105 protein-coding genes and 1 other RNA gene (1 of these 106 running past the window's edge) are annotated in these 112,584 nt (G+C 63.5%); 28 read left to right on the top strand and 78 right to left on the bottom strand.

What is annotated here, in order from left to right; all coding sequences use genetic code 11:
* The first annotated feature begins 84 nt into the window (after window positions 1–84).
* A complete protein-coding gene (locus LDZ21_RS06470) occupies window positions 85–336 on the top strand; it encodes a DUF1272 domain-containing protein (protein ID WP_075583154.1) in 252 nt (83 codons plus the stop codon).
* Between the two features lie 2 nt (window positions 337–338).
* Here the strand turns inward: LDZ21_RS06470 and LDZ21_RS06465 are convergent, their stop codons facing one another.
* The gene (locus tag LDZ21_RS06465) at window positions 339–548 is read right to left on the bottom strand and encodes a hypothetical protein (RefSeq protein WP_244794681.1); all 210 of its coding nucleotides are present in this window, start codon (window positions 546–548) and stop codon (window positions 339–341) included.
* A 186-nt stretch (window positions 549–734) separates the two neighbouring features.
* Here LDZ21_RS06465 and LDZ21_RS06460 point away from each other — a divergent pair, with 186 nt between their 5' ends.
* Window positions 735–1,781 (top strand): T6SS phospholipase effector Tle1-like catalytic domain-containing protein, encoded by a 1,047-nt coding sequence (locus LDZ21_RS06460; RefSeq protein WP_244794680.1) that lies wholly within the window; start codon window positions 735–737, stop codon window positions 1,779–1,781.
* A gap of 16 nt (window positions 1,782–1,797) precedes the next feature.
* Here LDZ21_RS06460 and LDZ21_RS06455 read toward each other — a convergent pair whose 3' ends face one another.
* Window positions 1,798–2,196: a hypothetical protein gene (locus LDZ21_RS06455; protein WP_244794679.1), complete on the bottom strand. Its 399-nt coding sequence runs from the start codon at window positions 2,194–2,196 to the stop codon at window positions 1,798–1,800.
* Window positions 2,197–2,362: 166 nt separating this feature from the next.
* Here LDZ21_RS06455 and LDZ21_RS06450 point away from each other — a divergent pair, with 166 nt between their 5' ends.
* Complete coding sequence (locus LDZ21_RS06450; RefSeq protein WP_244794678.1) at window positions 2,363–3,121, top strand: SDR family NAD(P)-dependent oxidoreductase; 759 nt, start codon at window positions 2,363–2,365, stop codon at window positions 3,119–3,121.
* Between the two features lie 70 nt (window positions 3,122–3,191).
* Here the strand turns inward: LDZ21_RS06450 and LDZ21_RS06445 are convergent, their stop codons facing one another.
* Window positions 3,192–4,427: a porin gene (locus tag LDZ21_RS06445; RefSeq protein ID WP_035966190.1), complete on the bottom strand. Its 1,236-nt coding sequence runs from the start codon at window positions 4,425–4,427 to the stop codon at window positions 3,192–3,194.
* A gap of 40 nt (window positions 4,428–4,467) precedes the next feature.
* Here LDZ21_RS06445 and LDZ21_RS06440 point away from each other — a divergent pair, with 40 nt between their 5' ends.
* Window positions 4,468–4,668: a hypothetical protein gene (locus LDZ21_RS06440; protein WP_244794677.1), complete on the top strand. Its 201-nt coding sequence runs from the start codon at window positions 4,468–4,470 to the stop codon at window positions 4,666–4,668.
* 260 nt (window positions 4,669–4,928) lie between these two features.
* Here the strand turns inward: LDZ21_RS06440 and LDZ21_RS06435 are convergent, their stop codons facing one another.
* The 3 genes from LDZ21_RS06435 to LDZ21_RS06425 form a co-directional block, all read right to left on the bottom strand.
* Window positions 4,929–5,207 (bottom strand): hypothetical protein, encoded by a 279-nt coding sequence (locus LDZ21_RS06435; protein WP_244794676.1) that lies wholly within the window; start codon window positions 5,205–5,207, stop codon window positions 4,929–4,931.
* Window positions 5,208–5,312: 105 nt separating this feature from the next.
* Entirely contained in the window at window positions 5,313–6,473 is a 1,161-nt protein-coding gene (locus LDZ21_RS06430; RefSeq protein WP_244794675.1) for a Rieske 2Fe-2S domain-containing protein, read from the bottom strand.
* 111 nt (window positions 6,474–6,584) lie between these two features.
* A complete protein-coding gene (locus LDZ21_RS06425; RefSeq protein WP_244794674.1) occupies window positions 6,585–7,226 on the bottom strand; it encodes a DUF938 domain-containing protein in 642 nt (213 codons plus the stop codon).
* A 245-nt stretch (window positions 7,227–7,471) separates the two neighbouring features.
* On the opposite strand from LDZ21_RS06425, the gene LDZ21_RS06420 reads away from it, so the two are divergent.
* From LDZ21_RS06420 to LDZ21_RS06410, 3 genes are all read left to right on the top strand, one after another.
* Entirely contained in the window at window positions 7,472–8,026 is a 555-nt protein-coding gene (locus LDZ21_RS06420; protein WP_244794673.1) for an ankyrin repeat domain-containing protein, read from the top strand.
* An 86-nt stretch (window positions 8,027–8,112) separates the two neighbouring features.
* Complete coding sequence (locus tag LDZ21_RS06415; RefSeq protein WP_244794672.1) at window positions 8,113–9,237, top strand: PRC-barrel domain-containing protein; 1,125 nt, start codon at window positions 8,113–8,115, stop codon at window positions 9,235–9,237.
* 32 nt (window positions 9,238–9,269) lie between these two features.
* On the top strand, window positions 9,270–10,508 hold the full coding sequence (locus LDZ21_RS06410) for an MFS transporter (protein WP_244794671.1): 1,239 nt from the start codon (window positions 9,270–9,272) through the stop codon (window positions 10,506–10,508).
* A gap of 16 nt (window positions 10,509–10,524) precedes the next feature.
* Here LDZ21_RS06410 and LDZ21_RS06405 read toward each other — a convergent pair whose 3' ends face one another.
* Entirely contained in the window at window positions 10,525–11,907 is a 1,383-nt protein-coding gene (locus LDZ21_RS06405; protein ID WP_244794670.1) for an FAD-containing oxidoreductase, read from the bottom strand.
* Between the two features lie 164 nt (window positions 11,908–12,071).
* Here LDZ21_RS06405 and LDZ21_RS06400 point away from each other — a divergent pair, with 164 nt between their 5' ends.
* Both LDZ21_RS06400 and LDZ21_RS06395 read left to right on the top strand, forming a co-directional pair.
* Window positions 12,072–13,385 carry a cation:proton antiporter gene (locus tag LDZ21_RS06400; protein ID WP_244794669.1) on the top strand — a complete coding sequence of 438 codons (1,314 nt, stop codon included), beginning with the start codon at window positions 12,072–12,074 and terminating at the stop codon, window positions 13,383–13,385.
* A 10-nt stretch (window positions 13,386–13,395) separates the two neighbouring features.
* Entirely contained in the window at window positions 13,396–13,974 is a 579-nt protein-coding gene (locus tag LDZ21_RS06395) for a P-loop nucleotide/nucleoside kinase family protein (protein WP_244794668.1), read from the top strand.
* Here the strand turns inward: LDZ21_RS06395 and LDZ21_RS06390 are convergent, their stop codons facing one another.
* Window positions 13,975–15,093, bottom strand: coding sequence for a saccharopine dehydrogenase family protein (locus LDZ21_RS06390; RefSeq protein WP_244794667.1), 1,119 nt, complete (start codon window positions 15,091–15,093; stop codon window positions 13,975–13,977). It abuts the gene before it with no gap.
* Between the two features lie 134 nt (window positions 15,094–15,227).
* Complete coding sequence (locus LDZ21_RS06385; protein ID WP_244794666.1) at window positions 15,228–15,683, bottom strand: Lrp/AsnC family transcriptional regulator; 456 nt, start codon at window positions 15,681–15,683, stop codon at window positions 15,228–15,230.
* Window positions 15,684–15,953: 270 nt separating this feature from the next.
* Here LDZ21_RS06385 and LDZ21_RS06380 point away from each other — a divergent pair, with 270 nt between their 5' ends.
* Window positions 15,954–16,484, top strand: a complete 531-nt coding sequence (locus LDZ21_RS06380; RefSeq protein WP_244794665.1) for a Spy/CpxP family protein refolding chaperone — start codon at window positions 15,954–15,956, stop codon at window positions 16,482–16,484.
* Window positions 16,485–16,609: 125 nt separating this feature from the next.
* Complete coding sequence (locus tag LDZ21_RS06375) at window positions 16,610–17,038, top strand: PGDYG domain-containing protein (RefSeq protein ID WP_244794664.1); 429 nt, start codon at window positions 16,610–16,612, stop codon at window positions 17,036–17,038.
* Between the two features lie 34 nt (window positions 17,039–17,072).
* Here LDZ21_RS06375 and LDZ21_RS06370 read toward each other — a convergent pair whose 3' ends face one another.
* The 8 genes from LDZ21_RS06370 to LDZ21_RS06335 all read right to left on the bottom strand — a co-directional run bounded on the left by LDZ21_RS06370 (window position 17,073) and on the right by LDZ21_RS06335 (window position 25,411).
* Window positions 17,073–17,438 carry a DUF3022 domain-containing protein gene (locus LDZ21_RS06370; protein ID WP_244794663.1) on the bottom strand — a complete coding sequence of 122 codons (366 nt, stop codon included), beginning with the start codon at window positions 17,436–17,438 and terminating at the stop codon, window positions 17,073–17,075.
* A gap of 12 nt (window positions 17,439–17,450) precedes the next feature.
* A complete protein-coding gene (locus LDZ21_RS06365) occupies window positions 17,451–18,260 on the bottom strand; it encodes a YhfC family glutamic-type intramembrane protease (protein WP_244794662.1) in 810 nt (269 codons plus the stop codon).
* Between the two features lie 10 nt (window positions 18,261–18,270).
* Window positions 18,271–19,383, bottom strand: a complete 1,113-nt coding sequence (locus LDZ21_RS06360) for a LacI family DNA-binding transcriptional regulator (protein ID WP_244794661.1) — start codon at window positions 19,381–19,383, stop codon at window positions 18,271–18,273.
* A gap of 103 nt (window positions 19,384–19,486) precedes the next feature.
* Window positions 19,487–20,458 (bottom strand): 2-hydroxyacid dehydrogenase, encoded by a 972-nt coding sequence (locus LDZ21_RS06355; RefSeq protein ID WP_244794660.1) that lies wholly within the window; start codon window positions 20,456–20,458, stop codon window positions 19,487–19,489.
* 736 nt (window positions 20,459–21,194) lie between these two features.
* Window positions 21,195–22,478 carry an MFS transporter gene (locus LDZ21_RS06350; protein WP_244794659.1) on the bottom strand — a complete coding sequence of 428 codons (1,284 nt, stop codon included), beginning with the start codon at window positions 22,476–22,478 and terminating at the stop codon, window positions 21,195–21,197.
* A gap of 82 nt (window positions 22,479–22,560) precedes the next feature.
* Complete coding sequence (locus tag LDZ21_RS06345) at window positions 22,561–23,556, bottom strand: sugar kinase (protein WP_244794658.1); 996 nt, start codon at window positions 23,554–23,556, stop codon at window positions 22,561–22,563.
* Window positions 23,557–23,626: 70 nt separating this feature from the next.
* Complete coding sequence (locus LDZ21_RS06340) at window positions 23,627–24,403, bottom strand: sugar phosphate isomerase/epimerase family protein (RefSeq protein WP_244794657.1); 777 nt, start codon at window positions 24,401–24,403, stop codon at window positions 23,627–23,629.
* A 117-nt stretch (window positions 24,404–24,520) separates the two neighbouring features.
* Window positions 24,521–25,411, bottom strand: a complete 891-nt coding sequence (locus LDZ21_RS06335; RefSeq protein ID WP_244794656.1) for a LysR family transcriptional regulator — start codon at window positions 25,409–25,411, stop codon at window positions 24,521–24,523.
* 112 nt (window positions 25,412–25,523) lie between these two features.
* On the opposite strand from LDZ21_RS06335, the gene LDZ21_RS06330 reads away from it, so the two are divergent.
* Window positions 25,524–26,603: a YeiH family protein gene (locus LDZ21_RS06330; RefSeq protein WP_244794655.1), complete on the top strand. Its 1,080-nt coding sequence runs from the start codon at window positions 25,524–25,526 to the stop codon at window positions 26,601–26,603.
* A 74-nt stretch (window positions 26,604–26,677) separates the two neighbouring features.
* On the opposite strand, the gene LDZ21_RS06325 is transcribed toward LDZ21_RS06330, so the two are convergent.
* Window positions 26,678–27,916, bottom strand: coding sequence for a cystathionine gamma-synthase family protein (locus tag LDZ21_RS06325; RefSeq protein ID WP_244794654.1), 1,239 nt, complete (start codon window positions 27,914–27,916; stop codon window positions 26,678–26,680).
* Between the two features lie 208 nt (window positions 27,917–28,124).
* Between LDZ21_RS06325 and LDZ21_RS06320 the strand changes: the two genes are divergently transcribed.
* The 5 genes from LDZ21_RS06320 to LDZ21_RS06300 all read left to right on the top strand — a co-directional run bounded on the left by LDZ21_RS06320 (window position 28,125) and on the right by LDZ21_RS06300 (window position 32,409).
* Window positions 28,125–28,862 carry a glutathione S-transferase gene (locus LDZ21_RS06320; RefSeq protein ID WP_244794653.1) on the top strand — a complete coding sequence of 246 codons (738 nt, stop codon included), beginning with the start codon at window positions 28,125–28,127 and terminating at the stop codon, window positions 28,860–28,862.
* Window positions 28,863–28,908: 46 nt separating this feature from the next.
* Window positions 28,909–29,712, top strand: coding sequence for an aldo/keto reductase (locus LDZ21_RS06315; RefSeq protein ID WP_244794652.1), 804 nt, complete (start codon window positions 28,909–28,911; stop codon window positions 29,710–29,712).
* 162 nt (window positions 29,713–29,874) lie between these two features.
* Window positions 29,875–31,611: a ClcB-like voltage-gated chloride channel protein gene (locus LDZ21_RS06310; RefSeq protein WP_244794651.1), complete on the top strand. Its 1,737-nt coding sequence runs from the start codon at window positions 29,875–29,877 to the stop codon at window positions 31,609–31,611.
* 236 nt (window positions 31,612–31,847) lie between these two features.
* Window positions 31,848–32,114 (top strand): hypothetical protein, encoded by a 267-nt coding sequence (locus tag LDZ21_RS06305; RefSeq protein ID WP_035966149.1) that lies wholly within the window; start codon window positions 31,848–31,850, stop codon window positions 32,112–32,114.
* Window positions 32,115–32,163: 49 nt separating this feature from the next.
* On the top strand, window positions 32,164–32,409 hold the full coding sequence (locus LDZ21_RS06300) for a DUF2795 domain-containing protein (RefSeq protein WP_244794650.1): 246 nt from the start codon (window positions 32,164–32,166) through the stop codon (window positions 32,407–32,409).
* Between the two features lie 120 nt (window positions 32,410–32,529).
* On the opposite strand, the gene LDZ21_RS06295 is transcribed toward LDZ21_RS06300, so the two are convergent.
* Window positions 32,530–34,926 (bottom strand): AsmA family protein, encoded by a 2,397-nt coding sequence (locus LDZ21_RS06295; RefSeq protein WP_244794649.1) that lies wholly within the window; start codon window positions 34,924–34,926, stop codon window positions 32,530–32,532.
* Between the two features lie 114 nt (window positions 34,927–35,040).
* On the opposite strand from LDZ21_RS06295, the gene LDZ21_RS06290 reads away from it, so the two are divergent.
* Together LDZ21_RS06290 and LDZ21_RS06285 are read left to right on the top strand one after the other, a co-directional pair.
* Window positions 35,041–35,730, top strand: coding sequence for an ABC transporter ATP-binding protein (locus LDZ21_RS06290; RefSeq protein WP_244794648.1), 690 nt, complete (start codon window positions 35,041–35,043; stop codon window positions 35,728–35,730).
* Window positions 35,727–36,542: an ABC transporter permease gene (locus tag LDZ21_RS06285; protein ID WP_244794647.1), complete on the top strand. Its 816-nt coding sequence runs from the start codon at window positions 35,727–35,729 to the stop codon at window positions 36,540–36,542. Before LDZ21_RS06290 ends, LDZ21_RS06285 begins: the two co-directional genes overlap by 4 nt.
* On the opposite strand, the gene LDZ21_RS06280 is transcribed toward LDZ21_RS06285, so the two are convergent.
* The 11 genes from LDZ21_RS06280 to LDZ21_RS06230 all read right to left on the bottom strand — a co-directional run bounded on the left by LDZ21_RS06280 (window position 36,543) and on the right by LDZ21_RS06230 (window position 49,265).
* Window positions 36,543–37,016, bottom strand: a complete 474-nt coding sequence (locus LDZ21_RS06280; protein ID WP_244794646.1) for a VOC family protein — start codon at window positions 37,014–37,016, stop codon at window positions 36,543–36,545.
* 40 nt (window positions 37,017–37,056) lie between these two features.
* A complete protein-coding gene (locus tag LDZ21_RS06275) occupies window positions 37,057–37,524 on the bottom strand; it encodes a VOC family protein (protein ID WP_244794645.1) in 468 nt (155 codons plus the stop codon).
* A 101-nt stretch (window positions 37,525–37,625) separates the two neighbouring features.
* Window positions 37,626–39,563, bottom strand: coding sequence for a hybrid sensor histidine kinase/response regulator (locus tag LDZ21_RS06270; protein ID WP_244794644.1), 1,938 nt, complete (start codon window positions 39,561–39,563; stop codon window positions 37,626–37,628).
* Window positions 39,564–39,640: 77 nt separating this feature from the next.
* Window positions 39,641–40,105 (bottom strand): response regulator, encoded by a 465-nt coding sequence (locus LDZ21_RS06265; protein ID WP_035966139.1) that lies wholly within the window; start codon window positions 40,103–40,105, stop codon window positions 39,641–39,643.
* Between the two features lie 18 nt (window positions 40,106–40,123).
* Window positions 40,124–42,508 (bottom strand): ATP-binding protein, encoded by a 2,385-nt coding sequence (locus LDZ21_RS06260; RefSeq protein WP_244794643.1) that lies wholly within the window; start codon window positions 42,506–42,508, stop codon window positions 40,124–40,126.
* Window positions 42,505–43,125, bottom strand: coding sequence for a biliverdin-producing heme oxygenase (locus LDZ21_RS06255; RefSeq protein WP_244794642.1), 621 nt, complete (start codon window positions 43,123–43,125; stop codon window positions 42,505–42,507). Before LDZ21_RS06255 ends, LDZ21_RS06260 begins: the two co-directional genes overlap by 4 nt.
* 223 nt (window positions 43,126–43,348) lie before the next feature.
* Window positions 43,349–43,558, bottom strand: coding sequence for a hypothetical protein (locus tag LDZ21_RS06250; RefSeq protein ID WP_244794641.1), 210 nt, complete (start codon window positions 43,556–43,558; stop codon window positions 43,349–43,351).
* Window positions 43,559–43,605: 47 nt separating this feature from the next.
* On the bottom strand, window positions 43,606–46,386 hold the full coding sequence (gene ligD, locus LDZ21_RS06245; RefSeq protein ID WP_244794640.1) for a DNA ligase D: 2,781 nt from the start codon (window positions 46,384–46,386) through the stop codon (window positions 43,606–43,608).
* Between the two features lie 51 nt (window positions 46,387–46,437).
* Window positions 46,438–47,343: a non-homologous end joining protein Ku gene (gene ku / locus LDZ21_RS06240; protein WP_244794779.1), complete on the bottom strand. Its 906-nt coding sequence runs from the start codon at window positions 47,341–47,343 to the stop codon at window positions 46,438–46,440.
* A gap of 188 nt (window positions 47,344–47,531) precedes the next feature.
* On the bottom strand, window positions 47,532–48,086 hold the full coding sequence (locus LDZ21_RS06235) for a DUF6013 family protein (RefSeq protein WP_244794639.1): 555 nt from the start codon (window positions 48,084–48,086) through the stop codon (window positions 47,532–47,534).
* A gap of 162 nt (window positions 48,087–48,248) precedes the next feature.
* Complete coding sequence (locus tag LDZ21_RS06230) at window positions 48,249–49,265, bottom strand: zinc-binding alcohol dehydrogenase family protein (protein ID WP_244794638.1); 1,017 nt, start codon at window positions 49,263–49,265, stop codon at window positions 48,249–48,251.
* Between the two features lie 104 nt (window positions 49,266–49,369).
* On the opposite strand from LDZ21_RS06230, the gene LDZ21_RS06225 reads away from it, so the two are divergent.
* Window positions 49,370–50,320, top strand: a complete 951-nt coding sequence (locus LDZ21_RS06225) for a LysR family transcriptional regulator (protein WP_244794637.1) — start codon at window positions 49,370–49,372, stop codon at window positions 50,318–50,320.
* Window positions 50,321–50,707: 387 nt separating this feature from the next.
* Window positions 50,708–51,547, top strand: coding sequence for a phosphoserine phosphatase SerB (gene serB, locus LDZ21_RS06220; protein WP_244794636.1), 840 nt, complete (start codon window positions 50,708–50,710; stop codon window positions 51,545–51,547).
* 5 nt (window positions 51,548–51,552) lie between these two features.
* On the opposite strand, the gene LDZ21_RS06215 is transcribed toward serB, so the two are convergent.
* The 11 genes from LDZ21_RS06215 to LDZ21_RS06165 all read right to left on the bottom strand — a co-directional run bounded on the left by LDZ21_RS06215 (window position 51,553) and on the right by LDZ21_RS06165 (window position 64,980).
* Window positions 51,553–52,746: a cystathionine beta-lyase gene (locus LDZ21_RS06215; protein ID WP_244794635.1), complete on the bottom strand. Its 1,194-nt coding sequence runs from the start codon at window positions 52,744–52,746 to the stop codon at window positions 51,553–51,555.
* A gap of 56 nt (window positions 52,747–52,802) precedes the next feature.
* Window positions 52,803–53,462 carry a hypothetical protein gene (locus tag LDZ21_RS06210; protein WP_244794634.1) on the bottom strand — a complete coding sequence of 220 codons (660 nt, stop codon included), beginning with the start codon at window positions 53,460–53,462 and terminating at the stop codon, window positions 52,803–52,805.
* Between the two features lie 22 nt (window positions 53,463–53,484).
* The gene (gene bktB, locus LDZ21_RS06205; RefSeq protein ID WP_244794633.1) at window positions 53,485–54,669 is read right to left on the bottom strand and encodes a beta-ketothiolase BktB; all 1,185 of its coding nucleotides are present in this window, start codon (window positions 54,667–54,669) and stop codon (window positions 53,485–53,487) included.
* A gap of 29 nt (window positions 54,670–54,698) precedes the next feature.
* A complete protein-coding gene (locus LDZ21_RS06200) occupies window positions 54,699–55,634 on the bottom strand; it encodes a sugar kinase (protein ID WP_244794632.1) in 936 nt (311 codons plus the stop codon).
* A 3-nt stretch (window positions 55,635–55,637) separates the two neighbouring features.
* Window positions 55,638–56,975 (bottom strand): 30S ribosomal protein S12 methylthiotransferase RimO, encoded by a 1,338-nt coding sequence (rimO, locus tag LDZ21_RS06195; RefSeq protein ID WP_244794778.1) that lies wholly within the window; start codon window positions 56,973–56,975, stop codon window positions 55,638–55,640.
* 839 nt (window positions 56,976–57,814) lie between these two features.
* Complete coding sequence (gene phaR, locus LDZ21_RS06190; RefSeq protein WP_244794631.1) at window positions 57,815–58,387, bottom strand: polyhydroxyalkanoate synthesis repressor PhaR; 573 nt, start codon at window positions 58,385–58,387, stop codon at window positions 57,815–57,817.
* 159 nt (window positions 58,388–58,546) lie between these two features.
* Window positions 58,547–59,287: a 3-ketoacyl-ACP reductase gene (locus LDZ21_RS06185; RefSeq protein WP_244794630.1), complete on the bottom strand. Its 741-nt coding sequence runs from the start codon at window positions 59,285–59,287 to the stop codon at window positions 58,547–58,549.
* A 78-nt stretch (window positions 59,288–59,365) separates the two neighbouring features.
* Window positions 59,366–60,547, bottom strand: coding sequence for an acetyl-CoA C-acetyltransferase (locus LDZ21_RS06180; RefSeq protein ID WP_244794629.1), 1,182 nt, complete (start codon window positions 60,545–60,547; stop codon window positions 59,366–59,368).
* A gap of 102 nt (window positions 60,548–60,649) precedes the next feature.
* On the bottom strand, window positions 60,650–62,680 hold the full coding sequence (phaC, locus tag LDZ21_RS06175) for a class I poly(R)-hydroxyalkanoic acid synthase (protein WP_244794628.1): 2,031 nt from the start codon (window positions 62,678–62,680) through the stop codon (window positions 60,650–60,652).
* 291 nt (window positions 62,681–62,971) lie between these two features.
* Complete coding sequence (gene pgeF / locus LDZ21_RS06170; RefSeq protein ID WP_244794627.1) at window positions 62,972–63,808, bottom strand: peptidoglycan editing factor PgeF; 837 nt, start codon at window positions 63,806–63,808, stop codon at window positions 62,972–62,974.
* Window positions 63,805–64,980, bottom strand: a complete 1,176-nt coding sequence (locus LDZ21_RS06165; protein WP_244794626.1) for an RluA family pseudouridine synthase — start codon at window positions 64,978–64,980, stop codon at window positions 63,805–63,807. Before LDZ21_RS06165 ends, pgeF begins: the two co-directional genes overlap by 4 nt.
* A gap of 227 nt (window positions 64,981–65,207) precedes the next feature.
* Here LDZ21_RS06165 and LDZ21_RS06160 point away from each other — a divergent pair, with 227 nt between their 5' ends.
* Both LDZ21_RS06160 and LDZ21_RS06155 read left to right on the top strand, forming a co-directional pair.
* Window positions 65,208–66,041, top strand: coding sequence for an outer membrane protein assembly factor BamD (locus tag LDZ21_RS06160; protein ID WP_035968314.1), 834 nt, complete (start codon window positions 65,208–65,210; stop codon window positions 66,039–66,041).
* A gap of 180 nt (window positions 66,042–66,221) precedes the next feature.
* Window positions 66,222–66,950, top strand: a complete 729-nt coding sequence (locus LDZ21_RS06155) for a transposase (RefSeq protein ID WP_244794625.1) — start codon at window positions 66,222–66,224, stop codon at window positions 66,948–66,950.
* Here the strand turns inward: LDZ21_RS06155 and yoaA are convergent.
* The 3 genes from yoaA to LDZ21_RS06140 form a co-directional block, all read right to left on the bottom strand.
* Window positions 66,910–69,138, bottom strand: a complete 2,229-nt coding sequence (gene yoaA / locus LDZ21_RS06150; RefSeq protein ID WP_244794624.1) for a DNA repair helicase YoaA — start codon at window positions 69,136–69,138, stop codon at window positions 66,910–66,912. The genes LDZ21_RS06155 and yoaA overlap by 41 nt on opposite strands.
* Window positions 69,139–69,246: 108 nt before the next feature.
* Window positions 69,247–69,468, bottom strand: a complete 222-nt coding sequence (locus LDZ21_RS06145; RefSeq protein WP_035968308.1) for a DUF465 domain-containing protein — start codon at window positions 69,466–69,468, stop codon at window positions 69,247–69,249.
* Between the two features lie 139 nt (window positions 69,469–69,607).
* Window positions 69,608–70,399, bottom strand: coding sequence for a flotillin family protein (locus LDZ21_RS06140; protein ID WP_244794623.1), 792 nt, complete (start codon window positions 70,397–70,399; stop codon window positions 69,608–69,610).
* 289 nt (window positions 70,400–70,688) lie between these two features.
* Here LDZ21_RS06140 and LDZ21_RS06135 point away from each other — a divergent pair, with 289 nt between their 5' ends.
* A complete protein-coding gene (locus LDZ21_RS06135) occupies window positions 70,689–73,034 on the top strand; it encodes a Tex family protein (RefSeq protein WP_244794622.1) in 2,346 nt (781 codons plus the stop codon).
* 65 nt (window positions 73,035–73,099) lie between these two features.
* Here the strand turns inward: LDZ21_RS06135 and LDZ21_RS06130 are convergent, their stop codons facing one another.
* The 17 genes from LDZ21_RS06130 to ndk form a co-directional block, all read right to left on the bottom strand.
* Window positions 73,100–74,992, bottom strand: coding sequence for a potassium transporter Kup (locus LDZ21_RS06130; protein ID WP_035968302.1), 1,893 nt, complete (start codon window positions 74,990–74,992; stop codon window positions 73,100–73,102).
* Window positions 74,993–75,259: 267 nt separating this feature from the next.
* The gene (locus LDZ21_RS06125) at window positions 75,260–75,820 is read right to left on the bottom strand and encodes a phosphoribosyltransferase (RefSeq protein WP_035968301.1); all 561 of its coding nucleotides are present in this window, start codon (window positions 75,818–75,820) and stop codon (window positions 75,260–75,262) included.
* A gap of 103 nt (window positions 75,821–75,923) precedes the next feature.
* A complete protein-coding gene (locus LDZ21_RS06120; protein ID WP_244794621.1) occupies window positions 75,924–77,270 on the bottom strand; it encodes an adenylosuccinate synthase in 1,347 nt (448 codons plus the stop codon).
* 129 nt (window positions 77,271–77,399) lie between these two features.
* Window positions 77,400–78,572: an ATP phosphoribosyltransferase regulatory subunit gene (locus LDZ21_RS06115; RefSeq protein WP_244794620.1), complete on the bottom strand. Its 1,173-nt coding sequence runs from the start codon at window positions 78,570–78,572 to the stop codon at window positions 77,400–77,402.
* A 116-nt stretch (window positions 78,573–78,688) separates the two neighbouring features.
* Window positions 78,689–78,874 (bottom strand): DUF2065 domain-containing protein, encoded by a 186-nt coding sequence (locus tag LDZ21_RS06110; protein ID WP_244794619.1) that lies wholly within the window; start codon window positions 78,872–78,874, stop codon window positions 78,689–78,691.
* Between the two features lie 62 nt (window positions 78,875–78,936).
* Entirely contained in the window at window positions 78,937–79,833 is an 897-nt protein-coding gene (gene hflC / locus LDZ21_RS06105; protein WP_244794618.1) for a protease modulator HflC, read from the bottom strand.
* 11 nt (window positions 79,834–79,844) lie between these two features.
* Window positions 79,845–81,221: an FtsH protease activity modulator HflK gene (hflK, locus tag LDZ21_RS06100; RefSeq protein WP_244794617.1), complete on the bottom strand. Its 1,377-nt coding sequence runs from the start codon at window positions 81,219–81,221 to the stop codon at window positions 79,845–79,847.
* Window positions 81,222–81,276: 55 nt separating this feature from the next.
* The gene (gene hflX, locus LDZ21_RS06095) at window positions 81,277–82,554 is read right to left on the bottom strand and encodes a GTPase HflX (RefSeq protein ID WP_244794616.1); all 1,278 of its coding nucleotides are present in this window, start codon (window positions 82,552–82,554) and stop codon (window positions 81,277–81,279) included.
* Between the two features lie 86 nt (window positions 82,555–82,640).
* The gene (gene hfq / locus LDZ21_RS06090; protein WP_006999489.1) at window positions 82,641–82,877 is read right to left on the bottom strand and encodes an RNA chaperone Hfq; all 237 of its coding nucleotides are present in this window, start codon (window positions 82,875–82,877) and stop codon (window positions 82,641–82,643) included.
* 147 nt (window positions 82,878–83,024) lie between these two features.
* Window positions 83,025–84,365: a ribosome biogenesis GTPase Der gene (gene der / locus LDZ21_RS06085; RefSeq protein WP_244794615.1), complete on the bottom strand. Its 1,341-nt coding sequence runs from the start codon at window positions 84,363–84,365 to the stop codon at window positions 83,025–83,027.
* Window positions 84,366–84,728: 363 nt separating this feature from the next.
* The gene (gene bamB / locus LDZ21_RS06080; RefSeq protein ID WP_035968334.1) at window positions 84,729–85,871 is read right to left on the bottom strand and encodes an outer membrane protein assembly factor BamB; all 1,143 of its coding nucleotides are present in this window, start codon (window positions 85,869–85,871) and stop codon (window positions 84,729–84,731) included.
* 145 nt (window positions 85,872–86,016) lie between these two features.
* Complete coding sequence (locus LDZ21_RS06075) at window positions 86,017–86,646, bottom strand: tetratricopeptide repeat protein (protein WP_244794614.1); 630 nt, start codon at window positions 86,644–86,646, stop codon at window positions 86,017–86,019.
* Between the two features lie 111 nt (window positions 86,647–86,757).
* Window positions 86,758–88,104 (bottom strand): histidine--tRNA ligase, encoded by a 1,347-nt coding sequence (hisS, locus tag LDZ21_RS06070; RefSeq protein ID WP_244794613.1) that lies wholly within the window; start codon window positions 88,102–88,104, stop codon window positions 86,758–86,760.
* 6 nt (window positions 88,105–88,110) lie between these two features.
* Window positions 88,111–89,427 carry a flavodoxin-dependent (E)-4-hydroxy-3-methylbut-2-enyl-diphosphate synthase gene (gene ispG / locus LDZ21_RS06065; protein WP_035968286.1) on the bottom strand — a complete coding sequence of 439 codons (1,317 nt, stop codon included), beginning with the start codon at window positions 89,425–89,427 and terminating at the stop codon, window positions 88,111–88,113.
* Window positions 89,428–89,570: 143 nt separating this feature from the next.
* Window positions 89,571–90,677, bottom strand: coding sequence for a helix-turn-helix domain-containing protein (locus LDZ21_RS06060; protein ID WP_244794612.1), 1,107 nt, complete (start codon window positions 90,675–90,677; stop codon window positions 89,571–89,573).
* Between the two features lie 228 nt (window positions 90,678–90,905).
* Window positions 90,906–92,048 carry a dual-specificity RNA methyltransferase RlmN gene (gene rlmN / locus LDZ21_RS06055; protein ID WP_244794777.1) on the bottom strand — a complete coding sequence of 381 codons (1,143 nt, stop codon included), beginning with the start codon at window positions 92,046–92,048 and terminating at the stop codon, window positions 90,906–90,908.
* 178 nt (window positions 92,049–92,226) lie between these two features.
* The gene (ndk, locus tag LDZ21_RS06050; RefSeq protein ID WP_244794611.1) at window positions 92,227–92,652 is read right to left on the bottom strand and encodes a nucleoside-diphosphate kinase; all 426 of its coding nucleotides are present in this window, start codon (window positions 92,650–92,652) and stop codon (window positions 92,227–92,229) included.
* A 313-nt stretch (window positions 92,653–92,965) separates the two neighbouring features.
* On the opposite strand from ndk, the gene LDZ21_RS06045 reads away from it, so the two are divergent.
* Window positions 92,966–93,664, top strand: coding sequence for a Bax inhibitor-1/YccA family protein (locus LDZ21_RS06045; RefSeq protein WP_035968283.1), 699 nt, complete (start codon window positions 92,966–92,968; stop codon window positions 93,662–93,664).
* Window positions 93,665–93,714: 50 nt separating this feature from the next.
* Here the strand turns inward: LDZ21_RS06045 and LDZ21_RS06040 are convergent, their stop codons facing one another.
* From LDZ21_RS06040 to surE, 7 genes are all read right to left on the bottom strand, one after another.
* Window positions 93,715–95,043 (bottom strand): IS4 family transposase, encoded by a 1,329-nt coding sequence (locus LDZ21_RS06040; RefSeq protein WP_244794283.1) that lies wholly within the window; start codon window positions 95,041–95,043, stop codon window positions 93,715–93,717.
* Window positions 95,044–95,180: 137 nt separating this feature from the next.
* Window positions 95,181–96,596, bottom strand: coding sequence for a 23S rRNA (uracil(1939)-C(5))-methyltransferase RlmD (gene rlmD, locus LDZ21_RS06035; protein ID WP_244794610.1), 1,416 nt, complete (start codon window positions 96,594–96,596; stop codon window positions 95,181–95,183).
* 59 nt (window positions 96,597–96,655) lie between these two features.
* A complete protein-coding gene (locus tag LDZ21_RS06030; RefSeq protein WP_244794609.1) occupies window positions 96,656–97,432 on the bottom strand; it encodes a 3'-5' exonuclease in 777 nt (258 codons plus the stop codon).
* Window positions 97,433–97,484: 52 nt separating this feature from the next.
* The gene (gene rpoS / locus LDZ21_RS06025) at window positions 97,485–98,579 is read right to left on the bottom strand and encodes an RNA polymerase sigma factor RpoS (protein ID WP_035968277.1); all 1,095 of its coding nucleotides are present in this window, start codon (window positions 98,577–98,579) and stop codon (window positions 97,485–97,487) included.
* 12 nt (window positions 98,580–98,591) lie between these two features.
* Window positions 98,592–99,530, bottom strand: a complete 939-nt coding sequence (locus LDZ21_RS06020) for a peptidoglycan DD-metalloendopeptidase family protein (RefSeq protein WP_244794608.1) — start codon at window positions 99,528–99,530, stop codon at window positions 98,592–98,594.
* 5 nt (window positions 99,531–99,535) lie between these two features.
* A complete protein-coding gene (locus tag LDZ21_RS06015) occupies window positions 99,536–100,552 on the bottom strand; it encodes a protein-L-isoaspartate(D-aspartate) O-methyltransferase (protein ID WP_244794607.1) in 1,017 nt (338 codons plus the stop codon).
* On the bottom strand, window positions 100,549–101,307 hold the full coding sequence (gene surE / locus LDZ21_RS06010) for a 5'/3'-nucleotidase SurE (RefSeq protein ID WP_244794606.1): 759 nt from the start codon (window positions 101,305–101,307) through the stop codon (window positions 100,549–100,551). The genes LDZ21_RS06015 and surE overlap by 4 nt, the downstream gene beginning before the upstream one ends.
* A gap of 104 nt (window positions 101,308–101,411) precedes the next feature.
* Between surE and LDZ21_RS06005 the strand changes: the two genes are divergently transcribed.
* Window positions 101,412–102,386: an NADPH:quinone oxidoreductase family protein gene (locus LDZ21_RS06005; RefSeq protein WP_244794605.1), complete on the top strand. Its 975-nt coding sequence runs from the start codon at window positions 101,412–101,414 to the stop codon at window positions 102,384–102,386.
* A 49-nt stretch (window positions 102,387–102,435) separates the two neighbouring features.
* On the opposite strand, the gene LDZ21_RS06000 is transcribed toward LDZ21_RS06005, so the two are convergent.
* The 10 genes from LDZ21_RS06000 to ffs form a co-directional block, all read right to left on the bottom strand.
* Entirely contained in the window at window positions 102,436–103,386 is a 951-nt protein-coding gene (locus LDZ21_RS06000; RefSeq protein ID WP_244794604.1) for a glycosyltransferase family 9 protein, read from the bottom strand.
* A 251-nt stretch (window positions 103,387–103,637) separates the two neighbouring features.
* Window positions 103,638–104,462, bottom strand: coding sequence for an ABC transporter permease (locus LDZ21_RS05995; protein WP_244794603.1), 825 nt, complete (start codon window positions 104,460–104,462; stop codon window positions 103,638–103,640).
* Entirely contained in the window at window positions 104,452–105,285 is an 834-nt protein-coding gene (locus LDZ21_RS05990; RefSeq protein ID WP_244794602.1) for an ABC transporter ATP-binding protein, read from the bottom strand. Before LDZ21_RS05990 ends, LDZ21_RS05995 begins: the two co-directional genes overlap by 11 nt.
* 3 nt (window positions 105,286–105,288) lie before the next feature.
* Entirely contained in the window at window positions 105,289–106,326 is a 1,038-nt protein-coding gene (locus LDZ21_RS05985) for an ABC transporter substrate-binding protein (RefSeq protein ID WP_244794601.1), read from the bottom strand.
* Between the two features lie 71 nt (window positions 106,327–106,397).
* Window positions 106,398–107,603: a CaiB/BaiF CoA transferase family protein gene (locus tag LDZ21_RS05980; RefSeq protein ID WP_244794600.1), complete on the bottom strand. Its 1,206-nt coding sequence runs from the start codon at window positions 107,601–107,603 to the stop codon at window positions 106,398–106,400.
* 61 nt (window positions 107,604–107,664) lie between these two features.
* A complete protein-coding gene (locus LDZ21_RS05975) occupies window positions 107,665–107,877 on the bottom strand; it encodes a DUF1653 domain-containing protein (protein ID WP_244794599.1) in 213 nt (70 codons plus the stop codon).
* Between the two features lie 30 nt (window positions 107,878–107,907).
* The gene (gene recR / locus LDZ21_RS05970; protein ID WP_035968260.1) at window positions 107,908–108,504 is read right to left on the bottom strand and encodes a recombination mediator RecR; all 597 of its coding nucleotides are present in this window, start codon (window positions 108,502–108,504) and stop codon (window positions 107,908–107,910) included.
* 35 nt (window positions 108,505–108,539) lie between these two features.
* Window positions 108,540–108,866 carry a YbaB/EbfC family nucleoid-associated protein gene (locus tag LDZ21_RS05965; protein WP_014191628.1) on the bottom strand — a complete coding sequence of 109 codons (327 nt, stop codon included), beginning with the start codon at window positions 108,864–108,866 and terminating at the stop codon, window positions 108,540–108,542.
* A gap of 110 nt (window positions 108,867–108,976) precedes the next feature.
* Window positions 108,977–111,385: a DNA polymerase III subunit gamma/tau gene (locus LDZ21_RS05960; protein ID WP_244794598.1), complete on the bottom strand. Its 2,409-nt coding sequence runs from the start codon at window positions 111,383–111,385 to the stop codon at window positions 108,977–108,979.
* Between the two features lie 173 nt (window positions 111,386–111,558).
* Window positions 111,559–111,657, bottom strand: an RNA gene (ffs, locus tag LDZ21_RS05955) — signal recognition particle sRNA small type.
* A gap of 285 nt (window positions 111,658–111,942) precedes the next feature.
* On the opposite strand from ffs, the gene trxA reads away from it, so the two are divergent.
* Together trxA and rho are read left to right on the top strand one after the other, a co-directional pair.
* Window positions 111,943–112,269, top strand: a complete 327-nt coding sequence (gene trxA, locus LDZ21_RS05950; protein WP_008349330.1) for a thioredoxin TrxA — start codon at window positions 111,943–111,945, stop codon at window positions 112,267–112,269.
* Between the two features lie 241 nt (window positions 112,270–112,510).
* Window positions 112,511–112,584: the start of a transcription termination factor Rho gene (gene rho / locus LDZ21_RS05945; RefSeq protein WP_035968253.1), read on the top strand. It continues 1,192 nt past the right edge of the window; 74 of the gene's 1,266 nt are visible here — the first part of the coding sequence; its start codon is at window positions 112,511–112,513; its stop codon lies off the right edge, out of view.

Raw genomic sequence — 112,584 nt, 5'->3', positions numbered from 1 at the left:
AATGCAAAACAGTCGAACAGGAAACGCTCACCTTGTTATGCTGCATCGACCGTCTCGCGCTGAGACCATCAACAGGAAACCGTCATGCTGGAGTTGAGACCTGGTTGTGAGTGTTGCGACAAAGACCTGCCGCCAGATTCCGCCGAAGCTCGAATCTGCTCATTCGAATGCACTTTTTGCGTGGACTGTGCGACCCGCGTGCTGAATGGGAAATGCCCCAACTGCGGCGGCGAACTCGTGGCCCGGCCACGTCGGCCGGTCGGAAAGCTCGCGAACAACCCGGCATCGACGAAGCGGGTTTTCAATCCGGCTTGCGCGCAGCAGCACTCAAACTGATGTCACGAAGCGCCGTCCGTGCGCTCCGCCGCAGCACTGGCGGGCGGCGCGTCCTGCTTTACGGGCGCGATACGCCGCTTCGCTTCCGCATGCTGCGCAACGAGCGCGTCGAGCCGGTCCTGCGCGAACCGCGGTCCGTCGTCGCGTGCATAGGCAGCGGCTGCGGTCGATGCAGCAGCGACCAAAAGAATTCGGGCGAAGTGCTTTTGCATGATTCGCTCCACGAAAAAACTGCTCTGTAAATCTCAGCATCGCACTTCCACACGGCTCGCGCTCTGTCGTTTCCGACAAAATCCAGCGCGGTCACGCCGTTCGTGAACGGGCGCACATGAAGCGCTTGCATGCCGGGCGCCGATTTCCTATCTGTTAGGACACAAGGCCACGCCCCGGAGACCAACATGACGAAACTCGCCCTTTTCTTCGATGGCACCTGGAACGAGCCGAACGACCGCACCAACGCGTATCTCCTCTACAAGCTTGCGCCCGAGTCCGATGAACAGGAAACGCTCTATGTGCCCGGCGTCGGCACGCAGGGCAATGGACTCTTCTCTCTCGCGAACAAATTTCTCGGCGGCGCCTTCGGCGACGGCCTCTCCGACAACATCAAACACGGCTATGCATGGTTGTGCGAGCGGTACAGGCCGGGCGCATCGATTTATATCTTCGGGTTCTCGCGCGGCGCGTATTCGGCGCGCAGTCTCGCCGGCCTGATCCGCAAATGCGGACTGGCAAACGACTGGAGCAACGATTCGATTCGTCAGGCTTACGGCATCTATCGCGATCAGGGCGTCAGTCCGGACGACGCATCGGTACAGGCGTATCGGCAGCAATTCTCGCGTGAAGTCGATGTCGCGTTCATCGGCGTGTGGGATACCGTCGGCGAACTCGGCATTCCGATCGGCGGTCTCTCGGTACCCGGCTTTTCCAGCTACTACCGGTTTCACGACACCACGCTCTCGAACCGCACAAAAGCCGCGTATCACGCGGTCGCCGCCAACGAATACCGCTCTCTTTACAAGCCGACCTTGTGGACGCCGGGCGCGCAAGCTCGCGGCACACTGCCCCTCGAACAGCGCTGGTTTGCGGGCGCGCATGCAAATGTGGGCGGCGGCTACGTCAGCCCGCCCCGCGATCCGGCCGACCTGCTGCCGCTGATTCCCGCCGAATGGCTGCGGCAAAAAGCGGAATCGCACGGCCTTACGTTCGACAAACCGTTAACCATCCCCGATGCCGCGTATGCGTCGGAGCCGATCGATTCCTACACCGAGTTCACCAGCAAGAACCCGCTGCTTCGCGATGTCTGCCAGAAAGAGCCGCGCGCAGCCGGCGCGGCGCTGAACGAAACAATCGATCCGAGCCTGTTCGATCGGCTCGATGCGCCCGGCTTCCTCGATTCGTATCCCGCCTTGCGCGAGCAACTGCGCGGTTTGCCGCTCGGTCAGTAAGGCAGGTGTCCTCGCATCAGAAAATGTGAGGCGGCGTGCGATCGACCATATCGCGTGGCAGGGTTTCGTCGAGCTCGAATTCGACGTTCGGGAAGTCCTGAAGGCGCCCGCTCACTTCCGCTTCGCCCTCGCTCGTGAAAAGACCATCGAGGTAGTCGAACGTAAGCTTGTCGACCAGCGCCTTGAGCGCAAGCTCGGGGCTGCGCTTCGGCTCGACGGCGATTTCGTCGACATCGAGACGCGCGCAGAACTGGCCGTTACTCGAATCCATTGCGCCGATGTCGATCACCTTGCCGTCGACGTTCTGCGCGAGTACACGCTGCTCTACCGCGAAAAGCCGGAAAGGACGCGCGAAGCCGGGGGCGTCGCTGCCTTGCACTGAACTGCCCTGTTTCGAGTTGTCTTCTGAAGTCATCGCGAATTCTCCTTCGATGCGTTGATCGAAGCCAACCAGCAAGGCACGCGCCCGCGCACGATGCAGTGCAGCATCGCGCGGAGTTCCCTTGAGCGCCTGGCCGTTCTACAGTTCGTGCAGTGTTCAACGCAACGCAACGCAAAAGGAGCAGCCAGTGGACGGATACATGAGCTCAAAGGTCGCAGTCATCACAGGCGCCGGCCGCGGACTCGGACGCAGCACCGCGCTGAAGCTCGCGCAACAGGGTGTCGGCATCATCGGCACATGGAACAGCGACGCCGCGTCAGCCGAGGCAGTAGCCGGCGAGATCGAAGAACTGGGCTGCAAGTGCGCGATGCTGAAGCTCGACGTCAGCCGATCCGAAACCTTCAGCGATTTCGGCGATGAAGTGTGCAAGGCGCTGGACCAGACCTTCGAGCGCACCAACTTCGATTTTCTGGTGAACAACGCGGGAATTGGCGTCCATGCGTCCTTCGTCGATACGACGCCTGAGCAGTTCGACAGGCTCGTCGACATTCATCTCAAGGGACCGTTCTTCCTGACGCAGACGTTGCTGCCGTACCTGCACGAGGAAGGAAGCATCGTGAACGTGTCGAGCGGACTGACGCGTTTCGCGCTGCCGGGCTTCGCTGCGTACGCCGCGATGAAAGGCGGCATCGAAGTGCTCACCCGCTATCTCGCGAAGGAACTCGGTCCGCACGGCATTACGGTGAATACCATTGCGCCGGGGGCGATCGAAACGGATTTCGGCGGCGGAACCGTGCGCGACGATCAGGACGTAAACGAGTTCGTCGCGCAGAACACGGCGCTCGGGCGCGCGGGCGTGCCGGACGACATCGGCGGTGCGATTGCGGCGATGCTGTCCGAGGGCAATCGATGGATGACCGCGCAGCGCCTGGAGGTGTCGGGCGGCATGTTCATCTGACGCGCGAGGCGTCGGGGCAAAAAAAAACCGGACGCCGTGGCGTCCGGTTTTCTCGTGAAGCGAGTAAGGCTTAGAAGCGGTGGATGATGCCCACGCCTGCTGCGAACATGCTGCGCGATGCGGACGGCGTGCTGTTGAAGCCGTCGCCGATCGTCGCGTTTGCGTCGGTCTGGCGGTTGACCGCACCGGCAGGCGTGAACGTCGGCGTTGCAAGCGTGCGGCCGTTGGCGCGCTGGAACGCTTGCAGTGCATACAGACCAGTACGCTTCGACAGCGAGTAGTACTGGGACAGATTGAACTGGTGGTAAGACGCTGCATCCGAGATGCCGTTCGCCTTGCTTGCCCAGGTGTAGCTATAGCCGGCCGCGAAATCCCATGCCGACGATGCCTTCCAGTGCAGCACCGTGCCGGCCGTATTGAAGACGGCTTCATCGGTGAACTTCGAGTTGATGCCCGGAATGTACTGAACGTTCGTGTACGTCGCGGTAATGTCCCACGCGCTGTTGAACGTGTAGCCGAGGCCAACCGCGAAGCGGTTCTGCGCTTGCGCACCCTGGTAACCGTTGGTCACGGCCGACACGCCCGACTGACCTGCGGTGTTGGTCGTCGAAGCGTCGCCGTAGACGCCGCCGCCAACCGTCGAGTTGTTGATGCGCGTGAACGCGACCGTACCGCCGATCGGGCCTTGCTGATACTGGATCGCAGCCGACCACGTCGAGCCTTGATACACGCTGTCAGGCACGCCTGCGAGCGAGTACGAACCGCTGACAGTGAAACCGTACAACTTCGGCGACGTATAGACGATCGAGTTGTTCGCGCGGTAGATCGTGTCCAGTTCGTCCAGATCGCCCGGGTGCGCGCCGAAGTAACCCGTCAGCCAGTTGGTCGGGCTGTACGGCGCCATCAGCGTGTAGTACGAGGTGTACTGGCGACCGAGCGTCAGCGTACCGAATCCAGCGTTCGTCAAACCGACCCATGCCTGGCGGCCGAACATCGCGTTTGCGTACTGCTGCGCGCCGCTGTTGATGTTGAAGCCGGACTCCAACTGGAAGATTGCCTTGGTGCCGCCGCCGAGGTCTTCAGCGCCCTTCAGGCCGAAGCGGCTGCCCGCCCAGATGCCCGACGCGAGCTTGACGTTGGAACGGCCAGCCGCCGTCTTCGACAGATTCGTCTGGCTGCTCTGATAAACGATCGAGTCGTCGACGATACCGTACAACGTCACGCTGCTTTGCGCGAAAGCCGGTGCAGCGGCTGCGAATGCGGTCGCGGCGATGAGCGCGGCCTGGGTCTTTTTGAAGCCTTTCATTTCTTCTCCTCTTGCATCGTGCGGTATGGGCGAACTGTGCATGGCCGACATCGAAACCGGGACCGGGCAACGCTCTCCGGTTACATCGACCGTAACTTTTATCGCTGGCAAGTGTATGGCTTACCGATGGAATCCGAAAGAATCGCGCGCGGTGGTGTCGTTTTTTTTCACCGCATGGTTAACCAGTATTTGCGAGGAGGCAAATATTCGGCATTCGGTCACGAACATGACAAAAGCCTGACAGCAACGAGGCATCGGGAGAGTGTCGGCGCGTGCGGGAGCGCCGTCGCAGAAGGCTCTGCAGAGAGTCAGTCAGGCGTTCCGGAGGTGCATCTGGTGGAGGACACGGCATCCACGCAAGAACAAGCGAACGTGGAATTCAAAAGCCGTTAGCGTCGCTTGCGATAAGCGAAGCGGATTTTCTTCGTAAGCAGTCGGAAAGCAGCGGCGATACGACGCGAGCGACGCGTGATTAAACGCGCGTCGCCCGAAAGTGAATGACTACTCGATTCTGGCGCGTAGCTCGCGCGCGGTTTCCAGCAGTCCCTCATAGCCGGAACGCGCATGCGATGGCAGATCGGGATCGCCGACGAGCGTGCCGAGCGTCTCGATCAGGCTGTAGAGAATGCCCTTCGCCGCGCCGGCGGCCATCCTGCCGGCCGCGACGGATTCGTCGACGTGGGTGATCGCCGCATCGAAATGCTCGACGTCCGGATGCGGCTCCTGTAGATCGGGCTCGGTCGAGCGTGTGTCGCGCGGCTCGGTCGGGTCGCTGTTCATGATGGTCTGCCTCCGTGGCTAGTGCGAACTTCATGTATAGCGCCGCGGCGCAACCGCCGCAATCCGTGCATGCCGCGCCGCAGTGTCGCGCGGCATGACGGCCGGTCAGGATGCAGGCAACTCCTCCACCGGCACGATGCGATGCACGCGCCGGCCGTCGACCTCATGCACGCCTGCGGCACGATGCGGTACACCGTGGTCCATCAGCAAGGCGCGCAGCTCGTTGATGACCGGAAAGACCTCGTGATTGTGGTCCGCGCCCTGCCGATCATGCGCTTCCTGTTCACGTTCGACGATCCACCGATCCTCCTTGAAGATACGCTCGGTAAACCACACGAGCAGCGGCCACGCGGCATCGAGTAGAACGGGTATCTTCGGGCGGCGAATCGACAACAGACCGAAGGTACGATTGGTACGCTGTTTCGCATCGAGCGGGACGTAGGCGATCCACAGATCCATCACCATCGTCTCGTCCTTCGTGCGGATCTTGAGCGTCTGATACGGATACTCAGTGCGGATCGTCATCACGTCCTTGTGCGCCGGATCCGTTTTCTCGCCGCGCTTCTGGCCGAAGACGAGCGCCTCGCCGATCGGCTGCTTGCCCGCCTCGCGCGCGAAGGTGTAATCGACCTCGATCCAGTCCTCGCCCCGCCGGCGCCCGACCGACCGCGCCCGCATGCTGCCCATCTGCCGCCGGTGCAGGAACTGATGGTTCATGTCCATGAGGTTCTCGTGCATGAACGTGTAATGGCAGTTCACTTCCTGCCCGAAGCGCCGGGTCTTGTACGCTTTGTCGGCTGCGGATGAAAGGGACGGAAACCGGGCGGTATCGGCGAGTTGCGGATCGCCCGTGAAGACGAACACGAGGCCCGCCTCTTCTCGGCACGGATACGCGCGCACGCCATTGGGCAGGCGCTCGCGGCCGAGGTAGGGAATGTCGGTACAGCGGCCAGTGCAGTCGTATGTCCAGCCGTGATAACAGCAGCGGATCGATTCGCCATCGACGACGCCCGCCGACAGCGGCACCTGCCGATGCGCGCAACGGTCCTCGAGCGCGAACACCTTGCCCGACTCCGTGCGAACGAGCACGATGGGATCGCCCGCAAAGCGCACCGCGTGCGCGTGCCTGCGCTTGACTTCGCGCGACCACGCGAGCGGATACCAGTGATCGGGATGAATGTCGATGCGGCGCAGATCGCGCGGCGGGCTTGCGGATGTGTCGATGGAACCGGCTTCCTGCTCGCCTTGCGGCAACGCTGCGTGCATGTAGAACGCTCCGTTGAAAGGAGATCGGATTACGCGCCGGTTCACGTGCCGGCGCAATGGAACGATCCTTCGCAGTCTACACGGCGTCGCCCCTTTCGGTGCGACCGGCCGCTACGTTTGCGCTCGCGCCTGTTTGATGAAGACGAGACTGAAGTTGTTCGCCGGCATCGTCACTATTTCCCCGAGCGCGAAACCGGCCTGGCTTGCCAGCGACTCGACCGCTTCCATGTCGCGAACGCCCCAGTATGGATTGGTTGCGCGCAGTTGGGCGTCGAACGCTTCGTTGCTCGGCGCGGTATGCGCGCCGTTGCGTCGATACGGTCCGTACAGGTACAGTACGCCGCCCGCACTCAGCCGTTCGGACGCGCCGCGCACGAGCGCCTCGGCCGCTTCCCAAGGCGCGATGTGGACCATGTTGATGCATACGATCGCCGCGACCGCGCCGATGCCCCAGTCGGCGCTCGTCACGTCGATGGCAAGCGGCGCGTTCAGATTCGCGAGACCCGCATGCGCACGCCACGCTGCGATGGCGTCGCGGGCGGCGGCGTCGGGGTCGCTCGGCTGCCAGACGATGCCCGGCAACGCGGCAGCGCAGTGAACCGCATGTTGTCCTGTGCCGCTCGCGATCTCCAGCACGACGCCGCGCGCCGGCAGCACGCGTGCAAGGACGGCTAGAATCGCATCGCGATTGCGTTCGGCGGCGGGCGCGCGGCGGCGTACGCCGTCGCCGGGAGTCGTGGGGGGTTGCGTCATGGGAAGCGGTTTCGAAGGCGGAGAGTGTCACCGAGCCTAAGGGCGCGCATGCCGCGTCGTCAAGCGATGCAAAGCCGCGATGAACCGTGGCGCAGAACGTGCTGTCGCGCCGCAAGTGCGGCGCGCGTTCAAACCTGTGTATGCTGCCGATGATTCCGCGAGCGCTGATTGAACTGCGGCAGCATCGTCGAAGGCATGACGACTAACCGGCCGCGCACCGCCGCGTATCCAAATCGGAGCGAAACATGCAGCAAGATCCTAACGCCGATTCGCATCAAGCACCACGCGAAGGCCCCGACGAAGAGACCATCGCGTTCGCAGCCGAAGTCTTCAACGCTGCGCGCCGGGGCGACGCCCCGATGCTCGACGCCCTGCTTCACAAAGGATTGCCGCCCAACTTGCTCAACGACAAGGGCGATAGCCTCGTGATGCTCGCGAGCTACCACGGCCATGCCGACGCCGTGCGCGTGCTGCTGGAACACAAGGCCGATCCGAACCTGCGCAATGACAACGGCCAGACGCCGATCGCGGGGGCGGCGTTCAAGGGCTTCAAAGACGTGATCGAAACATTGCTCGCGCATGGCGCGGACGTAGAAGGCGCATCGCCCGACGGGCGCACCGCCTTGATGATCGCGGCAATGTTCAATCGCGTCGAGATCGTCGACCTGCTGATTGCGCGCGGTGCGAATCCTGATGCGCGCGATCAGGGCGGCCTGTCCGCCCGCGACTTCGCGCAGAAAATGGGCGCGGGCGATACGGCGGCGCAGCTCGCGAATCGTCCCGCATCACCCGGCGGCTGATCGGCGAAGGACACGGGGCCGCGCTCGCCGCGTTGGTCGACAAAATGCAAACCAGGAAGGCGGCACGGATAGATGGAGCTCTTGTGATGACAGGCGGTATCTCGACCGGCCATGCGGCGTTCGCTGCGCCCTTTTGGATACAGCGTGCATGGCGCGCCGCATCGCGCCTGATCGCCGGCTTGTCGCGGCTCTCGACCGGCTTCGTCGTGCTCGCCGCGTGCGCGCTGTCGGCGTGCGGCATCTTTCCGCAGCAGACGCCCGCGCCCATCGTCGAGCACTCGTACATCCCGGCTCCGAACGAAACCGAAATCGCCGATGTCGAGGAGCCCGCATCTGCTGTCGCCGTGCCGGAGCCCGCGTCGGCCGTGAAGCCTCCGCCTCCGCCGAAGCCCAAGCGCCGGGTCGTGAAGCCGAAGCCGCAGGAGCCGGTCATCGCGACGCCAACCGAGCCGCCGGAACCGCCACCGCCGCCGCCACAGATCATTTCGACGCGCATCATGCAGCACGACCAGTTGCACGGCCTTCTCGACGCCGAAGTGCAGCGCCCGGACGGCAAGGTCGTGGGCCGCGCGGTGGACTTGTACGTGGATACCTCGGCGAAGCCGAAGCTGCTGATGGTGAACCTGTCGGGTTTTCTGGGCGTCGGCGATCGCAAGGTGAACTTCCCATGGACCGCCTTCCGCTTTACGCCCAACGCGAAGACCGCGCCGATTACCTTTCTGCCTCCGCCGCCGCCCGCGAAGGGCAAGCCTGCGGACCCGGCGCCGAAGCCGCAGCCCGTCAGCGAGACGCCGCCGGGTTTCATGCAGCTCGTCGATTCGACGGTCACGCAAAAAAGCGGCGCGCGCATCGGACGCGTGGTCGACGTGCTGGTCGACTCGCAGGCTCAGCCTCAGGCGCTCGTCGTGGACCTGTCGAGTTCACTTGCAGCGGATAAACGTCACGTTGCGGTGAACTGGGGCGATCTGCACGTCGTCTCGCGCAACAAGCAGCTCGCGCTGCAAATGGATTTCAACGACGCACAGCTCAAGGCCTCGCCGACCTACGGGCCCGAGCAGCCCATCAAGATCGTGTCGCCGGTCGCACCGGTAGCGGCTTCATCGGCGACGGCCGCGGCTTCGGCCCCGGCGGGCTCGACGCCTTCCGGCACGACCGCCTCGGGCTCGGTGGCGGCGCAGGCTTCTTCGTCGGGCGCGCGGCCCGCCCGATAAACGGATCACGACATGGATAACAGAATCACGACATGGTAATTGCACGAAGTCTGCGTGCGCTCGACTGGCTGAACTTCTTCGTCGCCAACGTGCAGACTGGCTTCGGCCCTTTCATCGCGTCGTATCTCGCCGCCCACAAGTGGACGCAGGGCGAGATCGGCCTGATGCTGTCCGTCGGCACGATCACCGCGATGGCGAGCCAGCTTCCCGCGGGCGCGCTCGTCGATGCCATGCGCAACAAGAAGTTCGCGGCGCTTTCGGCAATCATCGCGATCATCCTGAGTGCGCTGCTGCTCGCCGCGAGCCCGACCTTCGTCCCGGTGTTCGCCGCCGAAGTGCTGCACGGCTTCGCGAGCTGCATGCTCGTCCCGGCGATGGCCGCCATCTCGCTCGCCCTCGTCTCGCGCGCCGATCTCGGCGACCGGCTCGGCCGCAATGCGCGCTGGGCATCGATCGGCAGTGCGCTGACCGCGGCGCTGATGGGCGCGTTCGGCGAATATCTGTCGCTGCGCTCGGTGTTCTTTCTGACGGCGGCGCTCGCGCTGCCGGCGATCGTCGCATTGCGCATGATTCACTACGAGCCGCCGCCCGTCGTGCCGCGCACGTCGCCCGGCAAGCCGAAGCTCACGCCCGAAGGCGAAGAGCGCGAATCGCTGCGCGAGTTGCTCAAGGACAGGCGTCTGCTGATTTTTGCGGCGTGCGTGGTGCTGTTCCATCTGTCGAACGCGGCGATGCTCAATCTCGCCGCCGGCGAGGTCACGGCGCACATGGGCGACAACGTTCAACTCGTGATCGCCGCGTGCATCATCGTGCCGCAGTTCATCGTCGCGGTATTGTCGCCGTGGGTCGGGCGGCAGGCGCAGAAATGGGGGCGTCGTCCGATCCTGATCCTCGGTTTCTGCGCGCTGCCGATACGCGCGCTATTGTTCGCGGGCGTGAGCAGCCCATACCTGCTGGTACCGGTGCAGATGCTCGACGGCATCAGCGCGGCCGTGTTCGGTGTGATGCTGCCGCTCATCGCTGCCGACGTCGCCGGCGGGCGCGGGCATTACAACCTCACGATCGGCTTTTTCGGCCTCGCGGCGGGCGTCGGGGCGACGCTGTCTACGGCGGCGGCGGGCTTTGCCGCCGATCGCTTCGGGACGGCAATGAGTTTCTTCGGTCTCGCGGGAGCGGGCGCGCTGGCGGTGGCGCTGGTCTGGCTGGCGATGCCCGAAACACGCACTGAGCATGCCGCGCCGGAAGTGGAAAAGCCGCCCGTGGAGGCCTGAACCGCGTTGATCCGGTTCAGCGCAGCGGCTTCAGATCGCCCAGCAAGGTCGGCACCAGTTCACTCACCGTCGGATGCACGTGCATCGCGCGTTGCAGCGTGGTGTACGGTGCATCGGCGTTCATGATGTCGACGAACGTGTGGATCACCTCGTCGCCTTCGATGCCGTAGATCGCGGCACCGAGAATGCGCTTCGTGTTCGCATCGACGAGCGCCTTCATGAAACCATCGGTTTCGCCGCGTTCGCGCGCACGGCCGACGCGCGTCATCGGCATCGTCGCGATCAGCGCGTCCCTGCCGTCCTGCCGCACCTCTTCTTCGCTCATGCCGACGCGGGCGAACGGTGGATCGACGAACACCGCGTAGGTCATGATGCGCGTATCGACGCTGCGCGACTCTCCGTCGATCACATTGGCCGCGACGATCTCGTAATCGTTCCACGATGTATGCGTGAACGCGCCGCGCCCGTTGACGTCGCCGATCGCCCAGACGCCTTCGACGTTCGTGCGCAACTGGCCGTCCACGTCGATCAGTCCGTGTCTGTTCACCGCGATGCCCGCTCTATCGAGACCGAGGTTATCGGTATTCGGCGTGCGTCCGGTGGCGAAAAGCAGATGCGACGCAACGATCGGTTCATCGCCAAGCGAAATGCGCAGCCCTTCGCCCGAACGCTCTACGCGCTCGGCTTGCGCGCCGAAGCGAAACTCGACGCCCTCGCGCACGAGCACGTCCTGCATCGCCCGGGCGATGTCGGCGTCCTCGCGCGTCAGGATGCGATCGCCGCGCACGAGCAGCGTGACGCGGCTGCCGAAGCGCCTGAACATCTGCCCGAATTCGAGCGCGATGTAACTCGCCCCGACGATCACGAGATGCTCGGGCACCTCCGTCAGTTCGAGAATCGTCGAGTTCGTGAGATACGGGACACTGTCCAGCCCGTCGATATGCGGAACGGTCGCACGCGTGCCCGTATTGATGAAGATCATGTCGGCGTCGATGTCCTGCGTCGCGCTGTCATCGCTTGTGATCTCGAGCGCGTGCGGCCCCGTAAGCCGGCCATGCCCCTTGAAGACGGTCATGTTCGGCGTGCCGCGCAGCCATTTCTCGATGCCATCGCGCGACGCACCGATGACCTCGTCCTTGCGCGCCTTGACGCGCGCCATGTCGATCGTGATCTCGCCGCCGATATCGACGCCATATCGGGACGCCGTGCGCGCGACATGCGCCGCCCGCGCGCTCGCCACATAGGTCTTGGTCGGCGTGCAACCGACGTTCACGCAGGTCCCGCCGAACAGGTGCCGCTCGATCACCGCCGTGCGTTTGCCGCTTTGCGCGAGCTGCACGGCAAGCGGTGAACCGCCCTGTCCCGTACCGATGACGACTGCATCGAAATGCTGTGACATGCGTGAGCCTCCGGTGGCGTGCATCGACGTGATTCGTCGGAACGATGCGTTCAAGATGGGGTGCGAAACGCCCGGCCATCTTACGCCGAACGCCGCCGACGGGCACGGTGCGTGCTGCCCGGTTCATTTAGCGTTCATTCACCCCGCTGCCTCCAAGGCGTTCAATGACAGAGACGATCTGGTTTCTCGTCGTCGGCGGCGTGCTCATCTTCATGGGGCTCGCCGGCTCGACATTCAAGCGCCTGCCGATCAGCACCGCCATGTGCTACCTCGCGATCGGCTTAGTGCTCGGCCCCGCTGGCTTCGATTTGCTGCATATCCAGCTCGACGGCGACGCGACCGTGTTGCGCCTCGTCACCGAAGTGGGGATGCTGGTATCGCTGTTCGCCGTCGGACTGCGGTTGCGCGTGCCGCCCACCGATCGCCGCTGGCTACTGCCTGTGCGGCTCGGCTTCGTCGCGATGGTACTGACCATCGTTCCACTGACGTTCCTGTGTGTGTACGCATTCGGCATGAGTTGGGGATCGTCGTTGCTGCTCGCGGCGATGCTCGCCCCTACCGATCCTGTACTCGCCCATGACGTGCAGATCGAAAAACCCGGCGACACCGATCTGCTGCGGTTCTCTCTAACGGCCGAAGGCGGCGTCAACGACGGCATCGCGATGCCCTTCGCGCTGCTCGGTATCGCCGTATGCCGCTACGAAGCCTCACCGGACGATGCGCTGCACTGGAACTTCGTACTCCAGGCTGCGTGGGGCACCTTCGCCGCGCTGGCGAGCGGCTGGCTGCTCGGCGGCCTGACCGTGCGACTCGTCGCTTATTTGCGCACGCAGCATGGCGAGGCGCTCGGCTCCGAAGGCTTCTACGCGCTGGGACTTATCGCGCTTTCGTATGGCGTGGCCGAGTTGCTACATGCGTATGCGTTTCTGGCGGTGTTCGCGGCGGGCCTCGCGATGCGTCGCGTCGAACAGAAGAAAAGCGGCGACAAGTCTGCCCGCGAGGCGGTCGGCACGATCGACGCCGACGATGTCAGCGCCACCGCCGCCGATCCCGAGCGCGCGCACGCATTCGTGGCCGAGCGCGTGCACGGCTTCACCATCGAACTGGAACGCATCGCGGAAGTGACGATCATGCTGATGGTCGGCTCCGTCCTCGGCGCGATGTGGCGCGAGCTATTCACCTGGCATGCGGCGATCCTCATTGCCGGGCTCTTTCTCGTGGTTCGGCCGCTTGCGGTGGAAGCGTCGCTCATCGGCGCGTGTGCATCACGTCCGCAGCGCCTGCTGATGGGGTGGTTCGGCATACGCGGTGTCGGCTCGTTCTACTATCTGCTTTACGCGATCGAGCAAGCGCCGAAAGCCGTGGCTGCGCCGCTCGTGCCGTTCATCATCGCGGCGATCACGGCGTCGGTCATCGTGCATGGCATGACGTCGACGCCGCTGATGAACCGTTATCAGCGCATACAGAATGAGGGCTGACTTCGAACCCATGAAACATCTGCTTTTCTTTTGCGGTCACGCGGGAACCGGCAAGACCACGCTCGCCAAGCGCCTGTTCGCCCCGCTGATGCATGCGACCGGCAAGCCCTTCTGCCTGCTCGACAAGGACACCCTGTACGGCGAGTACAGCGCCGCGGCGATCGGCGCGCTGACCGGCGATCCGCATGACCGCGACAGCCCGCTTTTCATCGAGCATTTGCGTGACCCGGAGTATCGCGGTCTCGTCGATACGGCCGCCGAAAACATCGCGCTCGGTGTCAGCGCGGTTGTGATCGCGCCGCTTTCCCGCGAGGTGCGCGAGCGGCGGCTGTTCGATCGCGCGTGGCTAGGGGTCGGTGACGATGTAACGATTCGCGTGGTCTGGGTTCACGTCAACGAAGACGTGGCGCACGAGCGCATCATGGCGCGCGGCGATCCGAACGATGCGTACAAGCTCGCAAACTGGCAGGCGTATCGCCAGCGTTTGTTCTTCCCCGACGACGCCCTCGCCGCCGATCTGCTGATGTTCGACAACACGTCGGCGTCGGCGGAAGACGAGGCGCGTTTGCTCGCGCGCCTCGTGGCTTGATCACGCGGCTGCGAGTTGCCGCGCGGTCGCGAGAGCGTTCGCGCCTTCATAGAGCTTGCCGAAGCGATTGTTCAGAAAGGCTTCGAGCGGCACCTGCTCCTGGCGCACGAAGCCGCTCTGCGGCAGCACGCCTTCCCGGAACAGATCGAGTTCGGCGCACACCGCGCCGGCCGTCGTGATCTGAATCGCACTCATCGGCGCGCCGCAAACTTCCTTCGCGAAAATTTTGCGCGTGAACACGTTCTGCACGAGTTGGCCGCCGGGACCGCCTCGCATGCCTGTCACCGTAACGAAGATCAGCACGACGTCCTGCGTGGTCGACGGCACCGCGCGTTTCAACATGGCCTTCAAACCGTCGCGGTCGGTGGACATGCGCAGATCATCGAGCAGGAATTTCATCAGGTCGCGGTGGCCCGGATAGCGCACCGATTTGTAATCGAGCGTCTCAACCTTGCCTGCGAGCGTTTCGCATAACGTGCCGAGCCCGCCCGATGTGTTGAACGCCTCGTACTCAATGCCATCGAGCGAGAAATGTTCGACGCCTTCGAGCGGTTGCACCCATTGCGTGCGGCCTTCGCGTACGGCTTCACAGGGCTGGCAATACTCGTTGATGAGACCGTCGATGCTCCACGTCAGGTTGTATTTCAGCGCGTTAGTTGGAAATTCGGGCAACGCGCCGACGCGCATCTTCACGTCACGCAGGTTGTCGAGCCGCTTGGCCAGATCGTGCGCGACGATGCCGATGAAACCCGGCGCGAGCCCGCATTGCGGCATGAATGCGGTATGCGCATCGTCGGCGATGGCGCGAATGGCATGCGTCGCGCGCACGTCTTCGGTGAGATCGAAGTAATGCACGCCCGCCGCTTTCGCCGCCGACGCGACGCTGATCGCAAGGTAATACGGCAGCGCATTGACGAGCGCATCGAAGCCGGTGAGCGCATGACGCAGCGCGGGCGTATCGGCGGAATCGACGCGCCGCGTCGCGACGCCGAGCGCGTCGAGTTGGGCGAGCGCGTGTTCATCGCGATCGAATGCAACGATGTCGAAATCGCCGGTTTCACGCAGCAAGCGGGCGATGCTCTGGCCAATCAGACCGGCGCCTATGAGAGCCACTTTCATTTTTTCGTCTCCTCTCGTGGATGCGGATGCCACCAGTCTAGGAGGACGCGAATATTGATCCTAGGCGCAAAACGATGCGGATCGACGACGTTTGTCGTCATTTTGACGAGTGCAACTTGCATTTTGTCGACCAACTACCCGGCGCGGTCGATTTTTCGCGCCAGGATGATCGAAGTCGTCGTCCGCTCGACGCCCTCCAGCGCGCCGATCTCATCGAGCAGATCGTTCAGGCGATCCGGCGAATCGGCGCGCAGCCATGCGACGTAATCGAACTCGCCGCTCACTGCGCACAGCAGTTGAATTTCAGGCATACGTGCGAAACGCTTCTGCACATCGCGGCCGTACTTAGGCGCGATCTTGATGCCCACATAAGCCTGGATGCTGGCATCGAGCACCTCCTGCCCGAGCCGCACGCCATAGCCCGCGATCACGTTGTTTTTCTCGAGACGTGCAATGCGTGCGATCACCGTGGTGCGCGCGATGCCGAGTTGCCGCGCGAGATTCGCGACGCTTTCACGCGCGTTCATCTGCAGCAGCGCAACGAGATTGCGGTCGATGTCGTCCAGTTGATCGAGGCGCGGCGGTCTCATTTCGTCCCTTTGTTTTGCGTTGTCGTTGTGCGTCGATTATCGCTTTTTGCATTTTGCGTGCGGCATGCAAAACGCCGCCGCAACGTTCGATTTTTCCAGAGACGTATCGAATGTAAGCAGTTGTGGCAATGCAGGCGCTTCGTTATCCAATCGTGATACTAATATCGGGCGACGGCGACACAGCCCGTCCGCGCTGTCGACAGCCTTTCAGCGCACTCATCAGCAGGACGTGGCTCGCCTCCCTTTTCCATCGATCGAAGGACTTCCCGAATGAAAAAAACACTCGTCGCCATCGTGACGTCATGCGTCGTTACCGCAGCGTTTGCTCAGGCGTCCGCTCCTTCCGCACCCGCGCCTGTGTCGGCACCCGCCGTGCAAAAGGCTGCATCCGCGCCGGCCGGATCCAAGCGAGAAGCGCGCGTCGAAGAGCGCATTGCGAAACTGCATGCGGAGCTCAAGATCACGTCGGCACAGGAAGCGCAATGGGCGCCCTTCGCGGACGCCATGCGCGACAACGCCCGCGCGATGTCCGATCTGTACCGTCAGCGCATCGCGCAGCGCGACAGCATGTCCGCGCTGGACGACATGAAGCAGTACCAGCAGATCACGCAAGCAAACGCGGACGGCACGAAGCGTCTGGTCGATGCGTTCGAGCCGCTGTACACGAGCCTCTCGCCCGAGCAGAAGAAGCTGGCCGACACGAGTTTCCGTCAGGAAGGTCGCGAACACGCACGACGCGAACACGCACACCGGACGCCTCATACATCGGGCGCAGATGCGGCATCGGCGACGAAGCCGTAAGCGCGTCCATCGACGTTAAGCGAAGTCAAGCGAAGTCAGGCCCGCATCGTCCGCGATGCGGGATTTTTGCAGTTTGCAGCGATTGCCGTTAGGATCGCGCTCCTTCAATCGCCTATCATCTTTTCATGCTCAAGCTCTCGCAACCCGACCTCGCATCCGATCCCGCAGCACGCCGTGTCGTCAAGGACGAAGCGGTGTCCGTCGAATTCGCTGCCGCCGCGGGCGAACTGATGAGTCTCGAAGGGCCGAACCGTTATGCGCCCGGCGATGCGATCGTGACCGGCGCATCGGGCGAACGCTGGGTCGTGTCGCGCGAGCGGTTCGACGCGAAGTATCTTCCCGAAGGCGGCATCGCGCATGGTGAGCCGGGCACGTACCGGAACCGGCCGAGCATCGTGCTCGCAAAACAGATGGACGCGCCCTTCACCATTGCGCGTTCAGCGCACGGCGATATGCTCACGGGCGATGCCGGCGACTGGGTCATGCAGTACGCGCCGGGCGACTATGGCGTCGTCAAGGCGGCGCGCTTCGCGAAGGTCTATCACGACGCGTGAGCGTTTCAGCGCCTCGACGTTTCAGTCTCTTCGATCAAGCGAAATCCTCGCCCATCTCGATCTCCACTTCGCGCGGCACCGTTTCGCCGTTCGCGTACGTCTCCTCCAAAGAGCCGAGCGTCGCTTCGACATAAGCGCGCAGCACCGCATAGCTGCGCGCGTGCATGCGTGGCGGCATCGCGCGATAACGGGCGAGCGCGGCGGGATCGAAGCGCACGTCGATGGTGATGCGGCGGGCCGTCGAGCCAAAGCGCATCGCCACATAATGAATCATCAGCGAAGTGCGGCCCGTATCGTCGATGCGCTCGGCAAACTGCGTCTGTTCGGGGAATAGATCACTGATGACGTGCGCGAGCATGTCGATGTCCGCGCTCGGACAGTCGTATTGATAGTCGTCCATGATGTCGGTCGTTCAGGGTTGGCGCGCGTCGATTCGAATGTCGTCGGCGGCGCGGCGATAGTACCGCACCAGAGCCGCTGCAACGATCGCGCCCAGCACGAGATAAACCGCATCGGCGGCGATCAGCGGAATCAGGCGCGCCTGAAACAGCGCAGCCGGCAAGCCGACGAGCGCATGCGCCGCGATCAGCACGGCAAGCGCATGACGTGATCGCTCGCGCAGCATTTGCCACATCAGCGCCGAAAAGCCGAGCTGAAAGACGAACGCGGTCACACGCTCGACCAGAAAGATCCCCGCCGATACGGGCGACAGGCTCATCAGGATCACATGAATGCGGGCGATGGCATCGAGCGGCGCGCTTTCGAAGTGCGAATCGAGCGTGCCGTTGTTCGCGAGCACCGCATAGACGATCCATTGCGCCTGCACGAGCACGCCGACAATCCACGCTTCCGCCCCGCCATGCCCGATGCCATAGCCGAGTCCCGGCCCGCGCCGCTGCAACGCCGCCGGCTCGCGTCGGATCAGCCATTTCATGCCGAGAAAGCGCCCCACTTCCTCGCAGACGCCGGCGGCCAGCGCGCCATACACGACGAAGGCGACGGGATTCGCGAGCCACTTCGACGTGACCGCGTTGCCGAGCATGAAGCCGTGGAGCGCGCGCTCGATGACCATCGCGAACAGCGCGAAGACGGCGATGCCGAGTATCGCCTCGCGCGGCACGAGGCCGAAACGCGGACGCATCCGCCGATACAACACGATCGGCATGGCGGCGACGGCGAGCGTCACGAGCACGAGACTCGCAAGCGTCGAAAGACTGATCATTCGCTGTCCTTCATAAACCTTGAGACGGGAGTTGCGCTTGTTCAGGCACCGCGCAGTGTGTCGATCCGCGCACGATGAGTTCGCCCGGTAATAGGCACTCGCGCGCCGGCATGGCCGCTCCGCCGAGCCGCTCGTGCAGGAATTCGACTGCACGCCGGCCGATTTCATAAGTAGGCTGCCGCACCGCCGTCATGCCGGCGAGTTGCGCCCATTCGGAATCGTCGATGGCAAGCAGCGCGACGCTCGCCTGCCAGTTTGTGCCGAACCGCTCCTTCAGATGCACGGCGACACGTAGCGCCACCGGTCCGTTCGCTGCAAAAAGCGCAACGCGTTTGCCGGCCGCACGCGCCGCACCGATACGCTCATCGAGCTCGGCGAGCGCAGACGCCGCGCTGGCGAGATCGATGACGAGCGTGGAGCCGCTTGCGCGAAGCGACGCGACGGTCTCACGAAACGCCGCTTCGCGCAAGCGCCGTGAACTGACGTGCGTCACCGGCTGCACGATGAAAAGCAGTTCGTCGAAGCCTTCGTCGACGAGATGACGCGTTGCGAGTGCGACGGCGGCGGGGTTGTCGAGGCCGACCATGTCGGTCACGATGCCTTCGACCGTGCGATCCACGAGCACGACGGGGATGCCGCCATGCGTGAAGCCTTGCAGCAGTTCTTCCTTCACGCCCAGCGCATTGACGATGACCCCTTCGACGCGATACGTCGTCAGCAATTGCAGATAGCGCCGCTCCATGTCGACTTCATTCGCGGCATGGCAAATGAGCGGCATGTAGCCGAGCGCATGGCATGCGGCCTCGACGCCTTGCAGCACTTCGACGGAGTAAGGATTGGTCAGGTCGGCGAGCAGCATGCCGATCAGGCGATTGCGGCCGCGTTTGAGGCCGCGCGCCATTTGATTGGGACGATAGTCGAGCTTCGCGATGGCTGCTTCGATTCGTCCAAGCAGATCGCGTGAGAGCACGCCGGTTTCGCCGTTGAGATAGCGCGAGATGCTTGTTTTGCCGGTGCCGGCTTCGCGAGCGACATCGGTGATCGTGGCGGGCCGGCCGGCGAAGGATCGCGGACGATGCGCCTCGGTGCCTGGGTGATCGGGGTCGTTGGACTTGTTCGTCATTGCGGCCTGTCTCCTGCTGTTGGGGCGGCGAAGCCATCCCCTGCGGATGGCGTGCGCACGCCCTAAGCATGTTAGCGCATGCACCATGGCCATCCCATCGCTGTCAGCGCATGCGGACTTCGCGGTTGACGATGTTTTGCGTGAGCGTCCCGTCGAGCGCGCCGAGCAGGTTTTCCGCAGCGTTGCGATTCATTGCGTGTCGAGTTTCGTAGGTGGCCGAACCAATATGCGGCAGCGCGACGACGTTCTTCATGGCGAGCAGCGGCGAATCCGCGGGCAGCGGTTCGTGCTCGAAGACATCCAGTCCCGCGGCGCGGATCACGCCATCCCTGAGCGCTTCAATGAGCGCGGCTTCATCGACGGTCGGCCCGCGCGATGCGTTGATGAGGATCGCGCTTGGCTTCATCTTCTTCAACTCGTCGGCGCCGATGAGACCGCGTGTTTCGGGCGTGAGCGGCACTTGCAGGCAGACGAAATCGGATTGCGCGAGCAGTTCGTCGAGCGTGACACGTTTCGCGCCGTACTGCTTCTCTGCTTTCTCATTAGCGTGGCGATTCGTGTAGAGCACGTTCATGCGAAAGCCTAGCGCAGCGCGTCTTGCCACTGCTCCGCCGATACGGCCGAGTCCGACGATGCCGAGCGTCTTTCCCTGCACGTCGACGCCGAAGCATGCTTCACCGATGCTTGCTTTCCAGTTGCCTTCCTTGACCCATTCGGCCAGTTCGACGACCCGTCTCGCGCTCGCGAGGATAAGGGCGAAGACGGTATCGGCGGTGGATTCAGTGAGCACATCGGGCGTGTGCGTGAGGATGATGCCGCGGCGCGTGAGGTCGTCGACATCGAATTGATCGTAGCCTACCGAGACGGTCGAGAACGCTTTCAGGCGCGTGGCGCCTTCGATCATGTCGGGCGATATCTTCACGCTTGCGCCGATGGCACCGTCGGCGTCGTTTAGCGCCGCTATGAACGCGGCTTTGTCCTTCGGGTCGACGTTGATTACGTCTGCGTGGTCTCGCAGGTAGGCTTCCACGTCGGACGGTAAGGGTTTGTAGGCTACGATTTTTTTGCGATTCATAGGGGTTGGGGTGCCCTTGACTCGGGCGAGGAGTTTTTGGTTGGTGGTTTGCTTCTGGCTTCTGGTTGCCTGTCGATGATATGCCTGTTTTCGAATTGCTTGCTCTTCATGTTTTTTGTTTCGCGTCGGTCTATTAGCTCGCCCCTCCCCGGGGCGGGGGAAAGCAGCTTTTTCGAACCGCCCGCAGCATGAACTCGTGTGCTCACTTCGTGGGACATCGGTGCACTCAAATTAATTAGCATCCTTGAACAACCTTCCACGCCCGCTGAGCGCCACGTCCTCTTGGCTCGTCAACACCGAACATACGCCAGTCATCACGCTTGCAACGCGGCACTCATCATTCAACGCAAACAGGCCTCGCTCTGTGGAGGAGCAATGCTTGAATTTTCAATCGCTTCGCGCTACTTCTCCGCTTGGCAATTGTTGTTGGATCGGATGCTCGCCGTTCAAGATGTGCGTTACGCATCGTGCTCCACTGGTGTTGCCGAGCCAAGGGGCTCGGAGGACGTTAGTTGTCAGCGGGCGTGGAAGGCGATTCAAGGCTCTTTCAAGCTGAGTGCCACCGCTGTTCTACGAAGTGGACAACAGGTCAGTGCTTCGGGCCAGAAAAGCCGCTTGCTTTGCTTACTTTCTTTGCAGCGGCAAAGAAAGTGACCCCCGCCCGGGAAGGGGCGAGCCAATAGACCGACACGAACACAAGTTCAACGCACGAAGAATGCCCTAGATGAAGCGCACATCAAGACCGAACCACCGCCGCCCCGCGAACACCGCCTTGAGGCTTAACAGCCAACGTAAGCCACACAGCCCCGAGCAGCGCAGCGCTCATGAAGACGTAGGAAGCGGCCGGCGACCCGGTCGCCCCATTGAGATAACCCACCACATAGGACCCAACGAACGACCCAAGCGCACCCATGCTATTGATAAGCGCCATCGCCCCACCCGCGACGTTCTTCGGCAGAAGCTCCGGCACGATCGCAAAGAACGGCCCATAAGGCGCATACATCGCCGCCCCAGCAATCACGAGCAACGCATACGAACCCCAAAAGTTAGTCGAACCGAGCAAATACGAACCCGCGAACGCGATAGCACCGACGAGCAAAAACGGCCATACGAAAGCCTTGCGCGCCTGCAACTTGTCGGAAGCCCACGAAGCGAGCAGCATCGCAATGGTCGCAGCGAGATACGGCACCGCAGACAGCCAGCCCGTCTCGACCATGCCAAGCGTCGAACCGTTCTTCAAAATCGACGGCAACCACAGCACAAAGCCATAAACACCGATGCTCCAGCAGAAATACTGCGCACACAGCTTGATGACCGCCGGCGACTTGAACGCCTCACCATAATTCTTTACCGGCTTGATAGCAGCCTGCTCGGCACGCAGCGTCGCATCGAGGTCACGCTTTTCCTGCTCTGACAGCCAGTTCACCTGCGCAGGCTTGTCCTTCACGATGAACCACCAGATCACCGCCCATACGACAGCCGGCAAGCCTTCCGCAATGAACATGTGACGCCATCCGAACGAGTTCACGAGATAGCCCGATACGACCGACATCCACAGCACCGTCACCGGGTTGCCCAGAATGAGGAAGGTGTTCGCACGCGAGCGCTCGGACTTGGTGAACCAGTTCGCGATGAACACGAGCATCGCGGGCATCACCGCCGCCTCGACCACGCCCAGCACGAAACGAATTGCCATCAGCGATGGAATGTTGCTAACCATGCCCGTCGCCGCAGCACAACCGCCCCACAGCACGAGGCTCCAGAACACGAGCTTCTTCACACTGCGCCGCTCGGCATAGATCGCGCCCGGAATCTGGAAGAAGAAGTAGCCCAGGAAGAACAGCGCGCCAATCAGCGACGACAAACCCTTGCTAATGCCGAGATCCTGATTAATGCCCGCAGCCGCCGCGAAACCATAATTCGCGCGGTCCAGATAAGCGAGGCTGTAGGTAATGAAGACGATCGGCATGATCGCCCACCAGCGGCGGACCGCCAGCTTGGGTGTCGAGGAAGAATGCATGGTTGTCTCCGAACGTAAGTCGGTTGAGTCTCTCTGGGTAGTCCGCGTCGGTCTTGCCGACGCGTTACTCGCGGTTCACTGATCAGGCGATGACTGCGGCTCGGGCCGTCTTGTCGTTGGAATCCTGCGCTTCGAGTGCATCGAGCGCGGCGCGCGTCGGCAGGCCTTCGCTATCGCCGATAACCTGAATCGCCAGTGCACCGATGCGGTTGCCGCGAACGATTGCATCGCGCATGTCGCGTCCTTCGAGGAGCGCGCTGACGACGCCGACCGCGAAGCCATCGCCCGCGCCGACCGTATCGACGACATTCGCGACCGGCGCCGCCGGCACGATGCCCTCGTCGTCAGCAGTGCGAAAATACGCACCGTGCGCCCCCAGTTTCACGATTACGCCCTTTGCGCCACGATCCAGATAGAACGCCGCGATGTCTTCGGGCTTCGCGTAGCCGGTAAGCGTCAAACCCTCGTTCACGCCCGGGAGCACCCAATCGGCCAGTTCAGCCAGCGCGTTCAAAGCATCGGCCATCGCTTCACGCGACGGCCACAGCGTCGGGCGCAAGTTCGGATCGAAGGAGATCGACTTGCCTGCAGCACGCATTTCGCGCGCCATGTGGAAAGCGAGTTCGCGCGAAGTCGCCGATATCGCCGGGGCCACCCCAGTCAGATGCAAGTGACGCGCGCCGAGCACGTAGTCGGCGGCATAGTCGTCGAGAGACAGATGGCTCGCGGCGGAATTCTTGCGGAAATATTCGACGGCCGGATCGCTGCCGTCGTCACACTTGCCCTTGAGCTGAAAGCCGGTCGGATAGCGCTCGTCGACCGTCACGCGGCGCGCGTCGATACCCTCGGCGGCGAGCACGTCGAGCACATAGCGGCCGAACGAATCGTTGCCGACACGGCTCATCCAGCCCACCTTGAAACCGAGCCGCGACAGGCCGATCGCCACGTTCAGGTCCGCACCGGCCACGCGCTTGGTGAACTGGCCGACCGTCGCGAGATCCCCCGTGGCGGCCGCGACGAACATCGCCATCGCTTCGCCGTAGGTGACCACATCTAGGGCTTCGTGTTGTATTTGCATGTCGGGTCCTTGTGTTCTGTGCTGGGTGCTACGCGTTTGCATGCTAAATGCGGCATGCAGCGCGCTGAATTCAAAATGCCGCGATGCGCGCAACCTGGACGGCGGCGTCGGCTTCGCTCTGGAGCGGATATTCGATCGCACGCGGCACGGTCGGGGGCAACTGTTCGAGAATCGCGGCGAAGCGGGCGTCGTCGTGCGCCGGCGCAACGGCGAAGCGCCGTGCGCCCTCGCCCTGCGTCGTCTTGCAATGCACGTACGCGACATGCGGCGCGAGCCGCTGCGCCGCATCGAGCGGATCGGCGCCCGTCCAGTGCCAGTTGCCCGTGTCGAACGTCATACCGAGAGCGCTCTCTGCGGGGAGCGCGGCGAACAGCATCTCGAATGCACCAGGCAGGCCGCCTTCTACCGACTGCCCGTTTTCGACGACAACCCGCGCCCGCGAGCCAGCGATTGCACGCGTAATGCAATCGATCGTCGCGGCATCGGTAGCGACGCTGCCCTCTTTGCCGCCCAACTGCAGCTTCACGATGCGCGCGCCTAGCGCGTGGGCTTCATCGATGGCGAGAGTCAGCGCATCGGCATCCAACGAACCATCGCCACGAAACAGCGTCGCGGGCGTCGAGTGCACGGCCCACACACCCGCGCCTCGAATACGTTCGCCGAGACGAGCCAACGCATCGAGTTGCGTGCCTGCATCGTCGGCGATCAGCTCGCGCCGCACTTCGAAACCGTCCGCGCCCGCGAGTGCCGCCTTCTCCGCGCAAACGGCGTGTCCATCGCGACGCGCTGCTTCGGCGCCAAATGCGCTCGCGACGATGACGACTTCAATGCTGTTCGAGTTTTCCACCACGCTCTCGCTCGCTTGGAACCGGTTCCAATCACCGACCAGAAAAAAGACGCCTGGGCGTCTTGCTGAGAACAGATAGTGCGCCGAGCGCGCCAAGTCGCGCCATAGTGGAATTCCCTAGCCGAAGCAATCAGATTGTTCGCAAAGTTCAAGGAACCGCAATGCGACGCGCGACGGCGCCGCTGCATGCGGCATCACGATGGAAAAGCGGCGCGTGAGCGGCGTCGGCAATACGTGCATGCAGCGCAGCAGCGTGGACTCGTGACGGATCGACATCGCCGATACGAACCCGATGCCCATCCCCGCCCGCACTGCTTCCTTGACGCCCTCGACGCCCGCAATCTCCAGCGCGACGCGCATCTGGGCGCCGCAATCCGCAAAGGCACGCTCGACGATCTGCCGCACGCCCGAGCCGCGTTCGCGCAACACGAGCGGATGCTCGCTCAAGGCCGGGAGCGTGGCGGCATCGCGACCATCGGCGAGTGGATGGTCACTTGGCACGATCGCGACGATCTCGTCCTCGCGCCACGGCGTGACGCTCGCGGTGGCAGGCAGTTCGAGCCCCGCTGGCCCTTCGATGATGGCGATATCGAGCGAACCGAGCGCCGCAAGAATCTCGGTGGTATTGCCATCGATGGTCGTCACAGCGACGTCCGGATATCGCTTATGGAAAGCGGCGATCAGGTAGGGCAACAGATAGCTGGCGGGCGTCGTGCTAGCGCCGACGCGCAGCGTGCCGCGCTCGAAACCGCGCATCGCGTCGCGCAGGCCATGTGCGTCCCGGAAAGTTTCGCGTAGCCGTGCGGCATGCACGAGCAGTTGTTCGCCCGCGGGCGTGAGGCGAACGCCGCGTCCATCGCGCTGATACAGCGGTTCGCCAAATTCTTCCTGCAATAGCCGGAGTTGCCCCGACACGGCAGGCTGCGATAAATGCAATGCGATTGCCGCCCGGCTGATGTTGCTGTGGTCTGCCACCGTGGCGAAGGTTATCAGTTGTTCCGGGGTCATTTCGTAAAAATATCATTTCAGCCGATATATTGCATTCTAAATCACGATTTTTCATATGCATATATCAAGAATAGGATAACGACATCGCCCTAACGCTCGCAGGAAGGACGCCATGTCCACGCTCCAATCGCACGCTCCCGGTACTTCGCATTCCACCGCACGCGGACAACTGAACGGTATCTTGTTCGTCGCGCTGTTCGCGGCGGCGGTCACGCGGCTCGCGGCGCTGCCCGCCATCGCCGGGCTTGGAATCAGCCCGCTGATCGTCGGCATCATCGCGGGGGCGATCTACGGCAACGCACTCAAGGATGGCATGCCGCAAAGCTGGGCGGCCGGCGTGAACTTCTCGGCGCGCAAACTCCTGCGGATCGCGGTCGCGTTCTTCGGGCTACGCGTGAGTCTGCAGGAAATCGCGCAGGTCGGTCTCGCTGGCATCACCGTGTCGGTGCTTGTCGTGGTCAGCACGCTCGTCATCGGCACATGGGCCGGCATGAAGCTAATGAAGCTCGATCGCGATACCGCCCTCCTCACCGCTGCCGGCAGCGCGATTTGCGGCGCGGCGGCCGTGCTCGCGTTCGAATCCACGCTGCAGTCGAAGCCGCACAAGAGCGCAATGGCCGTCGGCAGCGTCGTGTTGTTCGGCACGCTTTCGATGTTCCTTTATCCGCTCGCGATGCACGCCGGCTGGCTCCATCTTGATACGCTCGGCGCGGGCCTGTTCTTCGGCGGCACGATCCACGAAGTGGCGCAGGTCGTGGGCGCAGCGAGCAACGTCAGCCCGGAAGCGACGCACATTGCGACCATCGTGAAAATGACGCGCGTAATGCTGCTCGTGCCCGTGCTGCTCGTCGTGGGATTCTGGGTCAGCCGCTCACGCGGCGCCAATCACGCGTCGGACGGTACGCCTCAAGCGGGCAAAGGCAAGCTCGCGGTGCCCTGGTTCGCGCTCGGTTTTCTGGCGCTCGTCGTCGTGAACTCGCTGCATGTGCTGCCCGATGCCGCAACCAGCACGCTCAACACGCTCGACACTTTCGCGCTCACCATGGCAATGACCGCGCTCGGCATGGAAACGCGCATCTCGCAGATCCGCGAAGCGGGCCCGCGTGCGCTTGCCACCGGCGCGATCCTTTATGCATGGCTGATCGGCGGCGGACTGGCGATCACCCTCGGCGTCGAGCGCCTGTTCAGCTAATCGACCGCATTCAAAATGCAAAGGCCGCCTTCATGCGAAGGCGGCCCTTTTGTTTGCATTCAGAAGAAAACCACTTATGCGAGCTTCAAGGCTTGCTCGAAATCGCTGATCAGGTCGTCGATTTCCTCGATGCCTGCCGACAGCCGGATCATCCCGTCCGATATGCCCATCGCCTTGCGCGTTTGCTCGCCGGCCTCGAAGAAGATCGTCGGCGCAACGGGAATAATGAGCGTGCGCGTGTCGCCGAGGCCGGTGGCTTTGACGGGTAGTTGCAAAGCGTTGATGACATCGACCATTCGATCCGGATTACGCAACTCGAATGACAGCAGCCACGAGCCGCTCTTGAACAGCGCCTTCGCGATGCCATGCTGCGGATGACTTTCGAGCCCCGGATAAAACACGTTGCCAATCGCGTCGTGTCGCTCCAGATAATTCGCGAGCGCGAGCGCATTGTCGCTGCACTTCGCGACGCGTAACGCAAGCGTCTCAGCCCCCAACGCAATCTGATGCGCCTGTTCCGATGACAAGGCCGCGCCCATATCGCGCAGACCTTTCTTGCGAATCTGCAGAAGGCCTTGTTCTTTCGATGCGGAACGGCGGTAATCCTCCGCGATGTTCGGATATTGACTCCAGTCGAACAGCCCGGTATCGGTGACTGCCCCGCCGAGCGCCGCGCCATGACCCGCAATGGTCTTCGTCAGCGAATTGATGACGAGGCTCGCGCCGACGTGCTTCGGCCGAAACAGCGCAGGCGACGTGATCGTGTTGTCGACGACATACGCAAGCCCACGTTCGCCGCACAGTTCGCCGATACCCCGAAGGTCCGGAATCTGCGTGCCCGGATTAGCGATCGTTTCGACGAACACCATGCGCGTGTTCGGCTTGATGGCATCGGCCACGTTATCGCGCACGCCGGCATCGACGGTCGTCACTTCGACGCCGAGGGTGCGCAACGTATTGAACAGGCTGTTCGTATTGCCGAAGACGTAGCGGCTCGCGACGAGATGATCGCCCGCACGCAAAAGCGTGAGGAACACCGCCGTGATCGCCGCCATGCCCGTGCTGAAACATATTGAGCCGACGCCTTCCTCGAGGTTCGTAATCTTGCGTTCCAGCGCGGCGGTAGTCGGCGTGCCTTGCCGCGCGTAATTGAATCCGCCTTTCTTCGTGCCCTGGAATACGCCGATCAGATCTTCCACGCGCTCGAATCCATACTGGACCGATGTGTGAATCGGTTGGCGCAGGCCACCGTGTTCGACACCCGTGTTTCTGTCGCCGTGAACGATGCCCGTGGTGAAGCCTTGCTTGTCCATCCCTTCTCCGCTTCGATGTCTATGTCTTTCGCTGCCGCTATGCGTCCGGTACTTCATGCATGCCGAATGCAGAAAACCATTCTACACCGGGGCTTTTTGACCGCTGGCCGCTCACCAGCACAGGAATAGCCGTTGCTCGCAGCCGTGCTTCAATGGACGATGACAGACAACGCCGCGGCTTGCGGCACGACTGACGAGGAGCTCACGCATGGCTTACGAACTCTACTACTGGGACGGTCTGCAGGGCCGCGGTGAATTCGTGCGGCTCGCGCTGGAGGATGCGGGCGCTGAGTACATCGACGTGGCGCGCGAATCGAAGAAAGACGGCTATGGCACGGACGCCATGATGAGGCTGATGAACAGCAGGACCGAGCCGCACATTCCCTTCGCACCGCCGTTTCTGAAAGACGGTGAACTCATCGTGCCGCATGTGGCGAACATTCTGTTGTATCTCGGTCCGAAGCTGAATCTTGCGCCGAAGGATGAAGGCTCGCGTTACGTCGCGCATGGACTGCAACTGACGATCACTGATTTCGTCGCGGAAGTGCATGACACGCATCATCCGCTCGCCACGGACTTGTATTTTGAAGACCAAAAAGACGCCGCCAAGATTCGCGCGCAGAATTTTCTCGACAAGCGCGTGCCGAAGTTCTTCGGATACTTCGAACGCGTGCTCAAGCAGAACCCGCACGGCGATACGCAGATGATCGGCGACACGATCACTTACGTCGATCTGTCGATGTTTCAGCTCGTCGAAGGTTTGCATTACGCATTCCCTCGCGCGATGAAGACATTCGCGGAGCACTATCCGCGCGTGTCTGCGCTGCACGACGCGGTGCTCGCGCGGCCCAACATCGCTGCGTACGTGGATTCGGAGCGACGCATCCCGTTCAACGAATCCGGCATTTTCCGTCACTATCCCGAACTCGATCAGGACGCTAAGTGACTCACGCGCCCGGTCGATGCAAACTCACTCGTCACAAGGAGCCAGAATGGTCGCAACGATTCCATCCTTCGGTCTCGGCACGTTTCGCGTCGATGCCGACAAAACGGTGAACGCAGTCAAGAGCGCCTTGCAGATTGGCTATCGTCACATTGATACCGCTCAGTTCTACAACAACGAAGCCGCCGTTGGTCAGGGCGTCCGGGATTCAGGCATTCCTCGGGACGACGTCTGGGTAACGACGAAGGTCTGGTGGGAGCGGCTCGCGCGCGACAAGCTGATCGCGATTCTGAAGGAGAGTCACGCGCTGCTCGACATCGGGACGATCGATCTTGCGCTCGTGCACTGGCCATCGCCGAACGGCGCGGTGCCGATTGCCGAGACGCTCGCCGCGATGCAGGAAGCAAGGCAACTCGGCCTGATTGGCCACTACGGCGTGTCGAACTTTACGGCGCCGCTACTCGAAGAGGCGCTGAACGCGCCGGGCGGCCGCGAGATCGTGACGAATCAGATCGAAGTAAGCCCGTTCCTCGCGAACCGGGCGCTCGTCGAAGCCACGCAGCGGCTCGGCGTCAAGGTCACGGCCTACATGCCACTCGGCGAAGGCCGCGCGCATAACGATCCGACGATCAAAGCGATCGCCGCCAAACACGGCGCAACACCCGCGCAAGTGACCTTTGCGTGGCTGCTGTCGCGGGACATCGTGGTGCTGTCGGCATCGACGAATGCGGAGCATCAGCAGATCAACTGGGACGCGCAAAAGCTCAAGCTCGAAGCCGACGACATCGCCAAAATCGACGCGCTCGACGAAGGAAAGCGCAACGCGAATCCGCCGTTCGCGCCGAAGTGGTAGCGCGCCGAGAGCGCGGCATCGGCCTGCGCGATGAAGCCCGGCTCGCATCACGAGCCGGGCTTTTTTGTGCGCGCGCCCAGGCTCCACGCGCGCTCCGCAATGCTATCCTTGCGGGCGCTCCATATTCCATTTCCTTCTAAGCTTTTCACGAAAACAGCAAACGTGCTTTCGTTCCTGCTCAAGCTGCGCACGCGCGCCCAACGGCTTTTTCGCCTGTCCGATTCGCACACGATGCTCATCTGGGCCGTCGTGGTCGGGGTGGCCGGCGCGCTTGCGACGACCGTCTTTCGCGAAGGCATCGCGTTCACGCAACGGCTGCTCGGCAATCACTCGGAAGGACTCGTTGCGCTCGCGAACATCCTGCCGTGGCCTGTCCGGGTCGCGCTTCCCGCTGCGGGCGGGCTCGTCGCGGGCTTCTGTCTGATCGCTGCGCGACGCCACACGAAGAAGAACGCGAACACCGACTACATGGAAGCGGTCACCATCGGCGATGGCGCGGTGCCCGTGAGGCAAAGCATCTGGCGCAGCCTGTCGTCCCTGTTCACGATCACGAGCGGCGGCTCGATCGGCCGCGAAGGATCGATGGTGCAGCTTGCCGCGCTGGCGTCGTCGCTGATCGGGCGATGGGTTCATTTCGATCCGCCGCGGTTGCGCCTGCTCGTGGCGTGCGGCGCGGCAGCGGGCATCACGTCGGCCTATAACGCGCCAATCGCGGGAGCGTTCTTCGTCACGGAGATCGTCCTCGGTTCGATGGCGATGGAGAGCTTCGGGCCGGTCGTCGTATCGTCGGTCGTCGCGAATATCACGATGCGCGAGTTCGCCGGGTATCGCCCGCCCTACGAGATGCCGGTGTTTCCGACGATCGCCGGTGTCGAAGTGCTGCTGTTCGTCGTGCTGGGCGTGTTGTGCGGCACGCTCGCGCCGCACTTCTTGCGGCTGCTGGCGGCGTCGAAGAAGCGCTTCTCGCTGCTGCCGCTGCCTTTACCGCTGCGTCTTGCGCTGGGCGGTCTGATCGTCGGCGTCATCTCGATCTGGTGGCCCGAAGTCTGGGGCAACGGCTATGAAGTGGTGAACTCGCTGTTGCATCAGCCGTGGACGTGGACGGCGCTTCTGACCGTGCTGGTGTTCAAGATCATCGCGACAGCCGCGACGACGGGCTCGGGCGCGGTCGGCGGCATCTTCACGCCGACGCTATTCGTCGGCGCGGTGCTGGGCTGCCTGTACGGCATCGCGGTTCATGCGATCTGGCCGAATGCGACCTCCGCGCCCTTCGCCTATGCGATGGTCGGCATGGGCGCGTTCCTCGCCGCCGCAACGCACGCGCCGCTCATGGCGATCCTGATGATCTTCGAGATGACGCTCTCGTATCAGGTCGTGCTGCCGCTGATGCTCTCTTGCGTGGTCGCGTATTTCATTGCGCGTACGTCTGAACAGACGTCGATGTACGAAGTCACGCTGCGCCGCACACGCGATGAGAAAGAGCGCCTGCGCCTCGCCGCGACGCAGATGCGCGAGCTCGTCAAGCCGCCCGATACCGTCGTGCCGCTCACCGCGAACGTGAAGGACATGACGCGCGTATTCCTCGAATATCCGGTGAAGTATCTGTACGTGATCGACGAAGCCGGGCACTTTCGCGGCGTCGTCGCGCTGAAGGACATTACGTCCGATCTGCTCGACGAGCACGATACTGCGAAGAAAACCGCCGCCGATTATCTCCAGCCGCATTTCGATGTGCTGACGCCGGACATGTCGCTCGGCGAGGCGTTGCAGCACTTTCTGGCGTTTCAGGGCGAGCGGCTGCCGGTCGTCGAACGGCAGAGTGAACCGCTTTTGCTCGGCGTCGTGTACAAGACTTCGCTCCTCGACGCATACTTCCGTCTGAACCCGACGACGCGCTGAAACTGCGCAGCCGTGCAATTTCGTGCCGCCTTACCGGTGCGTACGGCAAGTCGCATCGCGCGAATGTCGTTGTGCGCGAGTTCACACGTTACTCGAAGAATGGTCGCGCGACGCCCGCTCGTCGCGCCCGTGCGCCAGGGGTTGCTGAGCCTGCACACGCGAAACGCAAGCGAGCGTGGCATCGGCATAGGCTTTGCTTCGTGCTACTCGCTGCTTACGTGAGGAGGGGTTGCCCGATGAAGACCTCAACGTTGTTGTCGATGGCTCTCGTTTCGGCGTCGTGCTACGCCGCGCCGCTGCATACGAGTTCGTCGGACGGAGCGGTGGCCGTCGCATCGGCGACGCGCGCCGCGTTGCGCCTCAATGCCGCGCCGGTCGCACCGCCTGCGCCCGACATTTCGGCGCAAAGTCTTGATCACGCTCGCTGGCGTCATGTACCTCTGCCGAAGTCGCGCGCACCGACCCGTGGCATGGCGAGCCAGACGATCCAGGTGCAGACCTGAGCGCCTCGCGTGCAGCTCCGTATCTTAATAACATCAACAGGACGCCACGATGACGGATCAGCCATCCCAGGAGCACGGTTTGAACGATGAACCGATCGACGACGAAATCGCGCAGGTATTGCGCCGGGTGACGTACCCCGCCAACAAGGATGCGCTCGTCGATGCGGCGCGCGAAGCAGGCGTCAGCAACGATGTCATTACCATATTCGACGGTCTGCCCGAACAGGATTATAAGGACGCCGATGCAGTCGAGCAGTTGCTCGGCAGCAATGGCGGACCGGGAATCTCGGTTTGAGCGGCTGAACTGGCCATTAGACGCTTCTTGCTAGACACCCCGCTGAACGGATGTTCCGGGCACAGATCGTCAAATAGCGCAGGCGGGACCGCGCTCAGCCCTTCTCAGCATCCGACAGCCTCAACTCCCCCGATACTGCGCCGCACTCGCCCCCACTGGCGCCGCGGGCTTCTTCGTTGACTTTCCCGCTCCCTGCGCGGCGGCGCCGCTCGCCGCCGCATCCGATGACATATACGCCGGCGCTGCCTTCGCCTTCTGCTTCTGGCCCGCCGGCGGCGCGGTCGGCGCCTTGCGGATGTCCGCAAGCATCTGGTTGCAGGGCAGCGGCTTGTTGTTGCTCGGCGCGATAAGCGGAATCAGCGCGGCGAACGGATTGATGAGCCCGAGCCCGACCGCCGCACCGCCTCGGACCGCCAGCGCCCCGACGTTCACGCCGACCTTCGGATCCTTGAACGTGCCCTTGACGTAGAGCGGCGAACGCAGCGAAAACACGCGGAAGCCTTTCGTATGAGGATGGATGTTCAAATCCATGTCCTCGCTCTTCAGGTTGATGTGGCCGTCGACATTGATGACCGCATCGTCGGTATCGAGTGCGAACACGCGCGAATCCAGTACGCCATCCGTCACGACGAAGTCCGCCGCCGCGCAATTGATGTTCACGTCGCGCTTGCCGAAAAGCTTCTCATAGACGACGTTCGCCACGTTCAGGCCCGCCGCTTCCATATACAGCCGGCTCACCGTGCCCTGCGTGACGAGCGCCTTCACTTCGCCATTCGATGTCGCCGCAAGTGTCGCGGGCGAATTGCCGGTCGCGGAAAGCGCCGCATCGCCGTTGATCTCGCCGAGCGCGGACTGCATCGTCTTGTTCGTCGGGAAAAGCTGCTTCAGCTTCAGATGCCGCGCTTCAGCCGAGAACTTGCCCTTCAGCGGCGCAGTGCTGCCGTCCAGGTGAATGTTGGATGCAAACGTCCCGGCCGCGACGCCGAACTTCAACGGTTCCAGCGACAGCACGCCGTTCTTCATGATGACGTGGGTGTAGAGATCGGTGATCGGCAGCTTCGGGTCCTTGATGAGGCGCTGGCCGGTGAACTTCACATCGGCGTCGATGGCCTTCCAGCGATCCGTCTTGAACTCCTCGGTCGGCAACGCCTTCGCGGACGGCTGCTTCTCGGTCTCGCCGCGCTTCGCCTTGCTCGCGTTCGAATCCGCGCCGATGATCGGTGCGAGATCGGAGAACTGCAGCAGATGCGAAACCAGTTCGCCCTGCAGCAGCGGGCGCGGCTTCCTCGCCGCATAGACGAGCGAGCCGTTGATATCGCTGCCGCCTACGCGTCCGGTGAAGTTCTCATAATGGAAGACATTGCCCTCTTCGCGGAACTGCCCGGTCAGGCGGCCCTCCGTCGCGAATGGCGGCGTTTCGGGCAGCGTGACGCCCGTGAACGGATAGAGATGCGCCATGCTGACGGCCTGCACCCAAAGACGCAGATCGAGCGCGGCGAGATGCGCCGGATCGGTGACGGTGCCGACGAATGCAATATGCGTATCGCCGAGACGCACGTCGGCCTGCACGGGGAACGGGCGCTTCGCATCCTGCACGGCGAGCACGCCACCGAGCTTGCCCTCGCCCGACACCTTGCCGCCGTTGTACGTGCCCTTCGCGGTCCAGCCGAACGCGTATGGCGGAACGGGCGGCTTCTCCGCGTTCTTCGTCGTGATGCTTTGCTGCGCCGACGTGCTCGCCGGATTCGGCGCCGAGGCATTCGCCGCCGCGGCCGCCGACGCAGCCGATGCCGCCGACGCTTCAGACGCCGCCGCCGCATCGGCCTGCTTCTCGAGCTTCGCGGCTCCGCCCTTGCCGACCATTTCCGCCGACGACTTCGCCGATGCCGCTTCCTGTTGCTTCATCACTTCGCCGATCGGCACGGCTTGCCCGAGCGTATCGACGACGATATTCATATCCGCCTTCGTCACCTCGTCGCGCACGGCGATCATGCCTTTGGAAAGCGAGATGTCACCGAGCTTCAGGTTCCACGTCGACGGCTCGGTCGACTGCTTGAACTTGAACGTCCAGTTGTTCCGATTGTCCTTGAGCCGCTCGATATCGACGGACGGGTTCACCAGGTTGATCGCAGGAATGACGATATCGTGCGCAAGCAAGGGCAGCACGGCCACCTGGAAGTCGATTTCATCGAGCGTCGCGAAATGCTGTTGGCGCGCCCAGTCGGGATTGGCGATGGTGATCTTCTCGGCCGAGAAGCGCGGCCACGGCACCCAGCGTTTCCAGCCCGTTTCGTTCGGCGGCCGCCGCCAGCCGACCTTCAGATCGCCGGTGATATGGAACTGCCGGCCGATGGCCTGCGTGACCTTGTCATCGACCCAGGGACGCAGACGGTTCCAGTCGAACGTCAGAAAAATGACCACGAGGATCGCAATCAGAATCGCGAGGATGGCGAAGATCCATGCGACGATCTTGCCGACCTTCTTGCCATTTCTCCCGGCGGTTGGGGCTTGCGCCATATCGGCTCCATCCTTTTTTGCTGATTGACGTTGCGCGAGCACAAGCCATGCCCGCTTTATGCGCAACCATCGCGCGTAAGATGACGCCACACTAAAAATTCTCCCATCGAACGAATGCCAAATTCCTCCGTGGCGCTCGTCGCGGCGAACGGGATCGTGCGCCGTGACGCGGCGCGCGGAACGTTGCTGTTGCATCCCACCGACTTCACGCTCGACGCGGGACAGCGCGTGTCGATCACCGGGCCGTCGGGTTCCGGCAAGAGCGTCTTCCTGCGCGCGCTCGCGCTGCTCGATCCATGCGACGAGGGCTTCATCACATGGCGAGGCGAACGCATCGCGCGGACGGGCATTCCGGCGTATCGGCGGCATGTCGCGTATATCGCGCAGCGGCCCGCGATGCTCGATGGCAGCGTCGAGGACAACCTGCGTTACCCGTTCACGCTCAAGGCCTACCGCGATGTTCGCTTCGATCGCGACGCCGCCGCGCGGCTCGCTCATGCGGCCGGGCGCGACGCTGATTTTCTGGACAAACCCGCGAGCGAGCTATCGGGCGGCGAGGCGCAGATCGCCGCGTTCGTGCGCGTGCTGCAACTTGCACCCGACGTGCTCTTGCTCGATGAACCGACCGCCTCGCTCGATCCGGCTTCGGCGCGCGCAATCGAGGCGCTCGTCCGCGACTGGTTCGATGGCGGCGCGCGGGCGTGCGTCTGGGTATCGCACGATATGGAGCAGGCCCGCCGCGTGGCGACGCGGCACCTCACGATGACTGCGGGCCTGCTGACCGATCCGGAGCGCGCGCAATGACGGGCTATCAAAACCTGAGTCTCTTTGATATCGGCCTCGCGGCGGCATTGATCGTCGTAAACGGCGCGCTCTCGGTGGCGCTCAGGCTAGGACTGGAGCGGCGGCTCCTTATTGCAGCGATCCGCACTGTCGTGCAGTTGCTTCTGATCGGCTATGTGCTCGGCTGGGTGTTCGCGTTCAGCCGCTGGACCGTCGTGCTGCCGCTGATGGCCCTCATGACGGTGATCGCCGGCCTCGCGGCGTCGAATCGCGGGCGGCGCACGTATGCGGGCCAGCGCATGGACAGCCTTGTCTCGATATGGGGCAGTTCATGGCTGATCGGCGCGTTCGGCCTGTTCGCGGTGATTCGCATCCATCCGTGGTACGAGCCGCAATACGCGATTCCGATACTCGGCATGATCCTCGGCAATACGCTGACGGGCGTATCGCTCGGCATCGAACGCATGACAGAGGAGCTGACGGCGGGACGCGCAGCCGTCGAGATGTCGCTTGCGCTCGGCGCGACGCGCTGGGAAGCGGCGCAAGGGCCCGCGCGCCAGGCGGTGCGCGCGGGCATGATTCCGACGCTCAACCAGATGGCCGTCGTCGGCCTCGTGAGCCTGCCGGGGATGATGACCGGCCAGGTGCTCGCCGGGCAATCGCCGTTGCAGGCGGTGCGGTATCAGATCGTCATCATGTTTCTGATCGCGGCGGCATCGGGGCTGGGCGTGGTCGCGGCCGTCGTGCTGACTTACCGGCGGCTGTTCTCGCCGGACCACCGGTTCATGTCGAGCAAGCTGATCGAGCGGCAGCGCAAGAACCGGCGCAACTGATCACTCTCCGCGATACGCCCGCTCCAGCGCCGCGATATCCAGCTTGATCATCTCCCGCATCTTCGCCATCGTGCGATTGGCCTTTGCCGGGTCCGGATCCCGAAGCATGCCGATCAACCGGCGAGGCGCGATCTGCCACGTCACGCCGAAGCGGTCCGTCAGCCAGCCGCACGCCATCGCCTGACCGCCGTCGAGCAGTTTGTCCCAGTAGTGGTCGATCTCCGCCTGATCATCGCACTGGATGAACATCGAAATGGCCGGCGTGAACTGGAACTCCGGCCCGCCGTTGAGCGCGAGGAAGGCTTCGCCGTCGAGTTCGAACTCTACGGCAAGCAGGGAGCCGACCGGCCCCGGACTCGCTTCGTTATGCAGCAAGGTGTTGGTGATGCGCGCGTTCCTGAACACGCTGACATAGAAGTCCACGGCCTCCTGCGCAGTGCCGTCGAACCAGAGACAGGGCGAGATCTTGTTCATGCGCTCCTCCTTCGTGATGTTCATCGACAAGCTGCGCGCGTCATTCGCGATGACCGCACGTCGCCTTCTGCATCTCGGCGGGACTGACATCGCGCACATGCGTCGCGACCGACCATTGATGCCCGAACGGATCTTCGAGACGCCCGTAACGATCGCCCCAGAACATTTCGGCAACCGGCATGATCACGCGCGCCCCGGCGGCTTCGGCCTGCTTCACGGTGGCGTCGGCGTCCTCGACATACAGATGGATGATGACCGGCGAGCCCTTGAGCGCCGTCGCGCCGAGCAGGCCGAAGTCGGGATTCTCGTCGACGAGCATCAGCACCGAATCGCCGATCCGGATCATCGCGTGCATCAGCTTCCCGTCGGGACCGGGCAGACGTCCCAGTTCGATCGCGTCGAACGCGCGCTTGTAGAACTCGATGGCCTCGGCCGCGCCCGCGCACACGATGTGCGGGGTCAGCGAGTGCATGTCTTCGGGAATGGCTTTGACGGGGGATTGCGGCATATCGGCTCCGTGACGGGTTGAAGAAACGGTCAAACTACGACGAGCAAGCATGCCGCCAATCGACATCGTTCCGTGCACGGAGCGCAATTTTTCACATAGGTCTATCGCGTGAGTTCATCCGCGAGCGATTGAATCAGTGCCTCGAGCCGCGCAAAGTTGACGGGCTTCGTCAGATGATCGCGAAATCCGGCTTCGCGGCAGCGACGAATGTCCTCGTCCATGCCGTATCCGGTGATCGCCACTGACGGCCGCCCCGGCTGGAGCGTCGTCCATGCCCGCGCGATGTCGAGGCCGCTGCCGTCCGGCAAGCCGATATCGCTCACGAGCAGATCGAAGGTACCGCGCTTCGCGCACGCGAGCGCATCGGCGACGGTCGTCGCGACGGTGATGTCGTGGCCCAGCATATCGAGCACCTCGGCCATCGCCGACGACGTTTGCTCGTTGTCCTCCACGAGCAGCACTCTGAGCGCGCTGCCCGGCTCCTGCTGCGCGGCCTGCGGCAGCGGCGCGGCCTCGTGCGCCGGCTGCACGCGGGCAAGCGGCAGTGTGAGCGTGAAGCGCGCGCCCTGATCGCGGCCATCGCTGTAGGCGGACAACGTGCCGCCGTGCTTCTGTGCGAGCGTGCTCGCGATGGCGAGTCCGAGGCCGAGGCCGCCGAACGAGCGGGTGATCGAATCGTCGGCTTGTTCGAATGCCGAAAAGATGCGCGGCAACGCTTCGGCGCTGATGCCGATACCGCTGTCCGTCACCGACACCGCAATGGTCGCATCGTCCGGATTCCACGCCCGCACCTCGATGCGCCCGCCCGCAGGCGTGAACTTCACCGCGTTCTTCATCAGATTCCAGGCGATCTGCTGCAGCCGCGCGGCATCGCCCGAGACGACGAAGCGCGTCGCGTCGAATTTCGTTTCGAGCGTGAGATTCTTTGCGCGCAGATCGGCTTCGGACATGTCGAGCGCGCTCGTCAGCAGCGTGTCCAGCGCGACGCTCGCGAAATTCAGACTGAGCTTGCCCCGCGCGATGCTCGTGAGGTCGAGCAGATCGTCGATCAGCCGCGCTTCCAGTTCGACGTTGCGGCGGATCAGGTCGAGCGTCGGATGCGCCTCGCGCGGCAGCGGGTGTTTCATCTCCAGCAGACGCACGGCGGCGAGAATCGGCGTGAGCGGCGTGCGCAATTCGTGCGACAACACCGCAAGGAAGTGATCCTTCGCGCGATTCGCGGATTCCGCCTGATCCTTCGCGAGCCGCAGCGCGTCGGCGGCCATGTGGGCGTCGGTCGCGTCGCGCACGATCTTCGAGAAGCCGATGAGTTCGTTCTGCTCGGTGCGGATGGCGGTCGTCACGCCGGACGCGAAGAACGAATGGCCGTCCTTGCGCCATAGCCAGCGATCATCGGAAGCGCTGCCTTCGCGCCGCGCCGTTTCCAGTTCGTTGTCGAACACGCCGGCTTCGCGGTCGTCGTGGCTATAGAAGATGCTCGCCGATTGCCCAAGCACGTCCTGCGGCGGAAAACCGAGAATGCGCTCGGACGCCGCGTTCCAGGTGCGGATACGCCCTTCCGGGTCGAGCGTGATGACGGCGTAGTCCTTGAGCGCGTCGATCAGCAAACGGAAATGCGTTTCCGTTTCGCGCAGCGCCCGTTCCACCGCGATGCGCTGCGCACGCTCCGCGGATTCGCGCATCGCGCGGCGCACGACGGCGGGCAGCCGCTGCAGGCGCTGCTTGAGCACGTAATCGGTCGCGCCGCGTTTGAGCATGTCGACCGCGTGCTCTTCGCCGAGCAGGCCCGACACGAAGATGAACGGCGTATCCGGCGCGCGCTCGCTCGCAATGGAAAGCGCCTCGATGCCGGAGAACGTCGGCATCACGAAATCGGCGAGGATCACGTCGAAGCGCCGGGCTTCGAGTTCGGCGATGAAACTCGCGGAGTCGTAGACGATCGACGCCTCGACGACGTAATCGGCGCGTTCGAGCTGGGCGATGGTCAGCTCCGCATCGAGCGCGTTGTCTTCGACGAGAAGCAGTTGCAGGGGCTGCATGATCTAGGCGGCCTCGCGATTGAGCGGGCGCACGGATGGCACGGATGGCGTCGGGATGGCGGGCATGAGCACAGCGTTCATTGTCCTGCCAGCGGGCGGCGAAAGCGCGTGGAGCCCGGCGGCGGCTCGTTGAGCACGGCCCAGAACACGCCGAGATCGCTGATGGCCTCGACGAATTCCCCGAATTCCACGGGCTTCACCACGTAAGCGTTCACGCCGAGTTCATAGCTGCGGATCAGGTCCTGTTCTTCACGCGACGAAGTCAGCATCACGACCGGGACGCTTTTCAACGCCGCGTTTGTGCGAATCATGTCGAGCACTTCGAGACCGTCGATCTTCGGCAGCTTCAGATCGAGCAGAATCACTGCCGGATTGCCGGGCGTGCGGTCCTTCCAGTCGCCGGCGCTCGTCAGGTAGTCGATGGCTTCCTGACCGTCGCGCGCGACGATCACTTCATTGGCGAGCTGGCTCTTGCCGAGCGCAACGAGGGTCAGCTCGAGGTCGTTCGGATTGTCTTCAACGAGCAGTATGGGTTTGAGCATGGTCTGGTGTTGACTTCGTTACTGACGCTGCGGCGGCGCGGCGGAATACGGACGGGCGGCCTCGCGGCCGGTCAGGCTGCGGAACTCGACCGGGAGGGAGAAGTAGAACACCGCTCCCTCGCCCAGCCGTCCCTCGGCCCACGTGCGCCCTTCGTGCCGCTCGATGATGCGCCGCACGTTGGCGAGTCCGATCCCCGTTCCCTCGAATTCCTCCGCGCGATGCAGCCGCTGGAACACGCCGAACAGCTTGGCCCCGTATTTCATGTCGAAGCCAACGCCGTTATCCCGCACGCCGATGATGTGCTCATCGCCGCTGCGGGCCGCGAATATCTCAATTTTCGCCGATTCTCGCGTTCTCGTATATTTCACCGCGTTCGAAATGAGGTTGCGCAGCGCGAGTTGCAGGAACGCGGCGTCGCCAATGACGCGCGGCAGGTCATGAATGACCCATTCGATGCGCCGCTCGGGCGTGTCGGCCTCGAATTCCTGCACGATCGAACGCACGAGTTGCCCGAGTTCGACCGGCGCGGGGCGCAGCGCCGCACGGCCCATTTGCGAGAAGGTCAGAAGGTCGTCGACGAGCGTGCCCGCGAAACGTGCCGACTCCAGCATGTTGTTCAGAAAACGCCGGCTCTTCTCGGACATGCGCTCGCCTTCCTGCTCGCGCAGCAAGTCTCCGTAGCCGGCGATGTGACGCAGCGGCGCGCGCAAGTCATGCGACACCGAATACGAAAACGCTTCCAGCTCCTTGTTTGCGCGCGCCAGTTCGGTTGCCAGTTCCGCGCGTTCCTCGGCGCGGCGCAGCACGATGTTGAGGAGCGCGCCGCGCAACTCGCTGGCGATTTCCAGCTCGCCCTGACGCCACGACGCGGAATGCCCGCGTACCGTTTCGAGCCACGGGCTGAAGTCCGTGCGCGGCGCGCTCGCGCCGTGCGCACCCCGCAGCTTGACGGGCTCGCCGGCCCACTTGATGGTCTGCATCAGCTCGGGCCGGAACCACAGCAAGTAGTTCCGGAAAATCTGCGACACGGGCACCGCGAGAACGCCGCACGCCTTGTCTTGATGCGTCTTCGCCGGCGGCCATTCGCGCGCGAGCGAATCCGTCGCCCAGACGCCCGACGTGTTTTCCGCGAGCCAGTCGGTGAGCGCGCGCACGGTGTCTTCGTCGGGCGTCGCGCCCATCAGCGTGATCTGATCGTTCATGACGATGGCCGCGCCCGCCGAACGCGCGAAACTCAGCACGTCTTTCGGCACGCCGCGCAGCCCGGCGACGAAACTTTCCTGCTCGCCCATCGCGGCGATCATGCGCGCCATCGTGCGACGCAGTTCGGCGAGATATTCGGCCTCGGCGCGTTCTTCTTTCGCTTCGATCTGCAGCGACAGCATGTTGCCGAGATGCTCGATTGCGAGCCGCGTGCTGAAGGGAACCTCGCGCGGGTCGTGATGGTGACAGGAAATGAGCCCCCACAACTTGCCGCGCACGACGATCGACACCGACATCGACGCGTGCGTGCCCATGTTGCGCATGTATTCCAGATGCACCGGCGAGAAGCTGCGCAGCGCCGCGTAGGTCAGATCGGTGGCGCGGCCCGTGACGGGATTGCGCTCGGGCACGAGGCGCGCGGGGACATAGCCGACGTCCGAGACGAGGCGGATTCGGTTGCGCAGATACAAGGCCCGAGCCTGCGGCGGAATGTCGGACGCCGGAAAAAACTGATGCAGGAACGACGCGTAACTCGCGTCGCGGTCTTCCGCGAGCACGTGACTGCGCCCTTGTGCGTCGAAACTGTAGAGCATCACGCGGCCGAAGCCACTGATCGCCCGCACTTCGCGCACGGCAAGCTCGGCGAGTTCCTGCACCGTCTGCGCATTCTGTAGGCCGCGCGCAAACGTTCGCACCAGCGGATACATCGGCAAGAAGGCGGAATCTCCGGACTGCGTCGCCGCTTCCATCTCGACGATCAGCGCGCCGTCGTGCCGATGGATGGTGACGTCGAGACGAACGGCGCCGCTACGCTGCATGTGGATCGAGCCGACGTAAAGCGGCGAGTCCTCCACTTCCATCGTCGTTGCCGCCTGCATGATGCGCTGTGCGCCCTGCGCATCGACGAGCGCATCGAGCGGCTTGCCGAGCAGCGCGTCGACACTGTCGCCCGTGAGCGCCGCGATGTTTTCGCTCGCCTGCACGATGCGCGGGCCGGCCGCATCGGCGCTGCGTTCGTCGATGACGAGCAGGTAACCGTGCGGCTGGATGCCGCCGGGAATATGGATCGGTTCAGCGGCGCAATCCTCGCCGGCGATGCCCGAATCGAGCGTGCGGCGGCGCGCTTCGGCGTCGGGCGGGCCTGCGCTTTTCGCCTCGCCCTCGTTCGGAGCGCGTCGCGCGCCGGGGTTATCGCTCATGCGGCGGCTCCGGATGACGCCCGCGCTTCCAGCGGCTCCCCGCACAGCCAGGACTGCAGGCTTTCGAAGGTGGCGATGGCCGCGGTGACGGCCGCGTCGTACTGCGCTTCGGGGACCGTGGACACGGCGGTTTCGCGGAAAGCGTTCCACATGCTGCCGGTGCGCGCGCCGTAGCCGTCGAAGTAGCGGTTGCCGATGCCCGGCTGCAGTTGCAGCAAGCGTGCGACATGCGGCGCGATGAAACGTCCGCCGAGCGTCGAGCCTTCCATCACGTACATCGAGCCGAACGCTGCACCGATACCGTCGACGCGCGGCAGGTCGTGGCTGGCATCGGCGAGGAGAAGCGCATCGTGAGCGACGCGCTCGCCCGTCAATGCGGCGAGATCGGCAGCGAGCAGCGGCGTCTTGCGGCGCTCGTCGAAGAACGCGTGCAACGCTGCAGGCATGTGCGCGCCGATCGCATCCTCCCACGGCGCGACATAGCCATAGAAGCGTTGCAGAAGGGCGACGTATTCGTCGCGCTGCAGATCGTCGCGCATCAGATCGAGCGAGTTCTCCAGCCGTGTGTGGCACGCGGCAGTTTCGTTCTTCAGGCGGGACAGAAGGTCATGTTGCATTGTTTGATCGTATCGGCTGCGGCGCCGGCGATACCGCGAAAGGCGTACTGATAGGAAGGGCTTACCGGTCGGACGCGTGTGAGCGTCGCTTGAATCGGTAAAAGCGTGCGGCGTGGCGCGCTTTTCGTGAATAGCGAATCATTCTACGCAACCGGCCGCCGCCATGTCATGCGCAACGCTCGCATCCGGTCCCTCCTCGTGTCGAAAAAATTCACTGGTTGGTTCATTGCTTCGGCTGGCCGTCGCCATCGAGATTGCCGCGCCGGTCGGTGTCGACGAGTCCGCGCTCGATGTCTTCATGCGCCTGCTTGCCGATATCGCGCGGCTCCGCTTCCTCCTGCGACTGCGCGCTTTGATCCGTTTCGTGCGGCAGCGGCGGCTTGGCGGCATCTTCGTCGATTTCGTCCTTGGGCGATTCGTTCGTCGTTTTCATGTCGATGTCCAGAGTTTGCGTTGATGTGTTCAGGTTGACCGACGCCCTTACCCGCCGATACCCAGCCGCTTTTTCATCTGCACGGTGAGCCGCTGACGCGCCTTCGCATAGCCTTCCCACGGATCGGCGGCGAGCGCGTCCATGCGTGCGCGCGCGTTGCCGATGTTCCATTGATCGCCGCTCGTGGTCTCGTCGAGTTCGTCCCAGCGGATGGGCATCGACACGCCCATGCCTGGCCGGGCGCGCAACGAAAACGCGCAGACCGTGCTGGAGCCGCGATTGTTGCGCAGATAGTCGATGAAGATCTTGTCGCGCCGGTTTTGCATGCCCATCTTGGCCGAGAACAGCTTCGGCAGCGTCTTCGCCATATGCTGCGCGACCGCCTGTGAGAACGCCTTCATTTCATCCCAGCCGGCCTGTTTTGCGAGCGGCACGACCACGTGCACGCCCTTGCCGCCGCTCGTCTTGCAGAACGACGTGAGCCCGAGTTCTTGCAGCAAATCGCGCGTGAGTTTCGCGGCTTCGAGCATGCGATCCCAGCCGACGCCCTCGCCCGGATCGAGATCGAACACCATGCGATCCGGCTTCTCGATGTTCGACACTAGCGAGTTCCACGTATGCAATTCGATCGTGCCCATCTGCGCGGTGCCGACGAGCGCCTGCGCCGATTCGACGGTCAACAACGGCGGATGCTCGGGGTCGGCATCCGGATGCTGCGTGATATGCGGAATCGCCAGTCTCGCGCTGTGCTTCTGAAAGAACAGCTCGCCGCTGATATCGTCCGGCGCGCGCACCAGCGACACGGCCCGGTCGTGAAGATGCGGCAACATCCATTCGGCGATCGACGCGTAATACTCGACGACATCGAGCTTCGTGAGGCCAGTGGATTTGTCGATCACCCGATCCGGGTGGCTGATCTTCACGCCTTCGATTTCGCTCGTGTTCGCTTTGGAACGCGTCTTCGGCGCGGGTTTCGCCGGCGCTTCCTTCGCAGCGGATTTGCGCGCCGCCGTCTTGCGCGCTTTAGGCTTTTTAGCCGTGTCTTCCTCGACTTCCGCTTCTACTTTTTTCGCCGATGCTGGCTCTTCCTTCACGATCTGCCGCGCCGGTTTGTCGTCACGCAGACTGACGAACGATGCTTGTCGCACGATGCGCTCCTTGGTCCATTCCGCGAAATTGCATTCAGCCACGAGTTCCGGCTTTACCCAGTGCACGGGCGTCCGGCTGCGCTCCTGCGGCTCGCGCTCGAAAGGCATGCGATCGGTCTCGCGCTTGTCAAGTTCCTTCTTCACCGCGACGAGCGTCGCATGATCGAAGCCGCTGCCGACGCGCCCCGCGTATTGCAGCTTGCCCTTGCCGTCATACACGCCGAGCAGCAGCGCACCGAACTGCCCGCGGCTTCCCGAAGGCTCCGAATAGCCGCACACGACGAACTCCTGCCGCCGCCGACACTTCAGCTTGATCCACGAATTGCTGCGCCCCGATACATACGTGCTGTCGATGCGCTTGCCGATGATCCCTTCCAGCGACATGTCGCAGGCGCTCTTCAACAGATCGTCGGCGCTGAAGGCGAAGTCCTCGGAATAGCGCAGCGCGGCATCGCCGACGGGTTCGACGATCGCCTTCAACAACGCGCGGCGCTGCACGAGCGGCACGTTGCGCAAGTCATAGCCGTTGAGGAAAGGCAGATCGAAGAAGTACACGACGATGCCTTGCGGACGGCCGACATCGAACGCATTCTGCAGCGCCTGAAAATCCGGCAGTCCGCGATCGTCGAGCACGACGGCTTCGCCATCGAGCCAGCCGCTGTCGATATCCAGCTTTTCGAGCGCCTTCACCTGCTTTGGAAACTTGGCGGTCCAGTCGTTGCCGTTGCGCGTGAAGATGCGGATATCGCGCTTGCCGTTCGATTGCTCGATGCGCGCAAGCACGCGATAGCCATCGAACTTGATTTCATAGGTCCATTCGTCGCTGGGTGGCGCGGCGTCGACGAGTGTGGCGAGTTGCGGCTTAAGAAGCGCGGGCAGCTTCGCTTTAGTCGCGCCTTCGATGGCCGGATCATGCGAGAGCGCGCGCAACGATTCTGCATTACGTGTCGCGACGATATCCGGATGCGCGTGACCATCGGCCTTGTCGCTCGCGGCCTTCGCGGCACGCGCAACCGTTCGCCGCGATGCCGGCTGCGCCTTGCGCTCGGTGCGATCGCGCAGCTCGCCGTTCTCCAGCCGCGCGCCGAGCGAATCGGACAACACGCTGCCCGGCTTCTTCAGGAGTACGTCGTATTCGGCTTCGGGACGCGCTTCATTGTCGCGTTCCTTGATGAGAAACCATTGCTCCTTGTCGCCGCTGCCGCGCATGTGACTCCGCACGAGCGTCCAGCCGCCTTGCAGCTTCTCGCCGTCGAGGATGAACTTGAGCTTGCCCTTTTCGTACTCGCGCGCAGCGTCTTCGGGGCCGCCCGTCTGCGGCGCCCACGTCCCGCGATCCCACACGATGACGCTGCCCGCGCCGTAATTGCCCTCGGGAATATCGCCTTCGAACGAGCCGTAATCGATCGGATGATCTTCGACATGCACCGCCAGCCGTTTCACCGATGGATCGAGACTCGGTCCTTTCGGCACCGCCCACGACTTCAGCGTGCCGTCGAGTTCGAGACGAAAGTCATAGTGCAGGCGACGGGCGTCGTGTTCCTGGATGACGAAGGAAAGTGCCTGTTTTACGGGCTTTTTCGTGCGCGACGCCCGGCGCGCGACGGACTTCTGTCCCGATGGCTCCGGCGTCTCATTGAAGCGCCGCATGCGTTGATAGGTTTCGAGCTTGGCCGTCATCGTCGTGAAGGCTCCTTTACCGGTGCTTTCATGGATTGCGGATCATCGCTGTCAGGCTCGCTTGCGACGCGCCGTCTTGCGCGCCGGCCGCGCCGGTTCCTCGCTGGCGTCATCGCCCGAATCGTCTTTCGCTCGCGACGCCTTGCCGCCCTTCGCCGCGCCGCCGCTCTTGAGGCTGCGCTTGAGCAGTTCCGACAGATCGAGGATGTCCGCGCTCGCCTTCTCTTCGCCGCCTTCCTCGAACTTCATCACTTCGGCGATCTTGCCTTCCTTCACCTTCTGGTCGACGAGCTTCATGATGTCGTCGCGGAACGTGTCGTGATACTTCGTCGGGTCCCAGGAATCGCTCATGTCGTCGATGAGGCGCTTGGCCATATCCAGTTCCTTCGGCGTGACGCCTGCTTTCTTCGTGTCCTCATCGGGAAACGTGAACTGGGAGAAATCGCGAACTTCGTCGCCCCAGCGCAAGGTGTTGAGCGCGAGCGCGGGACCGACCGGGATCAGCGCCGCCAGATGCTGCTTGTTATGCAGGACGACGCTGGCAATGCCGACCTTGCCGGTGTCCTTCAATGCGTCGCGCAGCAGCGCATAGACCTTCTCGCCTTTGCGATCGGGCGCGAGGTAGTACGGCGTATCGAGCGACAGGAACGAGATTTCGGGCGCATCGACGAACGAGAGGATATCGACCGTCTGCGTCGACTCGGGATTGGCCGCGCGGATTTCCGCATCGGTCATCACCACATACTTGCCCTTCTCGTATTCGAATCCGCGCACGATGTTGTCGCGCGTGACGTCCTTGCCGGTGTTCTTGTTGATCTGCTTGTAGCCGATGGGATCCATCGAGCGCTTGTCGAGCAGATTGAAGCCGACTTTCTCCGACTGCGTGGCCGGATAAAGTTGCACGGGGACGTGGACCAGCCCGAAGCTGATCGCGCCTTTCCAGATCATGTGCGGCATCGCGGGCACCTCGCTGTCGGAACGGTCGATGATTGCGCCGAACATGGGGATGCGGCGCATTGCGCATCGTGTTGAGTCGCAGGAAGTGTGCCAAGCGTGGCTGTGCTGGTCGAGCCGGGTGGTCGCGTTAACAGACCGTTAGTTGCAGGCTAAGGTTGCATGCAGAATGCACCTCGGTTGTCGTTAGCTCACTTCCGGCTGGCGGTGACGGTCAGCTGTGTACCGTCGTCGAGCGTGACCGTCTTCTTCGAGCCAGTGGACGTGGGCATCGAGAAACGGACGATCTGGCTGAGGTGGTTATCGCCGGGACATTGCAGCGTCTTGCCGCCCACGGTCACCTTGCTCGTCCCCTTCGGCGCGTAAGCGCGGAAACTGAGCTGCACGTTGGCGACGCCGTTATCCGCGATGACCGGCGCAAAGCGAATCTGCACCTGCTTCACGGCCAGGCCTTCCGCGCTGCGCGGCACCGATGCGACCTGCAGACACGCATCCGGTACAGGTTGTGCGCCGTTTGGCGCCGTGCCCTGCCACGTGAAGTCGTCCGTCTGACCGGAGCGAATCGTGCGCGTCTCCTGCTCGTTGCCGAAGTTCTTCGACGCCATCTTGATCGTGTACTTGATCGGGCCGTCGTTGGGCGCTTCGGACAGGACCTTGATGCCGGGCGTCGCGTGAGCCGTCGCGAGCGCGGTCATCGCCAGCATGGCTGCGATAACGCGGCGGCCTTCGTTCGAACGTCGATTCATCCGGCACCTCCGTGACAAGCACTTGATGATGATCCGGCGCGATCGACGCCGAATCGGCTTATAGCGGAGTCAGTCTAGCGCCGCGCGTGTCCGGCCTTTCTCATGGAAAACCCGAGGCAGCCGCGCGGCAAAACGAAGCGCCGGACCGTTTCAAACGCGGCTTCAGAAACCCGTCAGGACCAGCTTGCCGATTGCCCGCCCTTCTTCCAGAAGGCGATGCGCTTCGCGCAAATTGGCCGCATCGATCTTGCCGATGTTCTTGCCGAGCGTCGTGCGGATCGTGCGTGCGTCGATCAGCCGCGCCACTTCGGACAGCAGCTTGTGTTGTTCGATCATGTCAGGCGTCTTGAACATCGCGCGCGTGAACATGAACTCCCAATGAAACGCGGCGCTCTTCGCCTTCAGCAAATCGATGGCAAGCGGCCCCGCGTTTTCGACGATCGTGCAGATGCCGCCTTGCGGCTTCACGACTTCGGCGGCTGCCGGGAAATGCTTGTCGGTGTCGTTGAAAATCAGCACGTAATCGACCTGGCCGATCCCCGCGTCTTTCAGTTGCTTCGGAATGTCCTCGAAGTGATTGACGATGCGATCCGCGCCCAGTTCCTTTGCCCATTTCGCGGATTCCGGCCGCGACGCCGTCGCGATCACATGCAGCTTGGCGACCTGCTTCGCGAGCTGAATGCCGATCGACCCGACCCCGCCCGCGCCGCCGATGATGAGCACGGTCTTGCCCGCGTCCTTGCCTTCGGCGGATACCTTGAGCCGGTCGAACAGCGCTTCCCACGCGGTGATGGTCGTGAGCGGGAGCGCCGCCGCATGCGTGAAATCCAGCGATTTCGGCTTCGCGCCGACGATTCGCTCGTCCACCAGATGGAACTCGCTATTGGCGCCCTGACGCGTGATGTCGCCGGCGTAGTAGACGGGGTCGCCGACCTTGAAGAGCGTGACCTCGGGGCCGACCGCTTCGACCACGCCCGCCGCGTCCCAACCGAGGACGCGCGGCGTTTCCTCCACCTTGTCTTTCGGCGCGCGCACTTTCGTATCGACCGGATTCACTGCGATGGCTTCGACTTTCACGAGCAAGTCGCGCCCTGTAGGTGTGGGTTTGTCCAGCTCGATATCGACGAGCGATTCCGGATTGGAAATCGGCAGATAACGCGTCAGGCCGATGGCTTTCATGATGGCTCCTTGTGTTGAATTCAAACGATGGAGTCATGGTAGCTTGCATGCGGCATGCAAAAAACCGCGATAATCCTTGAAACATTTTTCGGGAAATCCATCGAATGGGCGAGTTCCTGCCCGAAGGCACGCGCGACCGGCTCGATCTGCTGGACGTTGCGCTCTTCGTGCGAGCCGCGGCGCTCGCGAACCTGTCGTCAGCGGCGCGGGAGTTCGGCTTGTCGCCTGCGGTGGCGAGCGCGCGCATCGCGGGACTGGAGCGAATGCTCGGTGCGCGGCTTCTGCACCGGACGACGCGGCGCGTAAGCGTCACGCAGGAAGGCGAAATCTTCGCGACGCATGCGCGCAGCCTGCTCGATGCGGCCGAAGCGGCGCGGGCGTCGGTCGGCCGGGCGCTGGAGCAGCCGCACGGAAGGCTGCGCGTGACGATGCCTTCGTCGCTCGGCCGGCAGCATATTTCGCCGCTCATCCCCGACTTCTTGCGGCAGTATCCGGCCGTCACCGTCGATCTGCGCATGACCGATCAGATCGTCGATGTGGTCGATGAAGGGATCGATCTCGCGGTGCGTATCGGCGCGCTGAAGGATTCGACGCTGGTTGCGCGCAAGCTCGCGAGCAATCGGCGCGTGCTGTGCGCGTCGCCGGCCTATCTGGCGCAACACGGCACGCCGCGCCATCCAGCCGATCTCGCGCAGCACGAATGCGTGATCCTCGCGAACCAGCGCGACTGGAGCTTCGTCACGCCGACTGGCGTCATCGATGTGCGCGTATCCGGCCGGCTTGTGACGGACAACGGCGAAGTAATCCGCGATGCGCTCGCCGCGGGCATCGGCATCGGACTGAAGTCGACATGGAGCGTCGCGCCGCTTCTGGCGAGCGGCGAACTCGTGACCGTGCTCGATGACTATCCGCTCGCGCAGACCGTCGCGATCTGGGCGGTGTATCCAAGCCGCGCGTTCGTGCCGCCGAAGACGCTGGCGTTCATCGAGTTTCTGGCGGGACGGTTTGGGGAGCCGCCTTATTGGGATAGGGAGCCGGGGCGGGTGCAAAGGTAGGGCTGTGAATCGTGCGTTTGCATTCTGCGTGCTGTGTATTGCGTTTGGCGTGCTGCATGCAATTGCTGCCCGGCCGCCGCAACAGCAACCCGCGCCAAAGATGCTGCTACGAAGCGGCTTCGAGAAAAGATCCTGCGGATCAAATGCTGCGTGCTGCATGCAGATCGCTGCGCGTCCGCATTACAGTCAATGAAGCAGCGAAAAAACCGACGCCTGCGATGCCGCTCCATCAACAAGCCACCGCCCCGGCAACGCCAAGCAGCGGCAATCGCATATTGCATGCATCACGCAACATGCAAAACGCAAACCGCCGCTCCAGCAAGCGTTTCAAAAATCCCCGCTGCGCCCCGTACAATAGCCGTCTGCGCAACCTCCGCACCGTCTTCGATGAACCTCGTCATCCAGAGCCCTGCCCCAATCTCCGATTCGCACCTGAAGCCGCTCGCCGCTCTCGCCCGCTCGACCGTAACAGCGCGCATCGACGACACGCTCCTGCGCTTGTCCGATGCCGATCCGCTTCAGCGTCCCGACATCGACGCCTATTGCGGCACGCATGCGCTCGACTACGCGTTCATCGAGCCGCAAGCGCAACTCTCCGATTTCGGCCTGGTCGCGATGGACATGGATTCGACGCTCATCACGATCGAATGCATCGACGAAATTGCGGACTTCTGCGGTCTGAAAGCGGAAGTCGCGGCAATCACCGAAGCGTCGATGCGCGGCGAGATCAAGGACTTCAACGAAAGCCTGACGCGCCGCGTGGCGTTGCTCAAAGGTCTCGACGCGAGCGCACTCGAACGTGTCTACGAAGAACGCCTGCGCCTTTCGCCCGGCGCGGAACGCATGCTGGAAGGCGCACGCGCCGCCGGTCTCAAGACGCTGCTCGTTTCAGGCGGGTTCACGTTCTTCACGGAGCGATTGCAAGCGCGGCTCGGCATCGACTACACGCGGGCGAACACGCTCGAAATCGTGGATGGCAAGCTGACGGGCAAGGTCATCGGCGAAATCGTCAATGCCGATGCCAAAGCGCGCACGCTGCGCGAGACGTGCGAAAAGATTGGCATCGATCCGAAGCGCGCCATCGCGATGGGCGACGGATCAAATGACCTGAAGATGATGGCCGAAGCGGGATTGTCGGTGGCGTTCCGCGCAAAGCCGGTCGTGCGCGAGGCCGCCACCGTCGCCTTCAACTTCGTCGGACTCGACGGCCTGCTGCGCCTGTTCTGAAACGATCAGCCCAGCGCCTTGACGAGCGCCGCCTCGAGATCCGCGCGCAAGTCGGCTTCGTCTTCAAGACCGATATAAAACCGCACCAGCACGCCCTCGTGCGGCCACTGCGACGCCGTGCGCATCGAGCGGACGTTGTAGGGCATCGCGAGGCTGTGCGCGCCGCCCCAGCTCCAGCCGATCGCGAACAATTCGAGCGCCTCGACGAAAGCATCGACCTGAGCGGCGCTATAGCGCCCGTCGAACACGATCGAGAACAGGCCGCCCGCGCCGCCTGAAAAATCGCGCTCGTAGAACGCGTGGCCGGGGCAGTCTTCCAGCGCCGGATGCAGTACCGCCGCCACTTCCGGACGCGTCTTGAGCCAGCGTGCCAGCGCGAGCGCCGAGCGGTCGTGCGCTTCGTAGCGCAGTTTCATCGACGGCAGGCTGCGCAGCACCAGCGATGCATCGTCCGCCGAAACGCCGATACCCATACGCATGCGCGCGCGCTTCAGCTTCTTGTGCAGTTCGACGTCGCGTGTGATCGTCGCGCCCATCAGGATGTCGCTGCCGCCCGACTGATACTTCGTCAGCGCCTGCACCGAAATATCGACGCCATGCTCGAACGGCTTGAACGCGAGCCCCGCTGAATATGTGTTGTCGATGGCCGTTACGATGCCGTGCGCCCGCGCCACGGCGACGATCGCGGGCACGTCCTGCACTTCCATGGTCACCGAGCCTGGCGCTTCCAGCCAGATCAGCTTCGTGTTAGGCCGGATCGAATTGGCAATGCCCGCGCCGGTCATCGGATCGTAATAGGTCACTTCGAGTCCGAAGTCGGCGGCGAGCCAGTCCGCGTGCTCGCGATTCGGCGAGTACGCGTTGTCCGGCACCAGTACGTGATCGCCCGCCTTCACCAGCGCGAAATACACGTTCGATATCGCCGCCAGACCGGAAGGCTGCAAGAGCGCGTGCTCGCCGCCTTCGATCGCCGCGAGGCGTTGCGCGAGCGCGATCGTCGTCGGCGTGCCGTGCAGGCCGTAGCGCCACTTGGAATCGTCGCTCCAGACGAGCGCCCGCATCGTCGCGAGATCGGGAAACACGACCGTCGACGCCCGCGCCACCGGCACCGCAAACGACTCGAAGCCGGGCGTGATGCAATCGTTCGGCTGCACGATGCGGGTTTGCAGGTCGCGGTTCTGGCTGCTTGAATCGGTCATGAATAAAAAGCGATGAGATAAAAAGGACGGGCGGCGCCCGGTTGCATGCAATAAACCTATTCGCCGATGATCACGTTGCTCGTGCCACCGACGGCGTTAGACGGCGGCAGCGGCGGCGCAGGTTCCAGCGAAGGCGCGGCCTGACGCGCCGCGCCGCCGCCAGCAGGCGCGGGCGGCAATTTCACGCCGGCCACGGCAGGCCGCAGGTCGAACGGCTGCGCGTTGGAATCGTCCGGATTCATGCGCTCGCCCGTCACGCTGCCGTCCGCTTCGAACTTGCCAATCCAGTTGCCGGTGATGTGCGTGCCGTCGTTCGATTCTTCGATTTCGAGCGTGTCGCCGTCACGGTCGCCGGCGACGAGAATCACCGAAGGGCTGCCCGCGAAACGGTATTCACCGTGCACGCCGGACGGCTCGTCTGTTTTCGCGCCGAGCTTCATTTCGATCTGCCTGCCGCCGAGCGTGCCGACATAGCGCGGAAAGCGCGCGTACTCCGGATTCGGCGACAGCGGCTTCTGTGGCGGCAAGGCGAGCGTGCGGATGGCGTCGTCCGCGCCGTGGGACTCGCCCTTCGGCGCGACCCCGTTTGCGGCGCTCGACGTATCCGGCGGCATCGGCGAATTGCAGCCCGCGAGCGCGAGCGCAAACGCCAGCGATGCCGCAGCCATCGTCATCGGCCGAACCGGAAAGCCCGGCCGCCTCGTTGCTTCTTTCATGCTTGCTTCCTTCGATACAACGTTAAATGCGCTCGAAGATCGCCGCGATGCCCTGCCCGCCGCCGATGCACATCGTCACCAGCGCATAGCGGCCGCCGATGCGTTGCAGTTCGTACAGCGCCTTCACGGTGATGAGCGCGCCCGTTGCGCCGATCGGATGGCCGAGCGAAATGCCCGAGCCGTTCGGATTGACCTTCGCGGGATCGAGTTTCAGTTCCTTCGTGACGGCGCAGGCTTGCGCGGCAAAGGCTTCGTTCGCTTCGATCACGTCGAGATCGTCGACGCTCAGGCCCGCGCGTTCCAGCACCTTCTGCGTCGCCGGCACGGGTCCGATGCCCATGATCTTCGGATCGACGCCCGCGTGCGCATACGCGACGAGCCGTGCGAGCGGCTGCAGGCCGCGCTTCTCCGCGACGCCCCGCTCCATCAGCACGACGGCCGCCGCCGCGTCGTTGATGCCGGATGCGTTGCCGGCGGTCACCGTGCCGTTCTCCTTCGCGAAGACCGGCCGGAGCTTGGCGAAGTCATCCGCCGTGGCGTTCATGCGAACGTGTTCGTCCTGGTCGAATACGGTATCGCCCTTCTTCGATGCGAGCGTGATCGGCAGAATCTGTTCCTTGAAATAGCCCGCCTCGATGGCCTTCGCCGCGCGGCGGTGCGATTCGAGCGCGAGCGCGTCCTGCGCCTCGCGCGTGATGCCGTACTTGTTCGCGACGTTTTCCGCGGTCACGCCCATGTGGATCTTGTCGAACGGATCGTTGAGCGCGCCGAGCATCATGTCGACGATGCGCGTATCGCCCATGCGCTGGCCGAAGCGCGCAGCCGGCATCAGATACGGCGCGCGGCTCATGCTTTCCGCGCCGCCGCCGATGGCGATATCGGCATCGCCCAACAGGATGGACTGCGACGCCGATATGATCGCCTGCAAGCCCGAGCCGCACAGCCGGTTCACCGTGAGCGCGGGCGCATCCTTCGTGACGCCGCCGTCCAGTGCGGCGACGCGCGCCAGATACATGTCGCGCGGCTCGGTCTGGATCACGTTGCCGAACACTACATGGCCGACTTCGTCGCCCGATACGCGCGCGCGCGAAAGCACTTCCCGCACGACGCGCGCGCCGAGATCGCCCGGCGTGAAGTCCTTCAGCGCGCCGCCAAAGTCGCCGATTGCCGTACGCACGCCGCTTGCCACCACCACTTCGCGCTTCATGTTGTCGTCTCCTGGTCTGTGTTCTCGGATTATCCGGCGAGCGCGCGTTCGACAGCCGCCCGGCCGGGAATGGGCGCGACCGCGCCGAAGCCTTGCGTCGATAATGCCGCCGCCACGTTCGCATAGTGCGCGGCGGTGAAAGGATCGTCGCCCGCGACGATGCGCGCGATGAACGCGCCGCCGAAGCAATCGCCTGCGCCGGTGGCATCGACCGCATTGACGACGCGGCCCGGCACCACCCGCCGCTCGGCGGGCGTCGCGATGTACGCGCCTTCCTTGCCGAGCTTCAACGCGACGACTTTCGGGCCGAGCGCGAGCAGCGCGTCGACGATGGCGTCCTTGTCGTCGAGACCGGTGAGCGCGGTGACGTCGTCGTAGCTCGGCAGGCAGATATCGGTCGCGCGGATCGTTTCGAGCATCACCGCGCGGGCCCGTGCAAGCGGCCACAGCTTCAGGCGCAGGTTCGTATCGAAACTGACCGCGACGCCGTTCGCGCGGGCGTGATCGATGGCGGCGAACGCGGCGTCGCACGCGGCAACGCCGATCGCGAGACTGATGCCCGACAGATGCACGACCTTCGCGCCCGCGATCATGTCGAGCGGCAATTCCGACGGCGCATAGCGGCTCGCCGCCGATCCCGCGCGCAAATAGTCGAAGCGATGCCCGCTCTCGCCATGCGATACGAAATAAACGCCGGTGGGCGCGTGCTGGTCGATGCGCACGGCGGAGGTATCGACGTTTTCCGCCCGCCACAGATCGAGCAGCAGTTGCCCGAAGTGATCGTTGCCGACGGCGGAGACGAAGCCGGTTGCCGCGTCTTGCCGCGCCGCCGCGATCAGGAAGTTGGAGACGTCGCCGCCGAAGCCTTGCAGATAGTTCGGCTCATTGCGCCTTGACTGATTGAACTCGATCATCGCCTCGCCGAGCGCGAGGATGGCTGGATGCTGCGGATTCTGCGGCGTCATCGTTTAGACCTCACCCCAGAGATCGTGGCCGTCGGCGCCGGTGATTTTCACGGAGACGAAATCGCCAGCCTTGTAACGCTTCGATGCCTTCGCCGGCGGCGCGATATACACGACGCCGTCGATTTCCGGCGCATCCGCACCCGTCCGGCCGACGCCGCCTTCGCCGCTCACTTCGTCAACGAGCACCTTCAGCGTCTTGCCGATCTTCTTTTTCATGCGCTTCGCCGACAGTTCCTCGGCCAGTTCCATGAAGCGCGCGCGGCGTTCCTCGCGCACTTCGTCGGGCAGCGCGCCGTCGAGTTCGTTGGCGGTTGCGCCTTCGACCGGCGAATACGCGAAGCAGCCGATGCGGTCCAGATCCGCTTCCTTGATGAAGTCGAGCAGCGTCTGAAACTGCTCTTCGGTCTCGCCGGGAAAGCCGGCGATGAACGTGCTGCGGATCGTGAGATCGGGGCAGATGGCCCGCCACGCCTTCACGCGCTCGAGCACCTTCTCGGCGTTGGCCGGGCGCTTCATGCGCTTCAGCACTTCGGGATGCGCGTGCTGGAACGGCACGTCGAGATACGGCAGCACGTGACCTTTGAACGGGCCTTCGGCCATCATCGGAATGACTTCATCGACGCTCGGATACGGATAGACATAGTGCAGCCGCACCCATGCGCCGTATTGCGCGGCCAGTTCGCCGAGCGCGCCGACCAGTTCGGTCATGCGTGTCTTGAGCGGCTTGCCGTTCCAGAAGCCGGTGCGGTATTTGACGTCGACGCCATAGGCGCTCGTGTCCTGCGAGATGACGAGGAGTTCCTTGACGCCGGACTTGAAGAGATTCTCCGCTTCGAGCATGACTTCGGCGATGGGCCGCGAGACGAGATCGCCGCGCATCGAAGGGATGATGCAGAACGAGCAGCGATGGTTGCAGCCTTCGGAAATCTTCAGATACGCGTAGTGACGCGGCGTGAGCTTGATGCCGGCGGGCGGCACGAGATCGACGAACGGATCGTGCGGCCTGGGCAGATGCGTGTGCACTGCGTTCATCACTTCGTTGGTGGCGTGCGGGCCGGTGACGGCGAGCACTTTCGGATGCACTTCCTCGATGAGCCCGGTGCCGCTTGCGCTTTTCTTTGCGCCGAGGCAGCCGGTGACGATGACCTTGCCGTTTTCGCTGAGCGCTTCGCCGATGGCGTCGAGGCTTTCCTGGACCGCTTCGTCGATGAAGCCGCAGGTGTTGACGACGACGAGATCGGCGCCGTCGTATGTGCCGGAGATTTCGTAACCTTCGGCGCGGAGTTGGGTGATGATCTGCTCGGAATCGACGAGGGCTTTGGGGCAGCCGAGGCTGACCATGCCGATTTTGGGCGCTGGCGCGGTGGAGGTAGGCTTGACTGGAGTATTCACGGGATATTCGGGGAGAGGCACGGTTGCGGGCGTGCATGCCGCTCGGGTTGCGGCGAATTCGCTATTTTAACCGCAATGGGTTGGCGGCTTTCGCGGTGGTTCGGTCGTACTTCCGCGGTGCTTTTACGGCTGTCGGCAGTCTTGTTCGGCAGCCGCCTGCTCGGCGAGGATGAATTACTTAGCTGTCGACTGAGTTGGCGCTTCAGCGTCTTACTTTGGTCCATGCGGAAAGAGCGGCTTCGGGTCCGACGCACTGATCTGAGCGGGCACGCTGTAGAGCAGCGTTGACACTGAGCTTGTGTACAGCCTCGGATCAGCATCCGCGCCGGCCGCGCGGTACTGTGCTCGGCGTCCTTTGGCTCGACAAAACCATCTGTGCGCGAATAGGCGTAACGGACGCGAGGACGGCACCTTAAAGATTGACTCGGGAAACGAACATCGCTCGGGGACGCGGCGAGCCGCCGGTGTTTTCTCGTCGCGACACTGGAATGTCCCACTGGTGTTAACGAGCCAACGGGCTCGGAGGACGTGGCGCTCAGCGGGCGCGGAAGGTGATTCAAGGCTGTCGGCAAGCTGAGTGCCACCGACGTTCTACGAAGTGGCTACACCGGTCAGTCCGTCGGGCGAAAAAAGCTGCTTTCTTTGGTTACTTTCTTCGCATGGGACCGGAGTAAGGCGCTGAAGCGCCAACTCTCGTCGACAGCCAAGAAAGTGACCCCGCCCCGGGGAGGGGCGCACTAATGAACCGACACGAAACGAAAACACCCAAGCGAGAGCAAGAAAAACCCTTACTTCTTCTCCCCCGGCGCCTGCTGCCCAGGAAACGGAAACGTATTGAACATCGACTTCGCCTGACTCTGCATCTGCTCCTGCATCTGCACGAACATATTCTTCGACTGCTCGATGTAGTTGGTCATCATCCCCTGCATCATCGGCGCCTGCATGTTCATGAACTGCGACCAGACTTCCGGATTCAGCGCATTGCCGTCATAAATGCCCTTGCTCTGCTCGGAGAGCTTCTGCTGGATATCGATGAACGCCTGAATATTTTTCTCCAGGTACGTGCCCATCATGCCCTGCATCGCATGCCCGTAAAAACGGATGATCTGCGAGAGCATCACCGATGAAAACATCGGCAACCCGCCGCTCTCCTCTTCGAGAATGATCTGCAGAAGGATGCTGCGCGTCAGGTCGTCGTTGGACTTCGCATCGAGCACCTTGAACTCTTCCTGATCGAGCACGAGCTGCTTCACATCCGACAACGTGATGTAGGTGCTCGTCTCCGTGTCATACAGCCGGCGATTCGGATATTTTTTTATCAGCCGCTCGGCGGATTTCTTTGTAGTAGTAGGGGTGGTCATTGAACGCCTTTAAACGCAAGACTTTACTGCGATGGCAGCAGGCATGTCTTGCGTTGTCGCAAAAAAGCGTTGCTGCTGGGTCGCCGCGTCATTGATATATCCGGCAAGCGCGGCCAGCCGGACAGGCGCCCCGGGCGCCCGGCCGGCCGCCGCCGCCCGTCAGCCCATGTGCAAGCCACCGTTGAGCGAAAAGTCCGCGCCGGTGGAAAAGCCTGATTCCTCCGAAGCCAGCCACGCCACGATCGAGCCGATCTCGTCCGGCGTGCCCAGACGTCGAACAGGAATGGTCGCCACGATCTTCTCCAGCACTTCAGGACGAATGGACTTCACCATGTCCGTGCCGATATAGCCCGGCGACACCGTGTTGACCGTCACGCCCTTGGTCGCCACTTCCTGCGCCAGCGCCATCGTGAAGCCGTGAATGCCGGCCTTCGCAGTCGAATAGTTCGTCTGGCCAAACTGGCCTTTCTGCCCGTTCACCGACGAAATATTGATGATGCGGCCGAAGCCGCGCTCCACCATGCCGTCGATCACCTGCTTGGTCACGTTGAAGAGACTCGTCAGGTTCGTGTCGATGACCGCCGTCCAGTCTTCGTGCGTCATCTTGCGGAACACCACGTCGCGCGTAATGCCTGCGTTGTTCACGAGCACGTCGACCTCGCCGACTTCGGCCTTGACCTTCTCGAACGCGGCCTTGGTCGAATCCCAATCGCCGACATTGCCTTCCGACGCGATGAAGTCGAAACCGAGCGCCTTCTGTTCTTCGAGCCATTTCACGCGGCGCGGAGAATTCGGACCGCAGCCCGCGACGACCGTGAAGCCATCCTTATGCAGACGCTGGCAAATGCTCGTGCCGATGCCGCCCATGCCGCCCGTTACATACGCTATGCGCTTCGTCATTCCCGACTCCCTTTTCGTTATGCGGGCCGCGCCTGACCGCGCCGCCCGCTTCGCTCGTCTCCGTGCCGCCGACGCGCCTTACAGACGCTCGACCGCCAGCGCGACGCCCATGCCGCCGCCGATGCACAGCGACGCCAGGCCCTTCTTCGCATCGCGCTTCTGCATCTCGTGCAGCAGCGTGACCAGAATGCGGCAGCCCGATGCGCCGATCGGATGACCGATCGCAATCGCCCCGCCGTTCACGTTGATCTTCGACTGGTCCCAGCCCATCTGCTTGTGCACGGCCAGCGCCTGCGCCGCGAACGCCTCGTTGATCTCCATCAGGTCCAGATCGTTCACACCCCAGCCCGCGCGCTCCAGACAGCGCCTCGAGGCCGGCACCGGACCCATGCCCATCACCTTCGGATCGACGCCCGCGTTCGCGTACGCCTTGATTCGCGCCAGCGGCGTCAAGCCCAGCGCCTCGGCCTTCTTCGCCGACATCACGACGACCGCGGCCGCGCCATCGTTGATGCCCGACGCGTTCGCCGCCGTCACCGTGCCTTCCTTCGAGAACGCCGGCTTCAGGCCCGCGAGCGCCTCGGCCGTCACGCCGTGACGCACGAACTCGTCGGTGGTGAACTGCAGCGGCTCGCCTTTGCGCTGCGGAATCGCGATCGGCACGATCTCGTCGTTGAAACGGCCGGCCTTTTGCGCGGCTTCCGCCTTGTTTTGCGACAGCGCCGCGAACTTGTCCTGTTCCTCCCGCGAGATGCCGTACTCGCGCGCGACGTTCTCCGCCGTCGTGCCCATGTGATAGTTGTTGTACACGTCCCAGAGGCCATCGACGACCATCGAGTCGATGAGCTTCGCATCGCCCATGCGGAAGCCGTCGCGCGAGCCCGGCAGCACGTGCGGCGCGGCGCTCATGTTCTCCTGACCGCCCGCGACGACGATCTCGGCATCGCCCGCGATGATCGCGTTGGCCGCCAGCATCACCGCTTTCAGGCCCGAGCCGCAGACCTTGTTGATCGTCATGCCGGGAACCATTTCGGGCAGGCCGGCCTTGATCACCGACTGACGGGCCGGATTCTGACCCGACCCCGCCGTCAACACCTGACCCATGATGACTTCGCTCACCTGCTCCGGCTTCACGCCCGCGCGCTCCAGCACCGCGCGAATCACCGTTGCACCCAGATCCGGCGCCGCAATCTTCGCGAGCGAACCGCCGAACTTGCCAACCGCCGTACGCGCGGCCGATACGATCACTACGTCAGTCATTTCAGTTTCCTTTGGCATCGCATGTTAATGCCGTTTCGTGAGTGCCTATGCGGTCTCGCGCACAGTCGCCATTTCGCCCCGGGTTGTCGTCTCAAGCACCGCTCAACTGTCACGCTCCATCACGTAGCGCCCGGGCGCCGGTTCGATCACCGGATACGCCTTCGAACCGAGCGACGCAGCCGGCTTCACCTGCTCGCCGGCATTCGCGGCGAGCCATTGCGTCCACGTCGGCCACCAGCTTCCGGGATGCTCGCTCGCGGCTTCGAACCACGCATCGGGATCGTTCGGGAGGCGGCCGTTCGCGTTGTCGAGCATCCAGAAATTGCGCTTGTTCTTCGACGGCGGATTGATCACGCCCGCAATATGCCCCGATGCGCCGAGCACGAACGTCTGCGGTCCCGACAGAATCGGCGCGGAAGCATACGCCGATTTCCACGGCACGATATGGTCCTCGCGCGAACCGTAGATGAAGGTCGGCAGGTCGAGCGTCGTGAGGTCGATGGCTTGCCCGCACACGGTCAGCGCGCCCGGCTCGCGGAGCTTGTTCTCCAGATACGTGTTGCGCAGATACCAGACGGACATGGGGCCCGGCAGGTTCGTCGAGTCGCTGTTCCAGAAGAGCAGATCGAACGCTTGCGGCGTGCGGCCCTTCAGGTAATTGTCGACGACGTAATTCCACACGAGATCGTTCGGCCGCAGATACGAGAACGTGTTGGCGAACTCGATGCCGCGCATCAGCCCCGCCGGCGCGCCGTTCTTGCCGCCGATGGCCTGTTCGCGCATCTGCACGTGCGCCTCGTCGACGAAGACATCGAGCACGCCCGTGTCGGAGAAGTCGAGCATCGAGGTGAGCAGCGTCATCGATGCGGCCGGCTCGTTGCCGCGCGCCTTCTCCACCGCGAGCGCCGTCGCGAGCATCGTCCCGCCGATGCAGAAGCCGAGCGTGTTGATCTTGTCCGCGCCGCTGATGTCCTTCACGACGGCCATCGTCTCGATCACGCCCTGCTGCACGTAGTCGTCCCACGTCTTGTGGGCGATCGACTGATCCGCATTGCGCCACGACAGGATGAACACCTGCTGTCCCGATTCGAGCGCATGGCGCACGAGCGAGCCTTCCGGCGACAGATCGAGGATATAAAACTTGTTGATGCAGGGCGGCACGATCAGCAGCGGCCGTGCATGGACCTTCGGCGCTAGCGGCTTGTACTGGATCAGTTGCACGAGTTCGTTCTCGTACACCACCGCGCCTTCGGTCGTCGCAATGTTCTTGCCGACCTTGAAGCCCGATTCGTCCGACTGCGAAATCTTGCCGCGCTGCATGTCGCCGAGCAGGTTCAACATGCCCTGACGCAGGCTCTCGCCCTTGCTTTCGATGAGCGCCTTCTGCGCTTCCGGATTGAGCGCAAGGAAGTTGCTCGGCGCGGCCATCGCGGCCCATTGCTGCACGGTGAAGCGAATGCGCTCGCGGGTTTTCGGATCGCTCTGGATCGCGTCGGCCAGTTCCTGCAGATAGCGCGCATTCAGCAGATACCACGCAGCCGTGAACGCGAATGCCGGCGTGGCTTGCCACGCGGTGTCCTTGAAGCGGCGGTCCTTCAGCGCGGCGGCGTCGATGTTCTGCTCGCTCGCCTGCTTGAGCAGCTCGGTCACGTCGCGCGTGTAATCGCTTTGCAGTTGATGCAGACGTTCCGGCGCGATCGCTGCCGTCGGAATCTTCGGCAAAGTGGGCAGGCCCTGCATCGCCGCGCCGAAGCCCGGCATGCTGCTCGCCAGCTTGGCGAATTCCGCGAGTCCGTTCATCTTCGTGATGTCCGGCATCTGCGGCATCTGCGGCATGTTCGCGATGGTCGGAAACGCGGCGGCCAGGCCGTTCGTCAATCCGCCCAGTCCCGGGAACGGCAAGGCGCCCAGTCCCGGCATGACCGGCTTCCCGGCGTTCGCCGCAAACGCGCTCGCCGCCTGATTCGTCTGTTCAGTGAGTTTGACCCATTGACCGGGATCGGCCACGGTTCGCCATGCGTTGAGCCATTGCTCGAAGGCCTGCTGCACGCCGGTCATATCGGCTGGAGATTGCGCCGGGGTGCTGTCGGCCGTGCTGGAGCGGGAAGATGAAGAAGAAGTTTTGGAAGCCATACCCGCCTTTGACCTCTGAGTCTCGCAAGACTGATTGTGATGCAGGCATTGCCGGGCTTTCCCTGACCAGCGCGCAAGTATTGATGCGCCTTAATTGCGCGTGGCAAGAGTGCCTTGCTACGCCGTGCCCGATTGAATGAATTCCGGGAACATTCTTGCTCTTGGGTGTCGAGCATGTCAATGCTTCGTCCCGATTTTGCCGCAGTGCGATATTTTTATAATTATCGTTTTCCCCCATGAAAGAAAAGGCTTCGCCATGGGGGTTGAAATCGCGATTGAAGCGCGGACAGATTAATCGGCGAGCCAGATCATGGCGGCCATGCGGCCCGTCACCCGATCTCGACGATATGAATAAAAGCGCGCGCTTTCCGTCACCGTGCAATGCGCGCCGCCATGAATGCGCGTGGCGTCGATGCCGATATCGGCGAGTCGCAGGCGCGCGAGTGCGTAGATGTCAGCGAGATACTTGTTCTCGCTGCCGGTTGGCCGGAAAGCAGCCGCCGTTGCATCGCGACGGTCCGCAGCGGACGCAGCGGCGAACGCTTCCAGCACGTCCTCTCCGACTTCGAAAGCCGCAGGACCAATGGCCGGTCCGAGATAAGCGTTCAGTTTCGATGCCGGCGCGCCCGCCAGCGCCTCAACCCGCTCGCCCGTCTTTTCGATGATGCCCGCCGCCAGTCCGCGCCAGCCCGCATGCGCGGCGCCGACCGCGCGGCCGTCGTCGTCGGAGAAGAGCACGGGCAGGCAATCGGCGGTCATCACGACGCACACGATGCCCGCGCGGTCGGTCACGCTTGCATCGGCATTGACGGGGCCGCTCGCGCCGATGACCGCGTGAGCGTCCTCGACCTGCGTGCCGTGCACTTGCTGAAGCCACGCGGCATCTCGCGCACCGGTGAGCGCGAGCGCACGGCGGCGGTTCTCGCGCACCGCGTCGGGCGCGTCGCCGGTCGACAGGCCCAGATTCAGCCCGCCCGCGTCAGGCGCGCCGCCGTCGTAAGGCGCGGCGCTGACGCCGCCCGCCCGCGTCGTCACGAATGCGCGAACGCGCGGCGACACGCGCCATTGCGGCCACAGACAGTGCTGCGGATCGAGTGCGGGCGCTTCGCCGGTGCGTGAATCGATCATGCTTCGTCGTCCTCGTAATCGTCGTCTTCGTCCCAGTCGCCTTCGTCCCCGCCCACCTCGTAGACTTCGACGAAGTCCTCGTCTTCGTCCAGCTCGATATCCTCGTCGCGCCCGAAGCCGAGTTCCGCTGCGAGCGTCGACATATCGTCGGGCACGTCCGCGCGCCAGTGCACGTCCTTGCCCGTCAGCGGATGAACCAGCCCGAGGCGCCACGCATGCAGCGCCTGCCGCGCGAAGCCGTTCGGCAGCGGCGTCACCGAACGCCTGCCGCGCACGTGACCGTAGACAGGATCGCCCAGCAGCGGATGCCCCGCATGCGCGCAATGCACGCGAATCTGATGGGTGCGGCCGGTTTCGAGATCGCAATGGATCGCGCTTACGGGCTGGCCGTTCCAGACCGCCCGGTCGATGGTGCGAAAGTGCGTGCGCGCGTGCTTGCCCGCCGCGCTCTGGACGACGGCCATGCGCGTGCGCTCGCGCGGATCGCGGCCGATGGGCGCGTCGATCGTGCCTTCATCGCGCATGTTGCCCCAGACGAACGCGACGTAGCGGCGCTTCACCGTGCGCGCCTGCAACTGGCGCACGAGATCGGTCTGCGCTTCCAGCGTGCGCGCGACGACCATCAGTCCCGACGTCTCCTTGTCCAGACGATGCACGATGCCCGCGCGCGGCAGGCCAATCGCCGCGTCGCCGTATCGATGGAGCAGGCCGTTCAGGAGCGTGCCGCTCCAGTTGCCGGCCGCCGGATGCACGACCATGCCCGCCGGCTTGTTGATGACGACGAGCGCGTCGTCTTCGTAGACGATATGCAGCGGCACCGGCTCCGGCGTGAACGCCAGTTGTTCCGGCAGCAGGTCGGGCACGAGCGAAATTGTCGCGCCGAGCGGCACCGACTGGCGCACTTTGGCGCTCGCGCCGTCGACGAGCACGCGGCCTTCCTCGATCCAGCCCTGCAAGCGGCTGCGCGAGAATTCCGGGAAGACTTTGGCCAGCACCTTGTCGAGCCGGTCGCCCGCGAGTTCGTCGGGAACGTGCGCGGTGCGCACGTCGGCGGACGATGCAGCCGGGTCCTTTGCCTGCGGCGATTGCGGCGAAGCTGCGTCGTCGGCCGTATCGCATCGGCTATAATCTTTGAGTTGGTCTTTGGTACGACGAGTACTTGAGCGGGTCATTTGAAGAAGATTAACGGGAAGTACGCGAGGAGCGGCCGGTGGTGATGCGATGAAGTAAAACGTCATCGTCCAGTCTGCGAGCCGCCCGTGCTTCGACGTTGCGGACCGGGAAGCATCGCGGTCGACCGAACGGCACGCCGCGCGGAAGAGACTGCACCGGGGTCACAGCTGAACACAGCTGGAAAGAGCCAGTAATAGCCAGTTTTAGCCAGGATAAGCAAGCACTGATGCGAGCCTTCAACACCATTCATCAATCGATGCGGCAATCGATCAAGTATCTGGCGCTGGCCGCGAGCGTCGCCATCGTCACGGCCTGTCACGGCTTGCCCGAGAAGACGGACGAAACCGCACTCTGGAATAACAACAAATTATATACGGAGGCCCAGGACGCGCTGTCGGGCAGCGACTGGGGCAAGTGCGCCAAGTACTTCGAGGCACTCGAAGGGCGCGATCCGTTCGGTCACTTCGCGCAGCAGGCGCAGATCAACGTCGCGTACTGCAACTGGAAGGACGGCGAAACCGCCTCGGCCGACCAGGCCATCGACCGCTTCATCCGGCTGCATCCGGATCACCCTGAGATCTCGTACGCGTACTATCTGAAGGGCATGATCCACTTCAACGACGACCTCGGTCTCTTTGGCCGCTTCTCCGGTCAGGACATGAGCGAGCGCGATCCGAAATCGCTGCGGGAGTCGTATGACGCGTTCAAGGTCGTCGTCGACAAATATCCGCAAAGCAAGTATGCGCCGGACGCCGCACAGCGCATGCGCTACATCGTGAATGCGCTCGCCTCGCATGAAGTGCACGCGGCCAATTATTACTACCGCCGGGGCGCGTATGTCGCGGCTATCAACCGCGCGCAGCTCGCCATCCGCGAATACAAGAATGCGCCCGCGACGGAAGAAGCGCTGCACATCATGATGCTGTCGTATCAACGGCTCGACCAGCCGCAACTCGCCGACGACACCAAGCGCGTGCTCGCCGCGACGTTCCCGGACAGCCCGTACGTCACCGGGAAGGCCCGCGCAGGCGCCGAGAAGCCCTGGTATCAGATCTGGTAATGTTCACCGAGCGGCCGGCGCAGTGCGTCGGCCTTTCGACAAGGGGCGTCTCGGACGCCCTATTTTTTCGCTTAAATTTTTGCTTTTTGGCAACAAAATTTAGCAATCCTGATATCACGGTCAGGCATCGAAGCGGTACTGCGCGCCGCCTGAGCGTGACAGACTATGAAAGAGATCAGCATGGCGCTATCCCCCATCCGGGACGAAACAGTTCCGGCGACGCAATTCAGGCGCACTCAGCGCGACGAATTTCTCGACACGATGGACCTGCTGCTCCCGTGGCCGCGCCTGTGCGCCATCGTCGAGCAGCATGGGCGCGACGGCGACGAGCCGTTTCCCGCGAGCATCGAACGCATGTTGCGCGTTTGTTTTATTCAGAACTGGTTCGGACTGTCGGACCGTGCTTGCGAGGACGCGCTCATCGACAGCATCGCGTTTCGACGCTTCGCGCGCATCGGCATCGACATCGATGGAGAACGCACCGTTGCGCCCGATGCGCAGGCCATCCACCGCTTCCGCAGCGTGCTTCAGTCGCAGCAATCGGCGGCGGCGCTGCTGGCCGAAGTGAACGGCGTGCTGGCGGCGAACGGCATTCGCATCAAGGCCGGCGCGATCAGCAACGCGCGCATCGTCGCGAATCTTTCATCGAACGCGGATGACGCGAGCGAGCGCGCGGCAGCCGGCAACGCGCCAAGTTCGTCACAAGACACGCGGAGTTATGGCGGCGCATACGGCAGCCAGTCGGTGCGCGTCAGGCAGGCGCCCGCGCGCGGGCCAGCGGCAGCGGCAGCGGCAGCGGCAGCGGCAGCCGACGCCGACGCTCGGATCGCCCGGGCGATCGCGAACATCGAACGCATCGGCAACTTCGCTAGTCGGCCAGTTCCACAGTCGAGCTCGGCGAATCACTGAAAAACGCGCGGACGACATCGAGTTCGCGCGTGCGCTTGAACGGCGGCAGACTCTGCCAGATGCGGCGGCCATAGGGCTTGTCGACGAGGCGCGTGTCGCAGATCATCAGCACGCCGCGATCCGTTTCGGCGCGGATCAGACGGCCAGCGCCCTGCTTCAGCGTGATGACCGCCTGCGGCAACTGATGCACCGCGAACGGGCTCAGCCCTTTCTTCGTGAGCGCGTCGAGCCGGGCGGCCAGCACGGGGTCGTCGGGCGGCGCGAACGGCAATTTGTCGATGACGACGAGCGACAGCGCATCGCCTCTCACATCGACGCCTTCCCAGAAGCTCTGGCTGCCGACGAGGATCGCGTTCCCATACGCGCGAAAACGATCGAGCAGTTCGGTGCGGCTCGCATCGCCTTGCACGAGCAGCGGGTTGCCCCAGCCGCGCCGATCGATCACATCGCGCAGACGCGACGCGATGCGATCCACCGCGCGCAGCGTCGTGCACAACACGAACACACCGCCGCCCGCCGCCTCGATCACCGGCAACGCGGCTTCGAAGACGGCGTCGGTGAACTGCGGCGACGACGGCTGTGGCAGATTGCGCGGCACGTACAGAAGCCCTTGCGAGGGGTAATCGAAAGGGCTCGGGAGCGTCATCGAGCGCCGGGCGTTGAGCCCCATCTGCGCCGCGTAGTGCGTGAAGTCGCCGCGCACCGACAGCGTCGCCGACGTGAAGATCCACGCACGCGGCACACCGGCGCGCTGCTTCGCGAAGATCGGCGCGACCGACAGCGGCGTCTCGTGCAACTGAACCGTGTGCGAGAACACTTCGATCCAGCGCACCATCTCGTTCGGCTCGTCCTTCGCGGCTTCCTTCGCGATATCTTCGTCTTCCACGACGGCGCGCTCCAGCGGCGTCGGCGGCGTGGTCCAGCCCGCAAGCTGGTCCTGCAACTCGCGCGCGCGGCGCACCAGCGCCTGCAGCGATTCCGCCCGCTCCCCATGCGACGACAGCGCCGCCGCGAGGGCGTCGAGATGCGTTTCGAGCGTATCCAGCGCGTCGAAGAGCGGATGGCCGTCGGGAAGCTGACCGAGCGAGAAGCGCGCCGAATCTTCCTTGAACGCGAGCCGCAGGTCACGCGCGGCGCGTTCGAGCGCGGCGCCGAGTTTGGTCCAGTCGGCGGCGTCGCGCGCGTGGCTCAAACCTTCGGCGACGGTATCGCGCGCCAGTTCCAGAAGTTGCGTGGTCGAAAGCGTGTCACCGAAGAAGAGCGTCGCGGTTTCGGGAAGCTGATGCGCTTCGTCGAAGATGATCGTGTTGGCCATCGGCAAGAGTTCGGCCATGCCCGTGTCGCGCAGCATCACATCGGCGAAAAACAGATGGTGATTCACCACGACGACGTCCGCCTGCTGCGCCTCCTTGCGCGCCTGCATCACGAAGCAGTCCTTGTAATGCGGGCATTCCTGGCCCAGACAGTTGTCGCGCGTGGACGTGACCATCGGCCAGACGGGCGAATTTTCGGGCACGCTTGCGAGTTCGGCCTTGTCGCCGGTGCGCGTGATCTTCGCGAAACGGACGATCTCCTGCAGATGCGACGTGTCCTGCCGCGACGGCAGGCGGCCGTTGTCCGCGGTGCGCTCCAGATAGTAGTGGCAGAGGTAGTTCGCGCGGCCTTTGAGCATCGCCACCGATACGGGCACGGCGAGCGCGTCGCGCACCGTCGGGATATCGCGTTGAAAAAGCTGGTCCTGCAGATGCTTCGTCCCGGTCGAGACGATGACCTTGCCGCCCCATAGCATGGCCGGGACGAGATACGCGTAGGTCTTGCCGGTGCCGGTTCCCGCTTCGACGATCAGCGTATTCTCGCCGCCGTCGATGGCCGCTTTCGCGGTCGCGATGCCGACGTCGTCGGTGGGCGGCTCGTCGGGCGCGTACGGCTTGTCCGATGGCCCCAGCTTGCGTGCGGGGCGGCGCTGCGCTTCGAACATCGCGGGCTCGGGCATCGCGCGGCCGGACGCTTCCATCGCGGCGGCGACGGAGCGCGCCATCTCGATCTGCGATGCACGCGACCGATAGCCGTCGATGGCCCGTGCGAGCAGGCCATCGGCGGAGAAGATCGCATCGAGTTCGACGCGGCGCTTGTCCGACAGCGCGAACGGCGTGCTCGCGGAGTCGGAGGTAGGGACGGGAGAGTTCAAAGGGAGCTCGATTCTGCGTATTCTGCGGGTTTCGTGCGATGCGGCGCACCGCCGGCGGGGCGAGCCGCCGGTGAACACGCGACTACTGCAACTGCACCGCGCGAGCGGTCAGTGCGGGTCGGTGTCCAGCTGCAATTGCAGCAGAAGTATGGTGTCCTTGACCTTGAGCTTGCGCTTTTTGAGGCGGCGCAATTCGAGATCGTCGATACCTGACAGTTTCTCGATGAGCGTGTCCAGGCCGTGATGCTCTTCCTGCAATTGCGCGATGCGATCGCGGATCAGAGCGGCATCCGCGGCGGTTTGTCGGGGTGCGTTCAAGCGCTGCTGCATCCTCGCCTCCTGTCGACCGGAGTTGGCGCTTTAGCGCCTTACTCCGGTCCCATGCAAAGCTGTCGACCACAGTTGGCGCTTTAGCGCCTTACTGTGGTCCCATGCAAGGCCGTCGACCACCGCGCCGCGCCGTGCGGCGCTACTTGCCCTGCTGCTGCTGTTGCTGCTTCAACTGATCCTGCCGCTGCTGTTCCTGCTGCGCTTGCTGTGCCTTTTCCTGCTGCTTACGCGCAGCTTCCTTCTGGCGCGCGTCCACTTCAGCGCGATGCTGCGCGGCTTCCTGCTGTTTCTGCTCGTAACGCTGCGCCTTCTGCTCGCGCTCCTGCGCTTCAGCGACACCGCGCGCGCGGGCTTCATCCAGCTTCTTCTGGTAGTCCGCCTGCTTGCGGTCGTACGCTGCCTGATTGGCCGTGCGCTGCGGCGCCTCGGCGTCGCGCTGCGCGGCGGCGAGCGCATTCTGGCGCTGCTTGTCCTCGTACGCCTGCTGATTCGACTTCTCGTTGGCCGCGCGCTGCGGCGCCTCGGCTTCGTACTGCGCCTGCTTCAACCCGGTCTGGCGATCGCGCTCTTTCGCGCGTTCCGCACGCTGCTCGTCGTCGAGTGCGAGTTGTTCCTGGCGGATCTGCTGACGCGCTTCCCGCATTTCAGTGCGTGCATTGTCGAGGCAGTGGTTGACGAAGAACTTGCTGTAGCAGTCGTGCTGCTTCACGCCATAGCGATAATCGTTCTCCGATGTCCGCTTGTCGAGCGCCTTCTGGCGCTTGTCGTAGCCGGCACGAAGCGCCTCGTCCGTGCTGCCTGCGTCGCTCGAAGCGGCGTCGAGCGGCTGCGTGCTCACGGCGGTCGTCGGATCGATCGGCCTGGCCGTCTGCGCGATTCCCGGCTGCGATGCGAGCGCCAGAAGCACGCCTATCGACGATACGCCCAGCATAATCGGCGAGGCCTTTGAAAAGCGAAAGTTGAGCAAATTGATGAACGGCAACGTGATAAGGAATCAGGTGCGCGAAGGGAAAAACAGGGCTTGCGCGATCCCGAAATTCTATCACCGCCCGCCGGAGCGCTCCGGCATTTATGGCAAAATGCCCTGCTCCAGCAACCCGGCCCATCGCTCGTCACGGCGTCCGGCGGCGCCGGCCAGGCGCACGTTCGCGCACTCCCACGCATGCCCGGAGCATGCCCCGCCGCCGCTTCCCTGACGAGCCAGCAGACAGCGCAGAACCATGACGGAAACCGTAGCACTCAAGATCGTACAGCGCATCGCCACCGAACTCACCGTGCAGCCGCGCCAGGTCGCGGCCGCCGTGCAGCTTCTCGACGAAGGCTCGACTGTCCCGTTCATCGCCCGGTATCGGAAGGAAGTGACCGGCAATCTCGACGACACGCAATTGCGCACGCTCGAGGAGCGCCTCCTCTATCTGCGCGAGCTGGAAGACCGCCGCGCTGCCATCCTCCAAAGCATCGACGAGCAAGGCAAGCTGAGCGACGAGCTGCGCGGCGCAATTGAAGCCGCCGACAGCAAGCAGGTGCTCGAAGACCTCTATCTGCCGTACAAGCCGAAGCGCCGCACGCGCGCGCAGATTGCCCGCGAAGCCGGCCTCGAGCCGCTCGCGCAGGCGCTGCTCGCGGACCCGACGCTCGATCCGCAGACCGAAGCCGCCAGGTTCGTCGATGCCGAGAAAGGTGTCGCCGATACCAAAGCCGCGCTCGACGGCGCCCGCGACATCCTGTCGGAGCAGTTCGGTGAAACGGCCGAGATTCTCGGCAAGGTGCGCGACTACCTGTTCAATCAGGGCCGCGTGATGTCGAGTGTCGTCGACGGCAAGCAAGGCGAGGAAGCCGAGAAATTCCGCGATTACTACGACTATAGCGAGACGATTCGCACCGTGCCGTCGCACCGGGCGCTCGCGCTATTTCGCGGCCGCAACGCCGGCGTGCTGTCCGTGAAGCTGGGTCTCGGCGAGGAACTGGACGCGCAAGTGCCGCATCCGTGCGAAGCGATGATCGCGCAGCACGTTGGCATCGCCAATCGCGGGCGCGCCGCCGACAAGTGGCTCTCCGATGTGTGCCGCTGGTGCTGGCGCGTGAAGGTGCAGCCGCATATCGAGAACGAATTGCTGACGAAGTTGCGTGAAGAAGCCGAGCACGAAGCAATTCGCGTCTTCGCGCGCAATCTGAAGGACTTGCTGCTCGCTGCGCCCGCGGGTCCGAAGGCCGTGATCGGTCTCGATCCGGGCCTGCGAACGGGCGTGAAGGTCGCGGTCGTCGATCGCACCGGCAAGCTGCTGGCCACCGATACGATTTTCCCGCACGAGCCGCGCCGCGACTGGGACGGCTCCATCGCAAAGCTCGCGCGGATCGCACGCGAAACGCAAGCGGAACTCGTGTCGATCGGCAACGGCACGGCGTCGCGTGAAACCGACAAGCTCGCGAGCGAACTGATTGCGAAGCATCCGGATCTGAATCTGCAGAAGATCGTCGTGTCGGAAGCGGGCGCGTCGGTGTATTCGGCGTCGGAACTCGCGGCGAAGGAGTTTCCGGAGCTGGATGTGTCGCTGCGCGGCGCGGTGTCGATCGCGCGGCGTCTGCAGGACCCGCTCGCCGAGCTGGTCAAGATCGAACCGAAGGCAATCGGCGTCGGCCAGTATCAGCACGACGTGAATCAGCGGGAACTTGCGCGCTCGCTCGATGCGGTCGTCGAAGATTGCGTGAACGCGGTCGGCGTCGATGCGAATACGGCGTCCGTCGCCCTGCTCGCCCGCGTGTCGGGGCTGAATGCGACGCTCGCGCGCAATATCGTCGACTATCGCGACGCCAACGGGCCGTTCCCCTCGCGCGAGCACCTGAAAAAGGTCCCGCGTCTCGGCGACAAGACCTTCGAGCAGGCCGCGGGCTTCCTGCGCATCAACAATGGCGAGAATCCACTCGACCGTTCGTCGGTACACCCGGAAGCGTATCCGGTCGTTCAGCGCATTCTCGCGAAGATCAACAAGCACGTCGGCGATGTGCTCGGCAAGCGTGAGGCGCTCGCGGGCCTTTCGCCCACGGAATTCGTCGACGATCGCTTCGGCCTGCCGACCGTGCGCGACATTCTCGCCGAACTCGAAAAGCCGGGCCGCGATCCGCGTCCCGAGTTCAAGACGGCGACGTTCCGCGAGGGCATCGAGAAAATTTCGGATCTCGCGCCGGGCATGGTGCTCGAGGGCGTCGTGACGAACGTCGCGGCATTTGGCGCGTTCGTCGATATCGGCGTGCACCAGGATGGTCTCGTGCACGTATCGGCGATGTCGACGAAGTTCATCAAGGACCCGCACGAAGTCGTGAAGGCGGGTCAGGTCGTGAAGGTGAAAGTGCTCGAAACCGATGTGAAGCGCCAGCGCATTTCGCTGACGATGCGCCTCGACGACGACTTCGCAGCGGCATCGGCGAGCGGCGGCGCGGGTGCATCGGCGCGTGGCGGGCAGGATCGTCGCGCTTCGGGCGGCGGACGCGATGCGCGGGGCAACCAGCGCCGCGAGCCGGAAGCCGCCGGTGCGATGGCCGCGGCTTTCGCGAAACTCAAACGATAAGCGACTTGCGGTGCCAACAAAAAACCCACGCCGAGGCGTGGGTTTTTTTTCGAGCGTCTCGGCGCTCAGATTTCGATCTTCGTCCCCAGTTCCACGACGCGATTCGCCGGAATGCTAAAGAAGTCGGTCGGCTTCGCGGCGTTCTGATGCATCCACGCGAACACGCGTTCACGCCACACCGACATGCCGGGCAACTCCGTCGGCACCACGGTCTCACGCGCCATGAAAAACGACGTGTCCATCAACTCGAAGGTCATCGCGTGCGCGCGCGTAATCTGTTCGAGGACCGCCTTCACATCGGGCGTCTCGTTGAAGCCGTACGCAGCCTTCACGAGAAAGAGACCGCCCGTGACGTCCTTCACTTCCAGCCGATGCGCGTCGTCCACATAAGGGATATCGCGCGTGATGAAATTCAGAAAGATGGTCCGCTCGTGCAGCACCTTGTTGTGCTTCAGGTTGTGCAGCAGGCTGACCGGCACGAGCGAATCGCTGCCAGTGAGATAAATGGCCGTGCCCGACACGCGATGCGGCGGGTGCGCAAGCAAGCCTTGCAGGAACGGCATCAGCGGGATGCCGTCGGCGGCCGTGCGATCCTTCACGATCATGCGGCCCTTGTACCAGGTCATCAACAGGAAGAACAGCGCCCCGCCGATGCACAGCGGCAGCCAGCCGCCCTGCTCGATCTTCAGCAGGCTCGCGCCGAAGAAGCCGATGTCGATGACGAGAATCATCGCGATCATCGCGCCGACCAGAAAGCGGTTCCATCCCCAGAGGTTCGTCATCACGACCGACACGAGGATGGTGGTGACGAGCATCGTCGCGGTGACGGCGAGACCATACGCGGCCGCCAGGTTTTCCGAACTCTTGAACCCGACCACGATGCACAGGATGATGAACAGCAGCATCCAGTTGACGAGCGGAATATAGATCTGCCCGATCGCCAGTTCGGACGTATGCAGGATCTTCATGCGCGGCACGTAACCGAGCTGGATCGCCTGACTCGTCAGCGAATACGCGCCGGAGATGACGGCCTGCGATGCAATCACCGTCGCGATCGTCGACAGAATCACGAGCGGCAGCAGCGCCCATTCCGGTGCGAGCAAAAAGAACGGGCTTTCGATGGCCTTCGGCGAGTGCATCAGCAGCGCGCCTTGCCCGAAGTAATTCAGCAGCAACGACGGCATCACGAGCCCGTACCAGCCGTAGCGGATCGGCCTGACGCCGAAGTGGCCCATGTCCGCATAGAGCGCTTCCGCGCCGGTCAGCACCAGCACGACCGAACCGAGCACGATATACGCCTGCAGCACGTGATCGGCCATGAACGAGACGGCGTAGTACGGATTCAATGCAACCAGCACGCCCGGCGCGAGCACGATGTGATAAGCGCCCAGCACCGCGAGCGTGCCGAACCAGACCAGCATGATCGGCCCGAAGAGCTTGCCTACCACGGCGGTGCCGTGACGCTGAATCCAGAACAGCATCACGAGAATGACCATCGTGATGGGAATCACGTAAGGCGAGAGCTTCGGCGCGGCGATCTCGAGACCTTCGACCGCCGATATCACGGACATCGCCGGCGTGATGACCGCATCGCCATAGAACATGCATGCGCCGAAGATGCCGAGCATCATCAGCACACCGGAAAGACGGCCGGAGTCTTTCACGCTGCGTAACGCGAGGGTCATCATCGCGAACACGCCGCCTTCGCCGTTGTTGTCGGCGCGCATGACGAAGAGCACGTACTTGATGGCCACGACGATGACGATGGCCCAGAACAGCAGGGAGATGACGCCGAGGATGGAGGCTTCGGAAAGCGCGATGCCGTGGGTTGGGCTAAAGGCTTCCTTCAAAGCGTACAGTGGACTCGTGCCGATGTCGCCGAAGACGACGCCGATTGCCGCGAGCGCAAGCGAATGCAAAGGCTGTTTGCGCTCTTGCGCGTGAGTCATGTTAGTCATAAAAGCGAGAGATCCGTCCAGGGCGGAAGAAAACCGAACGCCATTCTATCTAACGTCGCACGCAAAGACGTCTGCCTGCGTGTTGCTCACGCACCACGACAGACGCGAGTAAGAGTTTAGCATCGTGCCCCGAATGCGTAAGCGGCGCGGCACGCCTTTGCAACACGGTCGCGCTGAAAGGCGGCCGGAAAGCAAAACGCCGTTGCGTCGGGAGAAAACCCCGGCGCAACGGCGCAGTGCATCGAAACAAACAGGACGGCGCGATGCTCAAACGCGGCCGTTCTGCGTGCCTCGCTTGATCCAGGCGCCGAGGTTGTGAGGACGCACGGTGTCCCACTCCTCGAACGGCTGATGAATCCACGGATTCGTTTCGAGAAACTGCACGTGATAGTCGGGCTTGACCTTCGAGCACGCCTTGTACCAGAGCACCGCCGAGCGCACTGCGGTGATCGCGGGATAACGCTCTTTCAGATGGTCCTGCACGCGCGCCAGCGTGACGCCCGAATCGACGAGATCGTCGACGAGCAGCACGTTGCCCGACAGTTCGCCGCGCGTCATCGTGATGTACTGCGCGATGTCGAGGTCGCCCTGCTGCGTGCCCGCGGCCTCGCGATACGAACTCGTCGCAAGAATGGCGAGCGGCAGGTCGTAGATGCGCGAAAGCTGGTCGCCGACGCGCAGGCCGCCGCGCGCGAGACACAGGATTTTGTCGAACTTCCATCCCGAGTCGTGCACGTTCAGCGCGAGAATTTCGATCAACCGGTGATATTCGTCCCAGTTGACCCAGAGGTTCTTTTCGTCGTTACGCGGGTCGGTCATCGCGATCATGTGAGGCTCTTTCGATTGCATAGTGCGGTTATATACGAAATGTGGCCGCATGAAGCGGCCACATTCTTTACAGCGTCCGGTTCAGGCCGAGGCTTGGGCGCGCTCAGACCTTGAACGGATGACGAAGCAGGATGGTTTCGTCGCGGTCAGGACCGGTCGACACCATGTCGATCGGCACGCCCGCCACTTCCTGCACACGCGTGAGGTAAGCACGCGCGTTCTCGGGCAGGCTGTCCCACTGCGTGATGCCGACGGTGCTTTCCTTCCAGCCGCCGAACGTCTCGTAGACCGGCTCGCAGCGCGCCACTTCCGATGCGCCGCGCGGGAGGATGTCCAGCGCCTTGCCGTCGAGCGTATAACCGACGCACAGCTTCACTTCTTCCAGGCCGTCGAGCACGTCGAGCTTGGTCATGCACAGGCCCGTGATGCCGTTGATCTGGATCGAGCGGCGCAGCGCGGCGGCATCCAGCCAGCCGGTGCGGCGCGGACGGCCGGTGACCGAGCCGAATTCCTTGCCGACGGAGGCGAGCGTCACGCCGACCGGGTCCTGGTGCTTCGGATTATCCGCGTCGTACAGTTCGCTCGGGAACGGGCCGGCGCCCACGCGCGTGCAATACGCCTTCGTGATGCCGAGCATGTAGTTGAGCTTTTGCGGACCGACGCCCGCGCCAGCCGTCGCCGCACCCGCGACGCAGTTGCTCGACGTGACGTACGGATACGTGCCGTGGTCGATATCGAGCAGCGTGCCTTGCGCGCCTTCGAACAGCAGATTGCGGCCAGCGTGGTTTTCGTCGTACAGGCGGCGGGAGACGTCCGTGACCATCGGCGCGAGACGGTCGGCGTAGCCGAGCATCGTGTCGAGCGTTTCCTGATAGTCGACTTCGGCTGCACCGAGATATTTCGTCAGCACGAAGTTGTGGAAGTCGAGCACTTCACGCAGACGTTCTGCGAAGAGCGGCGCGTCGAACAGATCCTGCACGCGCAGGCCGCGACGGGCCACCTTGTCTTCGTACGCCGGACCGATACCGCGCCCCGTCGTGCCGATCTTGCCGGCGCCGCGCTTGGCTTCGCGCGCCTGGTCGATGGCGACGTGGTACGGCAGAACGAGCGTGGCGGCTTCGGAAATGAACAGACGCTTGCAGACATCGATGCCCGCGGCTTCCAGTTCGTCGATTTCCTTGAACAGCGCCTGGGGGGACAACACGACGCCATTGCCGATGTAGCAGGCCGTGCCCGCGCGCATGATGCCCGACGGGATGAGGCGCAAGATGGTTTTCTTGCCGCCGATGATGAGCGTGTGGCCGGCGTTGTGACCGCCCTGGAAGCGCACGACGCCCTGGGCATGGTCCGTCAGCCAGTCGACGATTTTGCCCTTGCCCTCGTCACCCCACTGGGTGCCCACCACGACGACGTTGCGCCCCGGGTTCACATTCACTGCACTGGCAGACATGTTGATTCGTTAGCTGGTTAAAAACGCATTTTACCTATGTTCGCGGCTGTTTCCGAGTTTTTCGGGATGCATGCCGCGATTAGGTCTGGTTCACGCGCTTGCACGCGCGATGACGAAAGTCCTGGGCCGTCAGGCGCCGGAACGAGCCGGATTCACGCGCTCCTCGACCGCCCATTGCCCGTCGCGCTCGACCAGCACGCGATCGAATGCGAATTCGTCGAGATCGTGTTCGTGGCCCGGCAACGCCTGAATCACGACTTCGCCCGCATCGCGCAGCGTCGCGACGGCTGCGCGCAACGGTTCTTCGTGCTTCCACGGCGCGAGGATCGCGCTGCCGCGTGCATCGACGGGAGAAATGCGCGCCACTTCCCGCAGATCCAGCGAGAAGCCCGTCGCGGGCCGCGCGCGGCCATAGGCCGAGCCGACATCGTCGTAACGGCCGCCGCGCGCAACCGCGTTCGGCACGCCATCGACGTAAGCGGAGAACATCACGCCGCTGTGGTACGCGTAGCCGCGCAGGTCGGCCAGGTCGATCATCAGCTCGGCGCCGTCGGCGCGGGCGGCGAGGAACGCGAGGTCGTCGAGCGCCCGCGCGATCACCGGCAGATTCGGCAGACGCGCACGCGCCATTTCGAGCACCGAAGCATCGCCATAAAGCGAAGGCAGCGCGCGCAACGCCTCGCGCGGCACATGGCCGAGATGCGCCGTCAGTTCGTTGATGCGCGGCACGTCCTTGCTGGCGAGCGCGTCGTAGAGCGCTTCTCCGAGCGATGCCGCCGCCGGCTCCAGTTCAAGCAGCGCCGCGAGCACGCCCGCATGACACAGGTCGAGACGCACTTTGGACAAGCCCGCGAGGTGCAGCGAATCGAGCATCAATTGCTGAATCTCGAGATCCGCTTCCAGCCCGGCGTGACCGTAGATTTCCGCGCCGATCTGAATCTGCTCGCGCGTTGCGTGCAGGCCGCGCGGACGCGTATGCAGCACGACACCCGCATAGCAAAGACGCGTGACGCCCTGCCGGTTCAGCAAGTGGGCGTCGATACGCGACACCTGCGGCGTAATGTCCGCCCGCAAACCCAACGTGCGCCCCGACAACTGATCGACGAGCTTGAAGGTGCGCAGATTGAGGTCGCTTCCACCGCTCGTCAGCAACGATTCGAGGTATTCGAGCATCGGCGGCATGACGAGCTCGTAGCCGTACGAGCGAAACCGGTCGAGCAGGCGGCGGCGCAGCTCTTCGATCTTGCGGGCTTCCGACGGCAACACGTCGGCGATATTTTCGGGAAGCAACCAGGTGGACATCGATACGTTTCCTGCTTGGGCACGCGGCGCTCGCAAGCACGGCGCGCATGGGCGGATAGAGACAAAGATAGGCTAAATGGCGGAACCCCGCCGGGCGCTGCGATCCGCGAATCGACTTACGTGGCGATCCACAACAGGATCAGTCCGAGCGCCATCGCGATCAATCCGCCGATGCGGATGTGATGCGGCGGCCGTTCGGCGATACGGCGGAACGTGTCGCGCCAGGCCGTGGGAAAGACGAAGGGAAACATGCCTTCGATGATCAGCATCAACGCAAGTGCGAGCAGTATCGTCTCGACCATGTTCTCGGGAAGAAGGCGCCGCGCGCGTGTTTATTCACCTCTGGCGCGCGGCGCGGGTACGGTCAGCGTTTCGCTGCGGCAGCGGATGCGTCCGCACCGCCGTTCGGGCTTTTCATGAAGCGGAAGAAGTCGCTGCTCGGATCGACCACGATCACGTCGCCGGGCTTGAACGTCTTCTTGTACGCCTCGAGGCTCTGATAGAACTGATAGAACTGCGGATCGCGTCCGTATGCGTCGGCTGCGATGGCGGCGGCCTTGCTGTCGCCTTCGCCGCGGATCGACTGCGCCTGACTGTAGGCATCGGCGAGAATCTGCTGCTGCTCGCGTTCCGCATCGGCCTTGATCTTGTCCGCTTCCGCCGTGCCTTTCGCGCGCTCGTTCGCCGCTGCCTGCTGGCGCGCCGCGATCATGCGCTTGTAGACCGAATCGGCCACCGCCGACGGAAAGTCGATACGCGTCATCTGCAGGTCGACGAGCTGCACGCCGAACGCTCCGGCCGCGCCTTCCACCGCCTTCAGCGCTTCGTTCTCGAGCGCCTGCTGATTGCCGAGCGCATCGGTCAGCGAGCGATTCGCGAACGCGCTGGCAAGCGCAGTGCGGGCGAGCGCGATCAGACGCTCTTGCGCGGTTTGCGTGTTCTTCTCGTTGCTGACGAAGAGCTTGAGCGGATCGGCCACGCGATACTTCACGACCGTATTCACCAGCACTTCGTTCTTGTCCGACGTCGTGAAACGATCGGCGCCGTTCTCGTCGATGGTGAGCGTGCGCGTGTCGATGAGCGTGAGCGTCTGGAACGGCGGCGGCAGCTTGAAGTGCAGGCCGGGACCGTCGAGGCGCGGGTTGCTGTCCCCATGAGCGGCGACGATGGCGGCGTGCCGTTCGTCGACGGTGAAGACCATCGACGAACCGATAAACAGCACGATGACGACTGCGACGACGAGCGCAATGATTCGATTCATGTTCGCGCTCCTTACTGCAGGTCGTCTTGACGGCTGCGCGAGCGGAACGCATCGCGCGAGCGCAGCGGATCGCCACTCGCAGCACTGGCGCCGCTTGCAGGGCTTGCACCGCTCGCGGGCGCTGCTGCTGCCGGCGCCGAGGCGGGCGCCGTGGCTTGCGGACGCACCTGCGGTTCAACGGGAGCCGACGCGGCGCTGCCGGTGTTCGCCGCTGCGTCCCTGGCCTGCTGACGATTCGCGTCGATGAGCTTGTCGAGCGGCAGATAAATCACGTTATTGCCTGCCTTACTGTCCACGAATACCTTGGTAGTTTGCGAGTAGATCTGCTGCATCGTGTCCAGGTACATGCGTTGACGAATGACCGCCGGGGCCTTCGAGTATTCCGCGTAGACCTCCTTGAAACGCTCGGCGTCGCCCTGAGCCTGCGTCACCTGGCGGTTACTGTATGCGGTGGCTTCTGCGATCATCTTCGCGGCATCCGCCTTTGCGCGGGGCAGCAGTTGATTGGCGTAGGCCTCGGCCGTATCGCGGGCGCGCTCGTTGTCCTGCCGCACGCGCGAGGCTTCTTCGAACGCCGCCTGCACCTGAGTCGGCACTTGCACGCTCTGCACGGTCACGCCCGTCACCTGCAGGCCGGTGCGGTAGGCGTCGAGGGAGCGCTGGATGGATTCGGTCAGACGCGGGCGCAATGCTTCGCGGTCCTTGTAAAGCAGATCGTCCGTCGCTGCAGCGCCGGCGATTTCCCGGATCGCGGCCTGCCCCGCCTCGGTGACGCTCAGGTCGGGATCGGGATTGCGGAACAGGAAGTCGGTCGGCGACTTGATCTGATACTGCACGGAGAAGCGCACGTCGAGAATGTCGGCTTCGTTCGTCAACAGCGATGCATCGCGCACGTTGCGTTGCGAGAGCGCCGTGCCGCGTCCGATTTCGACGGATCGCACTTGCGACGTATCGACGATATCGTGCGACTGGAACGGATACGGCAAACGCCAGTGGATGCCTTGCGTCACCGTCTGCCGGTATTGCCCGAACTGCGAGACCACGCCGACGTGCCCATCCTGCACGACGAACACGCCGCTGCCGAGATAGATCGCGATGAGCACGCCAATGACGATGCCCACGCCGATGCGCGTGCCCCGCCCGTTGTCGCGCGGCATGCCGCCGTTCGGCTTGCGGCCGAAAATACCGGCGAGGCGGCGATTGAATTCGCGCCACATTTCGTCGAGATCCGGCGGGCCTTCTTCCTTGCCGTTGCCGCGCTTGCCGTCCTGCGGGCGCTTCGAATCGTTCTTGACGCCGTCGCCGTCGCCCCGCCCCCAGCGCGGATCGTTGATCGAAAAGGCCGCATGCATGCGCTGCCTGTTAGTCCGCTCGTTATAATCGTTCACTCAGTGATTCACCATTAGACAGCCGGTTCGATGCCGCGTCGGTCATGCGGAGCAGTTAGTGTCCGTGTTCAGGAACCTTGTGGCCGTCACGTTCTCCGGCTGGCCGGTGGTCTTCCGGCTGCGCGTTCTCGTCGTGTGTCTCGTTCGGCCCGGACTGCGTGGACTGCGGGAATTGCGTGGCTTCCGACATTTGCGCCGGCTCGCCTGTTTCGGCGAACACGCTCGGCACGCTTTCTTCGGGTTCGCCTGCTTCCGCTGAAGCAATTTCGGCGATGGCGGCGCGCAGCCCGTCGAGTCCCTGACCCGTGCGTGCGCTCAAAAAGACGCGCGAAATATTACCATACTCATCCCTTTCAACCGCCTCGCCGCGAGCCGCAAGCTCGGGCACGGCGTCGATCTTGTTGAAGACGAGAATCTGGCGGATGGAGTCCGCGCCGATGCTGTGCAAAACCTCGTTCACCTGATCGATCTGATCGAGACGCACCGGACTCGATGCGTCGACGACGTGCAGCAGCAAGTCGGCGTGAATGGTTTCCTCGAGCGTCGCGCGAAACGCCGCGACGAGCTGGTGCGGCAGTTCGCGAATAAAGCCGACCGTATCCGACACGACGACATGGCCCGCTTCCTCGCCGAGGAACACGCGGCGCGACGTGGTGTCGAGCGTGGCGAACAACTGGTTGGCGGCATACGCCTGCGCCTTGGTCAACGCGTTGAACAGCGTCGACTTGCCCGCGTTCGTATAGCCGACGAGCGACACCGACATCGTCTGATTGCGCTGACGCTGCCGGCGCTGCGTGCCGTGCTGACGGCGCAGCTTCGCAAGCCGCGTCTTCAGCGCCTTGATCCGCTCGCCGATCAGCCGGCGGTCGGTTTCGAGCTGCGTCTCACCGGGACCGCGCAAACCGATACCGCCCTTCTGGCGTTCGAGGTGGGTCCAGGCGCGAATCAGCCTCGTAGAGAGATATTGCAGCTGCGCGAGCTCGACCTGCAATTTGCCTTCATGGCTGCGGGCGCGCTGCGCAAAGATATCGAGGATGAGACTAGTGCGATCGACGACGCGGCGATTCAACGCAAGTTCGAGATTGCGTTGCTGCGCGGGCGCGAGCGCGTGATTGAAAATGACGAGATCGACGTCGTTCGCTTCGCAGGAAAGGCGCAGTTCTTCGACCTTTCCGCTGCCGATGAACATTTTGGCGTCCGGACTGGACCGACGGCCGGTGAGCGTAACGGCAGGATGGGCGCCCGCACTTTCTGCGAGCAGGCTGAGTTCTTCGAGACTGGCTTCGAAATCGATCTTGCCGAAATCGATGCCCACAAGCGCTGCGTTAATCAAATTATGTCTGGATAGTTTTTGAAGCGACCGGCGAGTTGCTCAATGTTCGAATTCGGAATGGCAACGGCGCGCCGGCCGCAACGAGGTTAGGACGATTCAGCGTCCGGGTGGAAATTCACCGGGCGAGCCGGCACGACCGTTGAAATGGCGTGCTTGTAGACCATCTGGGTGACCGTATTCCGGAGCAACACGACGTACTGGTCGAACGATTCGATGTTCCCTTGAAGCTTGATGCCGTTGACCAAATAGATCGAGACCGGCACGTGCTCTTTACGCAGTGCGTTCAAAAACGGGTCTTGTAACAATTGCCCTTTGTTGCTCATAGCAAACTCCGTGTTTTTTGCAGGTTAGAAGTATTGTGACGAAGAAAAAGAGATCCGCCGGCAATCGCTACACTATAGCCGATTTTCGTTTCCGCACCAGACCGGCCATTTGGCCAATGAGGCCGAAACGCTTGGCTCCGCGGGCGCTTACTCTTTGTCCGCGTAGGGGTTCTTGCTCGAGCGAAACTCTATGCGCAATGGAGTGCCGGCCAGTCCAAAAGTTTCTCGGAATCGGCCTTCCAGATACCGCTTGTAGGTATCGGTGACCGCATCGAGCGCATTGCCGTGCACGACGATGATCGGCGGGTTCTGTCCGCCCTGGTGCGCATAGCGCAGCTTCGGCCGGACCGGCCCGCGGCGGCGCGGCTGCTGAAACTCGACGGCCTCGATGAGCGCGCGCGTGAGCTTCGGCGTCGGCAGCTTCGCCATCGCGGCGGCATAGGCGTCATCGACCGACTTCATCAATGCGCCGATGCCCGTCTTCTCCAGCGCCGAGACGTAGTGAAATTTAGCAAAGTCCAAAAACTTCAGCTTGCGCGTCAAATCGGCCTTCGTGCGCTCGCGCACATGCGAGTCCAGCCCGTCCCACTTGTTCACGCCAACGACGAGCGCGCGTCCCTGTTCGACGACGAAGCCCGCGATATGCGCGTCCTGATCGGAGATGTCCTGCTGCGCGTCGAGCAGGAGAATCACGACATTCGCGTCTGAAATCGACTGCAGCGTCTTGACGACCGAGAACTTCTCGATCGCTTCGAAGACCTTGCCGCGACGGCGCAAACCCGCCGTGTCGATCAACGTGTATTTGCGGCCTTGACGCTCGAAATCAACATAGATCGAATCGCGCGTGGTGCCGGGCATGTCGAACGCGATCACGCGCTCTTCGCCGATCAGCGTATTGACGAGCGTCGACTTGCCGACGTTCGGCCGTCCGACGATCGCGATTTTCACGCCGTGCTGCGCCTTCTCTTCCTCGCTCTCTTCCGGCTGACCGGCATAGGCGATATCGAGCGCGTCGTTGATCATCTCGGTGACGCCGTCGCCGTGCGCAGCCGAAATCGCGCGTGGATCGCCAAGGCCGAGTTCGTAGAATTCCGACGCAACCGCCGTGTACTTCATGCCCTCTGCCTTGTTGACCACCAGGAAGAGCGGCCGGCCGGTCTTGCGCAGATAATCGGCGATCGACTTGTCCTGCGGCGCGAGCCCGTTGCGTCCGTCGACGATGAACACGACGATGTCGGCTTCCTCGACGGCCTGCCGCGTCTGACGCGCCATCTCGTGCAGGATGCCGTCCTTCGCGACCGGCTCGAAGCCGCCGGTATCGACGACGAGATACGGACGCTCCCCGCCTACGCGCCCTTCGCCGTAGTGGCGGTCGCGCGTGAGACCGGGCAGATCGGCGACGAGCGCATCGCGCGAACGCGTCAGCCGGTTAAAGAGAGTGGATTTCCCCACATTGGGGCGCCCGACGAGGGCAATCACGGGTTTCATCAGAGTTTGTTCACAGTTGAACGCAAGGCGATGGGCGAAACGCGCGGTACGGCGTCTTCGCCGCTTGCGCCGCGAGAATGGCTGCGCTTGTCGAAAATTAGCATGGATTCGGCTCGCCGCTTTGCAGCTTATGCCGCTGTCGGGCCGTCGCGCCGTGCACCGATGGTTGCCTTGCGCGGGCTTGTGTCGCGCGGCATCGGCGGCGCGCTTTGTTCTTTCGTGCCCGGCCTGGCGGGCCGTTCTTGTCGAGCGCGAACGGATGTCGCGCTCTCTTTCTGCAACCCTGTTCAGGGCCTCGGCGCTGCGAGCGCCGGTCTTTCCAATCGCGCTTCGTCCCGCGAAGGACGAAGCGCTGCATGACGCTTACTGCGGACGGAAGCCGTACAGGCCGCCATCGTGCGTCTGCACGACGAGCGTATTGCCCGCCAGCACCGGCGGCGCGGTAATTTCGCTGCCATCGGTCGGCGCGCGGCCGACGATCTCACCGTTGTCCACGCTCAGGAAATGCACGAAGCCCTTGTAGTCGCCCACGACGACCGCGCGGCCCAGGATGAACGGCACGCTGACCCGGCGGCTCTTCAGCTTGTCGTTCTTCCAGACGGGCGTGCCGTCCGACGCGCGGAAGGCGTTGACCACCGACCAGTCGTCTCCGGCGGCGACGATCTGCTCGTCTTGCGCGAGACCGCTATCGCTCGAGAAGTTCTTCTCCCAGACCGGACGGCCCGAATTCGCGTCGAAACAGCCGATCTTGCCCTGGAACGTCACCGCGCAGGTCTGCGCGCCAACGAGACCCGGCGCGCCGGTCACGTCGTTGATGCGCTCGACTTCCGTCACGCCCTTCGGATACGACACCGGCGCTTGCCAGTACGCGTCGCCCGTTTGCAGGTTGATCGCGGCGAAGTTGCCGCCCGGGAAGCCCGCGAGCACCGCCTGATTGCCGGCGAAGGTCATCGCGGCGGCCACACGCAGATTCAGCGGCACGGCGCGCAACTGGAAGATCCACTTCTGCTCGCCGGTCTGCGCGCTAAACGCAATAACCTTGCCGTCGATGGTACGCACGACCACGAGATCATTGCCGACGAGCGGCGGCGAAACGATTTCGCCCGGCGCCGTGGCCGTCCACAATTGCTTGCCGTCCGGTCCGAGCGCGTAGACGGAGCCCTTCAGGCCGCCGACCGCCGTCAGGTTGCCGTCGCTGCCGACGCCCGCCGACAGATCGTCCTTGAGCTTGGTGCGCCAGACTTCCTGACCGGTCGTCGCGTCGATCTTCGCGACGGTGCCGTTCTCGCCCGCGGCGAAGACGGCATCGCCCACGGCAACCGGCGCGAACAGGTAACGGCCGGCCTTGCCGACGCTCGCCTTCCACGCCTGATTGACATTCAGCACCGGCTTGATGTCGACGAGCGGTGTCGGCACGCGGCGTTCGTCCTTGGTGGACGCACAGGCGGCCAGCAGGACGGTCATCGCGCAGGCGAAGGGCACGGCGTAGCGTTTCAATTGAATCATCGGTGGACGCAACATGAATGGGTGAATTCGGTTGACCGGCGCAGCCGCGCTTCGCTCGATGGCGACGCGCGGCGCGGCGGCTTGATTGGCGAAATAGCGTTGGCGCTTGAACGAAGCGACGGTCGAAGCCGTCGCTCGAGAGCGATCAGCCGCCAAGCGAATCGAGCTTGAACTCGATCAGTTGCCGGGTGGCCGCGTCGTTCTTCGGCAAGCTGTCGAGCGCCGTCTTGTAGGCGGCGCGCGCGTCTTCGCGCTTGCCTTGCGCTGCGAGCAGATCGCCGCGGCGATCAGCAACGACGCCCTTGAACGCATCGAGCGGAGCGTCGGCGAGCAGCTTAAGGCCGGCGTCGTAGCTCTTTTCGTCGAGCAGGATCAGCGCCATGCGCAGCTTCGCGATCTGCTTGTACTCGTCGTCCTTCGCGTGGTCGATGGCCCACTGCAGTTGCGCCTTCGCGCCGGCGGCATCGCCCGCTGCGTAAAGCGACCTGGCCGCCGAGAGCGCCGACATCTGCGCGTACGCCGTGCCGCCGAACTTGTCTTCCATGTCCGACGCGACGCGCGCGACGAGCTTCTGATCGTTGCCGTTCACGGCCTGCTGAAGCCGGTCGTAGAGCACCGAAGCTTCCGCCGCCTGACGGCGCTGCCAGTAATTCCAGCCGTTGAAACCGGCCGCAACGACGAGCGCCACGAGCACGATCCACGTCGTGGCGTTACCCCATTTGGCCCACCAGGCCTTGACACTTTCCAGTGATTCTTGTTCGTCGTGGTAACTCATCGTCCAGCTATTCCTTCCTGCGTCTCATTGCCCATCGTGGCCTGGCACGATGGCGGGATCGGACCGATCTCCACGATGCGCGCGGCGCTTGATCCGACCGATGCCTGTTCGTCAGGCGTCCTCGTCGGCGGATGCAACCATCGCATTGATTAGGTATTCGGTCAAGTCTTCCGCCGGAACGTTGACTTGCTCGTTCTTTTGCGCATCGGCCGTTTCGTCGCCGGTGCGGCGCAGCGGCTTCACGCCGATCGTTCCTTGCGCGAGTTCGTCCTCGCCGAGCACCACGGCGAACGCCGCGCCGCTCGCATCCGCCTTCTTCATCTGCGACTTGAAGCTCGCCGGCGCGCCGTCCGGGCTGCAGTGCAGAATGACGTCGAGGCCGGTGTCGCGCAGCCGTTCGGCGACGATGAACGCCTGCTCCGCCGCCTTTTCGCCCTGATGCACGACGTACACGTCCGTGCCTTCCGCTTCCGGCACCAGATTTTCTTCCTTGAGCAGCTCGAGGATACGCTCGACGCCCATCGCCCAGCCGCACGCCGCCGTCGGCTTGCCGCCCAGCTGCTCGATGAGCGGATCGTAGCGGCCGCCGCCCGCCACCGTGCCTTGCGCGCCGAGCTTGTCGGTCACCCATTCGAACACGGTGAGGTTGTAGTAATCGAGGCCGCGCACGAGACGCGGATTGACGGTGAACGGAATGTTGTTCGCCTTCAGCAGACGCTGCACGCCGTCGAAGTGCTTGCGCGATTCCTCGCCCAGAAAGTCGACGAGCTTCGGCGCGTTCTGCGCGATTTCCTGCATCGCCGGGTTCTTCGTGTCGAGGACGCGCAGCGGGTTCGTATAGAGACGGCGCTTCGCTTCTTCGTCGAGGGAATCGGCGTGCTGTTCGAGATACGCGATCAGTTCCTTGCGATGCGCCGCGCGCTCTTCCGCCTGGCCGAGCGAATTCAGTTCGAGCCGGATGCCGGTGAGGCCCAGGTCGTCCCACAGGCGCTGGCACATCATGATGATTTCGGCGTCCGTATCCGGACCCGCGAAGCCGAGCGCTTCCACGCCGACCTGATGGAACTGCCGATACCGCCCGCGCTGCGGACGCTCATGCCGGAACATCGGCCCGATGTACCACAGGCGCTTCGGGCCGTCGTACAGAAGATTGTGTTCGATGGTCGCGCGCACGACGGCCGCCGTGTTCTCCGGACGCATCGTGAGGTGCTCGCCGTTGAGCGCGTCGGTGAAGCTGTACATCTCCTTCTCGACGATATCGGTCACTTCGCCGATGCCGCGCGTGAAAAGCTGCGTATGCTCGACGATCGGCGTGCGAATGTTCTGATAGCCGTATGCGCGCAGCAGCGACTTGACGGTGCTTTCGAAGAAGTCCCACAACGCGGCATCCTGCGGGAGGATGTCGTTCATGCCCTTCACGCCGCTCAGCTTCGAGAGCCGTTTCTTCTGTTCAGTCATCTGTCTTTAGAGTGATGCCGCGGACGTCTCGACGCGCTGGCCGTAAGTGCGTTCGACGTAGTCGCTAACGATTTGCTGGAATTCCTCGGCGATGCGCTCGCCGCGCAGCGTCTTGACCTTTGCGCCGTCGATGAACACCGGCGCGGCCGGATTCTCGCCGGAACCCGGCAAGCTGATGCCGATATTCGCGTGCTTCGACTCGCCCGGCCCATTGACGATGCAGCCCATGACCGCCACGTGCATCTTCTCGACGCCCGGGTACTGATCACGCCAGACCGGCATCGAATTGCGCAGATACGTCTGGATCTGCGACGCTAGTTCCTGGAACAGCGTGCTGGTCGTGCGGCCGCAGCCGGGACATGCGATGACCATCGGCGTAAAGGAGCGCAGACCCATGGTCTGCAGGATCTCCTGTCCGACGACGACTTCGCCCGTGCGCGCGCCGCCCGGCTCGGGCGTCAGCGAGATGCGAATCGTGTCGCCAATGCCTTCTTGCAGCAGCACCGAGAGCGCCGCCGTCGAAGCGACGATGCCTTTCGAGCCCATGCCCGCCTCGGTGAGCCCGAGGTGCAGCGCGAAACTGCAACGCTTCGCCAGTTCGCGATACACCGCGATCAGATCCTGCACGCCGCTCACCTTGCACGACAGAATGATCTTGTCGCGGCCGAGACCCAGTTCGACGGCGCGTTCGGCCGAGCCGACCGCCGACTGAATCAGCGCTTCGTACATCACGCTTTGCAATTCCCACGGCTTCGAACGCGCGGCGTTTTCGTCCATCATGCGCGCGAGCAGGTCCTGGTCGAGGCTGCCCCAGTTCACGCCGATCCGCACCGGCTTGTCGTACTTGATGGCGGCTTCGATCATCTGCGCGAACTGCGTATCGCGCTTCGCGCCCTGCCCGACGTTGCCCGGATTGATGCGGTACTTCGACAGCGTCTCGGCGCACGCCGGATGGTCGCGCAGCAACAGATGGCCGTTGTAGTGGAAGTCGCCGACGAGCGGAACCGACACGCCCATGCGGTCGAGCTGTTCGCGGATGTGCGGCACGGCGGCCGCCGCTTCCGGCGTATTCACCGTAATGCGCACGAGTTCAGAGCCGGCCTGCGCGAGTTCCTTGATCTGGATCGCGGTGCCGATGGCGTCGGCCGTGTCGGTGTTGGTCATCGACTGGACACGCACCGGCGCATCGCCGCCGATCGTGACGAGCTGGCCGCCCCAGCGCACGTCGACGGCATGCGACGAACGGCGAGACAACGGACCGCCGAAGACCGGATCGGTCGAACAAATCTTGCTGCTAATCAGGGATTGAGCTTCGGATTGCATCGAAAAACCCTTTGGCAATCGGCGCGCTGCGCATGCAGCGACCGTCGCTTGTTTGAAACCTCGAACGAGCGTCACGGCCGAACCGGGACGCCCTCGTCATGTCCGCGCGCTGAATCACCGACGCTGGCGGCTCCGTCTGCCTCTTACGGCAAGGACAGGCGCGCGACGTTTCCGCGTGCGCCGGAATACTTCTTGGCGTCGACGGGCTGATCGTCGATCGACAGCGACTCGACGCCCTTCGCGTTCCCGACGGTCACCTTGAACGGCGCTTCGCCTTGCACGCGCTGCACGCTGCCCGCACGGACGAGGCCGGAAAACAGTTCCTTGCCGTCCTTGCCGCGCACGTTGAACCAGCTATCTTCCTTCACCTTCAGTTCGATCGCATTCGCGCCCGTGCCTGCGCTTCCGACAACCGGAGCCGAAGCAGCCGATGCCGGGACTGCAGCCGCCGGAGCTGCCTTGACCGTCGATGCAGCCGCCGGCGCGCTCGCGCCTTGCACGGCTGCGATCGTCGACGATGACGCCGGCAGCGCGTTCGTGCCGAGCGGGCGCGGCATCGGCTGTTCGCCGGGCGCCGCCGCCACTTCGGGCAGCGATGCCTCGCCGGTATTCGCCGCTGCGGCTTCGTCGGGCGTTGCCGCCTGCGAAGAGGCAGGCTTGTCGATCGACGTTGCGGCCGAGCCCGCGCTCGACTTCAGCCGCGCAAGCCACGCCGACGAATCGCCGCCGGTATGCCACATCACGAGCGCGGCTAGCACGGCGACGATCGCCGCCACGCCCCACAACCACGAACGCTTGCGCCCGGATGAATTGCCGAGCGGCATCGAGACGCGCCCGCGCGGCAAGCCCGCGCCGGACGACGCCGGCACCTTCAAATTGTGTTCGACCGGCACGCCCTCGCGGCGAAACGCCTGCGTGAACGGCGTCGGGTCAGCGCCCAGCACCTTCGCGTAGCTGCGCACGATCCCCGCCGCAAACGTGCGGTCCGGCAACTGGCTGATGTCGCCCTCTTCGAGCGCGGCCAGCTTCTGCGGCGACACTTTCAGGCGCGCCGATACATCGTCGATCGACCATGCTTTCGCATGCCGAAGCTGCGCGAGACGCGCGCCCACTGCTTCCAGCGAGTCCAGCGGCTCCGCCTGGCGCTCGCCCGATGCCGCCCCGTCGACGCGCGTCCGGCCATCATGCTGAGTGGCAGGCACATCGCCGGTATGACTGCCGAAAGGCGTCGGGTGTTGCGGCTCACTCATCCCAAATTCCTCGCATCGAATCTTTTATAGAGCGCTGCTGCGCCGTGAAGTGCAAAAAGCACTGAACAATACAACTCCGGCGCTGTTGCAGACCGCTTTATAACAAAATGTTCGGCTTTGCGCGCCCTGTGGAGCGCTTGCTTCGTTGTTATCTGTGTTCTTGTGTTGCGGCGGCACGCCAATGTGCCGCAAGGGCGCACCCGGCGTTCTGCCGGGACCGCGCCGCCGTCAGACCGCGCGCACCTCGATCACCTTGCTTCCCGCGCGGCTCGTGCGCTCGGCAAGCCGCGTGCGGTCCTGCACTGCGCCCGCGAGCTGACCGCAGGCCGCGTCGATGTCGTCGCCGCGCGTCTTGCGCACGGTCGTGACGACGCCCGCGTCGATGAGAATCTGCGCGAAGCGCTTGATCTGCTCGTTCTTCGACCGAGTCAGGCCCGACTCGGGGAAAGGATTGAACGGGATCAGGTTGAACTTGCACGGCACATCGCGCGTGACGGCGAGCAGTTCGCGCGCATGCGCTTCGGTGTCGTTGACGCCGTCGAGCATGCAGTATTCGAACGTAATGAAGTCGCGCGGCGCGACCTTCAAATAACGCTGACACGCAGCCATCAACTCGCGCAGCGGATACTTCTTGTTCAGCGGCACCAGCATGTCGCGCAGCGGATCGTTCGGCGCGTGCAGCGATACCGCGAGCGCCACCGGCAAGTCTGCTGCGAGGCGGTCCATCATCGGCACGACGCCGGAGGTGGACAGCGTCACGCGCCGGCGCGACAGGCCGTAGGCGTTGTCGTCGAGCATCAGGCGCATGGCGGGCACGACGGCGTCGTAATTGAGCATAGGTTCGCCCATGCCCATCATCACGACATTCGTCACGACGCGCTCGCCCTTGCCCGGGCCGCCGACCTCGCGGCCAAGCGACTTGCGCAGCGCGAACTCCGCCATGCGCAACTGGCCGATGATTTCCGCCGTCGTGAGATTGCGAGAGAAACCTTGCTTCCCGGTGGAGCAGAACCGGCAGTTGACCGCGCACCCCGCCTGCGACGAGACGCACAGCGTCCCGCGCGTTTCTTCCGGGATGAACACGGTTTCGACCGCGTTGCCGTTGCCGACGTCGATCAGCCACTTGCGTGTGCCGTCGGCGGAAACGTGGTCGCTGATGATGTCGGGCATCGCCAGACTGGCGCGGCCCTTGAGTTTTTCGCGCAGCGATTTCGCGAGATCCGTCATGCCGTCGAAGTCGTCGGCACCAAACTGGTGGATCCAGCGCTGCAATTGCTTGGCGCGAAACGGCTTTTCGCCAAGGGTGCCGCAATACGCGACCAGCCCGGCGGCGTCGAGATCGAGAAGATTGACGGTGGTGCTGCTCGTCATGTCGAGTTCTGCCATTTACAGATTGCGAAGCCCGGACCGGTTCTATCAAACCTGGTCCGGGACCGTTCGCGCCAATTCCTGCTTTTTAACAACCATTTATGCGTTGCGGCGCGATGGCCGCGCCACTGGTCCGGCGCGGCGACCAACGCTTGAATCGGTTTCCCGATCGGCGTTTCGATTAACGCGAGTAGACGTTCACTTCCGGGAAGAAGAACGCCACTTCCTGACGCGCCGTTTCCGGCGCATCCGAGCCGTGCACGGCGTTTGCGTCGATGCTGTCAGCGAAGTCAGCGCGGATCGTGCCCTTCTCCGCCTTCTTCGGGTCCGTCGCGCCCATCAGGTCACGATGCTTGGCGATTGCGTTCTCGCCTTCCAGCACCTGGATCACGACCGGGCCGGAGATCATGAATTCCACGAGGTCCTTGAAGAACGGGCGTGCAGCGTGCACAGCGTAGAACTTCTCAGCGTCCGCGCGGGACAGATGAACCATGCGCGACGCGATGATCTTCAGACCAGCGTTCTCGAAACGGCTGTAGATCTGGCCGATAACGTTCTTTGCCACTGCGTCCGGCTTGATAATCGACAGGGTGCGCTCGATCGCCATGAAAAACTCCAAAAAATGAACTGTTTACGGATTAAAACGAATCGACAATTGTAGCACGAAGCAAGGTATGATTTCGATTGAAACCTTACGGTGCCGTAAGCATCAAAGAGGCAAGGACTGCGCGGTGCGCCGCGCGAAATTGAGGGCAGAACCATTGAATTTGGGGCGCTCCGCAGCCATATTGGATCCAAACGTGGCATTGCAACGCAGCGCCGCGAAATGGCTAAGAATGGCTTAAGTCTGCGACCCTACCATTCACGTGTGACGGATGTTGAAGCAGGACCAACGAAGACAATTGGAGCAAGGAGAAACCATGAACGAATCACCCTACAGCTTTGGCCGCAACGGCAGCGTTACCTCGGTGGAGGTGCGCAACAAGGTCCTGCGCAATACTTACTGGATGCTCGCGCTTTCGATGGTGCCGACGGTCCTCGGGGCCTGGGTCGGCGTGGCGACGGGTTTCTCGCTGTTCGCCGCCACCAGCCCGGCAATGAGCTTCATCGCGTTTCTGGCCATCGCGTTCGGCTTCATGTTCGCGATCGAGAAGACGAAGGACAGCGGCATGGGCGTCGTCGTCCTGCTGGGCTTCACGTTCTTCATGGGCCTGATGCTGTCGCGCCTGCTCAGCTTCATTCTCGGCTTCTCGAATGGGCCGCAGCTCATCATGATGGCGTTCGGCGGCACAGGCGTGATCTTCGCCGCGATGGCGACCATTGCCACGGTCAGCAAGCGGGACTTTTCGGGCCTCGGCAAGTGGCTGTTCATGGGCGTGCTGGTGATTCTGCTGGCTGCGTTCGCGAACATCTTCCTGCAACTGCCGGCGCTGATGATGACGATTTCCGTCCTCGCCATCGTGATCTTCTCGGCGTACATGTTGTTCGACGTGCAGCGCGTGGTGAACGGCGGCGAAACGAACTACATCAGTGCAACGCTCGCGATCTACCTCGATCTGTACAACGTGTTCACTAACCTGCTGGCGCTGCTCGGCATCTTCGGCGGCAACCGCAACTAAGTCGGCGGAGCGCGCAGAAACGAAAAACCGGCCTTCGGGCCTAATGCCGTTCAGTTAAGGTTCTTTCTAAGGTACCGGACGGAGTAACGTGAGGGGCGGGATTTGACGACTCGGTCGCATGTGCGCCCGGGTCGTTTTTCATTTGGAAGGGACTTGAGCCGTTCGCGCAGGCGCCGAAGGCATGCGGGCAACTTTGCATAGGCCGGCGTAAGGGCGGCCCACATGAGTTCGTGCTGGATGGTATGGAGGGCGCGCACGAAGCTGATGTCGGTCGGTGCGAGTTTCGCCTCCCATGCGGCGCTGGCGATCTCACGGCGAATCAGATTGTAGGCGATCAGCGCACCCCATATCTCCTGATACACGCCTTCGACGGTGCGGCTGCGCAAGGTCAACTCAGAACCCAGCATCGATTGCTTGAGCTCGCCGTAACTGGTCTCGATCTGCCAGCGGCGCTCATAGCAGGCAACGATATCGGCGGGTTTGAAACGTCGACGATCGCCGAGCGAAGTCAACAGCACGCGTTCGCGTCCACGCGCATCGATCGTTCGGATCGCGCGCGCATTCCAGAATTCGGGCAAAGCCGGACATTTCTTGCGCGCCTGCGGCGAGACGCGCATGCGCACCGTCGCATCGTCAGCGGTACCCGAGACCACTTCCCAGCAGGTATTCGCTTTGGCTGGAATCAGGAAGTGACGATTGGGGGCGTTCATCGTCAGCCCACATAGGATTTCTGCAGCCAAAAAGCCCTTGTCGAACACCGTCAGCGAGTCTTGCGGAATCTGCGGCAGCAGGCTTTTGGCGTACATCATTTCGTTGGTGTCGTAGCGACCGAAATTGATATCGGCGACCAGATGCGTCGGAATGGCGGTGAGCGTCACGGCGCGCACCTGCGGATAACTGGCCACCTTGCCGCTGGCATAACCTTGCGCGCCAAAGTGCTCACGGTTGGCCGCACTGTCGGGTACGCGCAACGTGGTGCCGTCCATCGCCCAAAGACTTAATCCCTTGAACGCATGGTGAGCCGCGTCCTGAGTCGTCCACGCCCGTGCCGTCTGCTCGAACAGCCACGCCATCGGCGCCTCGCCCACGCGTTGGCGGGCCTGCACCACGGCGCTCTTGCTCACAAACGGCGCGGCCTCGTTGGGCAAGGCCAGATCGAGACTGTCGAGTACTTCGCTGATTGACCAGTGCCGGTACATCGCCAGCGCGATCACCAGCCACACCACCTGCTCAGCCGGCAGACGACGGCGCCGGATGCTCGCTGCGCCCGTTGCCTGGACCGCGCGCGTGACCCACTCGTAGGGCAGATGCTCAGCCAACCGTCGCAGATCGGTCGGCTCTTGAGCTTCGATTACGAAGGTGAGGTGGTTGGCAAGCATCGCCCCGAAAAGTTAACAGCTCGGCGCAACGTTTACAACTACTTCCCGCACCAAAATAAAATGCCGTTCAGTCGCTTAACTGAACGGCATTAGGCCTTCGGGCCGGTTTTTTTACGTCTGCTGAAAGGTGCGAAGCCTCAGTCGCGCTCGAACAGCGCGATGGATTCGACATGCGACGTATGCGGGAACATGTTGACGACGCCCGCGCCCTTCATCCGATACCCCGCTTCGTGCACGAGCAGACCGGCATCGCGCGCGAGCGTCGCCGGATTGCACGACACATAGACGATGCGCTTCGGCAGCGGTCCGTCGCCGCTTTGCGCGATGTCCGCCAGCGCCTTCGATACCGCGAGCGCGCCTTCGCGCGGCGGATCGATCAGGAATTTGTCGAACGCGCCGAGCGCGCGCAAGTCATCGGCGGTGACTTCGAACAGATTTCGGCATGCGAACGACGTATAACCGTCGACGCCGTTGGCCTTCGCGTTGTCGAGCGCACGCGCCGTCAGCGCTTCGCTTCCCTCGATGCCGACGACTTCGCGCGACAGCCGCGCGAGCGGCAGCGTGAAATTGCCGATCCCGCAGAAGAGGTCCAGCACGCGATCCGACGGCTGGGGCGCGAGCAGGCTCAGCGCGCGCGCCACGAGCACGCGGTTGATCTGGTGATTGACCTGCGTGAAATCGGTCGGCTTGAACGGCATGCGGATGTTGAATTCCGGCAGCGTATAAGCCAGCTCGCGGTCGAGCGGGTAAAACGCATAGACGGTGTCCGGACCCTTCGGCTGGAGCCAGAACTGCACACCGTGCTCATCGGCGAATGCGCGGATGAGCGCCTCGTCGGCTTCGTTGAGCGGCTCGAGAATGCGCAGCACGAGCGCGGTCAAGTCGGTCCCGACCGCCAGTTCGATCTGCGGCATGCGATCGCGAATCGACAGCCCTGCCACCAGATGACGCAGCGGCACGAGCATCGCCGAAACGTGCGGCGGCAGCACTTCGCAGCTCGTCATGTCGGCGACGTAGCTGCTCTTGCGCTCGTGGAAACCGACCAGCACGCCGCCCTTCTTTTCGACATGCCGCACCGTCAGGCGTGCGCGATACCGATAGCCCCACGACGGCCCGTGAATCGGCCGAAACATGGTCTCGGCGCGCAGCTTCGCCAGATGCTGAAGATTGTCTTCCAGCACGCGCTGCTTCACGGCGATTTGCGCGCGTACATCGAGATGCTGCATCGAGCAGCCGCCGCAGGTGCCGAAAAACTGGCACTTCGGCTTCGCGCGGATCACGCTTTCGCGCAGCACCTTGACGACTTGTGCCTGCTCGAAACTCGGCTTCTTGCGATAGCTCGAATAGCTCACCCGTTCGCCCGGCAACGCGCCTTCGACGAAGATCACCTTGCCCGGCTCGCCATCCTCGTTGACCGTGCGGCCGACGCCGCGCGCTTCCATATCGAGCGCATCGATTTCGATTTCAGGCGCGACGAACGAGGGATCGGGCGTGACGGACTTGGCCGGCGCGGCGCGGCGGCGATGTGAATTTTTTCGAGCGGCTTCAGACACCTGCGTACTTCCTGACTGACGGGATGGCAAATGCGAGATTGTAGACGAACGTCACGAAGTCATCGTCCGAACGCGGCGAGATACTCGGCCCAGTGGGGCGATGCTTCCTGCGCGAGTGCGTTCTTCACGAAGTTGATTTCGTCGGCGTACTCGTCGGGCGTGAAACCGCCGCGCATCATCTGAAAACGGCAGTACATCAGATACGTGTTGACGACGTCGGTCTCGCAATAGTTGCGGATTTCCTCGAGCTGGCCGTCGCAATACGCTTCCCAGACCTTGCCGCCGTCCATGCCGAGCTTGCCCGGAAAGCCGCACAGTTTGGCGAGCGCATCGAGCGGCGCGTTGGCGCGCGCCTGATACATCGCGAGGACGTCCATCAGATCGATATGCCGCATGTGATAGCGGCTGATGTAGTTGTTGAATTTGAACTCGCGATCGTCCTGTCCGAGATCCCAGTATCGCGGCGCGGCGATGCCATGCACGAGCGCACGGTAATGGAGCACGGGCAGATCGAAGCCGCCGCCGTTCCAGGAAACGAGTTGCGGCGTGTATTTCTCGATCACGCGATAAAACGACTGAATGAGCGCGGCCTCGTTGTCGCCCGGCGCGCCGAGCGAGCGCACGCGAAAGCCGCTGTTGTCCCGGAAAACACAGGAGATGGCGGCGACGCGCTGCAGATGATGCGGCAAAAAATCATTTCCGACGCGTTCACGGCGCGCGGCGAACGCATGGTCCGCGACTTCGCGGTCGGAGAGATCGTCGGGTAAGTCTTCGAGACGGCGAATGCCGTCGACATCGGGAATGGTCTCGATGTCGAATACGAGAATCGGTGTCATTGAATCCTGCGGATGTACGGCGATACGACGCCCTCGCGGGCGTCGATTAGCGTTAAAGCACGGCGTCCTTGCGAACGCCGTTGGATGCGAAAAAGCGCTTGAGCCTCACGAGCGCCTCTTGCTGAATCTGGCGCACACGCTCGCGCGTGAGGCCCATTTCGTCGGCCAGTTCTTCGAGCGTCGCCGGCTCGATGTGATTGAGTCCGAAACGTCTCTCGATCACATGCCGGTGTTTGTCCGACAGCCGCGACAGCCACAGCCGCGTAAGCGATTCCAGCTCGCGATGCTGCACTTCGGCGTCGGGCGACTGGCTCTGGTCGTCGGACAAGAGGTCGAGCAGGCTGCTGCCCGGATCGAGGTCGAGCGGCGCGTCGAGCGATGCGGTGTGTTCGTTCAGCGCGAGAATGTCGGTCACTTCCTCCGGCGTCTTGCCCGTGAGATATGCGATATCGTCGATGCTCGCATCGCGGCGCTCGGGCGCGACGGCATCGTTCGAGTTGGCGGAATTTTTTTCCAGATGGCGCTTCGCGCGCAGCACCTGATTGAGTTCGCGGATCACATGCACCGGCAGCCGCACCGTGCGCGCCTGATTCATGATCGCCCGTTCGATGCTCTGGCGAATCCACCACGTCGCATAGGTCGAAAAACGAAAACCGCGCGTTGGATCGAATTTCTCGATCGCATGCATGAGGCCAAGATTGCCCTCTTCGATCAAGTCGAGCAAAGGCACGCCGCGATTCAAATAACCCTTCGCGATGCTGACGACCAGCCGCAGATTGCGCTCGATCATCACCTGCCGCGCCTCGAATTCGCCCGCCTTCGCGAGACGCGAATAGCGCTGCTCTTCCTCGACGGTAAGCAGCGGCTTCACGCTGATGCGGTTCAAATAATGCTGGATGGTGTCGGCCGTGAGTTCGGCCTGGAGCAGCGAGCGGAAGTCGTCGGCATCGGGCGCGGAATCGTTTGCGCGCTCGGCGCCTTCTTCGCTCTTTTCCCGGCTTCCGCCTTCTTCCTCAGAGTCGACTTCGACGTCGATATTCTCGGCGTCGTCATCGTGAGTCGAAGCACCCTCCTCCACCGACACTTGCAAAGGTCGGCTGATCGTCTCAGTCTCGGCTTGCGGCAGGCGGCGCTTCGTTTTCGGCATGATGGTTCCGCTTTATTGCGGCGGCAAATACTTCAGTGGGTCAACAGGTTTACCCTGCCGGCGAACTTCGAAATGCAACATCACACGGTCCGAATCGCTGTTGCCCATCTCAGCGATCTTTTGCCCTTTAGTCACCGCGTCACCTTCTTTTACCATCAAAGCGCGGTTATGTGCATATGCCGTGAGAAAAGTAGCGTCGTGCTTGATGATAATGAGATTGCCATAGCCGCGCAGCCCATTTCCGGAATAAACCACCCGTCCATCTGCTGAAGCGTTGACCGCATCTCCAGCCGCGCCGCCGATATTCAAACCCTTGTTCTTCGCATCGTCGAACGTACCGATAATCGGACCGCGCGCCGGCCAGCTGAACGCCGGCTGAGTCGCCGCAGCCGCGCTGTTATCCAGGCCCGGCGCGCCCGGCACACTGGCCGCATCCGCAGGCGCTGCGCCCATGCCCGAACTCGGACCGTAGTACGGCGGCTGACCCGTTGCGCCCGCTGCAACGCCGGGCTGCTGTCCGCCGCCAAGCGGTTGTGCCTGCACCGCGCCGCCCGCGATAGGCGCCGTCGAAACACCCGGCGTCGCCGCGGCGAGATTCGCGCCCGGCGGCGCGACGCGCACCAGTTGACCGACTTCGATCTGATTCGGGTTCGTCAGGTTATTCCACGCGGCGATGTCGTGATAATTCTGACCGTTTTCCAGTGCGATCCGATATAGGGTGTCGCCCGGCTTCACACGGTAATAGCCCGGTGGCGGCGGAGCGTTGGCGGCGGCGGCTGCCTGAGCCGCGTCGGTGGCAATCGGTGCGCCCGTCCTGTCGACCACCGGCGCCATGTCCATGCGCGTCGAACAGGCCGCCAGCACGGATAGCGCCAGTACGCAAACGCCGCGCTGCGCCGCCGTCAGACGAACGTCCGCACTTCCTTCTCGCAAAGCACGCAAGATACTCATCGGTGTCAAATCACTCCGGATTTTAAAGGTACAAAGAAAACGCGATCAAGCTGGGACTCGCGCCACTGCGTCGCTGAAATGCGCGTGACGAGCGTCAGCACTTGCGACTGCGCAGCCTGCGATCCGACCGGCGCAACGAGCTTGCCGCCCACTGCCAGTTGATCGAGCAAAGCCTGCGGCACGTCGAGCCCCGCGCATGCGATGACGATCGCATCGAACGGTGCAGCCGCCGGCAGTCCGAGGCGGCCGTCGCCATAGTGAAGCCGGATGTTCGGCACACGCAGCGGCCTGAGATTGAGCTTCGCGCGCTCGGACAGCGGGCGCACGCGCTCGATGGAATACACCTCTTTTGCGACTTGCGACAGCACTGCCGCCTGATAGCCGCAACCGGTGCCGATCTCCAGCACCTTGTCGAGGGTGCGCCCGGTCGCGACGAGTTCGATCATGCGCGCAACGACGGACGGCTTCGAGATGGTCTGGTGATGACCGATCGGCAGCGCCGCGTCTTCGTAGGCCTGCGCGGCGAGCCCGGGATCGACGAACATGTGACGCGGCACGACCGACATTGCGTTCAGCACGCGCGGGTCCGCGATGCCGTTCGTGCGCAGCCGTTCGACCATGCGCTCGCGCACCCGTTCCGAGGTCAGCGTCTGCGTGCTGGCCAGCGCGACATTGGGCGCGCCCTTCTTCGATGTGGCGTTTGCGGCGCCGTTCAGCGCGTCGCGTTCGATGCCGCGCTGCGCGGTGCGCAACGCGCTCGTACGCGGATGCGGCGCTTGTGCCGGGCTTCGCGTCGCGCCGGGAACCGGTTTCGCCGTAACGGGTGTCTGTTTCGCAGAGAAAATGGATGCAGCGGCCCCGCTGTTCGTCGCGCTCGCCGGAGACCGCAACGCGCCAGGCTTGCCCGGCGATGCGGCGGCCGGCTTCGCACGCGATGCATCGGCCCGGCCGGCGGGCTTGCGCGGCTCGCGTACCAGGTCCGCGAGCGCCAGCGGGAAGCGCTTGGCGCGCTCGTCGGTCATGTGCGGCGGCTCCCGGCGCGCGCCCATTCGCGCGTCTCGGCCATGAGCTTCGTGTGCGTCAGGTCGAGTTGGAGCGGCGTGATGGAGACATAGCCGTTCGCCACGGCATGGAAATCAGTGCCTTCGCTGGCATCGAGCGCATCGCCCGACGGGCCGATCCAGAAGATAGGATTACCGCGCGGATCGGCCTGGCGGATGACAGGCTGCGAAGGATGGCGCTTGCCGAGACGCGTCACGCGCCATTCGCCGAGCTGGTCGTACGGCAAGCTGGGGATGTTCACGTTCAGCAACGGATGGCCGGGCATCGGATGATCGAGAAAGTGCGCGACGATTTCCGCCGCCACGCGCGCCGCGTCTTCGAGATGCAGCCAGTCCCGTCCGACGAGCGAGAACGCGATGGACGGAATGCCGAACATGAAGCCTTCGGTGGCCGCCGCGACGGTGCCGGAATACAGCGTGTCCTCGCCGACGTTCTGCCCGTTGTTGATACCCGACACGACGAGGTTCGGCTGCTCGTCGAGCATGCCGGTCAGCGCGATGTGCACCGAGTCGGTAGGCGTGCCGTTCACGAAATTGAAACCGTTCGCCGCACGATGAATGCTCAGAGGCCGGGACAGCGTGAGCGAGTTCGATGAGCCGCTGCAGTTCTGCTCCGGCGCCATCACGGTCACTTCGCCGAGTGGCTGCAAGGCGTCGTGCAGCACGTTGATGCCGCGAGCCAGGTAACCGTCGTCGTTGCTGAGTAGGATTCGCATCCGACGATTGTAACCGAGGAAACATGACGCGCGAACGAGTCGCCGGGGCTCGTACGGCGTGTGCGCCGTGTCATAAACTGAGCGCCTACCGACAAGGAGACAACATGCGCGCCGTTCGCTGCAACCTGCACGGATTACCCGAGACGCTCGTCATCGAGACGCTGCCCGACCTGCATCCAGAAGCGGGCGAAGTCGTCATCGACGTGAAGGCGGCGAGCGTCAATTTCCCCGACGTACTGATCATCCAGAACAAGTACCAGTTCAAGCCGCCGCTGCCCTTCACGCCGGGCGCGGAGTTCGCCGGCGTCGTGCGCGAAGTCGGCGCGGGCGTCACGCGCTTTCGGCCCGGCATGCGCGTGACGGCCTACACGGCGCAAGGCGCGTTCGCCGAACAGGCCCGGGCGAGCGAGACCGCGTGCATCGCGCTGCCCGATGACGTCGATTTCGCCGATGCCGCCGCCTTCATGATCGCCTATGGCACGTCGTATCACGCGCTCGTCGATCGCGGCGCGCTGAAGGCCGGCGACGCGCTGCTCGTGCTCGGCGCGGCGGGCGGCGTCGGGCTGGCGGCGATGCAGATCGGCAAGATCGTCGGGGCGCGCGTGATAGCGGCGGCGTCGAGCGCGGAGAAGCTCGCGTTCTGTCGCGAGCATGGCGCTGACGATGTGATCGACTATGCGAACGAAGACTTGCGCGAACGCGTCAAGGCGCTGACCGGCGGTAATGGGCCGGATGTCATATTTGATCCGGTAGGCGGCGCGTATGCGGAACCGGCGTTTCGCAGCATCGGCTGGCGCGGGCGGTATCTCGTGGTCGGCTTTGCCAATGGCGAGATACCGAGGCTGCCGCTCAACCTCGCTCTGCTGAAAGGCGCGAGCATCGTCGGCGTGTTCTGGGGCGATCACATGCGCCGCGAACCTGCGCTTGCGGAAAGCGAATACGCGACGATGGTCGACTGGATCAGAACCGGCAAGCTGCGTCCCGCCGTGACGAAACGCTATACGCTCGATGAAACGGCGAAAGCGCTCGACGACATGATGAACCGGCGGGTAACGGGGAAAGTGGTCGTGCAGATGTGAGGCGGCCGTCGCGACATTGCATCGGCAAAGGGCGCGGCGAAGCTACGGGTTAGGCATCCGGCAGTACTGTCGCCTGCGCTGCGTCCCGCTCACGCCGCGCGCCCGGCCGGACTGGTTGCGTGTCGCGCCCGCTTGCGCCCTTCAGCGCATTGAAGGCGGCCATCACGCGGCGCACGCTGAGCAGACGCTTCCAGAACCGCTCCCTCAATGCAGCCGATGGCACCAGCGCAGGCGGCAGCACCACGGCCCCCGGCCCCCAGCCCGGCCGCCACGACCGGGCGAGCCCGCGTCGCATGAAGAGCGTCAGCGTCGGCACGCCGAGCGACGAAGCAAGATGACCGAGCCCGGAATCGTTGCCGATGAACCACCTCGATTCGGCGATCCACGTCGCGACATCGCCGAGACGCGGCAGCGCGTTGACCTCGTGCCCTGCGCGCGCGACGTCGTCCCAGCCGGACATCTCCGCCGGCGAAACAAGAAAGCTCGGCACGAGCTGACGCCGCGAGAGCGCGCGAGACAGCGCGAGAAACTTGTCGCGGTCCCACATCTTCTCGGGATGGCTGCCGGTCGGATGGATGACCACGCGATTGCCGAAGCGCCCGCGCATCACGCCAGCGGGCACGACGAGGCCATTGGAGCGAGTCACTTCGCGCAGATGCAGCACGTTCGTCGCGATATTGACGATGCGCTCCACCATATGCTTGCTGCCGCTGTATTCGGGGAATTCATCGAGGCGAAGCGTTTGCCCCGAGCGGCTCAGCGCGGCGGCGTAGTCGGTCTTCCAGAGTTCGATGACCGTATCGAAGGCGCCCCGGCATGCGCCCGGCTCTCGAACGTCCACGCCTGGCAGCCAGTCCGCGAGTTGCTCCGCGACCCAGCCAAACACGACTGGCCGATAGCCGTTGCGGATGAGATTGTTGACGAGCACGAGCCCGATCAGGCTGTCTCCGATCGGCGGCGGCAATGCCACCGCAACCGCATTGCTGGTGTCCAATCTCATTCGTTGTCTTGCGCAAATCGCTTGAATCGCATCATGAAGGCGCCGCGCCGCCGATGGGGAACCGCACCGAACCCGGGAGCCCGCCGAACCGTGCACCACGATGCCCCGAGCACGGAAAGTCGGGCCGAATCTTACAGCAATGCGCCATCGAGCGTGGCCCAGGGTTCGATTCGGTTTTCGAAAGGATAACCGACTTGTGCGGATCGAGCTGACACCGGCGTGTCACTTAACGTCACGCGCGCATAAAGCACTCACAGCTTTTCGGTCTCGCCGCTCTTCGGTTGCCACTTCATCAGCCGGCGCTCGACGAGCGCGACGATTCCATCGAGCACGAGTGCGAACGCGGTCAGCACCAGAATGCCGGCGAAGACCGTGTTGATATCGAACGTGCCTTCGGCCTGCAAGATGAGATAACCGACGCCCCGCGCCGAGCCGAGATATTCGCCGACCACCGAGCCGACGAACGCAAGCCCGACCGATGTATGCAAGCTCGAAAACACCCAGCTCGTCGCGCTCGGCAAATACACGTGCCGCAGGAGTTGCTTGCGGTTCGCGCCGAGCATTCGCGCGTTTGCAAGCACGACCGGGCTGACTTCCTTCACGCCCTGATAGACGTTGAAGAACACGATGAAAAACACCAGCGTCACGCCGAGCGCCACCTTCGACCAGATGCCGAGGCCGAACCACACTGCGAAGATCGGCGCGAGAATCACGCGGGGCATCGAGTTGGCGGCCTTGATGTACGGATCGAGAAGCGCGCTCATCGTCGGGGCGAGCGCGAGCCACAGACCGACCCCAAGACCGAACACCGTCCCGATGACGAACGCCAGCACCGTCTCGATCAGCGTCACCCACAGGTGCAGATAAATCTCGCCGCCGCTGAACCATTCCCAGATGCGCACGAGCACCTTCTGCGGCTCGCCGAAGAAGAAGGCGGCCTTGTTCGCGTCGTCGAAATAGAAAGGCGGCAGAAGCGTCGGGCTGGTCAGCGCGTACCACAGCACGAAGCACGCAACGAGCAGCAGGACCTGCCACAGGACCAGATTTTTTCGATTCGGGCGCAGCCTATTCCACATGATCGTTCCGTTTCAACTGCTGCTGATAACCCTTGAGCACTTCCTCACGCAGCACGCCCCAGATCTGCGCGTGCAACTCCACGAAACGGGGATGCGAGCGAATCTCGGCGACATCGCGCGGACGCGGCAAGTCGATGGCGAACTCGCCGATCGGATGCGTCCCCGGCCCCGCCGACAGCACGACCACGCGATCGGACATCGAAATGGCTTCGTCGAGATCGTGCGTGATGAAGAGCACCGCCTTGCGTTTCGCGGCCCACAGATCGAGCAGCTCGTTCTCCATCAACTGCCGCGTCTGGATGTCGAGCGCGGAGAACGGCTCGTCCATGAGGATGATGTCGGGATCGAGAATGAGCGTCTGCGCCATCGCGACGCGCTTTCTCATGCCGCCCGACAATTGATGCGGATAGCGGTCGCCGAAACCGCCGAGGCCCACGCGCTTGAGCCATGCCTCGCCGCGCGCCGCGGCTTCGTCGTTCGTCACGCCCCGGAACGCGAGGCCGGCGGTGAGGTTCTCGAGCGCGGAACGCCAGGGCATCAGCGCATCGGCCTGGAACATGTAGCCGGCGCGCCGGTTGATGCCATTCAGCTTTTCGCCGAAGACACGCACGGTGCCGGACGACGGCTGCAACAGTCCCGCCGATACATTGAGCAACGTCGACTTGCCGCATCCCGTGGGACCGACGACGGAGACGAACTCGCCCGGCGCAATCGTGAGGTCGGTGTTTCGAACGGCCGTATAACGGTCGCTGCGGCTATCGCGTGAAGCGAACGTGCACGTGACGTCTTCCAGCGCAAGCGCAGGTGTCGAAGTGGTATTCATCGCTCACGCCTTGACGGTCGCGAGCGCCTTCTTCACGAAGTCGTTGGTCCACGTCTTCGACACGTCGATCGGCTTGCCCTTCACCGTTTCGTCGAACGCCTGCAGCGTCTTCAGCGCCGTCGCCGGGCCGTCTTCCGGCATCAGGCCGTCCGGCGACATGGCTTCCTTCACGTGCTGCCACGAGTCGAGATACAGCGCGCGATCGCCGAGCAAATAGCCTTCCGGCACGGTCGCGATCAATTCCTTGCCCGATGCCGCCTGCAGCCACTTGAGCGCGCGGACCATCGCGTTGGTCAGCGCCTGCGTCGTGTTCGGGTTCTTGTTGATGAAGCTCTGCGACGTGTACAGGCAGCCCGCAGGCATGTTGCCGCCGAAGACCGCCTTCGTATCGGCAAGCGTGCGCGTATCGGAGACGATGCGGATATCGCCTGCGCGATCCAGCTTGGTCATCACGGGATCGAGATTGGCGATGGCGTCGATCTGACCGGACTGCAGCGCGGCAATCGCGCCCGCCCCGGCGCCCACGCCGATGAACGATACATCGCTCGCTTTCAGCCCTGCCTTGGCGAGCACGAAGCTCGCCATAATCGACGTCGACGAGCCCGGCGCGGTCACGCCGATCTTCTTGCCCTTGAGATCGGCCACCGACTTGTAGTTCGGCATCGCCTTCTTCGATACGGCGAGCACGATCTGCGGCGCGCGCCCCTGAAGCACGAACTCGCGGAAATACTGGTTCTTCGCCTGCAGCAGCAGCGTGTGTTCGAACGCGCCGGATACGACATCGGCACTGCCGCCGACCGCTGCCTGCAACGCCTTCGCGCCGCCCGCGAAATCCGAAATCTCGACGTCGAGCCCTTCATCCTTGAAGTAGTTGCGGCGCTCGGCGATCGTGAGCGGCAGATAGTAGAAGAGGTTCTTGCCGCCGACCGCGATCGACACCTTCGTCTGCTCCAGCTTGCCCTGCCCGAAGGCGAGCGGCATGCCCGACAGTGCACCACCCGCGAGCACGGCGCCGCTCGCGATGAACGTTCTGCGTTTCATCGTTGTTTGTCTCCTGTCCCATGCAAGCTTGCTTGCTGCATGTGTTTTGTTGTTGTCGCGGTGAAGCTGACCTAGATGACCTTGGCCGCTCGCAGCCGCGCGATGTCGTCAGGATGATACCCGAGCGTTTGAAGCACTTCATCGGTGTGTTCACCGAGTTGCGGTCCGAGCCAGCGTGTCTCGCCGGGCGTTTCCGATAGCTTCGGCGTGACGTTGGGCAGCGTAATCTCGCGGCCGTCCTGCCAGGGGAAGCGCTGAAGCATCTGACGCGCGATGAATTGCGGATCGGCGAACATGTCCGCCACGCTGTAGATGCGCCCGGCCGGCACCTCGGCGGCGTTGAGCACGGCGAGCGCCTCGTCGATGCTGCGCGTCGCGAGCCAGGCGGCGATCGCGTCGTCGATTTCCTGCGTGCGCGGCACGCGGCCATCGTTGGAAGCGAGCGCGGGATCGTCGGCGAGATCGGCGCGGTCGATCGCCATCATGAGCCGCTTGAAAATAGGATCGCTGTTGCCGCCGATCACGATGCTTCCATCGCGGCAAGGATACGTATTCGACGGCACGATGCCCGGCAGCGACGCGCCCGTGCGTTCGCGCACGAGGCCATACACGCCGTACTCCGGCACGACGCTCTCCATCATGTTGAAGACGGCTTCGTAGAGCGCGACGTCCACCACTTGCCCCTTGCCGCCATTGACTTGCCGATGATGCAGCGCCATCAGCGCGCCGATCACGCCATGCAGCGCCGCGATCGAATCGCCGATCGAGATGCCGATGCGCGGCGGCGGCAAGTCCGGATAGCCGGTGATATGACGCAGGCCGCCCATCGATTCGGCGATCGCGCCGAAGCCCGGCCGGTCGCGATACGGCCCGGTCTGCCCGTAGCCTGACAGCCGCACCATCACGAGGCCGGGGTTGTCGGCGGACAGCGTTTCGTAGCCGAGACCGAGCTTTTCGAGCAAGCCAGGGCGAAAATTTTCCACGACGACATCGGCTTCCTTCGCGAGCCGCCGCACGATTTCCTTGCCCTCTTCCGCCTTGAGGTTGACCGTCACCGATTTCTTGTTGCGCGCCTGCACGGCCCACCACAGCGACGTGCCGCCCACTTCCGGATACAGCTTGCGCCACTTGCGCAGCGGATCGCCGCCGTTCGGATCTTCGATCTTGATGACATCCGCGCCGAACTCGCCCATGAAACGCGCGGCGAACGGCCCGGCGATGAGCGTGCCGAGTTCGAGCACTTTGACGCCGGCGAGCGGCCCGGTCGTTGCGGTCATTCGCGTCTCCTATCAATAGCTTTTTACGGCCCGTTCATGTCAGCGGGCTTTGTCGACTGCTTCAGAGCGGCTTGAATCGGGGCGTGCCGTCCGCGAGGGTATCGTTGAACATCTGCGCGGGACGCACCCACAGGCCGCGGTCGTGCGGCCACAAGTGTTCGTAGACCGTCATTTCTTCTTCGGTTTCGGAGTGCCGCGCGACGCCGATCACGCGATAAAGCCCACCCTTGTAATGCCGATGCGTGGCGAGCGCGAGTGCTTCGGTTTCTGTCATGACTTGTGGATTCCGCTGGATGTCACAGGGCTAAACGGAGCGGCGATCGATCATCGCCCGGGCGATGGTGCCGGCATCGACATATTCCAGTTCGCCGCCCACCGGCACGCCGCGAGCGAGCCGCGTCACCTTCAGCCCCTTCGATTTCAAGGTCTGCGCGAGGTAATGCGCGGTGGCTTCCCCTTCGTTCGTGAAGTTGGTGGCGAGCACCACTTCCTGCACGACGCCATCCAGCGCGCGGTTGATGAGCCGGTCGAAGTGAATCTCCTTCGGACCGATGCCGTCGAGCGGACTGAGCCTGCCCATCAGCACGAAGTAAAGCCCGCGATAGGTCAGCGTCTGCTCGAGCATGATCTGATCGGCGGGCGTCTCGACGACGCACAGCAACGCCGGATCGCGCTCTTCATCGAGGCAGACTTCGCAGACGGCCGCCTCGGTGAACGTGTTGCACTTCTCGCAGTGCCGCAGATGCTCGGTCGCGAACAGCAGCGACTGGCCGAGCTTTTCGGCGCCGGCGCGGTCGTGCTGCATCAGGTGATACGCCATGCGCTGCGCCGACTTGGGACCGACGCCGGGCAGCGCGCGCAGCGCCTCGACGAGCGCCGACAATGCGGAAGGTTGTTTCATGTGTCCTCATGGCGCGCCCCGTACGGGGCGCGGATTTAGAACGGCAGCTTGAAGCCCGGCGGCATCGGCATGCCGGCGGTCATGCCGCTCATCTTTTCCTGCGTGGTGGCTTCCGCCTTGCGCACGGCGTCGTTGAAGGCCGCGGCGACGAGGTCTTCCAGCATGTCCTTGTCGTCGGCGAGCAGGCTCGGATCGATCGACACGCGCTTCACGTCGTTCTTGCAGGTCATCGTCACTTTCACGAGACCGGCGCCGGACTGGCCCTCGACCTCGATCAGCGCGAGCTGGTCCTGCATCTTCTTCATGTTTTCCTGCATCTGCTGAGCTTGTTTCATCAGCCCGGCGAGTTGGTTCTTCATCATGGTTCGGCTCCTTGCTGGAAAGCGGATATGGCGGATGGCGACAAGCGCGCCGCGCATGCAACGGCTGCAACGGCGCGCAAAAAATGGCGATGCCGCGGATGCGGCCAATCTTACTGTGCGCGCGGCGCCTGCTGTGCGGACGCGTCGGCGAGTGGCCGGATCGAGCCTTGCACGATGCTCGCGCCGAAATCGCGGATCAGCGACTGCACGAACGGGTCGCGCTGGATTTCCTGTTCGGCCTCCTGCTGGCGTCGTGCGCGTTCGCAGGCATCGAGCGCGGCGGCGGTGCGGCGCACGGGGCCGACCGCGACGTTGACTTCGATTGCCCGGCCGAGTTTTTCGGCGAGCGCAGCCTTGAGCTTCGCGACGTGCGAGGCGTCGGCGTACATCTGGACCGCGACGGCGAGCGTGACGGAATTCGCGTCGCAGGCGGTCAGTTCGCTGTTGAACGCAAGCTGATAGGCGACGCCCTTGAGCGGCAAATCGGCTGCGAGCACGGCCCATTCGACCGCGACGCCGAGCGCATCGAGCGGCACGGCGGGCGGCAGCGGCGTGGCATCGACTTTCGGTGCGGGCGTGGATGCGGACTCACCGGCGAAGCGCATGTCGTCGGGGCCGCTATCGAACGCGGGCACGAAGCCGTCATCGGGCGGCATGAAGTACTCATCTTCCGACGATACCGACGGGTAATCGTCCGGCGGCATGTCTTCCCACGGCGGGACGACCTTCGCAGCGGGCTTGGCCTGCAATTCGGGCGCGGCTGCGGGTGCAGCGGCCGGCGCTGCGCGACGCGGCACGGGAGCCTGAACCTGAACGGCCGGCTTGGCGACCGGTTTGGGGGCGACAGGCTTCGCCGCAGCCGCCGATGCCCCGCGCGCTCCGCGATCCGACGACAGGCGCATGCCCGCGCTGCGCAGCACTTCGAGCGCGGCGCTGGGTCCGGTGCCGGCGCGCTTCGCCGCTTCGGCCTGCGGGGTGTCCTGTGCCTGACTCGCGGCATCGTTCAACGCTTGACGCGCTGCTTCGGGAAGCGGCGCGGACGCGGCGGGCGGCGCATCGGCGGGCTCACTTGGCTCACTTGGCTCACTCGGCTCGGCCGCTCGCGTCACGACGACAGGCGGTGCAGCAACATCAGCAGAGGCGTCGACGATGGTTTCCGCGACCGGCTGCGCCGGCTTCTCGCTAACCGCCGGCTCACCCGTAACCGGCTGCGGCTGAGGAATATCCGCAGGTTCCACGCGCATGACGGGCGCTTCCGCCGTCGGCTGCGGCGAACCGTTCGCCGAAGTCTCGACGGGCGATACTTCCACCGCCTTCGCGGACACCGGCGCGGGCGCCACCGCGCGCTCGGCCATCGCGCCGGCGAGCGCGGCGCTGCGCTGCGCCTTGGCCGGCTGCGGCGCGTTGACGGCGACACCGCCGCCGCCCGGCCCGCCCGCCGGCTCGAACGCCAGCATGCGCAAAAGCGTCATCGTGAAGCCGGCGTATTCGTCGGGCGCAAGGCCCAGTTCGCCGCGCCCCACAGTTGCGATCTGATAGAACAATTGCACCTGCTCGGCGGAGAGCATCTCCGCGAAGCGGCGGATATCCGCGGCCTCGGGCCACTCGTCGAGCACCGACGACGGCGCGAACTGCGCCCAAGCGATTCGATGCAGCAGACTCGCCAGATCCTGCAGCGCCGTCGAAAACGACAGGCTGCGCAGCGCCATTTCATCGGCGATGGAGAGGACGCCTTCGCCATCGCTCGCGGCGAGGGCGTCGATCAGCCGGATCAGATAGCTTTGATCGAGCGCGCCGAGCATGCCGCGCACGGCTTCCTCGGTGACTTCGTTGGCCGAATACGCGATGGCCTGATCGGTCAGCGAGAGCGCGTCGCGCATGCTGCCGTCCGCGGCGCGCGACAGGAGCCGCAGCGCCTGCGACTCGAACGTGATCTGTTCCTGCTGAAGGATCTTCTCGAGATGCGAGACGATATGCCCGGCCGGCATCTGCTTCAGATTGAACTGCAGGCAGCGCGACAGCACCGTGACCGGAATCTTCTGCGGATCGGTCGTCGCCAGGATGAACTTCACATGCGGCGGCGGTTCTTCCAGCGTCTTCAACATCGCGTTGAAGGCGTGGTTCGTCAGCATGTGGACTTCGTCGATCATGTAGACCTTGAAGCGCGCATCGACCGGCGCGTACACGGCGCGCTCCAGCAACGCGGCCATTTCATCCACACCACGATTACTCGCCGCATCCATCTCGACGTAATCGACGAAGCGGCCCTCGTCGATTTCCCGGCACGCGCGGCACACGCCGCACGGCTTCGAGGTCACGCCGGTTTCACAGTTGAGCGCCTTCGCGAAGATCCGCGAGAGCGTCGTTTTGCCCACGCCGCGCGTGCCCGTGAACAGATACGCGTGATGCAGACGGCCGCCATCGAGGGCGTGCGTGAGCGCCCGAACGACGTGCTCCTGGCCGACGAGCGACTCGAACGATTTCGGCCGCCATTTGCGTGCGAGAACTTGATAGGTCATGCGCGAAATTGTATCAGCAACGACTTTGGGTAAACGCCGCCCGGACGCGCAGTGCCGGGCGTCGGAACGGCCGCTTCCGGGACGACAGATGCCCGAAGCAACGCGCGCAAAAGCAGCGGCTCATGCCGGAATGACTTCGAAGATGGGGGAGATACAGCAGAAGAAAAGCGGAAGGTGACGAGCCCGACCCTCGGCACTGGTGGAAAGCGGCTGTGGCTGCTTCGTTCCCGACCTGACCAGGTTGACCGCGCCACCATGCGAGGAGGCCCGTCACGACGAATCATAGCACAGCCCGCGCGACGCCCGGAAGCCTCGTACAGGCGCCCTCTTGCGCTGCGAGTTTTCGGCCTCAGATGGTCCCCTATCGGGCACCGGCAACGGATAGCAAAGTAAGCTAAGATGACACATGACTCATCCGTGACCGGCGGATCGCACGCTTCATGACGACGTCCGGCAAGCGGAGTTCGCGGCTTTCGAGCGGCGAATTTCCTTTTCAGTTTTGGTGTATCGTGGCGAGCATTCCAACGCGGCCTCGAATCAATTGAGGTATTCAGATAATGAGCGAATCAATCAAGCACATCAGCGACGCTTCTTTCGAACAGGACGTCGTCAAGTCGGATAAACCTGTCCTGCTCGACTTCTGGGCCGAGTGGTGCGGTCCGTGCAAGATGATTGCCCCGATCCTCGACGAAGTCGCGAAGGATTACGGCGATCGTCTGCAGATCGCGAAGATCAATGTCGACGAACATCAGTCGACGCCGGTGAAGTTCGGCGTGCGCGGCATTCCCACGCTGATCCTCTTCAAGAACGGCGCGGTCGCCGCTCAAAAGGTCGGCGCGCTGTCCAAGTCGCAGCTCACCGCATTCCTCGACAGCAACCTGTAAAAGCGTCGCCGGGCGTCTGCCTCGTTTATCCCGGCGGCAGCGCCATGAAGAACGCGCCCGGGCCGATGTTGTCGCGCGACAACATCGGCTGAAAAGCCCCGCCCCCGGCCTATCCGAGGCCCGCAAGGCGTGTGCTATGCTAGAATTACAAGACTTCAAGAAGTATTAAGTCCTAGAGCGGTTCCGCTCACCTCTTCTCCCATCTTTCTGTCGCACCTCTTCTCCCTGGCGGGAAATCCGTATGCATTTATCCGAGCTCAAGTCTCAGCACGTGTCTGCACTGATCGAGATGGCCAATGGCCTCGAGATCGAAAA

Origin of the sequence: Caballeronia grimmiae (assembly GCF_022879615.1) — a bacterium.
In the GTDB taxonomy this organism is placed as follows: Bacteria; Pseudomonadota; Gammaproteobacteria; order Burkholderiales; family Burkholderiaceae; genus Caballeronia; species Caballeronia grimmiae.
The sequence above is the reverse complement of the archived record's forward strand: the minus strand, read 5'-3'. Positions and strand labels throughout refer to the sequence as shown.

What these genes read in the sequence shown, in the direction of transcription:
- LDZ21_RS06315 (WP_244794652.1), top strand. Translation starts at nt 28,909, where the DNA reads ATGGTCGCAACGATTCCATCCTTCGGTCTCGGCACGTTTCGCGTCGAT.
- ispG (WP_035968286.1), bottom strand. Translation starts at nt 89,427, where the DNA reads ATGCAATCCGAAGCTCAATCCCTGATTAGCAGCAAGATTTGTTCGACC.
- LDZ21_RS06235 (WP_244794639.1), bottom strand. Translation starts at nt 48,086, where the DNA reads ATGAATCGACGTTCGAACGAAGGCCGCCGCGTTATCGCAGCCATGCTG.
- LDZ21_RS06395 (WP_244794668.1), top strand. Translation starts at nt 13,396, where the DNA reads ATGAAACATCTGCTTTTCTTTTGCGGTCACGCGGGAACCGGCAAGACC.
- hflC (WP_244794618.1), bottom strand. Translation starts at nt 79,833, where the DNA reads ATGAATCGAATCATTGCGCTCGTCGTCGCAGTCGTCATCGTGCTGTTT.
- LDZ21_RS06015 (WP_244794607.1), bottom strand. Translation starts at nt 100,552, where the DNA reads ATGACCGACGAGCGCGCCAAGCGCTTCCCGCTGGCGCTCGCGGACCTG.
- LDZ21_RS06275 (WP_244794645.1), bottom strand. Translation starts at nt 37,524, where the DNA reads ATGCCGCAATCCCCCGTCAAAGCCATTCCCGAAGACATGCACTCGCTG.
- rpoS (WP_035968277.1), bottom strand. Translation starts at nt 98,579, where the DNA reads ATGCCGAAAACGAAGCGCCGCCTGCCGCAAGCCGAGACTGAGACGATC.
- LDZ21_RS06110 (WP_244794619.1), bottom strand. Translation starts at nt 78,874, where the DNA reads ATGGTCGAGACGATACTGCTCGCACTTGCGTTGATGCTGATCATCGAA.
- LDZ21_RS06030 (WP_244794609.1), bottom strand. Translation starts at nt 97,432, where the DNA reads ATGACACCGATTCTCGTATTCGACATCGAGACCATTCCCGATGTCGAC.
- LDZ21_RS06365 (WP_244794662.1), bottom strand. Translation starts at nt 18,260, where the DNA reads ATGATCAGTCTTTCGACGCTTGCGAGTCTCGTGCTCGTGACGCTCGCC.
- LDZ21_RS06250 (WP_244794641.1), bottom strand. Translation starts at nt 43,558, where the DNA reads ATGAAAACGACGAACGAATCGCCCAAGGACGAAATCGACGAAGATGCC.
- LDZ21_RS06255 (WP_244794642.1), bottom strand. Translation starts at nt 43,125, where the DNA reads ATGCAACATGACCTTCTGTCCCGCCTGAAGAACGAAACTGCCGCGTGC.
- ligD (WP_244794640.1), bottom strand. Translation starts at nt 46,386, where the DNA reads ATGACGGCCAAGCTCGAAACCTATCAACGCATGCGGCGCTTCAATGAG.
- LDZ21_RS06455 (WP_244794679.1), bottom strand. Translation starts at nt 2,196, where the DNA reads ATGACTTCAGAAGACAACTCGAAACAGGGCAGTTCAGTGCAAGGCAGC.
- LDZ21_RS06345 (WP_244794658.1), bottom strand. Translation starts at nt 23,556, where the DNA reads ATGCAAATACAACACGAAGCCCTAGATGTGGTCACCTACGGCGAAGCG.
- phaR (WP_244794631.1), bottom strand. Translation starts at nt 58,387, where the DNA reads ATGACCACCCCTACTACTACAAAGAAATCCGCCGAGCGGCTGATAAAA.
- LDZ21_RS06145 (WP_035968308.1), bottom strand. Translation starts at nt 69,468, where the DNA reads ATGCAGCAGCGCTTGAACGCACCCCGACAAACCGCCGCGGATGCCGCT.
- hisS (WP_244794613.1), bottom strand. Translation starts at nt 88,104, where the DNA reads ATGACTGAACAGAAGAAACGGCTCTCGAAGCTGAGCGGCGTGAAGGGC.
- LDZ21_RS06290 (WP_244794648.1), top strand. Translation starts at nt 35,041, where the DNA reads ATGCCAAATTCCTCCGTGGCGCTCGTCGCGGCGAACGGGATCGTGCGC.
- LDZ21_RS06125 (WP_035968301.1), bottom strand. Translation starts at nt 75,820, where the DNA reads ATGATCGCGATGACCGACCCGCGTAACGACGAAAAGAACCTCTGGGTC.
- LDZ21_RS06005 (WP_244794605.1), top strand. Translation starts at nt 101,412, where the DNA reads ATGCGCGCCGTTCGCTGCAACCTGCACGGATTACCCGAGACGCTCGTC.
- rlmN (WP_244794777.1), bottom strand. Translation starts at nt 92,048, where the DNA reads ATGACGAGCAGCACCACCGTCAATCTTCTCGATCTCGACGCCGCCGGG.
- LDZ21_RS06300 (WP_244794650.1), top strand. Translation starts at nt 32,164, where the DNA reads ATGACGGATCAGCCATCCCAGGAGCACGGTTTGAACGATGAACCGATC.
- LDZ21_RS06425 (WP_244794674.1), bottom strand. Translation starts at nt 7,226, where the DNA reads ATGACGCAACCCCCCACGACTCCCGGCGACGGCGTACGCCGCCGCGCG.
- LDZ21_RS06210 (WP_244794634.1), bottom strand. Translation starts at nt 53,462, where the DNA reads ATGAAAGAAGCAACGAGGCGGCCGGGCTTTCCGGTTCGGCCGATGACG.
- LDZ21_RS06405 (WP_244794670.1), bottom strand. Translation starts at nt 11,907, where the DNA reads ATGTCACAGCATTTCGATGCAGTCGTCATCGGTACGGGACAGGGCGGT.
- trxA (WP_008349330.1), top strand. Translation starts at nt 111,943, where the DNA reads ATGAGCGAATCAATCAAGCACATCAGCGACGCTTCTTTCGAACAGGAC.
- ku (WP_244794779.1), bottom strand. Translation starts at nt 47,343, where the DNA reads ATGCCGCACATGATCTGGAAAGGCGCGATCAGCTTCGGGCTGGTCCAC.
- LDZ21_RS06335 (WP_244794656.1), bottom strand. Translation starts at nt 25,411, where the DNA reads ATGACCCCGGAACAACTGATAACCTTCGCCACGGTGGCAGACCACAGC.
- LDZ21_RS06320 (WP_244794653.1), top strand. Translation starts at nt 28,125, where the DNA reads ATGGCTTACGAACTCTACTACTGGGACGGTCTGCAGGGCCGCGGTGAA.
- LDZ21_RS06230 (WP_244794638.1), bottom strand. Translation starts at nt 49,265, where the DNA reads ATGAAAGCCATCGGCCTGACGCGTTATCTGCCGATTTCCAATCCGGAA.
- LDZ21_RS06140 (WP_244794623.1), bottom strand. Translation starts at nt 70,399, where the DNA reads ATGCTGGGCGTATCGTCGATAGGCGTGCTTCTGGCGCTCGCATCGCAG.
- LDZ21_RS06185 (WP_244794630.1), bottom strand. Translation starts at nt 59,287, where the DNA reads ATGACGAAGCGCATAGCGTATGTAACGGGCGGCATGGGCGGCATCGGC.
- LDZ21_RS05995 (WP_244794603.1), bottom strand. Translation starts at nt 104,462, where the DNA reads ATGTGGAATAGGCTGCGCCCGAATCGAAAAAATCTGGTCCTGTGGCAG.
- LDZ21_RS05960 (WP_244794598.1), bottom strand. Translation starts at nt 111,385, where the DNA reads ATGACCTATCAAGTTCTCGCACGCAAATGGCGGCCGAAATCGTTCGAG.
- LDZ21_RS06165 (WP_244794626.1), bottom strand. Translation starts at nt 64,980, where the DNA reads ATGACCCGCTCAAGTACTCGTCGTACCAAAGACCAACTCAAAGATTAT.
- pgeF (WP_244794627.1), bottom strand. Translation starts at nt 63,808, where the DNA reads ATGATCGATTCACGCACCGGCGAAGCGCCCGCACTCGATCCGCAGCAC.
- LDZ21_RS06040 (WP_244794283.1), bottom strand. Translation starts at nt 95,043, where the DNA reads ATGCTTGCCAACCACCTCACCTTCGTAATCGAAGCTCAAGAGCCGACC.
- recR (WP_035968260.1), bottom strand. Translation starts at nt 108,504, where the DNA reads ATGAAACAACCTTCCGCATTGTCGGCGCTCGTCGAGGCGCTGCGCGCG.
- LDZ21_RS06200 (WP_244794632.1), bottom strand. Translation starts at nt 55,634, where the DNA reads ATGACGCCGCAGAATCCGCAGCATCCAGCCATCCTCGCGCTCGGCGAG.
- LDZ21_RS06135 (WP_244794622.1), top strand. Translation starts at nt 70,689, where the DNA reads ATGACGGAAACCGTAGCACTCAAGATCGTACAGCGCATCGCCACCGAA.
- LDZ21_RS06420 (WP_244794673.1), top strand. Translation starts at nt 7,472, where the DNA reads ATGCAGCAAGATCCTAACGCCGATTCGCATCAAGCACCACGCGAAGGC.
- LDZ21_RS06130 (WP_035968302.1), bottom strand. Translation starts at nt 74,992, where the DNA reads ATGACTAACATGACTCACGCGCAAGAGCGCAAACAGCCTTTGCATTCG.
- LDZ21_RS05975 (WP_244794599.1), bottom strand. Translation starts at nt 107,877, where the DNA reads ATGACAGAAACCGAAGCACTCGCGCTCGCCACGCATCGGCATTACAAG.
- LDZ21_RS06120 (WP_244794621.1), bottom strand. Translation starts at nt 77,270, where the DNA reads ATGTCTGCCAGTGCAGTGAATGTGAACCCGGGGCGCAACGTCGTCGTG.
- LDZ21_RS06330 (WP_244794655.1), top strand. Translation starts at nt 25,524, where the DNA reads ATGTCCACGCTCCAATCGCACGCTCCCGGTACTTCGCATTCCACCGCA.
- LDZ21_RS06160 (WP_035968314.1), top strand. Translation starts at nt 65,208, where the DNA reads ATGCGAGCCTTCAACACCATTCATCAATCGATGCGGCAATCGATCAAG.
- ndk (WP_244794611.1), bottom strand. Translation starts at nt 92,652, where the DNA reads ATGGCGATCGAGCGCACCCTGTCGATTATCAAGCCGGACGCAGTGGCA.
- LDZ21_RS06305 (WP_035966149.1), top strand. Translation starts at nt 31,848, where the DNA reads ATGAAGACCTCAACGTTGTTGTCGATGGCTCTCGTTTCGGCGTCGTGC.
- LDZ21_RS06280 (WP_244794646.1), bottom strand. Translation starts at nt 37,016, where the DNA reads ATGAACAAGATCTCGCCCTGTCTCTGGTTCGACGGCACTGCGCAGGAG.
- LDZ21_RS06000 (WP_244794604.1), bottom strand. Translation starts at nt 103,386, where the DNA reads ATGAGATTGGACACCAGCAATGCGGTTGCGGTGGCATTGCCGCCGCCG.
- LDZ21_RS06460 (WP_244794680.1), top strand. Translation starts at nt 735, where the DNA reads ATGACGAAACTCGCCCTTTTCTTCGATGGCACCTGGAACGAGCCGAAC.
- LDZ21_RS06350 (WP_244794659.1), bottom strand. Translation starts at nt 22,478, where the DNA reads ATGCATTCTTCCTCGACACCCAAGCTGGCGGTCCGCCGCTGGTGGGCG.
- LDZ21_RS05985 (WP_244794601.1), bottom strand. Translation starts at nt 106,326, where the DNA reads ATGAAACGCAGAACGTTCATCGCGAGCGGCGCCGTGCTCGCGGGTGGT.
- LDZ21_RS06045 (WP_035968283.1), top strand. Translation starts at nt 92,966, where the DNA reads ATGAACGAATCACCCTACAGCTTTGGCCGCAACGGCAGCGTTACCTCG.
- LDZ21_RS06270 (WP_244794644.1), bottom strand. Translation starts at nt 39,563, where the DNA reads ATGCAGCCCCTGCAACTGCTTCTCGTCGAAGACAACGCGCTCGATGCG.
- LDZ21_RS06450 (WP_244794678.1), top strand. Translation starts at nt 2,363, where the DNA reads ATGAGCTCAAAGGTCGCAGTCATCACAGGCGCCGGCCGCGGACTCGGA.
- LDZ21_RS06115 (WP_244794620.1), bottom strand. Translation starts at nt 78,572, where the DNA reads ATGTCCACCTGGTTGCTTCCCGAAAATATCGCCGACGTGTTGCCGTCG.
- surE (WP_244794606.1), bottom strand. Translation starts at nt 101,307, where the DNA reads ATGCGAATCCTACTCAGCAACGACGACGGTTACCTGGCTCGCGGCATC.
- LDZ21_RS06410 (WP_244794671.1), top strand. Translation starts at nt 9,270, where the DNA reads ATGGTAATTGCACGAAGTCTGCGTGCGCTCGACTGGCTGAACTTCTTC.
- LDZ21_RS06225 (WP_244794637.1), top strand. Translation starts at nt 49,370, where the DNA reads ATGGGCGAGTTCCTGCCCGAAGGCACGCGCGACCGGCTCGATCTGCTG.
- rimO (WP_244794778.1), bottom strand. Translation starts at nt 56,975, where the DNA reads ATGGTCAGCCTCGGCTGCCCCAAAGCCCTCGTCGATTCCGAGCAGATC.
- bktB (WP_244794633.1), bottom strand. Translation starts at nt 54,669, where the DNA reads ATGAAGCGCGAAGTGGTGGTGGCAAGCGGCGTGCGTACGGCAATCGGC.
- bamB (WP_035968334.1), bottom strand. Translation starts at nt 85,871, where the DNA reads ATGATTCAATTGAAACGCTACGCCGTGCCCTTCGCCTGCGCGATGACC.
- LDZ21_RS05990 (WP_244794602.1), bottom strand. Translation starts at nt 105,285, where the DNA reads ATGAATACCACTTCGACACCTGCGCTTGCGCTGGAAGACGTCACGTGC.
- LDZ21_RS06020 (WP_244794608.1), bottom strand. Translation starts at nt 99,530, where the DNA reads ATGAGTATCTTGCGTGCTTTGCGAGAAGGAAGTGCGGACGTTCGTCTG.
- LDZ21_RS06385 (WP_244794666.1), bottom strand. Translation starts at nt 15,683, where the DNA reads ATGAGACCGCCGCGCCTCGATCAACTGGACGACATCGACCGCAATCTC.
- LDZ21_RS06430 (WP_244794675.1), bottom strand. Translation starts at nt 6,473, where the DNA reads ATGCACGCAGCGTTGCCGCAAGGCGAGCAGGAAGCCGGTTCCATCGAC.
- LDZ21_RS06415 (WP_244794672.1), top strand. Translation starts at nt 8,113, where the DNA reads ATGACAGGCGGTATCTCGACCGGCCATGCGGCGTTCGCTGCGCCCTTT.
- LDZ21_RS06400 (WP_244794669.1), top strand. Translation starts at nt 12,072, where the DNA reads ATGACAGAGACGATCTGGTTTCTCGTCGTCGGCGGCGTGCTCATCTTC.
- LDZ21_RS06360 (WP_244794661.1), bottom strand. Translation starts at nt 19,383, where the DNA reads ATGACGAACAAGTCCAACGACCCCGATCACCCAGGCACCGAGGCGCAT.
- LDZ21_RS05980 (WP_244794600.1), bottom strand. Translation starts at nt 107,603, where the DNA reads ATGACCGCAACGACCGGGCCGCTCGCCGGCGTCAAAGTGCTCGAACTC.
- serB (WP_244794636.1), top strand. Translation starts at nt 50,708, where the DNA reads ATGAACCTCGTCATCCAGAGCCCTGCCCCAATCTCCGATTCGCACCTG.
- phaC (WP_244794628.1), bottom strand. Translation starts at nt 62,680, where the DNA reads ATGGCTTCCAAAACTTCTTCTTCATCTTCCCGCTCCAGCACGGCCGAC.
- LDZ21_RS06465 (WP_244794681.1), bottom strand. Translation starts at nt 548, where the DNA reads ATGCAAAAGCACTTCGCCCGAATTCTTTTGGTCGCTGCTGCATCGACC.
- hfq (WP_006999489.1), bottom strand. Translation starts at nt 82,877, where the DNA reads ATGAGCAACAAAGGGCAATTGTTACAAGACCCGTTTTTGAACGCACTG.
- LDZ21_RS06075 (WP_244794614.1), bottom strand. Translation starts at nt 86,646, where the DNA reads ATGAGTTACCACGACGAACAAGAATCACTGGAAAGTGTCAAGGCCTGG.
- LDZ21_RS06060 (WP_244794612.1), bottom strand. Translation starts at nt 90,677, where the DNA reads ATGAGTGAGCCGCAACACCCGACGCCTTTCGGCAGTCATACCGGCGAT.
- der (WP_244794615.1), bottom strand. Translation starts at nt 84,365, where the DNA reads ATGAAACCCGTGATTGCCCTCGTCGGGCGCCCCAATGTGGGGAAATCC.
- LDZ21_RS06435 (WP_244794676.1), bottom strand. Translation starts at nt 5,207, where the DNA reads ATGAACAGCGACCCGACCGAGCCGCGCGACACACGCTCGACCGAGCCC.
- LDZ21_RS06215 (WP_244794635.1), bottom strand. Translation starts at nt 52,746, where the DNA reads ATGACCGATTCAAGCAGCCAGAACCGCGACCTGCAAACCCGCATCGTG.
- LDZ21_RS06440 (WP_244794677.1), top strand. Translation starts at nt 4,468, where the DNA reads ATGGCCGACATCGAAACCGGGACCGGGCAACGCTCTCCGGTTACATCG.
- LDZ21_RS06370 (WP_244794663.1), bottom strand. Translation starts at nt 17,438, where the DNA reads ATGGACGACTATCAATACGACTGTCCGAGCGCGGACATCGACATGCTC.
- LDZ21_RS05965 (WP_014191628.1), bottom strand. Translation starts at nt 108,866, where the DNA reads ATGATGAAGAACCAACTCGCCGGGCTGATGAAACAAGCTCAGCAGATG.
- LDZ21_RS06325 (WP_244794654.1), bottom strand. Translation starts at nt 27,916, where the DNA reads ATGGACAAGCAAGGCTTCACCACGGGCATCGTTCACGGCGACAGAAAC.
- LDZ21_RS06285 (WP_244794647.1), top strand. Translation starts at nt 35,727, where the DNA reads ATGACGGGCTATCAAAACCTGAGTCTCTTTGATATCGGCCTCGCGGCG.
- LDZ21_RS06355 (WP_244794660.1), bottom strand. Translation starts at nt 20,458, where the DNA reads ATGAATCGCAAAAAAATCGTAGCCTACAAACCCTTACCGTCCGACGTG.
- LDZ21_RS06375 (WP_244794664.1), top strand. Translation starts at nt 16,610, where the DNA reads ATGCTCAAGCTCTCGCAACCCGACCTCGCATCCGATCCCGCAGCACGC.
- LDZ21_RS06380 (WP_244794665.1), top strand. Translation starts at nt 15,954, where the DNA reads ATGAAAAAAACACTCGTCGCCATCGTGACGTCATGCGTCGTTACCGCA.
- LDZ21_RS06390 (WP_244794667.1), bottom strand. Translation starts at nt 15,093, where the DNA reads ATGAAAGTGGCTCTCATAGGCGCCGGTCTGATTGGCCAGAGCATCGCC.
- LDZ21_RS06470 (WP_075583154.1), top strand. Translation starts at nt 85, where the DNA reads ATGCTGGAGTTGAGACCTGGTTGTGAGTGTTGCGACAAAGACCTGCCG.
- LDZ21_RS06155 (WP_244794625.1), top strand. Translation starts at nt 66,222, where the DNA reads ATGGCGCTATCCCCCATCCGGGACGAAACAGTTCCGGCGACGCAATTC.
- LDZ21_RS06295 (WP_244794649.1), bottom strand. Translation starts at nt 34,926, where the DNA reads ATGGCGCAAGCCCCAACCGCCGGGAGAAATGGCAAGAAGGTCGGCAAG.
- LDZ21_RS06445 (WP_035966190.1), bottom strand. Translation starts at nt 4,427, where the DNA reads ATGAAAGGCTTCAAAAAGACCCAGGCCGCGCTCATCGCCGCGACCGCA.
- LDZ21_RS06265 (WP_035966139.1), bottom strand. Translation starts at nt 40,105, where the DNA reads ATGCTCAAACCCATACTGCTCGTTGAAGACAATCCGAACGACCTCGAG.
- LDZ21_RS06260 (WP_244794643.1), bottom strand. Translation starts at nt 42,508, where the DNA reads ATGAGCGATAACCCCGGCGCGCGACGCGCTCCGAACGAGGGCGAGGCG.
- LDZ21_RS06180 (WP_244794629.1), bottom strand. Translation starts at nt 60,547, where the DNA reads ATGACTGACGTAGTGATCGTATCGGCCGCGCGTACGGCGGTTGGCAAG.